Consider the following 113,528-nt stretch of genomic DNA (forward strand, 5'->3'; position numbering starts at 1 on the left):
CGGCGTTCCGCCGAGCGGGTCCTCCCGCCGCCCGAACGCAGTGCTCCCGCTCGCGCGCGGGCCCCGGGGGCCCTTGCCTGGAGCTGTGCCCCCACGACGCCTCAGGAGCGCCCTGTCGGCCGTACTGATCACCCTGTCCTGCCTCCTCGTCCCGTTCGGCGCGCTGGCGGCCTGGGCGGCGTACGGGCTGGCCGACACGGGCCGGTACGTCACCGCCATGGCGCCGCTCGCCGCCGACCCGGCCGTGCGGGAAGCCGTCGCGGACACCGTCGGCGACGGCCTCCTGCGCGCCGTGGACCAACATCTGGACGTCCGCCCGGCGCCCGGCCCGGTGCGCCCGTTCGTGCGCGACGCGGTGCGCTCCTTCACCCACACCCGGGCCTTCCGGCTGGCCTGGGACACCGGCAACCGGGTCACCCACGACGCCGTGCTGCGCGCCCTGCGCGGACGGGACGAACACGCCGTCACCATCGACTTGGCTCCCGTCACCGCGCAGGTCAAACGCCAGCTCACGCACGACCACGTGCCGCTCGCCGCGCGCATCCCGGTGGAGCACACCGTGGTCGCCGTGCTCCCGGCGGCCCGGCTGACCGCCCTCCGGAAGGGGTTCCACGTGCTCGAAGTCGCCGGTTCCTGGCTGCCGGCCGCGTCCGTGGCGTTCGCCGTCGGCGGGATCGCGCTCGCCGTCCGCCGGCGCCGGGCCGTGGCCGCCACCGCCCTCGGCACGGCCCTGGGCGGCGCGCTGCTGGTCCTCGCGCTCCGCGTCGGCCGCGCCCTGACCCTGGCCGACCTGCCCGCCGGCGTGTCGCACGGCGCCGCGGGCGCGGTCTACGACGCCCTGACCGGCCCGCTGCGCGACGCCGCCTGGCTGCTGCTCGGCCTCGGCCTCACCGTCGCCCTCACCACCTGGCTCACCCGCCGACCGCGCCCGCCCCGCCCCGCACGACACCGGCAGGCACCACCGGCACCCGCGCCGACTCCCGCGCCGGCACCGACCCGGGCCCGAGCCTGACCACGTCCACCGCCCACGGCGAAACCCGCGCCCGGGACCACGGCGCCGCCTCACCACGGCAACGCCACGGCTGCCCCTGCCGCACAAGACCGGCAAGCGACGCCGGGCCCCCGCTCCGACACCCACGTCCGCCGCCGGCAGCGAACCCCGTTCCCGTGGCCACGGCGCCCACGAACACCCGCCGCCCGACCACCCTCTCCACCGCCGCCCGCACAAGACCCGCAAGCGCCACCCGCGCCCGACCGCATCCGCAGCCCGACACCGGTCCCCGGAGTAGCAGCGCCCCCGGCCGGCACCGCGGCCACAACCGCCCCCGCCACCCGCTCCCGCCCTCGCCACCCGGCTCACCCGCCGACCGCGCCCGCCCTCTCCCGCGCGAGACCGGCGAGCGTCGCCAGCGCCCGCGCCAGTTCCCGTTCCGGCGCCGACCCGAGTCCGAGCCTGACCGCGTCCGGGGCCCGGCCGGTGCCGACGGCGAAGGCCGTGCCCGGCGTGACGGCGATCCCGCGGTCCAGCGCGGCGGCCGTGAAGGTGTCCGCCCGCCACGGCGCCGGCAGCTCCCACCAGGCGAAGTAGGCGGCCGGGTCGGAGCGTACGGCGAACCCGGCCAGTTTCTCGGCGAGCAGCCGCTGCCGCCGCCGCGCGTCCTGCCGCTTGGCGGCCACCAGCCGGTCCACGGTGCCGTCGCCGAGCCAGCGCACCACCGCCTCCAGCGCGAAGCCGCCCGCGCTCCACCCGCCGGACCTGACCGCCCGCGCCACCGCCTCGACGCGGCCCGGGGGCGCGACGACGAAACCGGCGGTGAGGCCGGGCGCGATCCGCTTGGACAGGCTGTCGACGAGGTGCACCAGGCCGGGCGCGAGCGCGGCGAGCGGCGGTGTGCCGCCCGGCTGGAGGAAGGCCCAGATGCGGTCCTCGACCACCGGTATCCCCAGCCTGTGGACACAGTCGGCGAGCTGTCGCAGCCGCCCGGCGCTCGTGGTGAGCGAGGTGGGGTTGTGCAGGGCGGGCTGGAGGTAGAGCGCGGACAGCGGCGCGGCGCGGTGGGCGTCGACCACCGACTCGGGCACGGGTCCCTCGGCGTCCGTGGCGAGCGGCACGAGGACCAGACCGAGACGGGCCGCGATCTCCTTGACCAGCGGATACGTCAGCGGCTCCACGCCGACCCGGCCGCCGGGCCGGGCCAGCGAGGCGAGCGCGGCGGCGATCGCCTGGCGGGCGTTGCCGGTGAACACGATCCGCTCCGGCCCGCACCGCGGCCCGCCCTGGGCCAGCAGCGCGGCGACCGCCTCCCGGGCCGCCGGAGTGCCCGTGGCGGCGGCCGGCCGCAGCGCCTGGCCGAGCGCGTCCGGCCGCAGCAGGGTGGCGAGGGCGGGGGCCAGCAGCTCGGCCTGGCCGGGCGCGGACGGGTAGTTCAGCTCCAGGTTCACCAGCGGTGCGCCGGCCGCCTCGGTGAGGGCGAGCCCCGGCTGCCCGTCCGGCGCGGTGGCCCGGACGAAGGTGCCGCGCCCGACCTCGCCCACCACCAGCCCACGGCGCACGAGTTCGGCGTAGACCCGGCCCGCCGTGGACGACGCGATGCCGTGCCGCCGGGCGAACGCCCGCTGCGGAGGCAGCCGCTGGCCCGGGCGGAGCCGCCCGCCGGTGATGTCGGCCGCGATCCGGTCGGCGATGCGCCGGTAGTCGTCCACAAGTACCCCTGTTTCTCCGGCGCGTTGGATTGCACCGAGAGCAAAGATCTTATTGCGCCGAGCAAGAGCCCGCGCCTAGGGTCGTGGCCATGCCACCCTTCCTCGCATTCGATGACAAAGGCCCCGAAAACTCTTCCCGGCCTCCCCTCGTCCTCGTCCACGGCCATCCCTTCGACCGCACGATGTGGCATCCGCAGCTGACGGAGTTCTCCGCCGGCCGCCGGGTGATCGCTCCCGACCTGCGCGGCTACGGCGCCTCCCCCGTGACCCCCGGCACGGTCCCGCTCTCCCGTCACGCCGAGGACCTCGCGGACCTCCTGGACCACCTGTCCGTGGAGTCCTTCGTCCTGGCCGGGCTGTCCATGGGCGGCCAGATCGTCATGGAGTGCTACGACCGCTTCGGCGACCGGATCCGCGGCCTGGTCCTCGCCGACACCTTCCCCGCCGCCGAGACACCCGAGGGCAGACGTGGCCGCAACGCCATGGCGGACCGGCTGCTGGCCGAGGGCATGCGGGGCTACGCCGACGAGGTGCTGGAGAAGATGGCCGCCCCCTACGCCGAGGCCGAGGTCAAGGCGCACGTGCACCGCATGATGACGGCCACCCCGCCCGAGGGCGCCGCGGCGTCCCTGCGCGGCCGGGCCGAACGCCCCGACTACCGCGCGCTGTTGACGCGGGTCACCGTGCCCGCCCTGGTCCTGGTCGGCGCCGACGACACCTACACGCCCGTCGCCGACGCCGAGGAGATGCACGCGGCCCTGCCCGACTCGGCCCTGCACGTCATCGAGGGCGCCGCCCACCTGCCCAACCTGGAACGCCCCGAGGAGTTCAACCGGCACCTCGCCGCGTTCCTGGCCCGGCTGGACGAGGACGCGTAGGCCCTGGCCGGGCCCGCCCTCACCCGACGCCGGGAAACCCCTCGAAATCCACCACTCACCCATAATGGGCGCATGCCCCGAGAGTTCCCCATCGGCCTGACCCCTCCCGACTGGCTGGTGGCGAACCTCAGACCCCAGCAGGCACCGGCGAACCGGTCCGCCGTGATCCGCGCGGCCGTCGCCATGGCCCTCCCGCTGGCGGCCGGCCTGGCCGCGGGCCGCCCGGCCTACGGCGCCCTCGCCTCCATGGGCGCCCTGTCCGGAGTCATCGGCGACACCGCCGACGCCTACCGGATGCGCATCCTCAACATCGCCGTCCCCCAGCTCTTCGGCGCGGTCGGCGTGACCCTGGGCACCCTGGTGTACGGCCACGGCTGGTACGCGGTGGCCGCGGTCACCGGCGTGGCGCTGGTCTCCGGAATGGTCTCCACGATCGGCGCGGTGGCGTCGGTGTCGGGCCTGCTGCTGCTCCTGAACTGCGTGGTCGGCGCGGGCCTGCCGCTGCCGTCCCCCTGGTGGCTGGCCCCGGCCCTGATGACCGGCGGCGGTCTGCTGGTCCTGCTCCTCGCCCTGCTGGCCTGGCCGCTGCGCGCGGGCATCCCCGAGCGGACCGCGGTCGCCGCCACCTACCGCGCGGTCGCCGACCTGCTCGCCACCGCCGGCACGGACCGCGCCGAGGCGTACGAGGAGGCCCGCCGCGCCGTCACCCGGTCGCTCAACGAGTCCTACGACCTGATCCTGGCCCGGCGCGCCCGCCACCACGGCCGCAGCCCGGACCTCACCCGCCTGCTGGCCCGGCTGAACGCGATCACCCCGGTGATCGAGGCGGCCCCCGCCGCCCACCTGGCGGCCCGCCCGCTGCCCCCGCGGATCCCCGAGGCGGTCCGCGTCCTGGCCCGCCGGGTGGCGGCGGACACCGCCCCCTTGCCTCCCCTGGACCTCCCCGTGCCCGCCACGGAGACGGCCCGGGCGGTGGACCACGCCCTGCGCCACACCGCCGAGGTCGTCGCCGCGCCCGACGTGGACCCCCGCGGCATCGACGACCGCCTGGGCCGGCCGGCCACGCTCGGCATCCGCACGGCCCGTGCCGCGCGCAACGTCATGCTGTCCGCCAACTCCTGGCGCTACGGCGTCCGGCTGGCGGTCTGCATCGGCCTCGCCCAGGCGCTGGTGTCGCTGGTCCCCGTCCCGCGCTCCTACTGGGTCGCGCTGACCGTCACCTTCGTCCTCAAGCCGGACTTCGGCTCGGTGTTCTCCCGCGCCCTGCTGCGCGCCCTGGGCACGGTGGCCGGCCTGGTGGTGGCGGCGGTGGTCCTCGCCGAGGTCCCCCTGGGCTGGTGGGACGTCCCGGCCCTGTTCCTCCTCGCGCCCCTGATCCCCGCCCTGACCCCCCGGGGCTACGGCTACCAGACCGCGGCCATCACCCCGGTGATCCTCCTGCTGTCCGACCTCCTCAACCGCCAGGGCACGGCCCTGCTGCTGCCCCGGCTGAACGACTCGCTGCTGGGCTGCGCGATCGCCCTGACCGCCGGCTACCTGTTCTGGCCGGAGAGCTGGCACACCCGGGTGGGCGACCGGCTGGCCGACGCGGTGGCCGATACGGCGGTCTACGTGGAGGAGGCGTTCGGCTCCGGCACCGAACCGGCCGCGCGGGCCCGGATGCGCCGCCGGCTCTACCGCGACCTGTCCGTCATCCGCACGGAGTTCCAGCGGGCCCTGACCGAACCGCCGCCGACCGGGCGGCGGGCCGCCGCGTGGTGGCCGCTGGTGGTCGCCGTGGAGCGGATCGTGGATGCCACGACGGCGGCCCGCGTCCGCGTCAAGCACGGGGCGGCGGCGCCGTCGGCGGCGGAGATCGCGCAGGTGACCCTGCAACTTCGGGAGCTGGCCGAGGGGGTACGGCGGGCGCGGACCCTGACCGCCGTCCGCACCGATCTCACCGGGCCCGCGGACAGTGTGCTGGAGCCGCTGCGCCAGGAGGTGGCGGCGGCCCGCTCGATCACGTCCCCGCATTGACCGGTCCCGCGCCGTCGGGCCGCTAACCTTACGTGTCCGTCCTGGCCAGCGATCGACGGGCTACAACTCATGCGAAGGGTTGCGCACATGGGCATTCTCACTCTCCTGCGAAACGCGTTCGGCCGCTCACGCAAGCCACGAGCCACCGAGCCGGAGGGTGCGCCCGAGACCCCCGAGCAGCCCCCCGTCCCGGAGCCCCGCCAGTCCACCACCGAGGACCACGACCTGGTGGCAGCGGCCTTCGACCACATCAAGGTCCCCCACCAAACGCCTCCGGGACCGCCGGACACGGCTGCACCGGAGCCGGTAAACCGGGACCAGGCGGAGCCGAAGCCGGAAGCGGTAGAGGCTGAGCAGGCGGTGCCGGAAGCGGCGGTGCCGAAGCCGGTAAAGGCTGAGCAGGTGGAGCCGAAGCCGGCAGACCCGGAAGCGGTGGAGCCGGAGGCGGCAACCGAGACCGTCCCGGAGCCGGAGGCGGCGCCGGAGACAGCGCCCGAATCCGCTACGGCGCCGGAGCAGGCGCCGCGGACACCGACCCCGGAGCCGGAAACGGTGACGGAGCCCGGCCCGGAGCCGGAAACGGTGACGGAGCCCGGCCCGGAGCCGGAAACGGTGACGGAGCCCGGCCCGGAGCCGGAGAAGGCACCGGAAGCGGCAGCCAAGACCGAACCGGAACCGGAACCGGAACCGGCACTCGCACCTGAGCCGGAAGCGGCAGCCGAATCCGAGCCGGAAGCGGAAGCGGAACCCCCGGCGGAGCCGAAGCCCGAGCCTCACGCGGAGACGACCCCACAGGCCGCCGACGGCGAGAGCACCCCGCAGGAGTCACCCGCGCCCGACAACGAGACCCGCACGGGTGATGCGGGCGGGAACACGGACACCGAAGGCGAAGCCGAGGAGCCGGCAGCCAACGACCCGCACGCCGCCGACGGCGAGAGCACCCCGCAGGAGTCACCCGCGCCCGACAACGAGACCCGCACGGGTGATGCGGGCGGGAACACGGACACCGAAGGCGAAGCCGAGGAGCCGAAGCCCAAGCCCGCCACCCCTCTGGCCAAGGTCAAGTCCCGCGCCCCGGCCCTCGCCGCCGCCTACAAGGCCGCCACGGCCACCCTGAGGAAGAAGAACCTCACCGGCACCCGGGCGAAGCTCTACCTCGTGCTGGACCGCTCCGCGAGCATGCGCCCGTACTACAAGGACGGCTCCGCCCAGTCCCTCGCCGACCAGGCCCTCGCCCTCGCCGCCCACCTCGACCCCGACCCCTCGGTCCACGTCGTCTTCTTCTCCACGGAGGTCGACGGCACCACCGACCTCACCCTCGCCCCCGGCCACGACACGAAGATCGACGACGTGCACGCCGGCCTCGGCCGCATGGGCCGTACCAGCTACCACGCCGCCGTGGCCGCCGTACTCGACCACCACGGCAGCCACCACGGCAGCCACCGCGACCACCGCGCCCCCGCCCTCGTCGTCTTCCAGACCGACGGCGCCCCCGACGCCAAGACCCCCGCCACCCAGGCCCTCACCGAGGCCGCGGAGACCCATCCGGACGTCTTCTTCTCCTTCGTCGCCTTCGGTGACCACGACAACAAGGCGTTCGACTACCTCCGCAAACTGAAGACCGGCAACGCGTCGTTCTTCCACGCCGGCCCCACTCCCCGCGAGCTGACGGACGCCGAGCTGTACGAAGGCGTCCTCGCGGACTGGCGCCCGTAACGGACCGTAGTCATCCGGCCGCCCCTTCCCACACCGCGAAACGGGAAGCGGGCGGCCCACCCGTGTCGGCTACGATTTGAAGGTTCGAAACCGCAGAAAAGCAGCGACCTGGGAGCAGCCACGATGGCTCGACACCTCATCACCAGCGCCCTTCCGTACATCAACGGGATCAAGCACCTGGGCAACATGGTGGGGTCCATGCTCCCGGCGGACGTCTACTCCCGCTATCTGCGCCTGCGCGGCCACGACGTGCTCTACATCTGCGCGACGGACGAGCACGGCACCCCCGCCGAGCTGGCCGCCAAGGAGCAGGGCCTGCCGGTGGCGGAGTTCTGCGCCCGGGCGCACGACGCGCAGAAGGCGGTCTACGACGGTTTCGCGCTCGCCTTCGACTACTTCGGCCGCAGTTCCAGCCAGGAGAACGTCGAGATCACCCAGCACTTCGCCCGCAAGCTGAACGAGAACGGTTTCATCGAGGAGCGGGCGATCCGCCAGGTCTACAGCCCGGCCGACGGCCGCTTCCTGCCGGACCGCTACGTCGAGGGCACCTGCCCGCACTGCGGCTACGACAAGGCCCGCGGCGATCAGTGCGAGAACTGCACCCGTGTGCTGGACCCGACCGACCTGATCAACCCGCGCTCGGCGATCTCCGGCTCCACCGAGCTGGAGGTCCGCGAGACCAAGCACCTCTTCCTGCTCCAGTCCAAGCTCCAGCACGAGGTCGAGGCGTGGGTCGCCCGGCACGAGGACGACTGGCCGCAGCTCGCCTCCTCCATCGCCCGCAAGTGGCTGACCGAGGGCCTGCACGACCGCGCGATCACCCGTGACCTGGACTGGGGCGTCCCGGTCCCGGCGGACACCTGGCCGGAGCTGGCCGCCGAGGGCAAGGTCTTCTACGTCTGGTTCGACGCCCCGATCGAGTACATCGGCGCGACGAAGGAGTGGGCCGGCCAGGACCCGGAGAACCGGGACTGGAAGGCGTGGTGGTACGACGCCGACGACACCGTCCGCTACACCGAGTTCATGGCCAAGGACAACGTCCCCTTCCACACGGTGATGTTCCCGGCCACCGAGCTGGGCGTGCGCGAGCCGTGGAAGAAGGTCGACTACGTCAAGGCGTTCAACTGGCTGACGTACTACGGCGGCAAGTTCTCCACCTCGCAGAAGCGGGGCGTCTTCACCGACCAGGCGCTGGACATCCTGCCCGCCGACTACTGGCGCTACTTCCTGATCGCCAACGCCCCGGAGTCGGACGACTCGTCCTTCACCTGGGAGCACTTCACCGCCACGGTGAACAAGGACCTGGCCGACACCCTCGGCAACTTCGTCAACCGCGTGCTGTCCTTCAGCAGGAAGCGGTTCGGCGAGGAGGTCCCGGCCGGCGGCGAGCCCGGCGAGGCGGAGGCGCGGCTCGGCGAGGAGATCGCCCGTCTGCTCGCCGAGTACGAGGAGCAGATGGAGGCCCTCCAGTTCCGCAAGGCCGCCGCCGCGCTGCGCGCCCTGTGGTCGGCCGGCAACTCCTACCTGGAGGAGAAGGCCCCCTGGCTGGAGATCAAGACGGACAAGGAGGGCGCGGCCCTCACCCTGCGTACGGCGATGAACCTGATCCACCTGTACGCGGTGGTCTCCGAGCCGCTGATCCCGGCCACCTCGGCGGCGATGCGCGGCGCCTTCGCCCTGCCGGACGACTCGGCCGCCTGGATCACCGCGGAGGAGGCCAGGGCCCTGGCCGCCGTCCCGGCCGGCACGCCGTTCACGGTGCCTCCGGTGCTGTTCGCCAAGCTGACGGACGAGGACCTTCAGGCGTACAAGGAGCGCTTCGGCGGCGAGGAGGGCTGACCCCGCCTGTGACCACCGGGAGAGGGCGCCGGGTCCGGACGGACCCGGCGCCCTCTCGCGTCTGCGGCGGGTCTACTTCAGGACGCCCGCTCCGGTGGTGTTCGCCAGCTCTGCCGGCAGGTTCTTCGCCGAGGACTGAAGGCCCGCGGTGAGCGCCGGGGTCCAGTTCACGGTCGTCTTGATCTTCTTGGAGCTCGCGGCGTTGTACGCGGCGACCAGGTCGGTGGCCGTGCCGTTGACCAGGTTGCCGCTGCCCGCGACCGAGCCGGTGCCGTCGCCGCTGAGCAGCTTGGCGACCTTGCCGCCGGACGGCACCGTCCAGTAGTTGGCCTGCGCGACGACCTGGGCCTTGGCGCGGGAATTGATGCTGTACTGGGGCGCGTAGCCGTCTACGGTCGTCGTGTCGTACACGTTGTTGTAGATGTGGATCTGGCCGATGCGCGCCAGCGGCGCCCGCTGCACGATGCCCTTCCACACGTTGTGGTGAATCGACACCCGCAGCTTGCCGGTGCTGTCCTTGTCGCTGGAGCCGATCAGCATCGTCTTGTCGTGGTCGGTGAACTGGTTGCGCTCGACGGTCACCAGGTCCGAGCCGTTGGTGATGTCGAGGGCGCCGTCGTGGATCTGGTACTCGCGGCCGTAGTACTCGGGGTTGGCCTTGTCGTAGTGGGGCGCGTCGGTGAAGGTGTTGTGGTCCGCCCAGACGTGCGTGGCGCCGCGCAGCGTGACGGAGTCGTACGCGGAGTTCCAGTTGCCGTCGTCGCCGTCGGTCGGGTCCCACTGCGGGAAGCAGTCCTCGGTGGCGGAGAACGCCAGATTGCGGATGATGACGTTGTCGACGTTCTTCACCTGGAGGCTGCCACCGGTGATCCCGGCGTTGGACCCGGGCACGCCCACGATCGTGGTGTTGGCCGGCACCTTGAAGACGATGTTCTTCGCCTGCTTGTCCTGGGCGGTGGCGCGGGCCTTCTCCTGGGTGCCGGAGGGCAGCTTGGAGCGGCCGTAGGAGGCCGGGTCGTAGGCCTTGAGATACGCCGACAGCGAGTAGCCGGTGCCGGCCGCGTAGTCGGCGCAGGTCAGCTTCCTTCCGCTGTCGTCGGTGTTGGCGTCGATCGTGCCCTTGACCTTGATGATGCGGGGCGTGGTGTCCGAGGCCGAGCCCAGCGCCTTCACGAGCTGGGCCCGGGTGGAGACGGTGAAGGTGTGCGCGGAGTCGGCCTTCGCGCCGCCGGTGGTCCCCGCGCCGGAGGCGGCCCAGCCGTCCTTGGCGGCAAGGGTCTGGTGGTACAGGTCGACGGCGTCGGCGTTCGCGTTCAGCACGAACACCCCGGCGCCGGCAGCCGCGGCCACGACGGCGGCGGACACGGCGAGGGTGCGCCGCTTGCGGAGGGACCGGCGGTGGGAGGGAGCTGCCACGGAGGAGTCCTTAAGGTTCTGTCGTACATGCCTTACGACTCCTCAGTGGCCGCCCGCGGCCGGGAGGTTGCCGTCGCCGCGGGAATTTTCCGCGGGCGCCCGGCCGGGCGTCGCCCGCCGGGGGCGGAAGGCCGGAGAATCGTCCGCGTGGACATCCCAGAACCCCATCGCCGGCTCCTCGCGGACGCCGCCTCGGCGGGCGCTCCGTACGGTCTGGTGCTGGCCGGCGGCTACGCCCTCCAGGCGCACGGACTGCTCGGCCGGCCGCACGCCGACGTGGACCTGGCCACCGAGAGCCCCGAGGCCATGGAGCGGCTCGCCGCCGCCGTCGGCGCGGCACTGGAGGCACGGGGCCGGCGGGTGGACACCGGCGCGGTCACCGCGCTGACCGCGCGGCTGGCGGTCACCGACCCGCACACCGGCGAGCCGTGCGCGCTCGCGCTGCACAAGGAGACGTTCTGGCAGCCGCCGGAGCCGACCGGGTACGGCCCCGCGCTCTGCCTCGCGGACGCCGTGGGGACGAAGATCCGGGCGCTGTACGACCGGGGCGCGGCCGTCGACCTCATCGACGCCCGCGCCTGCGCGGCCCGGTTCTCGCTGCCGGACCTGGAGGAACTGGGCCGCCGGCACGCCCACGACCCGTTCGACCTGCCGACCCTCCAGTCGCGGCTGACGGGCACGGACTTCTACGCCGACCGGGACTTCCTCCGGTACGGCCTGGCCGGGGACGACATCGCCGCCCTGCGCGCCTGGGCCCAGCACTGGTCCGACGACATCGCGGAACGGCTGCTGGAGGACGGCGCGTCCCCGGACGCGCCGACCGACGAGCAGGGCGGCTGAGCCCCGGCGACCGCTACTTCGGCTGCGGCTTGCGGATGTCCAGGTGCAGCTCGCGCAGGCGGGACTCCTCCAGCTCGGTCGGGGCGCCCATCATCAGGTCCTGGGCGTTGCCGTTGAGCGGGAAGGCGATCGTCTCGCGAATGTTGGGCTCGTCCGCGAGGAGCATGACGATGCGGTCCACGCCCGGGGCGATGCCGCCGTGCGGCGGGGCGCCGAAGCGGAACGCGCGGAGCATGCCGGCGAACTCGCGCTCGGTGGTCTCGCGGTCGTAGCCCGCGATCTCGAACGCCTTCAGCATGATGTCCGGCTCGTGGTTGCGGATCGCGCCGGAGGACAGCTCCACGCCGTTGCAGACGATGTCGTACTGCCAGGCCAGGATGTCCAGCGGGTCCTGGGACTCCAGCGCCTCCATGCCGCCCTGCGGCATCGAGAACGGGTTGTGCGAGAAGTCGATCTTGCCGGTCTCCTCGTCCTTCTCGAACATCGGGAAGTCGACGATCCAGCAGAACCGGAAGACGTTCTCCTCGAAGTGGCCGGCGCGCTTGGCGGCCTCGACGCGGACCGCGCCCATGATCTTGGAGACCTCGTCGAACTCGCCCGCGCCGAAGAAGATCGCGTGGCCGGGGGCCAGCGACAGGCGCTTGGTCAGCTCGGCGACGTTCTCCTCGGTGAGGAACTTCGCGATCGGGCCGGACAGCGTGCCGTCCTCGCCGACGCGGACCCAGGCCAGGCCCTTGGCGCCCAGCGACACCGCGAAGTCGCCGAGCTGGTCGAAGAACTTGCGCGGCTGGTCCTGGACGGCGGGCACGGGCAGGGCGCGCACGTGCTTGCCGGCGAACGCCTTGAACTCCGAGCCCTCGAAGACGTCGGTGATGTCCACCAGCTCCAGCTTGGCGCGCAGGTCCGGCTTGTCGGAGCCGTACTTGAGCATCGCCTCGCGGAACGGGATGCGCGGGAACGGGGAGGTGACGTGACGGCCGCCGCCGAACTCCTCGAACAGCTCGGTCATCAGCTGCTCGATCGGCCGGAAGACGTCCTCCTGCTCGACGAAGCTCATCTCGACGTCGAGCTGGTAGAACTCGCCCGGCGAGCGGTCGGCGCGGGCGTCCTCGTCGCGGAAGCAGGGCGCGATCTGGAAGTAGCGGTCGAAGCCGGAGATCATCAGCAGCTGCTTGAACTGCTGCGGGGCCTGCGGCAGGGCGTAGAACCGGCCCGGGTGCAGCCGGGAGGGGACCACGAAGTCGCGGGCGCCCTCGGGGGAGGTCGCCGTCAGGATCGGGGTGGCCATCTCGTTGAAGCCGAGCGCGGTCATCTTCTGGCGGATGGCGCCGATGACCGCCGTACGCAGCATGATGTTGCGGTGCATGCGCTCGCGGCGCAGGTCCAGGAAGCGGTACTCCAGGCGCCGCTCCTCGTTGACCCCGTCCTCGGTGTTGATCGTGAAGGGCAGCGGCTGGGCCGCGCCGAGCAGCTCGACCTCGGCGACCTCGACCTCGATCTCGCCGGTGGGCAGGTCGGGGTTCACGTTCTCGGTTCCACGTGAGACAACGCGGCCGTCGACGCGGACCGTGGACTCCTTGGAGATCTTGTCCAGGGCCTCGTACGCCGGGGTGCCGGGGCGGGCGACCAGCTGCGTGATGCCGTAGTGGTCACGCAGATCGATGAAGAGGATGCCACCCAGGTCGCGCCGATTGTGCAGCCAGCCACTCAGCCGGACGTCGGTGCCGACGTCAGAGGCGCGGAGCTGGCCGCAGGTGTGGGACCTGTACCGATGCATCGTCGTTCATCCAGTCTGTGCGGATCGGGTGTCGCCAGGCGGGTACGGCCTAGGCCATCCCAAGGGTACCGGGCACCCCAAGAACGGCTCCCCACCATGACCGCCCTCCCGCCGGACGCGGCCGTCGCGACGTCCTGGCGGCGGCCGCCGTCCCATCAGGTGGCACCCGAGGCGCACCTCTCCATAAAGTGGGGCAATGCGCACAGGCGAGCCCCTGCCGTCCGTCGGGGAGGTCCTCGCCGCCCTCGCGACCGGGCTGTGGCACTGGGACACGGCCGCCGGGCTGGTCACCGTGGACGCGGAGGCGGCGCGGCTGCTCGGGCTGCCCGCCGAGCGGGTCACCGTCACCGAGGCCCAGGTCCGGGCCCGGCTGCATCCCGTCGACTGGAACGAGATCACCGGGATCGTACGGCTCGCGGTCGCCGAGGGCACCCTCGCCGAGGTCCGCATCCGGGTCGTGGACGCCGACGGCCGCATCCTGCGGGTCGTCCGCAGCCGGTCCAAGCCGTCCTTCGACCCCGAGCGGCGCACCTACGAGCTGATCGGCACCCTCCAGGAGGTGACCGAGCCCGCCCCGGGCACGGCGGCGGCCCGCAGCGCGGTCACCGGCGACTGGCGGCGCTCCCGGGAGGCGTTCCTGCTGGACGCGGGCCGGGCGCTGGCGGAGGCCCGGTCCACCGCCGAGGTGCTGCGGGTGGCGGGCGGCCTGTCGATGCCGGGCTTCTCCCCGGACGGGCTCGTGGTCTACGGCGTGGAGGGCGACCGGCTGACGATCACCGGCCAGCACGGGCACCAGCCCGGCGACATGGGCCCCTTCTCCCACATGCCGCTGGACACCGACTACCCGGCCGCCGAGGTGGTCCGCACCGGCCGGGCCGTCTACCTGTCCTCCCCGGAGGAGTACCGCGACCGCTACCCGGCCGCCTGGCCGCTCGCCCGGCGCTTCGGCCGCCGCTCGTGGGCGTTCCTGCCGCTGACGGCGGCCGGGCGGACGAGGGGCGCCTGGATGGCCGCGTTCACCTACCCGGTGGCGTTCACCCCCGACGAACGCGCGGTCCTCACCACGGTCGCCCGGATGCTCGCCCAGGCGCTGTCCCGGGCCGGCGCCGCCGAGTCCGAGCGGGAGCTGGCGGAGGGGCTGCAGCGCTCCATGCTGCCGTCGCTCGGCCCGGAGATCCCGGGGATGCGGATCGCCGCCCGGTACATCCCGACCGGCGGCGGACTCCAGGTCGGCGGCGACTGGTACGACATGATCCCGCTGCCCTCCGGCCGCTTCGCGCTGGTCATCGGGGACGTCCAGGGGCATGACGTGCGCGCGGCCGGGATCATGGGCCAGCTGCGGATCGCGCTGCGCGCCTACGCCGCCGAGGGGCACCGCCCGGACGCCGTCCTCTCCCGCGCGGCCCGCTTCCTGCACGGGGTCACGGACGGCTGCGGGCCCGACGGCCTGGCCGACCCGCGCTTCGCGACCTGCCTGTACGTGGAGGCCGACCCGGCGACCGGCATGCTGGAGATCGCCCGCGCCGGGCACCCGGACCCGGTGATCCGGATGGCGGACGGCACCGTGATGATGCGGCCGACGGCGGGCGGGCTGCCGCTGGGCGTCGACCCGGACGCCGACTACCCGACGACCCGGTTCACGCTCGAACCCGACGAGACGCTGATGCTGTGCACCGACGGTCTGATCGAGACCGGCGGGCACGACCTGGAGAGCGGCTGGCGCAGGCTGCGCGAGCTGCTGGAGGACCACCGGGCCGGCGAGTACCGCCAGGAGGACCTGGAGACGCTGGCCGACGCGCTGGTGCAGGCGGTGCACGGACCATCCTCGCACCACACCACCGGCCCGCTGGCCGACCGCCGCGAGGACGACATCGCGCTGCTGCTGCTGTGCCGGCCGGCGGCCGGCCGCGGGCGCGGCGGCACCGTCGCGGAGGGGCCGCCGGTGCGGCGCACCCTGCTGTCGGTGGCCCAGGACGAGCCGGACCGGATCGCCGAGGCCCGTCAGCACCTGCGCGAGCTGCTGCACGACTGGACCTCGCCGGATCAGGTGGACTCGGCGGTGCTGCTGGTCTCCGAGATGGTCACCAACGTGCTGGTGCACACCGACGCCGACGCGCTGCTGCTGGCCGAGGTCCGCTGCGAGGAGGACGGCCGGCGGCTGCGGGTGGAGGTCTTCGACACCGGTGACGACCTCCCGCACAAACGCCGCCCCGGCGAGCTGGCCTCCTCCGGCCGCGGCCTGATGCTGATCGAACTCCTCGCGGACGCGTGGGGGGTGTCCCCGCGCGGCGAGGGCAAGAGCATCTGGTTCGAACTCCGGGAGCGCACGGGGGCGGAGACGCCCGGCAGATCGCCGGGGTCGTACGTCCCGTAGGCGCGCCGTGTGCCGCCCGGGCCGTCGGCGGCGCGGGTCAGGGGTCGCGCCGCGTGGTGTCCGGGCCGTGTGCCGGCGGTTGCCTCCGGCGGCCGAGGAGTTCCGCCCGGACCCCGAAGGCCGCCGCGGTCACCGGTACCGCGAGGAGCATGCCGAGGATGCCCGCGACGGAGGCGCCCGCGGTGAGCGCCACCAGCACGACGGCCGGGTGCATCTGCACGGTCCGGCTCTGGATCACCGGTTGCAGCACATGCCCCTCCAGCACCTGCACCGCGAGCACCACCCCGAGCGCCCACAGCGCGATGACGAGGCCCCGGTCGGCGAGGGCGACCAGCACGGCCACCGCGCCGGAGAGGAAGGCGCCGAGATAGGGGATGTAGGCGCCGACGAAGACGAGCGCGCCGAGCCCGATCGCGCCGGGCACCCTCAGGACCAGCAGGCCGACGGTGATGCACAGGGCGTCGATGAGCGCGATGAAGGTCGTCCCGCGCATGAACCCCTCCACCGCGGCGAAGGCCCGCCGGGCGACGGCCTCGGCGGTGTCGGCGCTGCCGCCGGGCGCGAGGGAGCGCAGGGCGGCCAGGGCCCGGTGGGAGTCGCGCAGGAAGAAGAAGACGAGCAGCAGCGCGAGCACGGCCATGGCGATGCTCTCGGCGACCAGGCTCACCCCGCTGACGACGTTGGACGCGGCCGTCCCGCCGAACCTGCGCAGCAGTTCGCGCGCGTGGGAGGCGAGGTCGTCCAGCCCGGTCCCGGAGGCCCCGAAGTGCCGGGCGACGGCCTGGGCGGCGCCGCGCAGCGAGGCGAGGATCTGCGCGCCGCTGTCGACGAGCGCGGTGACGACGATGTAGACGGCACCGCCGACGACGGCCACGACGGCGGCGCAGGTGAGCCCGGCCGCCACCGACCGCTGCACCCCGGCCCGCACCAGCCACCGGTACAGCGGACCGAGCAGCGCGGTGCCGAGCAGGGCGAGCAGCACCGGCGTGACGGCCGTGCGCAGCTCACCGCAGAGCTGTACGCCGACCCAGCCCACCGCGGCGACGAGCAGCAGCACGGCGCACCAGGCGGCGAGCCGGCGTACGGGTTCGGGCAGCAGGAGCACGTACCCAGCCGATCACGCGGACCGCCGGCTGTCCCGCCGCACGGGTCCGGACGGGCGAGGTACGCCCGTCCGGGTGCCGGGACGGATCAGATGCCGCTGTCGGTCATGCCGTGCACCGCCGGGATCTGCCCGAAGCGGCCCTTCTTGAAGTCCTCGAAGGCCTGCACCAGTTCGTCCCTGGTGTTCATGACGAACGGGCCGTAGTGGGCCATCGGCTCCCGGATGGGCCGGCCGCCGAGGAGGACGACCTCCAGGTCGGGGGTGTGCGCGTCCTGCTTCTCGTCCGCGCGGACGGTCAGCGCGGAGCCGGCGCCGAAGACGGCCGTCTGGCCCAGGTGGACCGGCCGGCGCTCCGTACCGACGCTGCCGCGGCCCGCGAGGACGTACGCGAGGCCGTTGAAGTCCTCCCGCCACGGCAGGGTCAGCTCCGCGCCCGGGGCGAGGGTCGCGTGGATCATCGTGATCGGCGTGTGGGTGACGCCGGGGCCCTGGTGGCCGTCCAGCTCGCCGGCGATGACCCGCAGCAGCGCGCCGCCGTCGGCGGAGGCGAGCAGCTGGACGGTGCCGCCGCGGATGTCCTGGTAGCGCGGGGCCATCATCTTGTCCTTGGCGGGCAGGTTCACCCACAGCTGCAGGCCGTGGAAGAGACCGCCGGACACGACCAGGGACTCCGGCGGCGCCTCGATGTGCAGCAGGCCGGAGCCGGCCGTCATCCACTGGGTGTCGCCGTTGGTGATGGTGCCTCCGCCGCCGTGCGAGTCCTGGTGGTCGAAGACGCCGTCGATGATGTAGGTGACGGTCTCGAAGCCGCGGTGCGGGTGCCAGGGGGTGCCCTTGGGCTCGCCCGGCGCGTACTCCACCTCTCCCATCTGGTCCATCATGATGAACGGGTCGAGGTGGCGGTGGTTGATCCCGGCGAACGCCCGGCGCACCGGGAATCCCTCGCCCTCGAAACCGCTCGGGGCGGTCGTGACGGCCAGCACGGGACGTGCCACGGCGTCGGCGGGAGCGGTCACACGGGGCAGCGTCAACGGGTTCTCGACGGTCACTGCGGGCATGTCGGGTACCTCCTTGGTACGCCCACTTTAGTTGAGCGTTGAACTTCTTGCCAGTCACAACGGGAAGGGCCCGGAGGGAATTCCCTCCGGGCCCGGGTCCGGGTGGCCTCTCAGCCGCCGCCGTACATGCGGCGCATCGCGAAGTCGACCATCTGCTCGACCGCCTTGGCGTCGAAGACGATCCGGTGCTCGCCCTCCATGTCCAGGACGAAGCCGTAGCCGGTCGGCAGCAGGTCGATCACCTCCGCGCCGGTGATCACGAAGTACTTGGACTCCTTGCCCGCGTACCGGCGCAGCTCCTTCAGCGAGGTGAACATCGGGATCACCGGCTGCTGGGTGTTGTGCAGGGCGAGGAAGCCCGGGCTGTCGCCGCGCGGGCAGTACACCTTGGAGGTGGCGAAGATCTGCTGGAAGTCCTCGGCGGCCATCTGCCCGGTGGTGAAGGCGCGCACCGCGTCCGCGAGCGAGGGCGGGGACGGCTCCGGATAGAGCGGCGGCTGCTGGCCGTACCCGCCGACACCGCCCGGCATCTGCTGCGGCGGGGCGTACTGCTGCTGAGCACCCGCGTTCTGGTCGTAGCCGTACATGGGCAGAAGCGTACCGAGCCACCCCGCCGCCCGGTCGGGCTACGGCGCGAAACCTCGCGCGTCAGCGCGGAGGAGCGGGGGCGCGGGCCGGGCTCGCGTCGTCGCCGCGGGTTCACCCGGACGGCCGGGCGCGCGGAGGTGTTCACGGCGCACTCCGAGGGGGCATGCACCTGGCACGCGACAACGCGCCCGCGCCGGTACTTGAGACGCGTCACAGATGCCCTGATCGGGGTTGCGTCTTATTACCGACGGGTAGCATCATCGTAGCTACTTGTTGGTACGTGAACTAGGTGCGAGGAGTCAGTGCCTCGCCGATCCCTCTACGGAGCCGTCGCCATGGGGCACTACAAGTCGAATCTCCGCGACATCGAGTTCAATCTCTTCGAAGTACTCGGGCGCGACAAGGTGTACGGCACCGGCCCGTTCGAGGAGATGGACGTCGAGACCGCCAAGAGCATCCTGGAGGAGATGACCCGCCTCTCGGAGAACGAGCTGGCCGAGTCCTTCACCGACGCCGACCGCAACCCGCCGGTCTTCGACCCGGAGACCAACACCGCGCCGGTCCCGGAGTCGTTCAAGAAGAGCTACCAGGCCTACATGGACTCCGAGTACTGGCGTCTCGGCCTGCCCGAGGAGATCGGCGGCACCACCTCGCCGCGCTCCCTGATCTGGGCCTACGCCGAGCTGATCCTGGGCGCCAACCCGGCCGTGTGGATGTACTCCTCGGGCCCGGCGTTCGCCGGCATCCTCTTCGAGGAGGGCAACGAGGTCCAGAAGCACATCGCGAAGATCGCCACGGAGAAGCAGTGGGGCTCCACGATGGTGCTCACCGAGCCCGACGCGGGCTCGGACGTCGGCGCCGGCCGCACCAAGGCGGTCCAGCAGGAGGACGGCTCCTGGCACATCGAGGGCGTGAAGCGCTTCATCACCTCGGGTGAGCACGACATGTCGGAGAACATCCTCCACTACGTGCTCGCGCGCCCCGAGGGCGCCGGCCCCGGCACCAAGGGCCTGTCCCTCTTCCTCGTGCCGAAGTACCTGTTCGACTTCGAGACCGGCGAGCTGGGCGAGCGCAACGGCGTCTACGCCACCAACGTCGAGCACAAGATGGGCCTGAAGGCGTCCAACACGTGCGAGATGACCTTCGGCGACCGGCACCCCGCCAAGGGCTGGCTGATCGGCGACAAGCACGACGGCATCCGCCAGATGTTCCGCATCATCGAGTTCGCCCGCATGATGGTCGGCACGAAGGCGATCTCCACGCTCTCCACCGGCTACCTGAACGCGCTGGAGTACGCCAAGGAGCGCGTCCAGGGTCCGGACCTGGCGAACTTCATGGACAAGACCGCGCCCAAGGTCACCATCACCCACCACCCCGACGTGCGCCGCGCGCTGATCACGCAGAAGGCGTACGCGGAGGGCATGCGCGCCCTGGTGCTGTACACCGCCTCGATCCAGGACGCCATCCAGATCAAGGAGGCGAACGGCGAGGACGCCTCCGCCGACCACGCGCTGAACGACCTGCTGCTGCCGATCGTCAAGGGCTACGGCTCCGAGAAGGGCTACGAGCAGCTGGCCCAGTCGCTGCAGACCTTCGGCGGCTCCGGCTTCCTGCAGGAGTACCCGATCGAGCAGTACATCCGGGACTCCAAGATCGACACCCTGTACGAGGGCACCACGGCGATCCAGGGCCAGGACTTCTTCTTCCGGAAGATCGTCCGCAACCAGGGCGCCGCGCTGAACTCCCTCGCCGAGGACATCAAGAAGTTCCTGGCCCTCGGCACCGGCGGCGAGGAGCTGGCGGGCGCCCGGGAGCAGCTGGCCAAGGCCGCCGTGGAGCTGGAGGCGATCGTCGGCGTGATGCTGACCGACCTCGCCGCCACCGAGCAGGACACCAAGAACATCTACAAGGTCGGCCTCAACACCACGCGCCTGCTCATGGCCTCCGGTGACGTGGTCGTCGGCTACCTCCTGCTCAAGGGCGCCGCGATCGCCGCCGAGAAGCTGGCGACCGCCTCGGCGAAGGACAAGGCGTTCTACACCGGCAAGATCGCCGCGGCGAAGTTCTTCGCGGCGAACGTCCTGCCGGGCGTCACCCTCGCCCGCAAGGTCGCCGGAAACGTCGAGCTGGACCTGATGGAGCTGGACGAGGCCGCGTTCTAGGTCCCGGCGTTCCGGACGCCCGGTTTCCGACGTTCCGGACGTCCCCGTCGATTCCTCACACGGGCCCGCTCTCTTTCCGGGAGCGGGCCCGTGCACGTCGTTAAGGTGAATCCCATGAGCGCACCAGCCCGCTTCGACCGCGGCCACACCGACGACCTGATGTCCTTCCTGGCGGCCTGCCCGTCGCCGTACCACGCCGTGGCGAACACCGCCGAGCGGCTGGAGAAGGCGGGCTTCCGGCAGGTCGCGGAGACGGACGCCTGGGACGGGACGCACGGCGGCAAGTACGTGCTGCGCGGCGGTGCGATCGTGGCCTGGTACGTGCCCGAGGGGGCCGAGCCGCACACCCCGTTCCACATCATCGGCGCGCACACCGACTCCCCGAGCCTGCGGATCAAGCCGCGCCCGGACAGCGGGGCGCACGGCTGGCGCCAGGTCGCCGTGGAGATCTACGGCGGCCCGCTGCTCAACTCCTGGCTGGACCGCGACCTCGGGCTCGCCGGCCGGCTGTCCCTGCGCGACGGCTCCTCGGTCCTGGTCAACGTGGACCGGCCGCTGCTGCGGGTGCCGCAGCTCGCCATCCACCTGGACCGCACGGTCGGCTCCGAAGGGCTGAAGCTCGACAAGCAGCGGCATCTGCAGCCGGTGTGGGGCCTCGGCGACGACGTGCGCGACGGGGACCTCATCGCCTTCCTGGAGCAGGAGGCCGGGCTGACCGCGGGCTCGGTGACCGGCTGGGACCTGATGACCCATCCGGTCGAGCCGCCGGCCTACCTCGGCCGGGACCGGGAGCTGGTCGCCGGTCCGCGCATGGACAACCTGCTGTCCGTGCACGCCGGTGCCGCCGCTCTCGCCGCCGTCGCGGCCTCCGGCGCCCCGCTCCCCCGCATCCCGGTGCTGGCCGCCTTCGACCACGAGGAGAACGGCTCGCAGTCGGACACCGGCGCCGACGGCCCGCTGCTCGGCTCCGTCCTGGAGCGTTCGGTGCTCGCGCGCGGCGGGACGTTCGAGGACCGGGCCCGCGCCTTCGCCGGTTCGGTCTGCCTGTCCTCCGACACCGGTCACGCCGTGCACCCCAACTACGCGGAGCGGCACGACCCGACGCACCACCCGCGGGTCAACGGCGGCCCGATCCTCAAGGTCAACGTCAACAACCGCTACGCGACCGACGGTTCGGGACGCGCGGTGTTCGCCGCGGCCTGCGAGAAGGCGGGCGTGCCGTTCCAGAGCTTCGTCTCGAACAACTCCATGCCGTGCGGCACCACCATCGGCCCGATCACCGCCGCCCGGCACGGCATCCGCACGGTGGACATCGGCGTGGCGATCCTCTCCATGCACAGCGTCCGCGAACTGTGCGGCGCCGACGACCCGTTCCTCCTCGCGAACGCCCTGACGGCCTTCCTGGAGGGCTAGCCGCGACCCCGCCGGGTACCCGGACGACACCGGAGATTCCGGAACCGGAAGGGGAGGCGAGGTCTCATGGGTCTCGGCGGATGCATCATCCTCATCGGCGTGGGGGCCATTCTGACGTTCGCGACCGACTGGCACATGAAGGGCGTCAACGTCACCGTCGTCGGCCTGATCCTGATGGCCGTCGGTCTGATCGGCGTCGCGACGTTCAGCGGGATCGCCCGCCGCCGCCGCGTGGTCGTCCCGCCGACGACACCGGTGGTGGAGGAGGAGCCCCACCGCCACCACCACCGCGTCGACGGCTACTCGGACGGCTACGGCGTCTGAGCCGGCGCCTGCCTACTGCTCGTCCATGCCCGCCAGGACGAGCGGCAGGCGGTCCGTCCCGCCCGCTGTGAGACGGAGCGGGACGCCCCAGTCCTGCTGGTGCACGTGGCAGGCGGGGTACTCGTTGGCCGGATCGTCGTCGCACGACGCGGCCATCGCGGAGACGTGCAGGACGCCCTCGGGCACGGCCGGGTTCAGTTCCAGCTCGCGGGACAGGTCGGTGTCGGCCCCTTCGCCCTTGAGCAGCAGCTCGGGCGGGGTGGCGGAGACCAGCAGACGGGTCGAGGGGCCGTAGCGGGTGTCGAGTTTCTGGCCCGCCGGGGCCTGGAAGATCACGTCCAGGCTCAGACGGCCGGGCGCGACCTCGGTGGCCGCCCGCCGGGTGCGGTGGGCGACCGACTCCACGCGCACCGCCTCCTCGGGCAGCCGCAGCCGGGTCAGCCGGTGCCGGGCCGACTCCACCACCACGATGTCCTCGCCGACGAGGACGGCGTCGCTGGGTTCGCGCAGGTCGGTGGCGAGCGTGGTGACCTCGCCGGTGGCGGGGTCGTAGCGGCGCAGGGCGTGGTTGTAGGTGTCGGCGACGGCGACCGAGCCGTCCGGCAGGGCGGTGACGCCCAGCGGGTGCTGGAAGAGGGCCTGCTCCGCGGCGCCGTCCCGGTGGCCGAAGTCGAACAGGCCGGTGCCGACGGCGGTGTGCACATGGCCGTCGGTGTCCACCCAGCGCAGGGCGCTCGTCTCGGAGTCGGCGAGCCACAGCCGGTCGGCGGTGGCCGCGAGGCCGGAGGGCTGGGCGAACCATGCCTCGGCGCCGGGGCCGTCCACCAGGCCCTCGTTGGTGGTGCCGGCCGCCACCGCGACCGTCCGGCCCTCCGGGTCGTACGTCCACAGCTGGTGGACGCCCGCCATCGCGATCCACACCCTGCCGCCGAAGACCGCCACGTCCCACGGGGAGGAGAGGTCCACCTCGCGGGCCGGGCCGGAGTTCGCCGAGCCCTGCCACCACTGCCTGCCGGTGCCCGCCAGGGTCGTCACCTCGCCGGTGGCCGGGTCCAGCCGGCGCAGGGCGTGGTTGACGGTGTCGGCGACCACCACCGAGCCGTCGTCCAGCAGGGCGAGGCCCTGCGGCTCGTTGAAGGACGCCTGGTCCGGGCCGCCGTCGGCGAAGCCGCGCGTGCCGGTGCCGAGCCGCCGCACGACCGTCTCGGCGTCCTCGGCCAGCTCCACCAGCTGGTGCCGGGTGGTGTCGCTGACCAGGAAGTTCCCCGACGGCAGCAGCAGCGCCTTGCCGGGGAAGCGCAGCGTCGTCGGCTCGGGCTCCGGCGGCACGTAGGGACCGTCGCCGCGGCGCAGGGTGCCCTTCGCCGCGTGCTCGGCCTCCAGCTCCTCGACCAGCCGCTCGATGGCGTGCGCGTGGCCCTCGCCGGCGTGCTGCGCGACGACGTAGCCCTCGGGGTCGATCACCACGAGGGTGGGCCAGGCGCGCACCGCGTACTGCTTCCAGGTGGCCAGCTCCGGGTCGTCCAGGACCGGGTGCGCCACGCCGTAGCGCTCGACGGCGTCCACGACCGCCCGGTGGTCGGCCTCGTGCACGAACTTCGGCGAGTGCACCCCGATCACCACGAGCGTGTCCCGGTGCTTCTCCTCCAGCTCGCGCAGCTCGTCCAGGACGTGCAGGCAGTTGATGCAGCAGAAGGTCCAGAAGTCCAGGACGACTATGCGTCCGCGCAGGTCGGAGAGGGCGTACTGACGGCCTCCCGTGTTCAGCCAGCCGCCCTTGCCGATCAGCTCGGGGGCGCGTACTCGGGCGCGTCGGGGTGCGGAGTCGGTCATGGTTCCAAGGGTGCCACCTGGCGCCGGCGGACGTTCGAGCGCCTGTGGACAACCCGGCCCGGCAGGGCCGGGCCGTGGACAACGGGCCGGGTCGTCAGTCCTGGCGGACCACGTTCCGGCCGGGGCCGCCGGAGAGGGTGTCGCGACCCGCGCCGCCGTAGAGCCGGTCGTTGCCGCTGTTGCCGTAGAGGGTGTCATTGCCGCTGTTGCCGTACAGCGTGTCGTCGCCCTTGCCGCCGTACAGGCTGTCGGCACCGGCCCCGCCGGTGAGCGTGTCCTTGCCGTCGTCGCCGGACAGGTACTGGCCCCCGGAGCCGCCGTGCAGCGTGTCGTCGCCCTTGCCGCCCTGCGCGATGTTGCCGCCGCCGGCCGCGTTGATCGTGTCGTTGCCGTCGCCGCCCCAGGCCAGGCCCTCCTTGCCGACCGAGAGGGTGTCGTCGCCCGCGTCACCCGAGACGTAGGCACCGTCGAGCCGGCCCGAGTCGGTCGCCTTGTCGTTGCCGGCGCCCAGCGAGATCTGGGCGTAGGAGTAGATCTGGTCGGTGCCGTTGTTGTAGGCGACCGTGTCGTTGCGGTCGCCGAGGTTCATGACCAGGGCGGCGTAGGGGTCCTGGCTGTCCACGCTGGTGACCGTGCAGGAGACCTTGGTGCGGTCCGCGGCGACGGGATGGCCGCAGCCGTGGCCCGCCTCGACCGGCACCACGTCGTCGATCAGGTAGGTGATGCCCGTACGGTCCGCGGTGAGCGTGGCGGTGACGGTGGCCTTGTTGGCCTGGCCGGCGGCGGCCTGGTAGGTGAGCTGCCAGTCGTACTCGTTGACCTCGGCGGTGGCCGGCGCCGTGGCGGCGCCGGCGGCGCCGGCCAGGGTGAGCGGGACGGCCAGTGCCGTGCCGAGGACCAGCATCACCGCCGGGACGGCGCGGAGCACCCGGCGGCGGACGGGACGAGCGGGCATGGAAACCTCCGAGAGGACGTGCGCGGTCGTGCGCCTTACGTACGTTCCGACTCGGTTGCCGGCCGTCCGGTTGGGCAACTGCCGCGTAAGCACGCGAAGTTCATCCCGGCGTCACCTCGCAGCCGGACGGATTCCGCCTCCCGGCCGGACGAGGGCACGGCCCGCCGTCCCGACCGGTCCGGCGGCGCCTCCCCGTGCCGGCCGCCGGCCGCGGAGGCGGCCGGCGGGCTCGGAGTATGACGGCTTTGTGACGATCGCCCGTCGCCGGGGAAGCCTGATCCGTATGAGATTCCTCGTACGCGACCGGATCCTCGGCATCGGTGACGACTGGTGGATCGAGGACGAGCACGGCCGGAAGGTCTACCTCGTCGACGGCAAGGCCATGCGGCTGCGGGACACCTTCGAGCTGAAGGACACCGAGGGGCGGGTCCTGATCGACATCCACCAGAAGATGTTCGCGCTGCGCGACACCATGGTGATCGAACGGGACGGCGAGGCGCTGGCCCGGATCCGGCGCAAGCGGCTGTCGCTGCTGCGCAACCACTACCGGGTCGCCCTGGTGGACGGCACCGAGCTGGACGTCAGCGGCAAGATCCTGGACCGGGAGTTCGCCGTCGAGTACGACGGCGAACTCCTCGCGGTCATCTCCCGCCGCCTGCTGTCCGTCCGCGACACCTACGGCGTGGACGTCGTCCGGGAGGACGCCGACCCGGCGCTGGTGATCGCGGTGGCGGTGTGCGTGATCCACCTCGCCGAGAAGGAGCGCGAGGAGGACTGACCCGGGCCGGGCGCGCCGTCGGTGAGAGGCGCTCAGCCCCGGTGCCGGGGCGGCTCCAGGCCCAGGACGCGGTCCTTGAGGGCGGGGAACTGCTCGCGGGTCGCGGCCACCTTCGCCGGGTCGATGTCGACCGTGAGGACCTCCTCGCCGGAGCCGGCCTCCGCGAGCACCTCGCCCCACGGATCCACCACGATCGAGTGACCCGCCTGCGGAACTCCGGCATGCGTCCCGGCCGTTCCACAGGCGAGCACGAACGCCTGGTTCTCCACCGCCCGCGCCTGAGCCAGCAGCGTCCAGTGCGCGCGTCGCCGCTCGGGCCAGCCCGCCGGGATCACCAGCGTCTCGGCACCGGCGTCGACCAGTGAGCGGAAGAGTTCGGGGAAACGGAGGTCGTAGCAGGTGGCCACGCCGATCGTGGTGCCGGGCAGCCGGACCGTCACCAGGTCCCGCCCCGCGCCCATCAGCACGGCCTCGCCCTTGTCGAAGCCGAAGCGGTGGATCTTGCGGTAGGCCGCGGCCAGTTCACCGGAGGGGGAGAAAACGAGAGAGGTGTTGTAGAGGGGGCCCTCAGGGTCTCGTTCCGGGATGGAGCCCGCGTGCAGCCACACGCCCGCGTCGCTCGCCGCCTTGGCCATCGTCTCGTACGTCGGCCCTTCGAGCGGCTCGGCCTCGCGGCCGAACTCCTCGTAGGCGAAGGCACCGGTGGTCCACAGCTCCGGAAGGACGACGAGGTCGGCACCGCTCTGCTCCCGCACCAGCGCGGCCACGCGCTGCCGCCGGGAGTCGACCGGCTCCCTCTCGTCCACGGCTGTCTGGATCAGCGAGGCGCGCACACTACCACCGTCCTGGGATTCAAGTCGTCCACACGGGCCTACGATCGTCACACGAAAGCACTGCCGGGGTGCCTTTCCGCAGCGTAACTTAGCGTCTCAAGACACCCGCCGAAGTGCAGCCGCCGTCCGCCGGCAACGCCGCCGCAAACCCGCCCGTGTACCGACCGCCGAGGGGTCCCGTTCCGTGAGTCTGCATCCCACTCTCCAGCCCTACGCCGACGCCTGGACGCACTCCATCGAAGCGATATCCGAGATGGCGCAGTCGCTCGTCGAGGGCGAGTGGAACCGGCGGACCCCGTGCCCCGGCTGGTCGGTGCGCGACATCGTGTCCCATGTCATCGGCATGGACTGCGAGATGCTCGGCGACCCGCGCCCCATCCACGCCCTGCCGCGCGACCTCTTCCACGTCGCCACCGAGCACCAGCGCTACATGGAGATGCAGGTCGACGTCCGCCGCCACCACACCGCGCCGGAGATGACGGCCGAGCTGGAGTACACGGTCATCCGCCGCAACCGCCAGCTGCGGGGCGAGTCCCGGGACCCCGGCACCCTGGTGCGCGGCCCGCTCGGCAAGGAGATCACCCTGGAGCAGTCCTACCGTATGCGGGCGTTCGACGTGTGGGTGCACGAGCAGGACCTGCGCACGGCCCTCGGCCGGCCCGGCAACCTGGACTCGCCGGGCGCGTACGTCACCCGGGACGTGCTGCTGGACGCGCTGCCCAAGGTCGTCGCGCGGGACGCCGACGCCCCGCGCAGCTCGGCGATCGTGTTCGACGTGCACGGCCCGGTCGAGTTCCTGCGGACCGTCCGCGTCGACATCCAGGGCCGCGGCACGGTGGAGACCGTCCCCGCGCTCGGCCCCGCCGCCACGCTCACCCTCGACTGGGAGACCTATGTCCGCCTGGCCTGCGGCCGGGTCTCCCCGGAGGCGGTGTCCGACCGGGTGAAGACGGAGGGCGACCAGGAGCTGGCGGCGGCGATCCTGCGCCACTTCGCGGTCACGCCGTAGCCCCGCGCCGGCCGCGGGCGCCGGTCGCGCGGGCGCCGGGAGCCGCGGGCGCCTACGCGGGCACGTGCACCGTCTCCACACGGCTGGAGATCAACCGCTCGCGCTCCCGCCGGGCCGCCCGCCCGCGCAGCCGCAGGATCTGGCTCACTCCGAGCGCCTGCAGCACGAACACGGAGCCAAACGCCACGGTGTAGTCGTCCCCGGTCGCGTCCAGCAGCACGCCGATCGCGAACAGCGTGGTCATGGAGGCGATGAAGCCGCCCATGTTGGTGATGCCGGACGCCGTGCCCTGCCGCTCCGGCGGGTTGGCGGGCCGGGAGAAGTCGAAGCCGAGCATGGACGCCGGCCCGCAGGCGCCGAGCACCGCGCACAGCGTCACCAGCAGCCACATCGGCGCGTGCCGCCCCGGGTAGGCCAGGGTCGCCGCCCACACCAGCGCGGTCGCGCCCACCGTGCCGAGTGCCAGCGGCAGCCGCGCCGCGTGGTGCCGCGCGACGATCTGGCCGTAGACCAGGCCGATCACCATGTTGGACAGCACGACCAGGGTGAGCAGTTCACCGGCCGTGCCGCGGCCGAGGCCCTGCGCCTGGACCAGGAACGGCAGGCCCCACAGCAGCAGGAACACCATCGCCGGGAACTGGGTGGTGAAGTGCACCCACAGGCCCAGCCGGGTGCCCGGCTCCCGCCAGGCCGCGGCGATCTGCCCGCGCACATAGGCCCCGCCCCGGCGCGACGGCGGCGCCGGTTCCTGGCCCTCGGGGTGGTCCTTGAGGAACAGCAGGGTCAGCACCAGGACGACCGCGCCCGCCAGCGCGCTGCCCGCGAACGCCGGGGTCCAGCCGATGCCGTGCAGCAGCCGGGCCAGGACCAGGGTGGAGACCAGGTTGCCCGCCATGCCGACCAGTCCCGCGAGCTGGGCGACCAGCGGACCGCGCCGGGCCGGGAACCAGCGGGTGCCCAGCCGCAGCACGCTGATGAAGGTCATCGCGTCGCCGCAGCCCAGCAGTGCCCGGGAGGCGAGCGCGGTGCCGTAGGAGGGGGAGAAGGCGAAGCCCAGCTGTCCGGCGGTGAACAGCAGCGCGCCGATGCTCAGCACCTTCTTGGTGCCGAGCCGGTCGACCAGCAGGCCGACGGGTATCTGCATGCCCGCGTAGACCAGCAGCTGGAGTATGGAGAACGTGGACAGGGCGGAGGCGTTGACATGGAAACGGTCCGCCGCGTCGAGACCGGCCACCCCCAGCGACGTACGGAAGATGACGGCGACGAAGTAGACCGCCACGCCTATGGACCACACCGCGACCGCCCGGCGGCCTCCCGGAGGATCGCCCGGAAGAGCGGCGTTGCGCACCGTGGCGCTCATCGGACGTCACCTCGCGCGAGATGCGAGAACCAGCTCACGTGCCGGTGCACGATCCCGACGGCCGCCTCGGCGTCCCCGGCGCGCAGCGCGTTCAGGATCTCCTCGTGCTCGGCGAGCGTCTTGGCGATCCGGTCGGGGTGGGAGTGCATGACGGCGACGCCCATCCGCAGCTGCCGGTCGCGCAGCTGGTCGTAGAGGCGGGAGAGGATCTCGTTGCCCCCGCTGCGCACGATCTCGGCGTGGAAGGAGCGGTCGGTGACCGCGGCCGCGGCCAGATCACCGGCGGCCGCCTGCGCCTTCTGCCGCTCCAGCAGCTCGGTCAGCCGCTCCAGCAGGCCCGGCGGGGCGGGTACGGCCTTGCGGGCCGCGTGCTCCTCGACCAGCAGCCGGGTCTCCACCACGTCGGCGATCTCCTGCGCGGAGACCGGCAGGACGAGGGCGCCCTTCTTCGGGTACAGGCGGAGCAGGCCCTCGACCTCCAGCCGCAGCAGCGCCTCCCGGACGGGCGTGCGCGAGACGCCCACGGCCTCGGCCAGCTCGCCCTCGGTGAGCAGGGTTCCGCCCTCGTAACGACGGTCGAGCACGCCCTGCTTGACATGGGCGTACACGCGGTCGGCGGCGGGTGGCCGCTTGAGGGACTGGGGCGCGGAGTGCTCGACGGCCGTTCTCATGCCCACAGGATAGATACAACACGTACGCAAGCGAGGAAGCCGTCCATCATGCGGACGGTGGCGATTAACCTCTCCTCGCCCGGCAACCGCACAACCTTCTGTGCTACTTACGTGTCACACACACGCGGCCCCCTTTTCGCACCCACCGCAACTCGGCCGCACACCAGGGGCATTCAATACATTCGGGGTACATCAGTTGATTACCGGCATTAAGGGCACCAGTCTTCGCAAAGCCGCCGTCGTCACCGTCACCGCCGGCGCGCTGGCCGCCACCGGTGCCCTCACCGCGGCGCCCGCACAGGCCGTCACCGCGCCCTCGATCGTGGCCAAGGGCGGGTACCTGATGAACAACGCCAACAGCTCGACGCTGTACACGAAGAAGGCGGACACCCGGCTGGCCACCGGCTCCACCACCAAGATCATGACCGCCAAGGTCGTGCTCGCGCAGAAGAACCTCAACCTGGACTCCAAGGTCACGATCCAGAAGGCGTACAGCGACTACGTCGTCAAGAACAACGCCTCCCAGGCCCACCTGATCGTCGGCGACAAGGTGACCGTCCGTCAGCTGCTGTACGGGCTGATGCTGCCGTCCGGCTGCGACGCCGCCTACGCGCTCGCCGACAAGTACGGCTCCGGCACGACCCGTGCGGCGCGCGTGAAGAACTTCATCGGCAAGATGAACACCAGCGCCAAGAACCTGGGCCTGAAGAACACCCACTTCGACTCCTTCGACGGCATCGGCAACGGCAAGAACTACTCGACGCCGCGCGACCTGACGAAGATCGCCAGCAGCGCGATGAAGAGCTCCACGTTCCGCACGATCGTCAAGACCAAGTCGTACACCGCCAAGACGCAGACCAAGTCGGGCGGCACCCGCACGATGGCGCCGTGGAAGAACACCAACGGGCTGCTCAGCAGCTACAGCGGGACCATCGGCGTGAAGACCGGCTCCGGTCCGGAGGCCAAGTACTGCCTGGTCTTCGCCGCGACCCGGCACGGCAAGACGGTCATCGGCACCGTCCTCGCCTCCTCCTCCATCCCCAACCGCGAGGCGGACGCGAAGAAGCTCCTCAACTACGGCTTCGCGCGCCTCGGCTGACGCACAGACATCCTGGAAGGGGCCCGTCGCGGCGAGCGGCGGGCCCCTTCGCCGTCTCCGCTTCCCCGATGACATGCATGGTGCTAGCTTCATTGGCACCATGCTGCTTCACTGGGACACGGCCGACACCCGACCGCTGCACGAACAGGTCGCCGCGGCGATCCGGCGGGCCATTGCCGAGGGCGAATGCCGCGCGGGCGACCGGCTGCCCTCCGCCCGCGATCTCTCCACGGCCCTGGACATCAACGTCAACACCGTCCTGCGCGGCCTGCGCCAGCTGCGGGACGAGGGCCTGCTGGAGTTCCGGCGCGGCCGGGGCATCACCGTCGCCGAGGGAGCCGCCCGGCGCTCCGGGATGCAGCTCAGGGTGCGCGAGCTGGTCGCGGAGGCGTCCCGGCTGGGCTACAGCCGCACCGATCTCATCGACATGATCCGGGGGCTGGCATGACGGGCGAGGGGAGCGGGCCGGCGCCCCGGGGCCGTACGACGCGCTGGTGGCCCCTCGGCGCGACGGCGGCCGTCACGGCCGTGCTCGCCGGGCTGCCGTGGGCCGCGCGGCACCGGCTCCCCGGCCGGCTGGCCACCCATTGGAGCGGCGGCGGCACCCCCGACGGCTCACTGCCCCTGTGGGCGGCCTCCCTGGTCCCGGCGGGCGTCTGGCTGCTGGTGGCCCTCACGACGGGCGTACGCCCGCGCCGCACCACAGCGGCCGCGCACCCCTGGCGGGCGATCGCGCTGGCACCCACCGGGGCGGTGCTCGTCGGCGCCCAGGTGTCCGTCGTCCGGGTGAACCTGGACCACACCGACTGGCACCAGGCCCGCCAGCCGGTCCTCACGGTGGTGCTGCTCGGAGCGCTGGCGGTGGCCGCCGGCGTGACCGCCTGGCGGCTCACCCCGCGGCCCGCCGCCGCGCCGGCCACCGCCGCGCCCGCGCCGGAACTGCCCGAAGGCGAACGGCTGGTGTGGTTCTCCCGCACGGCCAACCCCTGGCTGGGGCTGCTGGCGGCGGTGGCGGCCCTGGTGGCCGCCGTCGCGCTGATCGCCCTGGCCGCCGGGCTGGCGGAGCCCGCCGCGCTGTGGCCGGTGTGCGCGGTGTCCGCCGTCACGTCGCTCGCCGGCGCGACCTTCTCCTCGGTCCGGGCGAAGGTGTCGGAGGCGGGCCTGGAGGTGTCCTTCGGCCCGCTCCACCGGCCCGCCCGCCGCTGGGCACCGGCCGCCATCGAGTCCGCCCGCGCCGAGCACCGGCTGCCGTCCCAGGTCGGCGGCTGGGGCTACCGTGTCAGCGGCCTCGGCACGACGGTCATGCTCCGCGCCGGTGACTGCCTCGTCATACGGCCCCGGGGCCGCCGGAGCGACTTCGCGGTGAGCGTGGACGACGCGGAACGGGGCGCGGCCCTGCTGAACGCGCTCCGCGCCCGGGCCCACGCCGACTGACCGTCTACCTCAACGCCGCCGCCAATGTCACCCACATGCCGGTAATTCACCTGTAATCACGAAAATAAGCCTTGCAATTGGCATATTCGATTTCCTCCGTTCTACGTTCCGCGACGGAGGTGTTCGCATGAACGAACCCAGGAAGCAGTCCGACGCCGAGGGACGGCGTCAGGCGATCGACATCAGCGACTTCGTGTACGCGGCGACCGGCGCCCGTGTCCGCCGGCTCACCATGCCGGACGGAAGCCATTGGTTTCCGGCGGTGGATGTCTGCAAGGAACTCGGTCACACCAACTCTCGGCAGGCTCTCGCCGACCACATGCCCGAAGAGCACCGAAAGACACTCGAGACCGTAAGTGGAGCTTACGGTCTCAGCATTCCCGCAGGTAGGGAGTGGCGTCGAGACCTGAATCTGATCTCTCTGCAAGGTCTCGTCCTGCTCGTCAACGCCTGCACCAAACCGGCCTGCACGCCCTTCAAACTGTGGGTCGCCGAAGTCGTCGAGACCGTCCAGCGCGAGGGTTCCTACACGCTCGACAAGGCGGAGGTGCAGCCGGCCGAACCGGGCGCGCCCGTCGCGTACGCCATGCCGGAACAGGTCGCGGAGGCCATCGTCCGGCTGGAGGCGCACAACCTCCGGCTGGACGAGGAGCTGGCGAAGGGGCAGCGCGAGTCGATCGAGCTGCAGAAGGCGACGCTGGCCGTGCAGCAGGCCATGGTGCGGGCGATGGAGCGGATCGCGGACCGCATCGACGGACTCCCTCTCCCGCGTCCCGCGCTCGGCACTCCCCTCGCGGCGCCGCCCACCACGCAGACCCTGCTGGCCGGCTGGCGGCAGCGGTTGTCGGTGACGGCGGACGTGTGGACGGTGGCCGTCGTCATCGCCCCGATCCTGGTCGAGAAGGGCGAGCTGCGCGAGCCGCTGGAGTCCATCGCGGCCCGTACCGGGCTGTCGGTGCACCGGGTCAACGAATGCCTCCGGCTGCTGCGCAAGCACGCCTGCATCCGCTCACGGGGCGGGACGGCGAACGGAGCGCCGGTGTACGTGCTCAACGAGGGCTGAGAGGAGCCGGGAAGAGCGAAGGGGGCGGTCGCAAACAGAAGTTGCGGCCGTCCCCTTCACCTTCGGCAGAGTACCCCGGCGTGAGCCGTCACGCCCAGGTGATCAGACGCTTCGGCTGTTCCAGGATCGCCGCGACGTCCGCCAGGACCTTGGAGCCCAGCTCGCCGTCGACCAGGCGGTGGTCGAAGCTGAGGGCCAGGGTGGTGACCTGCCGCGGCTTCACCTTGCCCTTGTGCACCCACGGCTGGAGCTTGATCGCGCCGACCGCGAGGATCGCCGACTCGCCCGGGTTGAGGATGGGAGTGCCCGTGTCCACGCCGAAGACGCCGACGTTGGTGATGGTCACCGTGCCGCCCTGCATCGCAGCGGGCGAGGTCTTGCCCTCGCGGGCCGTCGTCACCAGCTCACCGAGCGCCTCGGCCAGCTGCGGGAGCGTCTTGTCGTGCGCGTCCTTGATGTTCGGGACGATCAGCCCCCGGGGGGTGGCCGCCGCGATACCCAGGTTGACGTAGTGCTTGAGCACGATCTCCTGGGCCGCCTCGTCCCAGGAGGCGTTGATCTCCGGGTTGCGCTTGATGGCGACCAGCAGGGACTTGGCGATCAGCAGGAGCGGGTTGACCCGCAGGCCCTGCATGTCCTTGTCCTGCTTCAGTTCGTCGACCAGCCGCATGGTGCGGGTCACGTCCACCGTCACGAACTCGGTGACGTGCGGGGCCGTGAACGCCGAGCCGATCATCGCCTGGGCGGTGGCCTTGCGCACGCCCTTGACCGGGACGCGGGTCTCGCGCGCGGTGTCGTACGACGCCACGGGCGCCGGGGCCGCGGGGGCGGCGGCCGGGGTGGCCGGGGCGGGCGCGGGCGGGGCCTGGGCGGCCGGTTCGGCGGTCCGCGGGGCGGCCGCGGCGTGGACGTCCTCGCGGGTGATGACGCCGTCCGGGCCGGACGGGACGATCGCGGCCAGGTCGACGCCCAGGTCCTTGGCCAGCTTGCGCACCGGGGGCTTGGCCAGCGGGCGGGGCCTCTCGGCGACCGCGCCGCCGTGGCCGTTCAGCTCGGCCTGGATCGCCTGCGCCGGTCCCGGGACACCGGCCTGCGGGCCCTTGCGCGGGCGGCGCTTGGTGGAGGTGGTGGCCACGCCGTAACCGACCAGGACGGGCTGGCGGCCCTCCTGCTTCGGCTCCTCCTCGGCCGCGGCGGGCTCCGCCGCCGGCCGCTCGGCGGGCACCTCGGGAGCCTCGGGAGCGGCGGCGCCGGCCACGGCGACCTTGATGATCGACGTGCCCACGTCCACCGTGGTGCCCTCGGGGAAGCACAGTTCGCGGACCACGCCGTCGTAGGGGATGGGCAGTTCGACGGCCGCCTTCGCCGTCTCCACCTCGCAGACCACCTGGCCGTCGGTGACCGTGTCGCCCGGCTGGACGTACCACTTGAGGATCTCGGCCTCGGTGAGCCCCTCGCCCACGTCGGGCATCTTGAACTCGCGTACGGACGCATCCGTCATCGTCGTCACGTCCCTCTCCTCAGTACGCCAGCGAGCGGTCGACGGCGTCGAGCACGCGGTCCAGGTCGGGCAGGTACTCCTCCTCCAGGCGGGCCGGCGGGTACGGGGCGTGGTAGCCGCCGACCCTGAGGACCGGTGCCTCCAGGTGGTAGAAGCAGCGCTCGGTGATCCGGGCGGCGATCTCCGCGCCGGAGCCGAAGAACACCGGCGCCTCGTGCACCACGACCAGGTGGCGGGTCTTCTCCACCGAGGCCTGGACGGCGTCGAAGTCCAGCGGGCTGACCGAGCGCAGGTCCAGGACCTCCAGGGACCGGCCCTCCTCGGCCGCCGCGGCGGCGGCCTCCTGACAGAGCTTCACCATCGGGCCGTAGGCCGCCAGGGTCAGGTCCGTGCCCTCGCGGACGACGCGCGCCTTGTGCAGCGGGGCCGGGATCGCCTCGGGGTCGACCTCGGCCTTGTCCCAGTAGCGCCGCTTGGGCTCGAAGTAGATCACCGGGTCGTCGCTCTGGATGGCCTGCTGCATCATCCAGTACGCGTCCGAGGAGTTCGACGGGGAGACGACCTTCAGGCCGGCCACATGGGCGAACAGCGCCTCCGGGGACTCCGAGTGGTGCTCGACCGCGCCGATGCCGCCGCCGTAGGGGATGCGGACGACGACCGGCAGCTTGACCTTGCCCAGCGAGCGGGCGTGCATCTTGGCGAGCTGGGTGACGATCTGGTCGTAGGCCGGGAAGACGAAGCCGTCGAACTGGATCTCCACCACCGGGCGGTAGCCGCGCAGGGCCAGGCCGATCGCGGTGCCGACGATGCCGGACTCGGCCAGCGGGGTGTCGATGACCCGGCTCTCGCCGAAGTCCTTCTGCAGGCCGTCCGTCACCCGGAAGACACCGCCGAGCTTGCCGACGTCCTCGCCCATGACCAAGACCTTGGGATCGGCGTCCAGGGCGCGGCGCAGCGACTCGTTGATGGCCTTGGCCATCGCCATCTTCTCGGCCATCTCAGTGACCCCCTTCATCGGCGAACGACGCCTGGTAGGCAGCGAACTGGGCGCGCTCCTCGTCCACGAGCGCGTGTCCGTCCGCGTACACGTTCTCGAAGAGGGCGAACCGGTCCGGGTCGGGCATGGCGCGGACCGCTTCGCGCACTCGTCTGCCCAACGCCTCGGACTCGGCCTCGAGTTCCGCGAAGAATCCCTCGTCCGCGTGGTTCGACGCCTCCAGGTAGCGGTGCAGGCGCAGGATCGGGTCCTTCGCCTCCCAGGCCAGCCGCTCCTCGTCGCCCCGGTAGCGGGTGGGGTCGTCGGAGGTGGTGTGGGCGCCCATGCGGTAGGTGTACGCCTCGACCAGGGTGGGGCCCTCGCCGTTGCGGGCGCGCTCCAGCGCCCACTTGGTGACCGCGAGGCAGGCCAGCACGTCGTTGCCGTCGACCCGGACGCCCGGGAAGCCGTAGCCCTGGGCGCGCTGGTACAGCGGGACCCGGGTCTGCTTCTCGGTCGGCTCGGAGATCGCCCACTGGTTGTTCTGGCAGAAGAACACCACGGGGGCGTTGTAGACCGCGGAGAAGGTGAACGATTCGGCCACGTCGCCCTGGCTGGAGGCGCCGTCGCCGAAGTAGGCGATGACCGCCGAGTCCGCGCCGTCCTTGGCCACGCCCATCGCGTAGCCGGTGGCGTGCAGCGCCTGGGAGCCGATCACGATCGTGTACAGGTGGAAGTTGTTGCCGTTCGGGTCCCAGCCGCCGTTGTTCACGCCGCGGAACATGCCGAGCAGGTTGGTCGGGTCGACGCCGCGGCACCAGGCGACGCCGTGCTCGCGGTAGGTCGGGAAGACGTAGTCGTCCGGACGGGTGGCGCGGCCCGAGCCGATCTGGGCGGCCTCCTGTCCCAGCAGGGAGGCCCACAGGCCCAGTTCGCCCTGGCGCTGCAGGGCGGTGGCCTCGGCGTCGAAGCGGCGGGTGAGCACCATGTCGCGGTACAGACCGCGCAGCTCTTCGGGAGTGATGCCGGCGACGTAGCCGTCGTACTCGGCGTTCTCGACCCGCTCGCCCTGCGGGGTCAGGAGCTGCACGAGGTCGGGGTCGGTGCTCTTCTTCGCGGTACTGCGGGTGGTACGGGTGGTGCGCTTGGTGCCGGTGGCTCCGGTCTTGCTGCCGGTGGTGCCGGCCTTGCCTGCGGCGGTGCGTCGCGGCTTGCGCGCGGCACTGCTCTCCACGGTCACGTGTGCTCCTCCGTCGTTCCGGCCCCCGGGGTTGCCGGTAGGCCAGTGCGGCTCACCTGTTTCGACCACCGGGCACGGGGTGGGTGCCACTCGGCCGGGAACAGGCGTGACAGGTGCCCCGGCGAGCGCCCTGCAACCATCACGTTACCCAGTGCCCCACATTTCTGTGAAACCCCGTTTGACCTGCGATTTTGCTTGGATTTCCAAGTAAATCCAGGTGGTGGGAAAGCGCGCTGGTCACAGCCCTGCGACAGGCCCGAGCAAGCGCACGTTATCCCGCCGACCCAGGTCACGGGAAGGGTTCCCTGTGAAACAGGACTCGTACACAAAACAGGAGAAATCCCGTTATTACCACCCGGCGACCGGGGTGCGGAATGCGGTGGCGTGACGGACGGCCGTCACCGTCACCCATATGCACGAGGAAAAGCCCGAGCGGTGGCCGAAAGCGACCGCCGATGACAGTGTGTGACAACGCCCAGCTCACGGCCTCCTGACGTGCCCTACCATCTGGCGCGTGCCGCGCTCATGTGTACCACCCGTCGTGCCTCACGCGCCCCCTCTGGGCGCCCTGCTGCGCCTGTACGCCGCGGGTACCGCCCTCACCTGCGAGCCGGTGGACCAGGGCCTGCTCAACCGCGGCTACCGGCTGCGCACCACGCGCGGCCGTTACTTCCTCAAGCACCACTTCGATCCGGACACCGCCGACCCGGCCGCCATCGAACGCCGGCACCGGGCCACCCAGCGCCTGGCCGACCTGGGCGTCCCGGTCGCCCCGCCGCTCGCGCACCGCGAGGGCCGCACGGTCGCGGTCGTCGGCGGCCACGCCTACGCCCTGCACCCCTGGATCGACGGCGGTCACCGCCACGGCGGCCAGCTCACCCGCGCGGAGAGCGCCCGCCTCGGCGCGCTCCTGGGGGCCGTCCACGCCTGTCTGGAGCGGGTGATGCCGCCCAAGGGCCGCACCCGCCCGGCGACGAGCCCGCACCCCGTGGAGAGCGCCGACCCGGCCGACACCTTCGCCCTCATCGACGACCTGCTCGCGCGGGCGCGCCGGCACCGGCCCGCCGACGCCTTCGACGAACTCGCCCGGCACCGGCTGCTGGAGCGCCGCGCCCTGCTGGAGCAGCACGCGGACCGGCGCCCGCCGCGCGGCGGTCCGGTGGGCTGGGTGCACGGCGACTTCCACCCGTTCAACCTGCTCTACAAGGACGACGGCCCGGCCGCCATCGTGGACTGGGACCGGCTCGGCGTGCAGCCGCGCGCGGAGGAGGCCGTCCGTGCCGCCGCCATCTTCTTCGTGCGGCCCTCCGGACGGCTGCACCTGCCGAAAGTGCGCGCCTATGCGCGCGCGTACCGGCGCGCGGCCGGCGCCACACCCTCGGAACTGGCGGCGGCCGTGCACCGCGTGTGGTGGGAGCGGCTGAACGACTTCTGGATGCTGCGCTGGCACTACGAGCGCGGCGACACGCGCGCGGACTGCCAGTTCCCGGCCGCGTCGGCGCTCGCGGTGTGGTGGACGCGCGAGTACGACGCGGTGTGCGACGCGTTCGTGCGGTGAACGGCCGGCGCGCGGCGAACGGCCGGCGTCACCTCAGGGTGTCGCCGGGCCGGTCGCCGCGGGCTCGCTTCAACCGGTGGTCTCGCCGGTGGTGCCGCCGTCCGTGGTGGTCCCCTCGGAGGTGCCGCCGTCGGTCGTGGTCCCCTCCGAGGTGCCGCCGTCGGCCGTACCGGCGTCGGTGCCGCCGTCGCCGGTCCCCGCGTCGGTGCCGCCGTTCACCGGGTCCGTCGGCTGCGACGGGGTGGTCTGCGGGCTCGACGGCTCGGTGCTCGGGGTGGAGGAGGCCGAGTGCGACTGGGGGTACGACGGTGTGGTGGCCGGCGGCCAGCCGGAACCGCCACCGCCGCCCGTGCTCGAACCACCGGTGTCCGTGGAGACGTCCGGCGACTCCTCGGTGTCCTCCTCGGTCGGGGTCGGGGAGGGCGACTCCTTCTTCGTGTCCTTGGAGTGCGTCGTCGTCGGCTTGGTGTCGGTGCCCTTGCCGCCGTCGCCGCCGCCCGTGTTGTGCAGCGCCAGCGCCACGCCCGCCGAGATCGCGATGACCGCGAGAACGGCGAGGATCCACAGCTTGCCGCGTCCGCCGCCCTTGTTGCCGTGGCCCTCGAAGCCGCCGTCGTCGCCGTTGCCGTAACCCGTGGGCAGGATCGGCTGCGGGATCTGCGCGGTGCCGCCCGCGTCCACCGGGTGCGGCATGACGGTCGTTCCCGCGAAGCCGGCCGACGGGGTGTGCCGGCCGTCGTGCGCCTCCACCGGACCGGTGTTCCAGGTGCCGGTGTGGGCGCCCTGCTCGTACAGCATCTGCAGGCCGTACTGGACCAGCCCGCGCATCTCCTCGGCCGTCTGGAACCGGTCGTCGGGGTCCTTGGCGAGGGAGCGCATCACCAGGCCGTCCAGCTCCGGCGGGCAGGTGCCTTCGGTGACCTGCGACGGCGGCACCGGGATGTCCTGGACGTGCTGGTAGACCACGGAGAGCGGGGTCTCGCCGGTGAACGGGGGCCGCAGCGAGAGCAGTTCGTACAGCAGGCAGCCGGTGGCGTACAGGTCGGAGCGGTGGTCGACGGCCTTGCCGAGCGCCTGCTCCGGGGAGAGGTACTGCGGTGTGCCCATGACCATGCCGGTCTGCGTCATCGTCGTGGACGCGCCGTGCAGGGCGCGGGCGATACCGAAGTCCATCACCTTGACGGCGCCGCTGTGGGTGATGATCACGTTCGCCGGCTTGATGTCACGGTGCACGATGCCGTGCTGGTGCGAGTAGGCGAGCGCCTCCAGCACCCCCGAGACGATGATCAGGGCCTGCTCGGGGCCCGGCGCCTCGGCGTTCATCAGCAGGTCGCGGATGGTGCGGCCCTCGACCAGCTCCATGACGATGTACGGCACGGACTGGCCGCCCACCGTGTCCTCGCCGGAGTCGTACACGGCGACGATCGCGTGGTGGTTGAGGCCCGCGACGGACTGTGCCTCACGGGTGAAGCGCGCCTTGGAGACCGGGTCTTCGGCCAGGTCCGCGCGGAGCAGCTTGACCGCGACCGTACGGCCCAGACGGACGTCCTCGGCGGCGAACACCTCGGCCATGCCGCCCCGGCCGAGGCGGTGCGTGAGCCGGTACCGGCCGTCTCCGACGAGCCCGCCGTTGCCCCACAGCTCCGGCGCGTCCGACATGCCGCCGCCAGTCGCCTCGGGGTCGGACGGGCCCTGAGAGCGCTGCGTCTGTGCCATCAGTCCTCGCCGTCGTTTCTGCCCGCGGTGCGCGCGGTGTTGTTACGGTCTCCGTCGGCCACGCTACAGCCTTCGTGGGGGCCGCCGGTCCGGAACCGCGACCGGGACGGACCCGAGACGGGACCGGTCATGAAACCTCTAGCACGCGCTGTCGTGCAAATTCCGTGTGCTGGTCGTACGTCCCCTGTAACGCTTGCGCGACGCTTCTTGCGCGTACGGTCACGGAACGGGCACCGAGCTTGACGTGTCGGTGCCCTCGGGCAGACTTGGCCGGGAATGAGACATTCGATCAAGGCCTGTTCGCTGGATCACGGCGCCGGACGGCCACTGGGGGACGCGGAGAGATGAGCCAGCACGGCGCACGGGGCCGGTACGCGGGGCAGGCCCTGGCCCAGGGCCGCTACCAGCTGCGCGACCTGCTCGGCGAGGGCGGCATGGCCTCGGTGCACCTGGCGCACGACACGGTGCTGGACCGTCCGGTCGCGATCAAGACCCTGCACACCGAACTCGGCCGGGAACCGGCGTTCCGCGAGCGCTTCCGCCGCGAGGCGCAGGCCGTGGCCAAGCTCACGCACACCAACATCGTCTCCGTCTTCGACACCGGCGAGGACGAGCTGGACGGCATGGCCACGCCGTACATCGTCATGGAGTACGTCGAGGGCCGGCCGCTGGGCTCGGTCCTGGAGGAGGACATCCGGCAGCACGGCGCGATGCCCGCCGACAAGGCGCTGAAGGTCACCGCCGACGTGCTCGCCGCGCTGGAGATCAGCCACGAGATGGGGCTGGTCCACCGCGACATCAAGCCGGGCAACGTGATGACGACCAAGCGCGGTGTGGTCAAGGTCATGGACTTCGGCATCGCCCGCGCCATGCAGTCCGGCGTCACCTCGATGACGCAGACCGGCATGGTCGTGGGTACCCCGCAGTACCTCTCGCCCGAGCAGGCCCTGGGCCGCGGCGTGGATGCCCGCTCCGACCTGTACTCGGTCGGCATCATGCTGTTCCAGCTGGTCACCGGGCGGCTGCCGTTCGACGCGGACTCGCCGCTGGCGATCGCGTACGCGCATGTGCAGGAGGAGCCGGTGGCGCCCTCCTCGGTCAACCGCTCGCTGCCGCCCGCCGTGGACGCGCTGGTCGCCCGCGCGCTGAGGAAGAACCCGAACGAACGCTTCCCGACCGCCGAGGCCATGCGCGACGAGTGCCTGCGCGTCGCGGCCTCCCTCCAGGCGGCTCCGCCGAGCATCGTCGCGGACGCCGGGCCGCGGCAGAGCGGTTCGGGCGTCGGCTCCGCGGTGTTCCCGCCGGTCGACCAGGCGGCCCCGGCCCCGCACGGGCAGGTCCGGACGCCGTACCAGCCGGCCCCGGCCCCGAACCCGTACGGCCACCCGGCCCCCGCCCCGGCCTACGGCTATCCGTCGCAGGGCGGCTACCAGACCCCGCCCGCCGCCTACGGCCCGCAGGGCACCGCCCCGACCCCGCCGCCGTACACCATGTCGCCCCAGTCGCCCCAGTCGCCGCGGCAGACCCGGCCGTCCGCCGGGCCGGGGCGCGGCAGGCGGCCGATGATCATCACCTCGGTCGCGGTGGCGGCCATCGTGGTCGCCGGGGCGGCCGTCGCGCTGACGCTGCGCAACGGCGGTGACGCCGAGGCCAAGGGCACCGGCGCCTCGGCGTCCGCGTCCGCGTCCCACCGGGCGGGCTACCGCGGGCCGGACCGCACGCGGCGGATCGACAAGGAAGAGTGCACCGACCCGCAGGAGTCGTGGCGCGACTCGGACAAGATCGAGCTGCCCGACTTCCGGTACAAGGACATCGTCTCCGTGAAGGAGTGCCTCCAGGCCGCGGGCTGGAAGTGGAAGATCGACCCCGAGGACGACAACACCTGGGGCGAGGACACCGTCCTGAAGCAGTTCCCCGAGCAGGGCGCCGACGTCGACCCGGACGACGTGGGCACCATCGAGCTGAGCGTGTCCTCGGGCAATCCCCCGCAGTGACCGGCGGCCGGGGCGCGGCCCGCGCGCCCGCCCCGCGGCCACGGGACAGGACAAGGGCCCGGCGGTCGTCCGCCGGGCCCTTTCGTGTCGTAGTCGGGTCGGTTGAGCCGCTTCTGGGCGCGGACTACAGGTACGGGCCGCCCGAACGGCCGCCCATGTGGTGCTCGTCGCCGCCGTCGGGACCGGCCACGCCGGGCGGGAGCGCGCGGCGCATCTGCTCCAGCTGGGCCCGCGCGGCCATCTGCTGCGCGAACAGCGTGGTCTGGATCCCGTGGAAGAGACCCTCCAGCCAGCCCACCAGCTGTGCCTGCGCGATCCGCAGTTCCGCGTCGCTCGGGGTGGTGTCGTCGGTGAACGGCAGGGACAGCCGCTCCAGTTCCTCGACCAGCTCGGGGGCCAGGCCGTCCTCCAGCTCCTTCACGGAGCTGGCGTGGATCTCCTTCAGCCGCACCCGGCTGGCCTCGTCGAGAGGAGCCGCCCGCACCTCCTCCAGCAGCTGCTTGATCATGCTGCCGATCCGCATGACCTTGGCCGGCTGTTCCACCTGCTCCGTCACCGGGGTCTCGCGGGAGTCCTCGTCCCCGCCGCCGAGTGCCATCCCGTCCTGACCCACGACGAGGATCTGGGGATTCTCCGGCGACCGTTCGTTCCTCGGCATCTCCATGCAGCCATTCTCTCCCACGCCCCCGCCCCGGCACCGTGGCGCCCCCGTGTGGCGCCGTTCGGCCGTTTCGACCCATCGGCCCAATCCGGCATGCCCTCTCCGGGATCGGATGTGAGGCTGGTTCCGTCGGTTATCCATCGGTCACGACACCTGGGCTCCGGGAGGTCACCGACGTGACTCCACGCCTGCGACTCACGCTCCGCTGTCTGCGGCTGCCGGCCGTGCTCACGGCGGCGGCGCTGCCGTGGTACGGCATCGCCGTCGTGTACGGCAGCCCGCCCGCGCACACCGCCGAGCCGGGCCCCGCCGCCGCGTCCGCGCGCCACGGCGAGAGCCGGCCGGAAACCGCGCGGGAGGCGCCGCCGGGCCGGTCGCTGCCGGGGCACCCTGCCCCGGACCACTCGGCCGCGACCCGGTCCGCCGCGGCGGCCCGTCCGCACGCCGGACGTCCGGACGCGGAGCGCGGCGCACCGGAAGAGGAGCATCCCGGGCGGGACCATCCGGAACGGAACCACTCGGACCGCGACCATCCGGACCGCGACCATCCGGACCGCGACCGGCCGGGCCGGGGGCCTTCCCCGTCCGCCGGTCTCGCGCAGGACGGCTCGGCCGCTCCCGTCCCGCTGCCGTCCGACTCCGCGTCGGCCTCGGTCCATCCCTATCGCTCCCTCGCCTGGACCGAGCCCACCCGGGCGGGCAGCAGGGCCGGGGAGGGGCGGATGCGCCCGGGCCGGCCGGAAGGGCCGGTGGCCGAGGCGGAGGACGAGGACGGCTCCGCCGCCACCCCGGCCGTCCAGCCCGCGGAGCCGGAGACCACGGATGTGCCCGCGGCCTCCGGGGAGCCGCCCGAGGAGGCCGGTATCGGCTCCGCCACGCCCGCGCCGCGGACCGGCGCCCGGCAGGCGGCCCCGCGGAGCGAGACCGCCACGGAGCCGGTCCTGCGGATCCTGCCGCTGGGCAGCGGCCTGGTGCTGATAGGGCTGGGGCTCGGCCTGGCCCTGCTGGGACTGAGACTGCGCAGGAGCTGAGCGCGCCGCGCCGGCGCGGCGGGCCGCTACGGCGCGACCAGCAGCACCTTGCCGATGTGGCCGCTCTCCTCCACCAGCCGGTGCGCCTCGGCCGCCTCCGGCATCGGCACCTCCCGGTCCACGACCGGCCGGACGTGCCCGTCGGCGAGCAGCGGCCACACGTGCTCGCGCACGGCGGCGACGATGGCCGCCTTCTCGTCCAGCGGACGGCCGCGCAGCGAGGTCGCGCTGATGGCGCCCCGCTTGCCCAGCAGCGCGCCGATGTTCAGCTCGCCCTTCACCCCGCCCTGCATGCCGATGATGGCCAGGCGTCCGTTGACGGCGAGGGCCTGGACGTTGCGGTCCAGGTACTTGGCCCCCATGTTGTCCAGGATGACGTCGGCGCCCGCGCCGTCGGTGGCCTGCTTGATCTCGGCGACGAAGTCCTGCTCGCGGTAGTTGACGAGCACGTCCGCGCCCAGCTCGGCGCAGCGGTCCAGCTTCTCCCGCGTGCCGGCGGTCACCGCGACCCTGGCGCCGACGGCCTTGGCGAGCTGGATCGCCATGGTGCCGATGCCGCTGGAGCCGCCGTGCACCAGCAGCGTCTCGCCCGGACGCAGATGGGCGACCATGAACACGTTGGACCAGACCGTGCAGACCACCTCGGGCAGCGCCGCCGCCTGCCGCGGGGAGAGGCCCTCGGGCACCGGAAGCAGCTGTCCGGCCGGTACGGCGACCTTCTCGGCGTAGCCGCCGCCCGCGAGGAGCGCGCACACCTCGTCGCCGACGGCCCAGCCGGAGACGCCGGGGCCGAGCGCGGCGATCCTGCCGGAGCACTCCAGGCCGGGGTAGGGGGAGGCGCCGGGCGGAGGGGAGTAGGCGCCCTGGCGCTGGAGGATGTCGGCGCGGTTGACGGCGCTGGCCGCCACCTCGACCAGCACCTCGCCCTCGCCGGGCACCGGATCGGGGACCTCCGTCCACACCAGCGCCTCGGGACCACCGGGTTGGGGAATCGTGATCGCATGCATGCGGGTGACGCTACTCCCCACCGGTCCCGTCAGCCGTGCGGCAGGGGGCGGGTGTCCGGGGTGACCTGGCTGCCCGGGGTGGCCCGGACGATGGTGATGAGCCGGTCCGTCAGCTGGAGGGTGCCGAGGGACGGATCGTCGTAGCCGAGCACCCGGTGCCCGCGGACGACGCTCAGTACCAGGTCGTCCGTCTCGCGCGGCTTCTTGCCCACCTCGGCGCGCACCACCGGCCGCTCCACGATGTCCAGCCCGCTGCCCTGCTGGATGAGGTCCTCCATCACCATGCCTGCGGCCGGGCTCAGCACCGACAGGCCGAGCAGCCGGCCGGCCGCGCCGGAGCTGGTGATGACGGCGTCGGCGCCGGACTGCCGCAGCAGCGGGGCGTTCTCCTCCTCGCGGACGGCGGCCACGATCTTGGCGCCGCGGTTGAGCTGGCGGGCGGTCAGGGTGACGAGGACCGCGGTGTCGTCGCGCTGCGGGGCGACGATGATCTGCCGGGCCTTGTGCACCTCGGCCCGCTTGAGCACGTCGCTGCGGGTGGCGTCGCCTATCACTCCGGCGTAGCCCTCGGCGTTCGCCGCGTCGATCGCCTTGGAGCTGGGGTCGACCACGACCACCTGCTCCCTCTTCAGCCCGGTCGCGCAGACGGTCTGGATGGCCGACCGGCCCTTCGTGCCGAAGCCGATGACGACGGTGTGATCGCGCAAGGTGGACCTCCAGCGGTTCAGGCGCCATTCCTCACGGGTGCGTTCGGTGAGGACCTCCAGCGTGGTGCCGACCAGGATGATCAGGAACAGCACGCGCAGGGGCGTGATGAGGAAGATGTTGGCGAGCCGGGCCCCGTCGCCGACCGGGGTGATGTCGCCGTAGCCCGTGGTGGAGAGGGTCACGGTCGCGTAGTAGAACGCGTCGAGGAGGCCGACGGAGCCGTCGGCGTTGTCGTGGTAGCCGTCGCGGTCGAAGTAGACGATCAGCGCGGTGGCCACCAGCACCGCCAGGGCCATGACCAGCCGCTTGACGACCTGGCGGACCGGGCGCTCCATCACTTTTCTCGGGAGCTTCACCCGATGGGTCACCAGGTGCTCGCCCGCCTGGCGGGCGATGGCGTCGTGGCCCGGAAGTTTCACGTGAAACACACCCCGATTCCGGCGGTCGCCCATGGCAGGTCCAGCAGTTCCGCCTCCTCGCCCTGCCGGGCCCCGCCCGGCGGTACGACGGCCAGCGCGTCGGCGGCGGCGATGCCGCGGAGCATCGCGGGACCGTTGTAGCGCAGCGGCACGGCATGGTCCCCGCGCAGCACCACCGGGATGAGCCGGGTGTCGTACGGGTGTCCCTGCACCGCCTCCTTCAGGGGCAGGGCGTACGGCTCGGGGGCGGGACGGGCGGCGAGGGTCCGCAGCAGCGGCTCGGCGAGCGTGAGCAGGCCGGAGACGGCCGCGAGCGGGTTGCCGGGCAGACCGACGAGGTGCTGGCCGTCCTTGGTGCGGGCCAGCAGCATGGGGTGGCCGGGGCGCACCTTGACGCCGTCGACGAGGAGTTCGGCGCCGATGCGTTCCAGGACCGGGTGGACGTGGTCGACGGGTCCGGCGGCGGTGCCGCCCGTGGTGACGACGAGGTCGGCCCGGGAACCGGTGACCGCCTTGCGCAGCGCCCGGGCGTCGTCGCCGATCCGGCGCACGGCGATGACGTCGGCGCCGAGCGCGCGCAGCCAGGGCGGCAGCATGGGGCCGAGCGCGTCCCTGATCAGCCCGTCGTGCGGCAGGCCCTCGGTCAGCAGTTCGTCGCCGAGGATCAGGAGTTCGGCGCGGGGGCGGGGGACGGCGGTGACCGTGTCGTAGCCGGCCGCCGCGGCGAGGCCCAGGACGGCGGGGGTGACGAGGGTGCCGACGGGCAGCAACTGGTCGCCGGTACGGCACTCCTGGCCCCGGGGGCGGATGTCCTGGCCGTGGAACATCTCGCGGGTGGGGTGCAGCCGGCCCTGGGCGTCGGTCCGGCCGTGCTCGGTGCGCAGGACGGCGGTGGTGTCGGCGGGGATCCGGGCGCCGGTGGCGATGCGGACCGCCTCGCCGTCGGTGAGCGGCCCGGGCGGAGCGTGCCCGGCGAGGACGCCCTCCTCCCGTACCTGCCAGGGGCCGGGACCGGCGACCGCCCAGCCGTCCATCGCGGAGGTGTCGAAGGAGGGCAGGTCGGTGAGGGCGTCCAGGGGGGCGGCCAGGACCAGCCCGAGGGCGTCGCCGAGGGGTACGGAGACGGGGGCGCGGCGGGGTGCGGGGGCGTCCGCCGCCGGGTCGTCCCGGCCGTGGGCGCGCGCGGTGCGGGCGGCGCGGGCGGCGATCTCGCGGGCGTGGGGCCAGGCGGTGGCCGTGTGCCGCGCGCCGGGCCGCCCGTCGGCCCGGCGCGCGGCCGGTCCACCGGGCGGACCGCTTCCCGGGCCGTCGTTTCCGGGTTCCTCGCGGGGTTCCCTCACCAGTGCCAGGGCCTCCTCGACGTCGAGGTCGTCGGTGTCGGCGGCGGGCGTCCCGGCCCGGGTGCCGGGGGCGGTCATCCGGCGTCCGGGGCGCTCGGGCCCCCGCCGCTTGCGCTCTTCCCGTCCCCGTCGTTCTCCTCCTGCCAGCGCAGGGCCAGCGCGGTGGCCCTGCGGGCGGCTTCGGCGACGGCCTCGGGGCCGCCCGCGCCCCGGGCCGCGGCGTAGCCGACGAGGAAGGTGGTCAGCGGCGCGGCCGGGCGGGCCACGCCGTGGGCGGCGTCCCGGGCCAGGTCGAGCAGGACGCCGGTGTCGACGTCCAGGTCGATGCCCAGCTCGTCCTTGACTGCGGAGATCCATTCATCCAACACGTGCCCATGCTCCCTGATCCGTGCCCTGGCGTCGGCGATGTCGTCCCAGGTGTCGCAGTCGAAGGACGCGAGGGGGTCCGGGACGCGGGTGAGGTGGAGGGCGCCGGTCAGCCGGCGCAGGGGCAGCCCGGTGAGGCCGTCGTGGGCGGCGTGGAGGGCGGCCAGCTCGCGGCGCAGGGCGGCGGTGCGGTAGGCGGCCACGAGCGGCTGGTCGCGGCCGTCGGCGTCGGTGAGGAGCGCGCCGTCGGCGCCGGTGTCCCGAAGGGCCGTCAGCAGCCGCCCGATCGTGGCGGGCCGGAGGAAGGGCAGGTCGGCGGAGAGGACGGCGGTGTGCTCGGCGGCGGCGTGCCGCAGTCCGGCCGCCAGCGCGGCGAGCGGCCCGCCGCCGGGCGGGTCCTCGCGGGTCCAGCGCACCGGGCGTGCGGTGGGCCGGGGCGCGGCCACGACGACGGTCGTCCGGGCGTCGGCGCAGGCCGCGAGCACCCGGTCCAGCAGGGCCCGGCCGCCGACCCGGACACCGGGCTTGTCGGCTCCGCCGAGCCGCCGGGCGGACCCGCCGGCCAGTACGACGGCGTCGTACGGGGCGGGTGTCCCGGGAGCGGCGGGTGCGGCGTCGGTCACCCCACGAGTATGTCCCGTCGGCCCCTCCTCGCGGACCGGCCGCGGGTCACAGGATGCGCACGCTCCTCTCTCACAGGGTGCGCAGCAGCACCGCCGGCTGTTCCGCACAGTCCGCCACGTACCGCAGGAAGCCGCCCGCCGTGCCGCCGTCGCACACCCGGTGGTCGAAGGTGAGCGAGAGCTGCACGACCTGCCGGACGGCCAGCTCGCCCTCGTGCACCCACGGCTTGGGCACGATGCGGCCGACGCCGAGCATGGCCGCCTCGGGGTGGTTGACGATCGGCGTGGAGCCGTCGACGCCGAAGACGCCGTAGTTGTTCAGCGTGAAGGTGCCGCCGGTGAGTTCTCCGGGCGTCAGCGTTCCGGTGCGGGCCGCCTCGGTGAGCCGGGCGAACTCGGCGGTCAGGGACTCGGCGTCGCGCGTGTGGGCGTCCCGGACGACCGGCACGACCAGTCCGCGGTCGGTCTGCGCGGCGAACCCGAGGTGGACGCGGTCGAGCCGGACGATCTCGCGGGCCTCGGTGTCGACGTACGAGTTCAGCTCGGGGAAGCGGGCCAGCGCGGCGGTGCAGATCCGGGCGAGCAGCGCGAGCAGGGAGATCTTCGGGCCGCCGGCGGCGTTCATCGCGGTCCTGGCGCGCAGGAGTTCGGTCGCGTCGGCGTCGACCCAGCAGGTGGCGTCCGGGATCTCCCGGCGGCTGCGGGCGAGCTTGTCGGCGACGGCGCCGCGGACGCCCTTGAGCGGGATCCGCACCCCGTCCCCGGCACGAGGAGCCGCCGCGGTGACCGGTACGGCCGGTTCGCCGGCCGTCCCCGCGGAAACCGGCACCGTCCGGCCGAGGTCCGTGCCGGCGCGGCCGTCCCGGGTGCGCAGGGCGTCCTCGACGTCGGCGCGCAGGATGAGGCCGTCCGGGCCGGAGCCGGTCAGCCGCCGCAGGTCGACGCCGTTGTCCCGGGCGAGCCTGCGCACCAGCGGGGAGATCACGGGGACCGGCCCGTCGACGGGTGCGGGAGCGGCTGCCGACGAGGGCGCCGGTGCGGCCGCGGGCGCGTCGGGGACGGCTTCGGCGGTTCCCGGCCGCCGGGACCGCCCGTCGGCGGTGACCGTGCCCGTCCGGACCCGGCGGCGGCGGGCCGCCGGTGCCTGGGTGCCGTAGCCCACCAGGACGTTGCCCGAGCCCTCCGGAGCGCCTTCCGGTTCGCCGACGGCGACCGTCAGCAGCGGGGCGCCGACGGGCAGTTCGGTGCCCTCCTCGCCGAAGCGGGCGGTGACCACGCCGCCGTAGGGGCAGGGCACCTCGACCATCGCCTTGGCCGTCTCCACCTCGACCACCGGCTGGTCGACGGCGACCACGTCGCCGACCTGGACCAGCCAGCGGACGATCTCCGCCTCGGTGAGCCCTTCGCCGAGGTCGGGCAGCCTGAACTCCAGCACCTGGGCCATCAGCTCCCCGCCTCCCACTGCAGCCGGGCCACGGCGTCCAGGATGCGGTCGACGCCGGGCAGATGGTGCCGCTCCAGCATGGGCGGCGGATAGGGGATGTCGAAGCCGGCCACGCGCAGCACGGGTGCCTCCAGGTGGTGGAAGCAGCGCTCGGTGATGCGGGCCGCGATCTCGCCGCCCGGTCCGCCGAACCCGGTGGACTCGTGGACGACGACCGCGCGGCCGGTGCGCCGGACGGCCGCGCAGACCGTCTCGTCGTCGAACGGCACCAGGGAGCGCAGGTCGACCACCTCCAGGTCCCAGCCCTCGGCCCGGGCGGCCTCGGCGGCCTCCAGGCAGACCGGCAGCGAGGGGCCGTAGGTGATCAGCGTGGCACTGGTGCCGGGGCGGCGCACCACCGCGCGTCCGAGGGGCGCCACCTCCGTGGGCTGCTCGGGGTTCCAGGCGTCCTTCGACCAGTAGAGCCGCTTGGGCTCCAGGAAGACCACCGGGTCGTCGGAGGCGATGGACCGGCGCAGCAGTCCGTAGGCGTCGGCGACGGTGGCCGGGGTGACGACGTGCAGGCCCGGGGTCGCCATGTAGTACGCCTCGGACGAGTCGCTGTGGTGCTCGACGCCGCCGATGCCGCCGCCGTAGGGGATGCGGACGGTGATCGGCAGGGGCATCCGGCCGCGCGTGCGGTTGCGCATCCGGGAGACGTGGCTGACCAGTTGCTCGAACGCCGGGTAGGCGAAGGCGTCGAACTGCATCTCCACGACCGGGCGCAGGCCGTACATCGCCATGCCGACGGCGGTGCCGAGGATGCCGGCCTCGGCGAGCGGGGTGTCGGTGCAGCGGTCCTGGCCGAACTCCTTGGCGAGTCCGTCGGTGACGCGGAAGACGCCGCCGAGGGTGCCGACGTCCTCGCCCAGGACGTGCACGGCGGGGTCGTCGGCCATGGCGTCGCGCATCGCGCGGGTGAGCGCCTGGGCCAGGGTGGCGGGCTTGACGGTGACGGTGGTCATCGGGCGCCGCCTTCCCGCGCGCCGGGCTCCTCGCCGGGTCCGCCGGACGGCTCCCGCTCGGCCTCCAGCTCCGCCCGCAGCAGGGCGCGCTGCTCGCGCAGCTGGGCGGTGTTCTCGGCGTAGACGTGGTCGAAGAGGGCCATGGGGTCCGGCTCGGGGTCGCGGTTCATGCGTTCCCGCAGGGAGGCGGCCATGGTCTCGGCGTCCTTCCGGGCGGCCTCGATGCCGGCCTCGTCCAGCAGGCCGCGCGCGGTCAGTTCGCGTTCCAGCAGCTCGACCGGGTCGTGCGCGCGCCAGGCCGCGACCTCGGCGTCCTCCCGGTAGCGAGTGGCGTCGTCGGCGTTGGTGTGGGCGTCGAGGCGGTACGTCACCGCTTCCACCAGGGTGGGGCCGCCGCCCGCGCGCGCGTGCCGTACGGCCTCGCCGAGGACCTGGTGCACGGCCGCTGCGTCGTTGCCGTCCACCAGCCGGCCCGGCATGCCGTATCCGACGGCCTTGTGGGCCAGGGAGGGCGCGGCGGTCTGCTTGGCGAGCGGGACGGAGATGGCGAAGCCGTTGTTCTGGACCAGGAAGACGACCGGGGCCTGCCAGACGGCGGCGAAGTTCAGCGCCTCGTGGAAGTCGCCCTCGCTGGTGCCGCCGTCGCCGACCATGGCGAGCGCCACCACGTCGTCGCCCTTGAGGCGGGCGGCGTGGGCGAGGCCGACGGCGTGCGGCAGCTGGGTGGCCAGCGGGGTGCTGAGGGGGGCCACCCGGTGGGCGCAGGGGTCGTAGCCGCTGTGCCAGTCGCCGCGCAGCAGCGTGAGCGCCTCGACCGGGTCCACGCCGCGGGCGATGACGGCGAGCGTGTCGCGGTAGCTCGGGAAGAGCCAGTCGCGCTCCTCCAGGGCCAGGGCGGCACCGATCTGGCAGGCCTCCTGGCCGGTGCTGGACGGGTAGACGGCGAGCCGGCCCTGCTTGGTCAGGGCGGTGGCCTGCGTGTTGTAGCGGCGCCCGCGCACCAGCTGGGCGTAGAGCCGGAGCAGCAGGCCGGGGTCGGTCCCGGCGGCCGACTCGGTGCCGAGCACGCGGTAGGGCTCGGCGTCGGGCAGCAGCGGCGCGGGGTCCGTACGGGGCTGCCAGGCGGGCGGCGGCGACGGCCGGTACGCGCCCCGCTGCTCCAGAACCGTCATGACGGCACCTCCTCGTGGGAGCGGCTACGGAGACGGATCGGCTGTGACCCGTCTCACCTACCGATTGTTCGGTCGTCGGCACATTTTGGCTACAGGCACCCTCAGGCTGTGGACAAACGGTTCTCCACAGCCTGGAATGAACGCAGGACGTCCACGGCGAGGAAGCGGGGGGACATGGCGCCTGAACAAATGGCCGACGGGCCGCAGGGGGGCGGCACGCCGCCGCAGCCGCGCCCGCTGGACGCCATCGACCAGGACATCCTGAGGATCCTCCAGGCCGACGGCCGCGCCTCGATACGGTCCGTCGCCGAGCGGGTGCACGTCTCGCGCGCCAACGCCTACGCGCGGATCAACCGGCTCGTCGAGGACGGCGTGATCCGGGGTTTCAGCGCCCGCGTGGACCACGAGCGGGCCGGCCACGGCACGTCCGCCTACATCACGCTGAAGATCGTGCAGAACAGCTGGCGCACGGTCCGCGAACGGCTCCGGCAGCTGCCCGGCGCCTCCCACATCGCCCTGGTGGGCGGCGACTTCGATGTGCTGCTGCTGGTGCACACGCCCGACAACCGGGCGCTGCGCGAGCTGGTGCTGACCCGGCTCCAGGCGATCCCCGAGGTGCTCAGCAGCCGCACGCTGCTGGTGTTCGAGGAGGAGGACCTGGAGCCGGACGGCTGAGGTCAGCCCCGGCGCAGCCCCGAGAAGACCAACTGGACGACGGCGTCGGCCACGTCCCGGTCGCTGGCGCCGCGCACGTCCGGCCGGTACCACTCCACGATGGAGTTGATCATTCCGAAGACCAGCCGGGTGGCCAGCCGCACCTCCACGTCGCCGCGTATGTCGCCGTCGTCCGCCGCCGCCTTCATCAGCCCGGCCACCCGGTGGTCGAAGTCGCGGCGCCGCTCCAGCGCCCACCGCTCGGTCTCGGTGTTGCCGCGCACGCGCAGCAGCAGCGTGACGTGGGGCAGTTCGGCGGTGAGCACCTCGACCATGCGGCGCACCACGTGCTCCAGCCGGTCGGCGGCGCGCCCGGTACGCGCGTGCTCCTCGTCGAGGATCGCGAACAGGCCGTCCAGCGCGCGGCTGACGGCCCGGCGCAGCAGTTCCTCCTTGCCGCTGACGTGGTGGTAGATCGACGACTTGGAGATGCCGGCCGCCTTGGACAGGTGCTCCATGGAGGTGCCGTCGTAGCCGCGTTCGTTGAAGACCCGCACGGCGACGGAGAGCAGCGTCTCGGGGGTGTAGGTGTCGCGTCGGGCCGTGGTCATGAGGTGTTCTCCCGCCGGTCGTTGGCGTAGGCGTGCCGGTAGAGCGCGAGGGAGGGCGCGTAGCGTCCGGAAGGGTCGCGCTCGTGCATCTCGTCCAGGAGGTCGAAGGCGAAGTCGCGCCCGAGCCCGCGGTCCCACTCGAAGGGGCCGAGCGGGTAGTTGACGCCCAGGCGCATCGCGGTGTCGATGTCCTCCTCGGTGGCCACGCCCTTGGCGACGGCGTCGTGGGCGAGGTCGATGATCCGGGCGACGGTACGCGCGACGATCATGCCGGGGACGTCGCCGATGACGCTGACGTCCTTGCCGAGCGCCTGGAAGAGCCCGGTGGCCTCGGCGAGGGCGCGCGGCGAGGTGTCCGGGGAGGCGGACAGGGCGATCCGGGTGGCCTTCCGGTAGTCCAGCGCGAGGTCGAAGTAGACGACGTCGCCGAACTCGCCGGAGGTCTGGCCGTCGGCCAGCACCAGGTCACCGCCGCCGGGCAGGACCAGGCGGGTGCCCTGGTTCTCGTCCTCCTCGCGGACCTGGATGCCCGCCTCACGGATCAGCGTGAGCAGCTCGGCCGCCGGGCCCAGGCCGCCCTCGGCGACGACGTAGGCGGGCGGCTGCTCCTTGTCGGCGGTGTGCGGCTCGGGCCGCTCGGCGCCGTCGGCGTAGTCGTACCAGCCGCGTCCGCTCTTGCGGCCGAGCCGGCCGGACTCCACCAGGCGCCGCTGGGCCAGGGAGGGGGTGAAGCGCACGTCCTGGAAGAAGGACTGCCACACCGAGTGGGTGACGGACTCGTTGACGTCCTGGCCGATCAGGTCGGTCAGCTCGAACGCGCCCATCTTGAAGCCGCCCGACTCGCGCAGGACCGCGTCGATGGTCGCGGGGTCGGCGGCCTGGGACTCGTAGACGGCGAACGCCTCGGCGTAGAAGGGCCGGGCGATGCGGTTGACGATGAAACCGGGAGTGTCGGCGCAGGCCACCGGGGTCTTGCCCCAGGCGCGGGCGGTCTCGTACGCGCGCGTGGCCGACGTGAAGTCGGTGGCGAAGCCGGAGACCACCTCCACCAGCGGCAGCAGCGGCGCGGGGTTGAAGAAGTGCAGGCCGACGAAGCGGCCCGGGTGGCGCAGGGCGCCGCCGATCGCCGTCACCGACAGCGAGGAGGTGTTGGTGGCCAGCAGGCAGTCCTCGGCGACGACGTCCTCCAGCTCGCCGAAGAGCCGCTGCTTGACGTCCAGCCGCTCCAGGACCGCCTCGACGACCAGGCCGCAGTCGGCCAGCTCCGCGAGGCCGTCCACGGGCGTGAGACGGGCGCGGGCCGCGTCCCGGTCGCCGGCGGCGAGCCGGCCCTTGTCCACGAGCCGGTCGAGCCGGGCGCCGATCGCTCCGGCCGCGTCCCGGGCCCGCCCGGGCACGGCGTCGTACAGCCGTACGGGATGGCCGGCGACCAGCGCGACCTGGGCGATGCCCTGGCCCATGGTGCCGGTGCCGACGACGGCCACGGGGCTGCTGAGGTCGAGTCCTGTCATGTGCGCGATCCTCCCGCACGACGTTTTCCACAGATGCGGCGGACCCCCTTGTCCCGACCGATCGTTCGGTTACTCTAGCTCTGACGGGCAGCCCCTGCCCAGGTCACGGTCTCGACGAAGAGGTCTCCAGACGAGGAGTTGGTCCCGCATGGCCGCCGAACCGACCGCCCACGAGCTGCTCCGGAAGCACCGGCCCACGCTCGACCAGGCGCTGGAAGCGATCCGCACGCGCGCGTACTGGTCCCCGCACCCCGAGCACCCGAAGGCGTACGGCGAGGACGGCAGCCTGGACGCGGCGGCGGGCAAGGCCGCCTTCGACGCCCTGCTGGGCAACCGCCTGGACCTCGCCGACCAGCCGGGCATCGACGACTGGGTCGGCGAGGAGGTCTCCCCGTACGGCATCGAGCTGGGCGTGAGCTACCCGCACGCGGACCTCGACGTGCTGCTGCCCGCGATGCGAAATGGGCAGCGCGCCTGGCGGGACGCGGGCCCGGAGCTGCGGGCCGTGGTCTGCCTGGAGATCCTCAAGCGGATCAGCGACCGCACGCACCAGTTCGCGCACGCGGTCATGCACACCTCCGGCCAGGCGTTCATGATGGCGTTCCAGGCGGGCGGCCCGCACGCCCAGGACCGCGGCCTGGAGGCGGTGGCGTACGCGTACGCGGAGCAGATCCGCACACCGGAGCAGGCGGACTGGACCAAGCCGCAGGGCAAGCGCGACCCGCTGGTCCTCACCAAGCGGTTCACCGCGGTCCCGCGCGGCATCGGCCTGGTCATCGGCTGCAACACCTTCCCGACCTGGAACGGCTACCCGGGCCTGTTCGCCTCCCTGGCCACCGGCAACGCGGTCCTGGTCAAGCCGCACCCGCGCGCGGTGCTGCCGCTCGCGCTGACCGTCCGCGTCGCCCGGGACGTGCTCGCCGACGCGGGCTTCGACCCGAACCTGGTCGCGCTGGCCGCCGAACGGCCCGGCGAGGGCATCGCCAAGACCCTCGCGCTGCGCCCCGAGATCAAGCTCATCGACTACACGGGCTCGACGGCGTTCGGGGACTGGCTGGAGGCCAACGCCCGCCAGGCGCAGGTCTACACGGAGAAGGCCGGCGTCAACACGGTGATCGTGCACTCCACGGACGACTACCGGGGCATGCTGTCCAACCTGGCGTTCTCGCTGTCCCTGTACAGCGGCCAGATGTGCACCACCCCGCAGAACCTGCTCATCCCCCGCGACGGCATCGCCACCGACCAGGGACACAAGACCTTCGACGAGGTCACCGCCGATCTCGCCCGCGCGGTCGACGGCCTGCTCGGCGACGACGCCCGCGCGAACGCGCTGCTCGGCGCGATCGTCAACCCGGACGTCAAGGCCCGCCTGGAGGCCGCGGCCGGTCTCGGGGAGGTCGCCCTCGCCTCCCGCGAGATCACCAACCCGGAGTTCCCGGACGCGGTGGTCCGCACCCCGGTCGTCGTCAAGCTGGACGGCGCCAAGCCGGACGACGAGGCCGCGTACATGAGCGAGTGCTTCGGCCCGGTCTCCTTCGCGGTCGCGGTCGACTCGGCGGCGGACGCCGTGGAGCTGCTGCGCCGCACCGTCCGGGAGAAGGGCGCCATGACGGTCGGCGCGTACACCACGGACGCCGCGACCGAGCAGGCCGTCGAGGAGGCATGCCTCGAAGAGGCGGCCCAGCTCTCCCTGAACCTGACCGGCGGGGTGTACGTCAACCAGACGGCCGCCTTCTCCGACTTCCACGGTTCCGGCGGCAACCCGGCGGCCAACGCGGCCCTCACCGACAGCGCCTTCGTGGCCAACCGCTTCCGGATGGTGGAGGTGCGGCGGGAGGCCTAGGCGGCGGGCCCGCCCCCGGTCGCGCTCCAGTGGTACAGCGTCATCGCCACGCTGGTGGCGAGGTTGTAGCTGGAGACCTGGGGGCGCATCGGCAGGCGCAGCAGATGGTCGGCGCGGGCGCGCAGCTCCGCCGAGAGGCCGGTGCGTTCCGAGCCGAAGGCCAGCACGGCGTCGTCCGGCAGCCGGGTGCCGCGGATGTCCTCGCCCTCCGGGTCCAGCGCGAACAGCGGCCCGGCGGGGAGGCCGGCGAGGTCCAGGCGCTCCACGGCGGTCGCGAAGTGCAGACCCGCGCCGCCGCGCACCACGGTGGGGTGCCAGGGGTCGAGCGTGCCCGTGGTGACCACCCCCGTCGCCCCGAACCCGGCGGCCAGCCGGATCACGGCGCCGGCGTTGCCGAGGTTGCGCGGGTTGTCCAGGACCACGACGGGAGCGGTGCGGGGCGTGCGGGCGAGCGCCCGCAGATTCGCCTCCCGGGACGGCCGTACGGCCAGGGCGGCCACACCGGTCGGATGCGGACGCGGGACGAGGGAGGCGTACGCCTGCCCGGACACCTCCGTCAGCAGGGCGTCCAGGGTGCCGCGGACGTCCCCGGCCAGTTCCTCGGCGAGACCGAGCGTGGCCTCCCGGTCGGTGGTGACGGCGAGGAGCACCTCGGCGCCGAAGCGCAGCGCGTGCTTGAGGGCATGGAAGCCGTCGAGCAGGACGGCACCCTCCTCGTGCGCGCGCCAGCGGCTCAGCGGGTCGGTCATGCGGTGAACCCTACGTGGTCGGGGGTGCCCTCCTCCGCGGAGCGCGGCGCCGGCACCGCACGGCGGGCGAGCCGCCCGCGCGCGCGTGCCGCCAGGTCGCCGAGCCGGCGCAGGAAGGACGTCGGCAGGAAGACCGAGTCGGCGGCGATCATCGCCAGCGAGAAGAACGGCAGGCCGAGGACGACCGCGATCACCGCGTGCTCGGCCATCATCATCACCAGCAGGACGTTCTTGACCCGCCGGTTGAACAGGCTGAACGGGAAGGCGACCTGCACCATGACCGTCCCGTAGGCCACGATCATCATGATCGTGCCGCTGGAGGACATCAGGTCCGCCAGCGCCGGCCAGGGCGAGAAGTAGTCCAGGTGGAGCGGGTAGTAGACGGCGGTCCCGTCCTGCCAGCGCGAGCCCTGGACCTTGTACCAGCCGGCCGTGGCGTAGATCAGGCACGCCTCCGCCATGATCACGACCAGGGCGCCGTTGTGCAGGATGTTGGCCACGACGTCGAGCAGGACCCGTGGCTCCCGCGAGGCCGCCCGGCGCCCGGCGGCCCACCACAGGCCGAGTCCCGCCCAGGCCGTCCACAGCAGCACCGGGATCACCCGGCCGTTGTCGAACCGCCCGGTCAGCGTCGCCGCGCCGAGCGCCAGACCGAGCACCGCCCACAGCACCGGACCCACCCGGTCGGCGGCCACCCGCTCCCCGCGCGCGCGTGCCGCCGCCTCGCGCGCCGCTCGGCGGGCGTCGAGGGACCAGACCTGTCCGCAGCGCGTGAACACCAGGTAGATCGACATCAGGTGCAGCACGTTGTCGCCGCCGTCGCCCACGAAGACGCTGCGGTTCTGCAACGACAGCACGCCGACCATGAACAGCAGGGAGGAGGTGCGGGTGCGCCAGCCGAGCGCCAGCGAGGCGGCGGCGAGGAGGGCCAGCGCGTAGCAGACCTCGAACCACAGCCGCCCGTCGGACCACAGCAGCGCCGTGAAGGCGTGATTGTCGTCGGTCAGCTGTCTGGCGAGGTTCCAGCCCCAGGGCCCGGAGGGTCCGTACAGCTCCTGGCGGTGGGGGAACTCGCGCAGCAGGAACAGCAGCCAGGTCCCGGCGAACCCGATCCGGATCACGGCGCTCTGGTACGGGCCGAGGGCCGCGCCGGTGACCCGCGCGATACCGCGCGACAGCGTCAGTGAGAACTGGTTCACCGCACGCCTCCCGCGGCCTCGTCGGACGTCAGGGACCACCAGGGCAGCAGGCGGTAGACGGGCTTGTCGGGCACGCGTTCACGACTCCAGGCGGGCGGCTGCACATTGAGGGTGCTGGAACGGACCTGTACGCGCTGGATCACGCCGTCCCGGCTCGTCGGATCGCTCCGGTACAGGCGCATCACCACGAGCCGGCGCAGGTACTGCTCGGACAGCGAGCCGCGCAGGCCCACGGCACGGTTGTCGGTGCCGTGGGTGGCGGTGAAGAAGTCCCAGGCGCGGCGCAGTTCGTTCTGCTGCGTGTGGCTCGGCACCAGGTTGCCGTCGATGGCGGCGCCGTCCTGGGCGGACAGGTCGGTCCAGCCGGTGGTGCGCAGCCCGCCGTCCCGCGTCCGCACCTCGGCGCGGACCTGTACGGCGATGTTCTGCTGGAGCGGATTGGGGGCGAACAGCTTCCAGTTCTGCTCGAACTCGGGATACACCCATTCCTCTATCGCCTCGCCGTGCTGCTTCGTCACGGTGTTGGAGGGCGCGAGGCTGAGGAACACCATCAGCAGGTGCACACAGGCGGCCACTCCGACCACCGCGAGCGCCAGCGCGGCACCGACCTGGTAGGGAAGGGAGAGGGCGGCCACTCCGGTACGGGGACCGGGGGCGCCGGTACGGGGACCGGGCGGGGTGGGGTCGATGCGGGGCCAAGGGCCGGCGCCGGACGGCGGGGACGGCTGTGGCGGCCTTGCCTGCTGTGGCGGCTGTTCCGGGAGACGCGTCCCGGCCGGCCCGCCGGGAGCCTGCGGTTCCCGCGAGTCCTCGTCGTACGCGTCCATTCCGTCCCGTTCCCCGTCTCGGCTCGTTCTCGTTCGGCCCGGTCGTTCCGCTCGGCATCCGGCATCCGGCCCGGTGGGGCAGCCCGGCGGCGCCGGGTTCGTCACCGGCGCCGCGTGCTGCGCGAGCACCACGTCTCGGCGCCCGCACGGAACGGTACTCAGCCGGGGGCGCCGGGCGCAGCCCCGGGTACGAACCGAGCACGCGGCCCGGGCCGCGGACGGTGTCCCGAGGCGGGCCGCCCGGCCCACGACGCCTTGACCGGCAACCGGTGACGCGGCACCGGCATCCGACAGCGCCCCCGGGCCAGGTCGACATCCCGCAGCCGACCGCTCCCCACCTCCCCTTTCCCTCCGGCCCGACCAGCCCCGCGGCCCCGCGCCCCCGAGTTGTCCACAGGCGGGGGCGGGAGTTTTCCACAGCGGTTGACACCCCGTGGCGGCCCGGCACACCATGGATGCGCACGGACCGAACGATCGGTCGGGCCGGTGCAGACGGACAGTGTTCACCGCACAGCCGAGGTCAGGGGGACCGCATGGCCACAGCAGCCGCGCAGCGCACGGACCGCACCGGGGCGGACGGCGCGCCGGACACCGCCGGCACGGCGGCCTACCAGCGCGCGTTCGACGCGGCCGTGGCCGCGGACGAACGCATCGAACCGCGCGACTGGATGCCCGACGCCTACCGCGCGACCCTGGTCCGGCAGATCGCCCAGCACGCGCACTCCGAGATCATCGGAATGCAGCCGGAGGCCAACTGGATCACCCGCGCGCCCTCCCTGCGCCGCAAGGCGATCCTGATGGCCAAGGTCCAGGACGAGGCGGGCCACGGCCTGTACCTGTACGGCGCGGCGGAGACGCTCGGCACCGGCCGCGACGAGCTGCTCGACAAACTGCACGCCGGCCGCCAGAAGTACTCCTCGATCTTCAACTACCCGACCCTGACCTGGGCCGACGTCGGCGCGATCGGCTGGCTGGTGGACGGCGCCGCGATCACCAACCAGGTGCCCCTGTGCCGCTGCTCCTACGGCCCGTACGCCCGCGCGATGGTCCGGATCTGCAAGGAGGAGTCCTTCCACCAGCGCCAGGGCTACGAACTGCTGCTGGCCCTCGGCAAGGGCACACCGGAGCAGCACGCCATGGCACAGGACGCCGTGGACCGCTGGTGGTGGCCGTCGCTGATGATGTTCGGCCCGCCCGACGACGAGTCCCAGCACTCCGCGCAGTCGATGGAGTGGAAGATCAAGCGCCACTCCAACGACGAGCTGCGCCAGCGCTTCGTGGACATCTGCGTCCCGCAGGCCGAATCCCTGGGCCTCACCCTCCCCGACCCGGAGCTGCGGTGGAACGAGGAGCGGGGGCACTACGACTTCGGCCCGATCGACTGGACGGAGTTCTGGGAGGTCCTCAAGGGCAACGGCCCCTGCAACGACCAGCGCCTCACCCAGCGCAGGCGCGCCCACGACGAGGGCGCGTGGGTACGGGAAGCCGCCGCGGCCTACGCGGCCAAGCACACCGGCGACACCGGTGGGACGGGAGCGACGCGAGCATGAGCACCACCGACTGGCCCCTGTGGGAGGTCTTCGTGCGCTCCCGGCGCGGCCTGTCCCACACCCACGCCGGCAGCCTGCACGCGCCCGACGCCGAGCTGGCCCTGCGCAACGCCCGCGATCTGTACACCCGGCGCGGCGAGGGCGTGTCCATCTGGGTCGTCCCGGCCACCGCGATCACCGCCTCCTCGCCGGACGAGAAGGACCCCTTCTTCGAGCCGGCCGCCGACAAGCCCTACCGGCACCCGACCTTCTACGAGATCCCGGAAGGGGTGAAGCACCTGTGACCGCCACCGGCCCCGCCACCGTCCCGGTGACCGCCGCGCTCGCCCTCGGCGACGACGCCCTGGTGCTCTCCCACCGCCTCGGGGAGTGGGCCGGACACGCTCCCGTCCTGGAGGAGGAGGTCGCCCTCGCCAACATCGCCCTGGACCTGCTCGGCCAGGCCCGGGTGCTGCTGTCGCTGGCCGGCGACGAGGACGAACTGGCGTATCTGCGCGAGGAACGCGCCTTCCGCAACCTCCAGCTGGTCGAGCAGCCGAACGGCGACTTCGCGCACACCATCGCCCGCCAGCTGTACTTCTCCACCTACCAACATCTCCTCTACGCCGAACTGGCCGCGGGCGGCGGCCCGTTCGCGCCGCTGGCCGCGAAGGCCGTGAAGGAGGTCGCCTACCACCGCGACCACGCCGAGCAGTGGACCCTGCGGCTCGGCGACGGCACGGACACCAGCCGCGAACGGATGGCCCGCGCCTGCGCCGCGCTGTGGCGGTACACCGGGGAGATGTTCCAGCCGGTGGAGGGCCTGACCGCCGACTGGGCAGCGCTGGAGGAACGCTGGCTGGAGTCCGTCGGGGACGTGCTGACCCGTGCCACACTCACCCTGCCCGGGGGACCGCGCACCGGGGCCTGGTCGGCGGGCGCCGGCCGGCAGGGCCTGCACACCGAGCCGTTCGGCCGGATGCTGGCCGAGATGCAGCACCTGCACCGCAGCCACCCGGGGGCGTCATGGTGACCGCCACCGCCCTGGAGGCGGAGCTGCTGGAGCTGGCCGGGTCGGTGCCCGACCCCGAACTGCCCGTGCTCACGCTGCGCGAACTGGGCGTGCTCCGCGCGGTGCGCGTCCACGGCGCGGACACGGTGGAGGTCGATCTCACCCCCACCTACACCGGCTGCCCCGCCATCGAGGCGATGAGCGTCGACATAGAGCGCGTGCTGCGCGCCCACGGCATGCGCGAGGTCACCGTCCGCACGGTGCTCGCTCCCGCCTGGTCGACCGACGACATCACTCCCGAAGGGCGCGAGAAACTGCGGGAGTTCGGCATCGCCCCGCCCCGCACGCGCCGAGCCGCCGGCCCGGTGCCGCTCGCCCTGGGCCCGACCCGCACCGACACCGCGCACGCCGACGGCGGCCGGCGCCCGGAGGCCGGGACGGAACCGGTCCGCTGCCCGCACTGCGGATCGGCCGGCACCGAGCTGCTGAGCCGGTTCTCCTCGACCGCGTGCAAGGCGCTGCGCCGGTGCCTGGCCTGCCGTGAACCGTTCGACCACTTCAAGGAGTTGTGATGGCGCGCTTCCACCCGCTCCCGGTGGCCGCGGTGGACCGGCTCACGGACGACTCCGTCGCCCTCACCCTCTCCGTTCCGCCGGAGCTGCGCGAGCAGTACCGGCACGCGCCCGGCCAGCACCTCGCGCTGCGCCGCCGGGTCGACGGCACGGAGGTCCGGCGCACCTATTCGATCTGCTCTCCCGCGCCCGACCCGGCCGGCGAGGGTCCGGCCGCCCTGCGGGTGGGGGTGCGGCTGGTGGAGGACGGTGCCTTCTCGACGTACGCGCTGAAGGAGATCAACGTCGGGGACGAGCTGGACGTGATGACCCCGGCGGGCCGCTTCACGCTGGAGCCGGCCCCGGGGCTGTACGCGGCGGTGGTCGGCGGCAGCGGCATCACCCCGGTGCTGTCCATCGTCGCCACGCTGCTGGCCCGCGAACCGGCGGCCCGGTTCTGCCTGATACGCGGCGACCGGACGGCCGCCTCGACGATGTTCCTGGAGGAGGTCGCCGACCTGAAGGATCGCTATCCCGAGCGGCTTCAGCTGGTGACCGTGCTCTCCCGGGAGGAACAGCAGGCGGGTCTGCCGTCGGGCCGGCTCGACCGGGAGCGGCTCACGGGGCTGCTGCCCGCGCTGCTGCCGGTGGACGAGGTGGCGGGCTGGTTCCTGTGCGGACCGTACGGACTGGTGCGGGGCACCGAGGAGGCGCTGCGCGACCTGGGCGTGGCGCGCGACCGGATCCACCAGGAGATCTTCCACGTGGACGCGGGCTCGGCCTCGGTGGCGACGGCGGCGGCTCCCGCGCACAGCACCGTCACCGCGCGGCTGGACGGTCGCGGCGGCACCTGGCCGGTGCGGGAGGGCGAGTCGCTGCTGGAGACGGTGCTGCGCAACCGGCCCGACGCGCCCTACGCCTGCAAGGGCGGGGTGTGCGGGACGTGCCGGGCCTTCCTGGTCGCGGGCGAGGTGCGCATGGACCGCAACTTCGCGCTGGAGACGGAGGAGACGGAGGCCGGATATGTGCTGGCCTGCCAGTCGCATCCGCTGACCGAGAAGGTGGAGCTGGACTTCGACCGCTGACCCGCCGTCCGTTGCCTTCTCCGCGCTGTGCCTCGTACCGCGCGAGGCGGACACGGTGCACCGCCGCCACGCCCGGGCCGGGCACCTGGAACCGGCGCCCGGCCCGGCGGCGGGGTACGAGGAGCGGCTAGGCGACGACGCCCGGGGTGCCGTCGTCGGTGACGACCGGGCGGCCGGCCTGCTGCCAGTCCTGCATGCCGCCGTCGACGTTCACCGCGTCGATGCCCTGCTGGACCAGGTACATGGTGACCTGGGCCGAGCGGCCGCCCGAGCGGCAGATGACGTGGACGCGGCCGTCCTGCGGGGCGGCCTCGGCCAGCTCGCCGTAGCGGGCCGCGAACTCGCTGAGGGGAATGTGCAGCGCTCCCTCGGCGTGGCCCGCCCGCCACTCGTCGTCCTCGCGGACGTCCAGCAGAAACGCGCCGTCCTTGAGATCCATGACCTGGACCGTGGGCACACCAGCTCCGAAATTCATGGCTCCGACGCTACCCGACGCCCGGCTCAGCCCTGTCCCAGCAGCCCGGCCAGCTCCGCCTCCCGCTGGGCGATGTCGGCGTGCAGCCGCCCGGCGATCTCGTCGAGCAGCCCGTCGGGGTCGTCCGGGGCGAGCCGGAGCAGCCCGGCGATCGCACCCTCCTCCAGCTCCCGGGCGACCAGCGTGATCAGCTCCTTGCGCTGGTCGAGCCATTCGAGGCGGGCGTACAGCTCCTCGGCCGGGCTCGGGCGGCGCTCGGGCGGCACCGGTCCGGCGGCCCACTCGGCGGCCAGCTCCGTGAGAAGGGTCTCGTCGCCGCGGGCGTAGGCGTCGTTGACCCGGCTGAGGAACTCCTCGCGCCGCTTGCGCTCGTCCTCCTCCTGGGCCAGGTCGGGGTGGGCCTTGCGGGCGAGGTCGCGGTAGAGCTTGCGGGCCCGCTCGCCGGGCCGCACCCGCTGCGGGGGCCGTACCGCCTGGCCGGTGAGCATGGCGGTGGCCTCCGGGAACAGGCCGTCGCCGTCCATCCAGCCGTGCAGCAGCTCCTCCACGCCCGGGAGCGGCAGCACCCGGGCGCGGGCCTCGTCGGCACGGCGGATGTCCTCGGGGTCGCCGGTGCGGGCGGCCCGCGCCTCGGCGATCCGCGCGTCCAGCTCCTCGATCCGGGCGTAGAGCGGGCCGAGCCGCTGGTCGTGCAGGCGGGAGAAGTTCTCGACCTCGACGCGGAACGTCTCCACGGCGATCTCGTACTCGATCAGCGCCTGCTCGGCGGCCCGGACGGCCTGCTCCAGCCGCTCCTCGGGACGCGGCTCCTCGGACGACTGGCCGGCTTCGGGGGTGGTCACCCGCTCAGCGTAGCGGCCGCGCGGCGCCGCGCTGAGCCTGAGCGGGAGTGAGGCTCCGGTGGCCCGGCCTCCCGGCGCCCCGCGGTGCGCCGCCGCAGAGGTGCCGGTGTGCCACCGGTGCGGGCGCGTCGGGACCGGGCACACGATCTCCCGCGCCCCTGGAAAGCGCGGAGCCCGAGCTGCTGGCAGGCGCGGAGCCCGCGACCCGGAAACCGTCCCGCGTTCCGGGAAAGCGCCTCATCACACGTGCCTTATCGAAGGTGCCTCATACCCCCGTCTCCGCCGCGATCCGGCCCGCCCGGATGCCCGCGAGGAGGTCGGCGTGGTCGGATTCGGTGCGGTCGGCGTAGGTGACGGCGAACGTGGCGACGGCCTCGTCCAGCTCCTCGTTCTTGCCGCAGTACCCGGCGATCAGCCGCGGGTCGGCGCCGTGGGAGTGGGCGCGGGCCAGCAGGGCGCCGGTCATCCGGCCGTAGTCGTCGAGCTGGTCGGCGGGGAGGGCGGCCGGGTCGACGCTGCCCTTGCGGTTGCGGAACTGGCGCACCTGGAACGGGCGCCCCTCGACAGTGGTCCAGCCGAGCAGGATGTCGCTGACCACCTGCATCCGCCGCTGGCCGAGGACCACCCGGCGGCCCTCGTGCGCCACCGGCGCCGCCGGAAAACCGGCCGTGGCCAGGTGCGGGAGGAGCGCGGAGGGGCGGGCCTCCTTCACCTGGAGGATCAGCGGCTCCTCGCGGTGGTCGAGCAGCAGGACGACGTAGGAACGGGTGCCGACGCTGCCGGTGCCGACCACCCGGAAGGCCACGTCGTGCACGGCGTACCGGGCGAGCAGGGGCCGCAGGTCCTCGCCGATCGTGCCGGCGTACTCCTCCAGGGCCAGGGCGACCGCGGCGGCCTCGGCGTCCGGGAGCGGGCGCAGCACCGGCGGGGCGGGCACGAACCGGCGGCCGCCGTCCGCGACGGGCTCCGTCGACTTGGCCGCGAACCGGCCGCTGGTGTTGGACCGGGCCTTCTCCGAGACCCGCTGGAGGGTGCCGAGCAGGTCGTGGGCGTCGGTGTGGGAGACCAGTTCCTCGTCCGCGATGGCGTTCCAGGCGTCGAGCACGGGCATCCTGGCGAGCAGCCGCATGGTGCGCCGGTAGGCGCCGACCGCGTCGCGGGCCGCCGCGCGGCAGGTGTCCTCGTCGGCGCCCGTCTCCCGGCCGGCCAGCACCAGGGAGGCCGCGAGCCGCTTCAGGTCCCACTCCCAGGGGCCGTGCACGGTCTCGTCGAAGTCGTTGAGGTCGATGACGAGTTCGCCGCGGGCGTCGCCGTAGAGGCCGAAGTTGGCCGCGTGCGCGTCCCCGCAGATCTGGGTGCCGATCCCGGTCATCGGGGTGCGGGCCAGGTCGTACGCCATGAGTCCGGCCGATCCGCGCAGGAAGGCGAACGGCCCGGCCGCCATCCGGCCCACGCGCAGCGGGGTCAGCTCGGGGATGCGGCCGGCGCCGGACTCGCGCACCGCGCTCACCGCGTCCGGCCGGCCGGTGTCCGGGTCGAACGCGTGGTGGGCGGAGCGCGGCACGCTCCGCCGCAGCGCCTTGCCCTGCTTCTTCGCCGACCCCGGCGCTCCCGGCGGCCCCGCTTCGCCCGCCGGCCCCCGCGGCGGCCAGGCGGCGAATCCCCGCACCCGGGGCAGCCGGCGCGCGCTCCCGTCCGCCGCGTCCGCCGTCTGTGCACCGCTTCCGGTCACCGCGACCGCCTCCCCCGTACTGCCCGCACACCCTCGAACGAGTGTCGCTACGAACTCCAGCCCGGACAGACGGTACAACCGGTGGCCGGAACGCATCAGCCCCGTCCGGGCGGCGCACCGTACGCTGAGGCGGAAACGACCGGGATCGGAGGGCGTGTTGAGGGAGCCGGCGCAGGTCACACCGGAAGTCCGGGACCGGCTGGTGATGCGGTTCGGGCCGACGGTGCTCGCCTGGTGCGACCGGTTGCCCGCGCTCGTCGGCGAACTCGCCGCCCGCTGGGACCTGGAGGTGGCGGCGTCGGGCGGGGGAGGCACCTCACGGGTGTTCCGCTGCGTACGGCGGGACACGGGCGCTCCGGTCTGGCTGAAACTCACGCCGGACCCCACGATCGCCCGTGAGGAGGCCGAGGCGCTGCGGGCCTGGGCGGACCGGCCGTCGGTCGTCTCCCTGCTGACGGAGGACCCCGGTCTCGGGGCCCTGCTGCTGGAACACGTGGAGCCGGGTGTGCCCGTGCGGCAGCTGTCCTGGGAGCTGTCCGACGCGGCGGCGCTGCTGCGGGAGCTGCGGGCCGGCCCGCCCGCGCCGGCGGAGAACTCGGTGCTGAGGCCCCTGTCCCACCGGGTCCGCTTCCTGTTCGGCCTGGCGGACAGGACCGGTCTCCTCCCTCCGGCGGCCCTGGGCCGGGCCCGGGAGGCGGCCCTCGCGCTCGCCGCCACCGGGTCCATGGGTCTCGTCCACGGTGATCTGCACCCGGCCAACGCGCTGTCCGGGCCCGGCGCCCGCATGGTCGCCATCGATCCCCGGCCGGCCTGGGGCGACCCGGACTTCGACGCCGTGGACTGGGCTCTGGACGGGGTCGTGGACGCGGGCGCGCTGGAGGAGCGGGTCGGGAGGCTGGCGTCCCTGGTCCCCGGCCAGTCCCCCGGCCGCGTCCTCGCCTGGTGCCGGGCGCTGGCCCCTCTCCTCGCGATCCCCAGGCTCCGCGCGGGCCGCAAGGACGCGGAAACGGCGTTCCTCGTCACTCTGACCGGCGGCTGACCCGACAGCGCGGCGACCGGCTCCCGGACCGGTCCCCGGCCGTCCGCCGACCGCGGTGGAACAATGGGCGGCGGCCTCATGCGTCAGGAAGGTGTAGGCCCATGACCACCCGACCCGGTCTGCGGGAGCGGAAGAAGGCCAAGACCCGCCGCCTTCTCCGGCAGGAAGCCCTCCGCCTTTTCGTGGAGCAGGGATACGACGACACCACCGTCGAACAGATCTGCGACGCGGCCGATATCTCGCCGAGCACGTTCTTCCGTTACTTCCCGACGAAGGAGGACGTGGTCCTCACCGACGATCCCGACGACCTCGGCGACCTCGGTGACTTCGGGAACTTCGGCGACCTCGGCGGCTTCGATCCGCTCGCGGAGGAGCCGCCCGCCGCACCCGGTCCGGCCGGGCCGCCGGCGGACGACGCGGTGCGGGCGACGCTCCACGAGCTGCTCGCCCGGCGCGTCGGCCGGGACCGGGACACCGTGCTGGCCCGGCTCGCTCTGGCCGCGCGGGTCCGGCCCCTGCGCGCGCGGCTGTGGCAGCGGCAGGAGGCGCAGGTGGCGCACACGGCGGCGCTGCTCGCCCGGCGCACCGGCAGGGACGAGCACGCGTACGAGGTGAGGCTGATCGCGGCCGTCCTCACCGCGGCGGCCACCGAGACCCTCATGTACTGGGCGGAACGAAACGGCGAGCCCGGCCTCGCGGACCTCGTCACCCGGGCACTGGACCGCCTCGGCGACCTCCGCCTGTGATCCGGCCCGCCAACTCGGCCCGGCCCACCGGATCCTGAGAGCTTCCTCACAGGAACACCGAACCGGGAAAAGAGAAGTGGGCGGTCTCTGAGAGACCGCCCACTTCTGCGTTGTGCGCGAGGGGGGAGTTGAACCCCCACGCCCTTTCGGGCACTGGAACCTGAATCCAGCGCGTCTGCCTATTCCGCCACCCGCGCATTGGGTGTGTCTTCCGGTTCCTTCCCTTTCGGGCTGGCCCCTTCCGACATCGAGAACATTAGCACGACGTCCGGGGTGGATTCACATCCCTTCCCGGCGGCCCCCCAACCCGCCTTCCCGCCGGTCCCGGGCCCCGCCGGGCGGCCGGTGCGCGGGCCGCCCGTCCCCCGTCTCCCGGCGGTCCCGTCCGTCTCGGTAAGACGCGGTTCACGTATCAACCTCGTACCGGTCCCGGCCGTCTCCCCGGAAGGCGGGCCGGGCGCACAGCCGGGTGCGGGACACTGGTCTTCGCCCGCCTCTACGATCCATGGCAGCAGGACACGCGCCAGGAGTTCGAAGGGGAGCGGCTGGGGGAACCGGCTGATTGGCGGGCGCGTAGATACGATCAGTAAGCAGTACCCGGCAGTACCCCGGCAAGGCAGCGGCACACAGCAAGGCAAGACGACGGCAGGGACGGAGGAGGTGCCCATGGGAGTCCTGAAGAAGTTCGAGCAGCGTCTCGAAGGTCTGGTGAACGGCACCTTCGCCAAGGTCTTCAAGTCCGAGGTCCAGCCCGTGGAGATCGCCGGTGCGCTCCAGCGGGAGTGCGACAACAACGCCACCATCTGGAACCGCGACCGCACCGTCGTGCCCAACGACTTCATCGTGGAGCTGAGCGCGCCGGACTACGAGCGCCTCAGCCCCTACTCCGGGCAGCTCGGCGACGAGCTGGCCGGCATGGTGCGCGACTACGCCAAGCAGCAGCGCTACACCTTCATGGGCCCGATCAAGGTCAACCTGGAGAAGGCCGACGACCTGGACACCGGCCTGTACCGGGTGCGCTCGCGCACCCTCGCCTCCTCCAGCGACCAGCAGGGCCAGCAGGCCCCGCCCGCACCGGCGGCCGGCCGTCCCGCGCCCGGCGCCCCCGGCGGCTACGGCTATCCGCAGCCCGCCCCGCCCGCCGGCGCCCCGCCGATGCCTCCCACGCCGCCGCCCGGCGCCCGCCCCGGCGGGTACGGCTATCCGCAGCCCGCCACCCAGCGGCCCGCCGCGGCCCCGATGGGCGGCGCGCGCACCCGCTACTGGATCGAGATCAACGGCACCCGCCACCAGATCTCCCGCCCGACGCTGGTGCTGGGCCGCAGCACCGACGCCGACGTGCGGATCGACGACCCCGGCGTCTCCCGCCGGCACTGCGAGATCCGGACCGGAACGCCCTCGACGATCCAGGATCTCGGCTCCACCAACGGCATCGTGGTGGACGGGCAGCACACCACCCGCGCTACGCTCCGCGACGGCTCGCGGATCGTCGTGGGCAGCACCACCGTTATCTATAGGCAAGCCGAAGGGTGAAGCGGGGGCAATGTCAGAGCTGACCCTCACGGTCATGCGGCTGGGTTTCCTGGCCGTACTGTGGCTGTTCGTGATCGTGGCCGTGCAGGTCATCCGGAGCGACTTGTTCGGTACGCGCGTCACCCAGCGCGGATCGCGTAGGGAGGCGGCCCGGCCCCAGCAGGGCGGGCGGCAGCAGGCCCGGCAGCAGGCCGCGCCGCCGCCGCAGCGCGGCCAGCAGGGCGGCGGCGGCCGACGCGGTCGCAACGCCCCCACCAAGCTGGTGGTGACCGAGGGCACACTCACCGGCACCACCGTCGCGCTGCAGGGCCAGACCATCACCCTGGGCCGGGCGCACGACTCCACGATCGTGCTGGACGACGACTACGCCTCCAGCCGCCATGCCAGGATCTATCCGGACCAGAACGGCCAGTGGATCATCGAGGATCTCGGTTCCACCAACGGCACGTACCTGGACCGGACCCGGCTGACGACCCCCACACCGATCCCGCTGGGCGCGCCGATCCGCATCGGCAAGACCGCGATCGAGCTGCGGAAGTAGTGCCACGTCATGAATAAGCGCGAGCGGAGCGAGCACGCCGCGGCAGGCCGCCACCCGGTCTCCGGCGCGCTCCCGACCGGAGGGTGGGCAGTGTGGCTCGACACGACCGGCTGCATTCGGAGCCGACGGGCGAGGTGCGCATGAGTCTGTCACTGCGCTTCGCCGCCGGATCGCACGAGGGCATGATCCGCGGCCACAACGAGGACTCCGGCTACGCCGGCCCGCGCCTGCTGGCGATCGCCGACGGCATGGGCGGCCAGGCGGCCGGCGAGGTCGCCTCCTCCGAGGTGATCTCCACCATCGTCGCGCTCGACGACGACGTGCCCGGCTCCGACATCCTCACTTCCCTAGGCGTCGCCGTGCAGCGCGCCAACGACCAGCTGCGCGCCATGGTCCAGGAGGACCCGCAGCTGGAGGGCATGGGCACCACCCTGACCGCCCTGCTGTGGACCGGACAGCGGCTCGGCCTGGTCCACGTCGGCGACTCGCGCGCCTATCTGCTGCGGGACGGCGTCCTCACCCAGATCACCCAGGACCACACCTGGGTGCAGCGGCTCGTCGACGAGGGCCGCATCACCGAGGAAGAGGCCACCACCCACCCGCAGCGCTCCCTGCTGATGCGCGCCCTCGGCAGCAGCGAGCACGTCGAGCCCGACCTCTCCATCCGCGAGGTCCGCGCCGGCGACCGCTACCTGATCTGTTCCGACGGCCTGTCCGGCGTGGTCTCCCACCAGACGATGGAGGAGACCCTCGCCAGCTACCAGGGCCCGCAGGAGACCGTGCAGGAGCTGATCCAGCTCGCGCTGCGCGGCGGCGGACCCGACAACATCACCGTCATCGTCGCCGACGTGCTGGACCTGGACCAGGGCGACACCCTCGCCGGCCAGCTGTCGGACCAGCCGGTGGTGGTCGGCGCGGTCGCCGAGAACCAGCACCACCCGCAGGACAACGGCATCATGCAGACCCCGGCCGGCCGCGCCGCCCACCTGGGCCGCCAGGGACACGGCGGCGGCGAGTTCGGCCCGCCCGGCTCCGGCGACCCCGGCTACGCCCCGGCCGACGGCTTCGGCGAGTACGCCGACGACGACTTCACCAAGCCGCGCAAGCAGCGCAGATGGCTGAAGACCTCGCTCTACGGCGCCCTCGCCCTGGCCGTCGTCGGCGGCGGACTGTACGGCGGCTACCGCTGGACGCAGACGCAGTACTACGTCGGCGCCAAAGGGGAGCACGTCGCGCTCTACCGCGGGATCAGCCAGGACCTGGCCTGGGTGTCGCTGTCGAAGGTGGAGAAGGACCATCCCGAGATCGAACTCAAGTACCTGCCGCCGTACCAGCAGAAGCAGGTGAAGGCCACGATCGCCGAAGGCGGCCTCCAGTCGGCCCGGACGAAGGTCGAGGAGCTGGCCGTGCAGGCCTCCGCCTGCCGGAAGCAGGCCGAGCGCAAGGCGGCCGACGAGGCCGCGCGCAACGCCAAGAACGGCAAGGACAAGGCCGGGAGTCCGGAAGACACCGGAAACACCGGCACCACCGGTGCCACCGACGGCACCACCGGTGCCGGTACCGGTACCGGCACCACCGCGGGTACGGGCACGCAGACCGCGTTCTCCGCGGACTCCGCCGCGCCGGTCACCGCCCTCGCCGTCCAGGCCGCCCTCGTCACGAAGGCCTCCCCGGCCCCGAACCCGTCGGCCTCGAAGGCGCCCCCGGCGTCCCCTTCGAAGTCTCCGTCCACGACCCCGTCCGCGACCCCCAGCCCCGGCCCCACTCTCTCGGAGGATGAGCAGAAGGTCGTCTCGCTGTGCGGTAAGCAGTAGGCAAGCCGTGAGAGGCCCCGTCACACGATGAGCAGTTCTACGAATACGCCGACGCATCACACGTCCACGATCGGCGCCATCGGCGCGCCGAGCCGCCGCAACACCGAGCTGGCCCTGCTGGTCTTCGCCGTGGCCATCCCGGTGTTCGCCTACGCCAACGTGGGCCTGGCCATCAGCGACCAGGTCCCGTCCGGGCTGCTCAGCTACGGCCTGGGCCTCGGTCTGCTGGCCGGCGTCGCCCATCTCGTCGTACGGAAGTTCGCGCCGTACGCGGACCCGCTGCTGCTGCCGCTGGCCACCCTGCTCAACGGGCTGGGACTGGTCGTCATCTGGCGGCTGGACCAGTCCAAGCTGCTCCAGTCGCTCAGAGGCTTCTCCCCGGCCGCGCCGCGCCAGCTGCTGTACACGGCGCTGGCCATCGCCGTGTTCGCCGTCGTGCTGATCTTCCTCAAGGACCACCGGGTCCTGCAGCGCTACACCTACATCTCGATGTTCTGCGCCCTGGTGCTGCTCATCCTGCCGCTGGTGCCGGGCCTCGGGGCCAACATCTACGGCGCGAAGATCTGGATCCGGATCCCCGGACTGGGCTCCCTCCAGCCCGGCGAGTTCGCCAAGATCGTCCTCGCCGTCTTCTTCGCCGGGTACCTGATGGTGAAGCGGGACGCGCTGGCCCTGGCCAGCCGCCGGTTCATGGGCCTGTACCTGCCGCGCGGCCGCGACCTCGGCCCGATCCTGGTCGTCTGGGCGATCTCGATCCTCATCCTGGTCTTCGAGACGGACCTCGGCACCTCGCTGCTGTTCTTCGGAATGTTCGTCATCATGCTGTACGTCGCCACCGAGCGGACCAGCTGGATCGTCTTCGGTCTGCTGATGTCCGCGGCCGGCGCCGTCGGCGTGGCGAGCTTCGAGCCGCACATCCAGACGCGTGTGCGCGCCTGGCTCGACCCGATGCGCGAGTACGAGCTGAGCCGCCAGATCACCCATGACGGCATCCTCCACTCCGACCAGCTCCAGCAGTCCCTGTGGGCGTTCGGCTCCGGCGGCACCCTCGGCACCGGCTGGGGCCAGGGTCACTCGGACCTGATCAAGTTCGCCGCCAACTCCGACTTCGTCCTCGCCACGTTCGGCGAGGAACTGGGCCTGGCCGGCGTCATGGCGATCCTGCTGATCTACGGCCTGATCGTGGAGCGCGGCGTGCGCACCGCCCTCGCCGCCCGCGACCCGTTCGGCAAGCTGCTCGCCATCGGCCTGTCCGGCGCCTTCGCCCTCCAGATCTTCGTGGTGGCCGGCGGTGTCATGGGGCTCATCCCGCTGACCGGTATGACCATGCCGTTCCTGGCCTCCGGTGGTTCCTCCGTGCTGGCCAACTGGGCCCTGATCGCCATCCTGATCCGGATCAGCGACACCGCCCGCCGGCCGGCCCCGGCCCCCGCGACCAACCCCGACGCCGAGATGACCCAGGTGGTCCGCCCGTCATGAACAAGCCCCTGCGCCGGATCGCGATCTTCTGCGGCCTGCTGGTGCTGACCCTGCTGCTGCGGGACAACTGGCTCCAGTACGTCAGGGCCGACGGCCTCAAGGACGATCCGAAGAACCGCCGTGTCACGATCGCCCGCTACGCCACCCCGCGCGGCGACATCATCGTCGGCGGCGACCCGATCACCGGGTCGGCCGAGTCCAGCAAGAGCGGTCTGAACGACCTGAAGTACAAGCGGACCTACAAGAACGGGCCCATGTGGGCGCCGGTCACCGGGTACGCCTCGCAGGCCTTCGGCGCCACCCAGCTGGAGTCCCTGGAGGACGGCATCCTCACCGGCAACGACGACCGGCTGTTCTTCCGCAAGACCCTGGACATGATCACGGGCAAGGAGCAGCAGGGCGGCAACGTCGTCACCACGCTCAACGCGGGCGCGCAGAAGGCCGCGTTCGAGGGCCTGAAGAAGCAGGGCGGCAAGGGCGCGGTGGTCGCCCTGGAGCCGTCCACGGGCAAGATCCTGGCGCTGGCCTCCTACCCGTCGTACGACCCCTCGTCCTTCGCGGGCAACACCGACGACGACGCGGCGGCCTGGAAGAAGCTCCAGAAGAAATACAACCCCGCGGACCCGATGCTGAACCGGGCGCTGCGCGAGACCTATCCGCCGGGCTCGACCTTCAAGGTGGTCACGGCCGCCGCGGCGCTGGAGAACGGCAAGTACACCTCGGCCGACCAGCGGACCGAGTCGCCGCTGCCGTGGACCATGCCGGGCACCACGACCGAGCTGAAGAACGAGGGCAGCATCCCGTGCGAGAACGCGACCATGCGGGTCGCGCTCCAGTACTCCTGCAACACCGTCTTCGGCAAGATCGGCTCCGACCTCGGCAACGACAAGATGCTGGAGGAGGCGAAGAAGTTCGGGTTCGACTCCGAGCAGTTCACCCCGGTCCGCGCGACCGCCTCGGTGTTCTCCGACGACATGAACCAGTCGCAGACCGCGCTGTCCTCCATCGGCCAGTACAACACCGCCGCCACTCCGCTGCAGATGGCGATGGTGGCCTCGGCGGTCGCCAACGACGGCAAGCTGATGAAGCCGTACATGGTCGACGCCCTCCAGTCCCCCAACCTGGACCCGGTCGCCAAGACCGAGCCGGAGGAGCTGAGCCGGCCGCTGTCGCCGAAGAACGCGCAGATCCTGCAGGACATGATGCAGACGGTGGTCGAGAAGGGCACCGGCACGAACGCGAAGATCGACGGCGTCACGGTCGGCGGCAAGACCGGTACCGCCCAGCACGGCGTGGAGAACAGCGAGAACCCGTACGCGTGGTTCATCTCCTACGCCAAGCTGCCCGACGGCAGCTCGCCGGTGGCGGTGGCCGTAGTAGTCGAGGACGAGGGCGCCAACCGCGACGACATCTCCGGTGGCGGCCTGGCCGCGCCGATCGCGAGGAACGTCATGAAGGCGGTCGTCAACTCCAAGAAGTGACCGCCCGGGACCAGAGAAGTGACGCCGCTCACACCTCTTTCACATCGTCGCACGTTGCGATACCGGTCCCGTATCGGGTTACGGGCTTGGCCAGGTCACACAGAGCGAGCCGGGTACGGTAGGCCCGGACGGCAGCGCCTCCGGCCGCGCACAGGGGCGCGGCCGAGACCGACGGAGAGGGCTGGTAGGTAGCTATGGAAGAGCCGCGTCGCCTCGGCGGCCGGTACGAGCTGGGCCAGGTGCTCGGCCGCGGTGGCATGGCCGAGGTCTACCTCGCGCACGACACCCGGCTCGGCCGCACCGTGGCGGTGAAGACGCTGCGCGCGGATCTCGCGCGCGACCCGTCCTTCCAGGCCCGGTTCCGCCGGGAGGCCCAGTCGGCCGCCTCGCTCAACCATCCCGCGATCGTCGCGGTCTACGACACGGGCGAGGACTACATCGACGGGGTCTCCATCCCGTACATCGTGATGGAATACGTCGACGGCTCCACGCTGCGTGAGCTGCTGCACTCCGGCCGCAAGCTGCTGCCCGAGCGGGCGATGGAGATGACCATCGGCATCCTCCAGGGCCTGGAGTACGCGCACCGCAGCGGCATCGTCCACCGGGACATCAAGCCGGCCAACGTCATGCTGACCCGGGGCGGCCAGGTCAAGGTGATGGACTTCGGCATCGCCCGCGCCATGGGCGACGCCGGCATGACCATGACCCAGACGGCGGCGGTCATCGGCACCGCCCAGTACCTCTCCCCGGAGCAGGCCAAGGGCGAGCAGGTCGACGCCCGTTCGGACCTGTACTCGACCGGCTGCCTCCTCTACGAACTGCTGACGGTACGGCCGCCGTTCGTGGGCGACTCCCCGGTCGCCGTGGCCTACCAGCACGTCCGCGAGGAGCCCCAGCCCCCGTCGGTCTTCGACCCCGAGATCACGCCCGAGATGGACGCGATCGTCCTCAAGGCGCTGGTCAAGGACCCGAACTACCGCTACCAGTCGGCCGACGAGATGCGCGCCGACATCGAGGCGTGCCTGGACGGCCAGCCGGTCGCGGCCACGGCCGCGCTGGGCGCGGTGGGCTACGGCGGCTACCCCGACGACCAGGCGACGACCGCCCTCGGCGCGGACGCGGGCGCGACCACCGTGCTGCCGCCGATGGGCCCCGACGACGGCGGCTACGGCTACGACGACCGTCCGGACCGCCGCCGGCAGCAGAAGAAGAAGTCCAGCACCGGCACGGTGCTGCTGGTGATCGCGGGCGTGCTCGTACTGGTCGGCGCGATCCTGATCGGCAAGTGGGCGTTCGCCGGCAAGAACGACGACACCTCCCTCGCGGCGCCGAACTTCGTGGGCCGCACCTACGCCGAGGCGCAGAAGATGGCGGTGAACTCCGACCTGAAACTGGCCCCGCCGACCCGCAAGGAGTGCGAGGACCAGCCCAAGGGCAAGGTCTGCACCCAGGACCCGGCGTCCGGCACGGAGGTCGAGAAGGGCGACACGATCACCCTGGTGGTCTCCAGCGGCGCGCCCAAGGTCCAGGTGCCGGACGTGCGCGGGGCCCAGTTCGACCAGGCGGAGACCCAGCTCAAGGAGAAGGGCTTCGACGTCGAGAAGAAGCTGGAGGTCTCGGACCGCACGCCGGGCGTCGTGATCGACCAGACCCCGGAGCCCGGGCTGAACAAGGAGAAGGGCACCACGATCACCCTCACGGTCGCCAAGCCCGAGGAGAAGATCGCGGTTCCCGACGTCGCCGGCAAGTCCTGTGACGAGGCCAAGGCCGTGCTCCAGGCGCAGGGTCTGGTGCCGAGCTGCACCGACACCGCGGTCACCGACCCCGCCCAGAACGGCAAGGCGCAGAACACCAACCCGCCGGCGGGCCAGCAGGTCGTCAAGAACACCAATGTGGTGATCAACGTCGGCAAGGCCCAGCCGCAGCAGTCGGCGGTGCCGCGGGTCGTGGGCCAGCGGGTGAAGGACGCCAAGAAGCTGCTTCAGCAGGCGGGCTTCAACAACATCGGGTTCGCCGAGGGCAGTTCCGGTGACGACAACGCGTTCGTCACCCAGCAGGACCCGCAGCCGGACAGCACGGCGGATCCGAACGCGACGACGGTCACGCTGACCACGATCTCCTTCGACGGCGGTCACGGGAACGGCAACGGCGGCAACGACAACGGCGGAGAGACCAACTTCTTCGGCGGCATGGGCGGCTGACGCCCGCCGTCCTCCGCGTGGGCCCTGCCGGGATGTCCGGCAGGGCCCACGCGGCGTTTCCGGCCCGGTTCTCAGCCCCGCAGTTCCTTCGGCGGGGTGCGGTCGCCGTCGACCTTCTGCACGCGGACCAGCTCGCCCCAGACGATGTAGCGGTAGCGGGAGGTGTAGACGGGGGTGCAGGTCGTCAGGGTGATGTAGTGGCCGGGCTTGGCCTTGCCGGATTCCCCGGGGACCGGGGAGAGGACCTTGACGTTGTACTTCGAGGTCTCGGGGAGGATCGAGTAGACCTTGTAGACGTACCAGTCGTCGCGGGTCTCGAAGACGATCGGGTCGCCCTTCTCCAGCTTGTCGATGTTGTGGAACTTCGCGCCGTGGCCGTCCCGGTGGGCGGCGACGGCGAAGTTGCCGTCCTTGCCGGTGGTGGGCAGCGTGGCCCTGACCGGGTCGGTGTAGTAGCCGGCCACGCCGTCGTTGAGGATGTCGGTGCCCGTGCCCTTCTCGACCAGCACCTCGCCGTTGCGCATCGCCGGCACGTGCAGGAACCCGATGCCGTCCTTGGTGTCGAGCGCGCCGGGACCGGAGTCCTTCTGCCGCGCCCAGTGCTCGCGCACCTGGTCGGCCTTCCGGTCGGCCTTGCGGTCCGCTATGACGTTCGTCCACCACAGCGAGTAGACGACGAACAGGCCGAGCAGCACGCCCGCCGTGATGAGGAGTTCGCCGAAGACGCTGACCGCCAGCGCGATCCGGCCGGGGCGCCGGCGGCGCGGGGCCGGGTCCGGTTCGGGCGCGTCCGTGGTCTCTTCGGTCTCGTCGGCGGTCGCTGCCACAGTTCCTCTGCCCTTACTCGGTGAGCCCTACTCGATGAGCGCGTCCGGCTTGCCCTTGCTGCGCGGGCGTTCCTGGACCATCTTGCCCCAGACGATCAGCCGGTACTTGCTGGTGAACTCCGGTGTGCAGGTGGTGAGGGTGATGTAGCGGCCGGGGCCGGTGAGGCCGGAGCCCGGCGGGACGGGGTCCAGCACGCTGGTGTTGGACGGCGGGGTCACCGGGAGCGTCGAGGTGACCTTGTACACGAAGTACGTGTCCTGCGTCTCGACCACGACCGCGTCACCGGGGGTGAGGCGGTTGATGTACCGGAACGGCTCGCCGTGCGTGTTGCGGTGCGCGGCGAGACCGAAGTTGCCGGTCCTGTCCTCGGGCATCGCCGTCTTCAGCGGTGCCTCGCCGTAGTGCCCGATCATGCCCTTGTCGAGCACCTTCTTGTTGCTGACGCCCTCCGCGATGGGCGCGACGACGTCCAGCTTCGGGATGTGCAGGATGGCGAAGCCCTGTCCCGGCTCGAAGACGCCCGGGCTGCGCTTGCCGCTGGCCCAGTCGTCCTGGAGCCGGTGCGTGGCGCTGCCGGCCTGCGCGTGCGCGCGGACGTTGGTCCACCACAGCTGGTAGGTGACGAACAGCAGCATCAGCACGCCGGTGGTGATGAAGACCTCGCCGATGGCCCGGCTCGCCACGGTCGCCGCGCCGGGCTTGCGCAGCCGGGCCTGGCGCCGGGCCTCCACCCGGGTCAGGGGGCGCTGCGGGTCGCGTTCCACCGGGGGCACGCCGCCGGCCCGGCGCCCGCCGCGCCGCTTGGCGGCCTTTCTGCGGGCCGCACGTCCGCCGGTCGCGACAGGAACGGCCCCGGCCCCCGGAGAGCCCCCAGAGGCCCCCGCGAACGCACCGGGCCGCCCCTCCACCACCCGCAGAGCCATCGTCTCGTCATCACCGCCCACCCCTCGGGCAGCGGCCACCCGGGGCAACGGCGCAGCCGGAGACTCCCCGGTCACCCGTGGCAACGACGCCGGCAAGGACTCACCCGTGACCCGCGGCAGCGGCGCCGTCAGCGCATCTCCGGTCCCCCGGGGCGGACGGGCCGTCGGAGACTCCCCGGTCACCCGGGGCAGCGAGGGCGTCAACGGCTCACCCGTGACCCGCCGCAGCGGGGCCGTCAGGGGGTCCACGGGCACCCGGAGCGACCCAGCGGACGAAGACTCCCCGGCCACCCGGGGCAGCCGGGCCGCCAAAGGATCGCCCGCGACCTCGCGCGACGGACCGGACACGGACTCACCCGCCACCCGATGAGCCGACGCGCTCCCACGGCCCCCGGCCACGCCTGGCAGCGGCGCCGGCAAGGACTCACCCGTGACCCGCCGCAGCGGGGCCGTCAGGGAGTCACCGGGCACTCGGGGCGACCCAGCGGACGAAGACTCCCCGGTCACCCGGGGCAGCCGGGCCGTCAGTGGATCGCCCGACACGGACTCACCCGCCACCCGATGGGTCGGCGCGCTCCCACGGCCCCCGGTCACCGGAGACTGCGGCACACTCCAAGGCTCCCCGGGCACCCGCGACGAACGCGCAGTCGGAGGATCACCGGCCACCCGGGGCGGCGGCGCCGGCAAGGGCTCGTCCGTGACCCGCCGCAGCGGGGCCGTCAGGGGGTCCACGGGCACCCGGGGCGACCCGGCGGACGGAGACTCCCCGGGTACCCGGGACGGGCCGGCAGCCGGAGGCTCTTCAACGGGCCTGGAGGGTGGTGGGGTGTTGCGGGGTGGCCGGGGTTCGGCCGGGTGGTGGCGCGGGTGGGGCCGCGCGCCGGCGGAGGGCTCGTACGGGCTTCCGGCGCCGTACAAGTCCTCGCGCTCGGGGCGCGGCGCGGTCACGCCGTGGCCCTGCCCACCACCGGGGCGAGCCCCGCCGACCGTGCCACGGCCTCGGGGTCGCCGCACTCCTCGAGCCAGTTGGCCAGCATCCGGTGGCCGTGCTCGGTCAGCACCGACTCGGGATGGAACTGCACGCCCTCGACGCGGTGCTCGCGGTGCCGCAGGCCCATGATGATGCCGTCCGGGGTGCGGGCGGTCACCTCCAGCTCGGCCGGGACCGTGGCCGGTTCGGCGGCCAGGGAGTGGTAGCGGGTCGCGGTGAAGGGGGAGGGCAGGCCGGCGAAGACGCCCTTGCCCTCGTGCTCGACCAGCGAGGTCTTGCCGTGCAGCAGCTCGGGCGCCCGGTCGACCACACCGCCGTACGCCACCTGCATCGACTGCATGCCGAGGCACACCCCGAAGACCGGCACCCCGGTGGCCGCGCAGTGCCGGACCATGTCCACGCACACGCCGGCCTCCTCCGGCGTCCCGGGCCCGGGGGAGAGCAGCACGCCGTCGAAGCCGGCCTCGGCGTGCGAGGTTGTCACCTCGTCGTTGCGCAGCACCTCGCACTCCGCGCCCAGCTGGTACAGGTACTGCACGAGGTTGAAGACGAAGCTGTCGTAGTTGTCGACGACGAGAATCCGCGCACTCACTGGTTGTCCACCGTCACATCGTTGAAGGGCAGCAGTGGTTCGGCCCAGGGGAAGACGTACTGGAAGAGGACGTAGACCACGGCCAGGACCAGGACCAGCGCGATCAGTGCCTTCATCCACGCGTTGCCCGGCAGATGCCGCCAGATCCAGCCGTACATGCCGTCCCTTGCCGTCCCTTCCGTATCCCCTACGGCACCAGACCCACGCCGTACGTCACCAGACTAGCGGCGCGGGGCCTGCGGTTGGCCTGTGTCCACAGGCTCGGTGGCGTCGGGACGCGCCCGCCGGATCAGCCGGGGACGGCTATCCCACCGGCTTGGCGTAGTGCAGGTCCACCGTCCCGGAGTAGCCGGGAAGGGTCACCGTGCCGTCGTCGGTGACCTCCCAGCCGAGGCCGTAGACGTTGACGTAGACCATGTAGGTCTGGATCGCCTTGCTGTCCGCGAGGGCCTGCTTGAGCCGGTCCGGGTCGCCGACCGCGGTGATCTTGTACGGCGGCGAGTAGACGCGGCCCTGGAGGATCAGCGTGTTGCCGACGCAGCGCACCGCGCTGGTGGAGATCAGCCGCTGGTCCATGACCCTGATGCCCTTGGCACCGCCCTGCCACAGCGCGTTCACCACGGCCTGGAGGTCCTGCTGGTGGATGACCAGGTAGTCGGGCTGCGGCTCGGGATAGCCGGGGAGCTTGGCGGTGGCGTCGGGCGGGGCGTCGTTCAGGGTGACGGTGACGGCCCTGCCGGTCAGCTTGTCGGTGCCCGCGCTCCGCTCCAGCCCGCTGAGCTTCTCGTCCTCGGCCTTGGTGCTGCCGTCGTCGCTCTCGGCCAGCGACTCCACACTGTCGCGCAGGGTCGCGTTGGACTCGTCCAGCCCCTTGTTCTTGCGGCTGCGCTGCTGGATCAGGTCGGACAGCTTCAGCAGGGAGCCGTCCTGGCGGATGTCGGTGCCCTTGGCCGTGTCGAAGCTGGTGAAGAAGATCAGCCCGGCGAGGGCGAAGACGGCCGCGGTGAGAACGCGCACCGGCCGGAAGCGCGGCCGGCGGCCGGTGCCGGAGCCCGTTGCCCCCGTCCCGGGGGAGTCGGCAGAATTGCTCAACGTACCCTTATCTCCTTCGGCGCCACGGAAGCACTACGCTAACGGACGCCCGGGGGAGCACACAGAGTCGTCATGTTGGCCCCTTGTACGCTGCCCCGAGCCCGACCCAGATCCCTGCGCGGCCACGCAGCGCATCGACAGGAGAGACCCTCGTGCCGAAGTCACGTATCCGCAAGAAGGCCGACTTCACGCCGCCGCCGGCGAGGCAGGCGCAGGCCATCAGGCTGACCAACCGGGCCTGGGTCGCACCGGTCATGCTGGCCATGTTCCTGATCGGCCTGGCCTGGATCGTCGTCTTCTATGTGACGGACGGCTCGCTGCCCGTCGACAGCCTGGACAACTGGAACATCGTGGTCGGCTTCGGCTTCATCGCCGCCGGGTTCGGTGTCTCCACGCAGTGGAAGTAGCCTCGCGCACAGCTCTGCCCAGGGTTATCCACTGAGTTATCCACAGCCGTTGTCCACAGTGGGGAAAAAGAACGACGATCTGTGGATAACCTGTCGGGTGTTGACGCCGGTGTGACTGGTCCAACACTTTTCAGACACCCGTTCGCCCCCTGTCCGACCTGCGGAAACACATCCGAGCGACAGGGGGCACAGCTGTGTCCGCACCGTATGCACAAGATCGGGCGCATGCTGTGGACAACGGTTCGGGGACAGCGTGTTCCCTGGTCCCGTCAGGTGAGCTGGGCGGTTCTGATCAAGGCGAGCGCCAGGGCCAGCGCCAGGACCACGGCACAGGTGCCGTACTGCACCAGCGCCCGCCGCTCGCGCGGGGCGTGCACCATCGCATAGCCCGTGACGACGCCGGCGACGAGCCCGCCGATGTGCGCCTGCCAGGAGATGTGCATCGACGGGTTGAAGGTGAAGATCATGTTGATCACCAGCAGGGCGACGACCGGCCGCAGGTCGTAGTTGAGCCGGCGCATCAGCACGGCGGTGGCGCCGAAGAGGCCGTAGAGCGCGCCCGAGGCGCCGAGCATCGGGGCATCGGGCGGCGTGAGCAGATAGGCCAGCGCACCGCCGGACAGCCCGGAGACGAAGTACACCGCCAGGTAACGCGACCGGCCGAGGGCCGCCTCCAGCGGGCCGCCGACCCACCACAGGCTGAGCATGTTGAAGCCGATGTGCCAGTACGCCTCGTGCGCGAACATCGACGACACGAAGCGGTACCACTCGCCTCCGGCGACCCCCGAGGTCGGCGTGAACGGCTTCTCGGGCAGGCCGCCGAAGAGCACAACGTCGTACAGGAACGACGGGTTGGCCTTGATCGCGACGAACATCGCGAGGTTGATCCCGATGAGGATCTTGGTGAGCAGCCGGGGATCGGCCGTGACCGTGCCGCCGGCCAGCGTGCGCGGCCGGGAGACCCGCGGGGCGGGGCCCTCGCCGGCCGTGCCGCGGACGCAGTCCGGGCACTGGAACCCGACCGAGGCGCTGACCATGCACTCCGGGCAGACGGGCCGTTCACAGCGGGTGCAGCGCACGCCGGTCTCGCGGTCCGGGTGCCGGTAGCACACGGGCGCGCTGTGGGCGTCCCGCGCGCTCCCTGCGGACTGCTCCATCAGATCCCCTTGCTCGTCGTGTCCGTGGCTGACGTCACCATCCTGCCCCCTTCATCCTTACGGACGAGCACGGTGCCGGGTTCCCGCGCGGGAAGGCGCGGTGCGGCGGGCTCAGCTCTCGCGGGTCTCGACGAGCACCGTCTCCAGCACGACGTCGGTCAGCGGCCGGTCGTTGCGTCCCGTCGGCACGCACGCGATGGCGTCCACGACCTTGCGCCCGGCCGGGGTGCTGACCTCGCCGAAGATGGTGCGCTTGCCGTTCAGCCAGGTGCTCGGGGTGACGGTGATGAAGAACTGCGAGCCGTTGGTGCCCGGGCCGGCGCTGGCCATCGCCATCAGATACGGCGTGTCGAAGGCGAGGTCGGGGTGGCACTCGTCCTCGAAGCCGTAGCCGGGGCCGCCGAGTCCGTTGCCCAGCGGGTCGCCGCCCTGGATCATGAAGCCGCCGATCACCGAGTGGAAGACCGTGCCGTCGTAGAGCCGGTCCCTGCTGCGCACGCCGGTGCGGGGATGGACCCACTCGCGTTCGCCGCGCGCCAGTTCCACGAAGTTCCTGACCGTGACGGGCGCGTGCAGCGGGAAGAGGCGGATCTCGATGTCGCCGAGAGTGGTCTTCAAGGTGGCGTAGAGCTGCTCGGCCACGGTCCGCCTTCCGTCGTCGTTCCACCGCGGTCCTTTGATCCTTCCACGCCCCCGGCCCGCCGACGCCCGGTGGCGACCGCCCGGATCGATCCGACATCATCGGTCGGCACCCATATGCCCGCCCGCGCGTGCCGCACCGGCGCTCGGCAGGCATGATCCGTAAAAGGGTGGAAAGTCGAAATACCGTACGCCACCGAGGAGGAGGAACCCGTGACCCGCATTGACAGCGTGCGCGCCGCGACCGGCTCGGCGAAGGACAGCGTGCTGCACGCCGCGGAAGTGGTGGCGCCCTACGCCGACACCGCCAAGGAGCGTGCCGCGTACTACGCGCAGGAGGCACGCGTACGGCTGGCGCCCGTGGTGTCGCAGGCCGCGGAGCAGGCCCGCGTGCAGTACGACGCCCGGCTCGCCCCGCGCCTCGAACAGGCCCTCGCCCATGTGCCGCCGAAGGTGGACCTGGCCGCCCAGGAAGCCGCCCTTCGCACCCGCAAGGCTGCCCGGCAGGCCGCCCTGTACTCCCGTCCGAAGATCGAGCAGGCGGTGGCGGCGACCGCCCCCGTGCGCGACGAGGCCGCCGCGCGCGGCGCCGCCGCGATGGCCGCGCTGCGCGGTCAGGTCTCGGCCGAGGACGTCCAGAAGCTGGTCCGGCGCCGGCAGCGGCGGTCCCGGACCGGCCGCACCGTGAAGGTGTGCGCGGTGCTGACCGTCCTGGCGGGCGGCGCCTTCGCGGCCTGGAAGTGGTGGGACAAGCAGGCCAACCCCGACTGGCTGGTCGAGCCGCCCGCCCCGACGGAGGTCCCCGACTCGCCCCGGCTCACCTCCGTGGACGGCACCGGCCCGGCCGGACTGGACCCCGAGGTGCGGGCCAAGCAGGACGAGACGGACGCGGAGGGCACCACCGGCGAGGACGACCGGCCCTGAGCCCCCGCGGACCCGAAGGAGCCTCCGCCGCACCGGCGGAGGCTTCTCAGCTCGCGCGCGCGTAACGGCTGCCGGGGCGCGGCAGACGCAGGTGGCCCCGCAGGGTCGTCGCGTCGTAGGCCGTGCGGAACGCACCGCGCCGCTGGAGCTCCGGCACCAGGCCGCGGGTGATCCCGACGAGGTCGTGCGGCAGCGCGCCGGGACGCAGCCGGAAGCCGTCCAGGCCGGCCTCGCGCCAGTCCAGCAGCAGGTCGGCCAGTTCGCCGGGGGTGCCGGTGAACACCTCGGCGTCGGAGGCGAGCGGGGCGCCGTCCAGGTCGTCCAGGCGCGCCTTGCGGCGGGCGGCGGCGCCCGGCTCGGCGTCCAGGAAGACCAGGACCTCCGCGAACCGCAGCAGCGGCCTCGCCCTGGTGTCCCGGCCGGTGCGCCGGACGGCCGTGTCCACCTGGGCGAGGACCGCCTCCGCTCCCGCCCGGTCGTGCGGGGTGATCCACACGGCGTCGGCGGCGCGCGCCGCGAACTCGTACGGCACGCTGGCGTGCGCCAGGCTCATCACCGGCGGCTGTCCCTGGGGCGGGCGCGGGATGATCGCCGGGCCCCGGACGCTGAAGTGCTCGCCCTCGAAGTCGATGTGGTGGATCTTGTCCCGGTCGATGAAGCGGCCGGTGGCGGCGTCGCGGATCTCCGCGTCGTCCTCCCAGCTGTCCCACAGCCGCCGGACGACCTCCACCGCGTCGGCGGCCTCGTCGAACAGCGGGCTCAGGCGCCGGCCGATCCGCTCCGGGTCACGCACGTCCTCGTCGGTGAGTCGCGGGGTCGTACGGCGGCCGAAGTGATCGGCGTCGGCGGCGCGCGAGGCGATCTGCGGGCGCAGGCCGGCCCGGCCGGTGCTCGCGTAGTCCAGGGTGGCGAGGCCGGTGGAGACGTGGAACGGCTCGGTGTGGGTGAGGTTCGCGGTCGGGACCAGGCCGATGTGCGTGGTCAGCGGTGCCACGCGGGCCGCGAGCAGGACCGCGTCCAGGCTGCCGCGGACCTGGTCGACGCGGTCGTCGGGCCGGTGGAAGGCGGCCGACTGCACGCCGAGCGCGTCCTCGAAGGTGACGAAGTCCAGCAGGCCGCGCTCGGCCTCGGTGACCAGGTCCGCCCAGTACTCCGCGCGGAACAGGTCGGCGGGGCGGGCGTCCTCGGCGCGCCAGGCCGCCGGGTGCCAGCCGGCGGCGTCCAGGGCGACGGCGAGGTGCAGCGGGGGCGCGGTCACGGGGTCTCCTTCGGTACGGGGGCGGGCGCCGGTTCGTGGCGCAGGCCCAAGTGGTCGCGCAGGGTCGGGCCCGTGTAGTCGCGCCGGAAGACGCCCTTCTCCTGGAGCAGCGGCACCACCCGGTCCACGAAGTCGTCCAGCCCGCCGGGGGTCAGGTGCGGGACGAGGACGAAGCCGTCGGCGCCGCCGGTCTGCACGAAGTGGTCGATGGCGTCGGCGACGGTGCCCGGGGCGCCGACGAAGGTCTGGCCGCCCGAGACCTCGATGACCAGGTCGCGGATGCTCAGTTGGCGTTCCTCGGCGAGGGCCCGCCAGCCGCGGGCGATCTCGTCGCGGTCGCGGCGGAAGAGCGAGTGGCCCTTGAGCATCTGCGCGTCGGGCGCGGGGTCGATGTCCGGCAGCGGCCCGTCGGGGTCGTAGCCGGACAGGTCGCGGCCCCAGACGGCCTCCAGGTGCGCGATCGCGGTCTGCGGGCTCACCTGGGCGCGGGTGATCTCGTCGGCGTAGGCGGCGGCCTCGGCGTCGCTGTCGGCCACCACCACGGTGGCCGTCGGCAGGATCTTCAGCTGGTCCGGGGTGCGGCCGTACCGGGCCAGGCGGGACTTGACGTCCCGGTAGAAGGCGCGGGCCTGGTCGAGCCGGTTGTACTTGCTGAAGACGACGTCGGCCTCGGCCGCGGCGAACTCCCGGCCCGGCCCGGACTCGCCCGCCTGGATGACCACCGGGTGCCCCTGGGGCGGGCGCGGGGTGGTGAAGCGGCCGGATACGGCGAAGTGCTCACCGTGGTGGGCGAAGCGGCCGGCGCCGGGCCGGACGAACGCGCCGGCCGCCGCGTCGGCGCGCACGTCCCCCTCGGCCCAGCTGTCCCACAGCTCGCGCGCGGTGGCCAGGAACTCCGCCGCGCGCGCGTACCGGTCGGACTCGGCGAGGAAGCCGCCGCGCCGGAAGTTCTCGCCGGTGAACGCGTCGAAGCTGGTGACCACGTTCCAGGCGGCGCGCCCGCCGCTGAGGTGGTCCAGGGTGGCCAGCCGGCGCGCCACCTCGTAGGGCTCGTTGAACGTGGCGTTGACGGTGGCGGCCAGCCCCAGCCGGGTGGTGACCGCGGCCAGGGCGCTGAGCTGGGTGAGATTCTCCGGCCGGCCCACCACGTCCAGGTCGTACAGCTGCCCCTTGTGCTCGCGCAGCCTCAGTCCCTCGGCCAGGAAGAAGAAGTCGAACCGGCCGCGTTCGGCGGTCCGCGCGAGGTGGCGGAAGGACTCGAAGGCGATCTGGCTGCGCGAGCGCGGGTCGGACCAGACGGTCACGTTGTGGATGCCGGGCAGCTGGGCGGCGAGGTGTATCTGCTTGCGGCCCGTGGTCTCGGGGCCGCTCATTCGGCGGGGAGCACGGCCGCGGGGGCCGGGGAGACGTAGCGCACGGTGTTGTCGAAGGCGATGCCGTGGCTCTTGACGTCGATGGCGATGCGGTCGCCGTCGGCGATGCGGAACCCGTCGTGGAAGCTGGCCTCGTCGGCGCCCAGCAGGACGTAGTTGACCAGGCCGGGCCGCCGCACCGCCGGGAAGGAGAACAGGTGCTCGGCCATGTCCCGGATCCGGAAGTACAGCGCGTCGCCGCCGCAGTCGAAGCTTCCCTCCCAGGCCGTCGCGCCGTCCCGGACGATGGTGACGCGGCCGGTCGCCGAGCGCGGCGGCGCCCCGAGGAACAGCCAGGGCGCGAGCGCGGTGTCGCACAGCTTGCAGTACGGGTTGTAGCCGGGGTCCTTGCGGTGCAGGCCGATGTCGCACAGGTCGTTGCCGAAGGTGTAGCCGGCGTAGTGCGGGGTGCCGTCGGCGTCGTTGACGTAGACGAGCGCGATCTCCGGCTCCTCGATGAGGGCGACGGGGCGGGCGGGCACGATCAGGTCCTCGCCGGGCAGCCGGGCCCAGTCGCCGAAGCCCTTGAAGAACCACTTGGGCGGGGTGAACTCGCCGTCCTCCGGCTGGCTCTGACCGTTCCACTTCTTCTTGTGGGTGCCCATGAAGCCGCTCAGCAGCGCGGTGCCGGGCGCCTCGGGCAGCAGCGGCACCACCGGGCGCACGCCCGGGTCGCCGGCCGGGACGACGACCGTCTCGGCACCCTCGGTGACCGCGGCCCGGACGGCGTCCGCGGAACCGTCGGTGTGCAGGAACGCGGCGGCCAGGGCGCCCTCGGCCACCCGGTACAGGGTCTGCGGCTCGCCCGGCTCGGGCAGGCCGAAGGTGACGTGGCGGCGGCCTTCGTGAACCACCTCGGTGAGGACGGGCGGCAGGGACTGGGACATGAGAAGCCTCCGGGTGCGGTCAGGATCGGGGGGCGGTCAGGTCGGTCAGGGCGTCGCCGAGGTGGTCCAGGGCCTCGCGGATCCACGGCAGGGCGAGCGGGTCGGCGGCGGTCAGCGCGGTGGTGCGCCGCTCGTCGGTGTCGCCGTACAGACGGCTGGTGGCGGCCCGGATGCGCAGGGCGCCGTCCGGTTCGCCGAAGGCGCTCGCCGGCAGCACGCCGACGCCGTGCCGCTCGACGAGGAACCGGACCAGGCCGGCGCCGTCGGTGATGCCGTGCGCGGCGCCGAGGCGGGCGCGCAGCGGCTCGAAGTCCGGGTAGAGGTAGCAGGTCGCGGTGACCGGTGCGAGACGCGCGCCGGCCTCGGTGAAGCGGACGGCCGCCGCGCGGGCCACGAGGGCGTGCAGCCGGCGGCCCGCCGCGATCCGCTCGGTGATCTCCGGGGGCTCGGCGAAGGCGTAGGCCGCGGCGGACTGCACCGGGGCGGGCGGGCTGGACCAGATCTGGCTGGCCACGGAGAGCAGCGTGGTGCGCAGCTCGCGCCCGGCGGGGCTGTCGGGCAGCCGGGCCACGCCGGTGCGCCAGCCGCCGACCGCGAGGTTCTTGGTCAGGCCGGTGGTGACGACGGTGCGCTCGGGGGCGTAGGCCGCCGGGGAGACGGCGGGCCGGGCCGGGTCGTGGACCAGGTCGCCGTAGATCTCGTCGGAGATCACGAACAGGTCCAGGTCGCGGGCGACCGCGGCCAGGCGCCGTACGGTCGCGGCCGGCGCGACGGTGCCGGTCGGGTTGTCCGGCACCGTCACCACCACCGCGCGCGGGTTCCGGCCGGCGGCGCGGGCGGCGGTGACCGTCTCGCGCAGCCGGGCGGGGTCCGGGACGCCGCCCTGGCCGGGCAGGATCGGCACGGGCAGCGGCCGGCCGCCGGCGAGCCGGGCCTGCGCGGCGTAGCTGACCCAGCTCGGCACCGGCACCACCACGTCCCCGCCGACCGCCAGGAGCAGCGCGTACAGCAGCGTCTTGCTGCCCGGGCCGGCCACCACCAGCCCGGGGTCGGTGGCCAGGCCGCGGCGGCTCCAGTAGCTGGCGGCGGCCTCGCGCAGCGCGGGCCCGCCGGCCACGGGGCCGTAGGCGTTCTCCCCGGCCGCCTCGGCCAGCCGCGCCCGCAGCTCCGGCAGCACGGGCAGCCCGATCTCGCCACTGGTCATGGCCAGCACCCGCTGTCCCGCCCGCCGCCGCGCCTCCAGCGCGGCATCGGCCGCGAGCGTGGCCGACATGGGGACGGCGGCGGCCCGGCGGGGAGCGGGGGTGGTCCGCGGGTCCCGGTGCGGCCCCGGCTCCCCGGCCGACGGCACGGCCGCCGACGGGGCCTCGTGCGAGGACGCCTCGGGAGCCAGGGCCCCGGCCGGCTGCGGCGCCGGCCGCGCGGCCTCCGGAGAGGCCGGGCGCGGGGCCGCCTCGGAAGCCGAGGGCCCGGCCGCCGGTGCGGGGGTGTGCGGGGTGGTGGGCACCTCGGTCACCCCGTTCCGTAGCGGTGGCGCAGTTCGGCCTTGCGGACCTTGCCGGTCAGGGTTTTGGGGAGGGCCGGCAGCAGCTCGACGCGGTCCGGGAGGAACCGTTCGTCGTGCCCGGAGGCGCGGACCCGGTCGCGGATCTCGGCCAGGGTCGGGGCCTGGCCGTCGCGCGGGACCACGACCGCGCAGATGACCGGGTCGGCGCCGGCCGTGGCGGGCGGAAGGCCGACCAGCGCGGCCTCGACGGCCTTCGGGTGGCTGCCGACGACCGCCTCCAGCTCGGTCATGGGGGCCACCTGCCCGTCGCGCACGATGGCGTCCCGGGCCCGGCCGACGATGCGGATGCCGCCGTGCCCGTCGTCCCGGGCCAGGTCCCCGGTGTCGAACCAGCCGTCCGCGTCGAACTCGGCGGCGAAGACCTCCTCGCGCCGGTAGTAGCCGAGGGCCAGGGAGGCACCGCGCACCTTCAGCCGGCCCGTGCCGTCGGCGCCGGGCGACTCGATGCGCAAGCGCATGGCGTCGATGGGGCTGCCGTTGCTGTACGCGGCCCAGTCCTCCGGGTCGGCGGGCCGGGTCATCGTCACGGGGCCGTTCTCGGACATGCCCCACAGCGAGTACGTCCGCGCGCCCAGCGCCGCGTGCACCTCGTCGGCCAGCTCCTTCAGCACCGGCGCGGAGCCGATGACCACGTGCCGCAGGGTGCCGGTGTCGCGCTTCTCGGCCCGCTGGGACGCGGCCACGTCGGCGAGCGTGGCCGGCGGCCCGTACAGCAGCGTGGCGCCGTAGCGCTCCACGAGGTCCAGCAGCGCCTCGTTCTTGCGGACGTCCTGGAAGGCGACGGTGCCGCCGAGCAGGACGCTTCCGAGGACGCCCTGCGCGAAGCCGGAGTAGTGCACCAGCGGGGTGGACACCGCGGCCACCCAGTCCTCGCCGGAGGCGAACGCGTCGACGTAGCCGCGCACGGCCGAGTGGACGGTGTTCTGGCTGTGCAGCACGCCCTTGGACTCGCCGGTGGTACCGGAGGTGAACAGCACCACGAACGGCTCGTCGGGCCCGAGGGCCAGGCCCTCCAGCCGTCCTTCGGCGCCGGGCTCCTCCTCGCGGGGCGCGGCCACGAAGTGCTCGTGGAAGGACATGGCGCCGTCCGGCACCGGGCCGTCCACGACCGCGACGTGGGCGAGCGCGGGCAGCTCGGCCCGCAGCCCGGTGACGATCTTCGCCAGCGGGGTGCCCGACCACTCCGGGAGCGTGACCGCGACCCGGGCCTCCGTCAGCCCGAGCCGGTGCCGCAGCTCCTCCTCGGGGCAGATCGGGGAGATCGGGCAGATGACGGCGCCGACGCGCATGCACGCGAACATCAGCGGCACCATCTCCCACCGGTTGGGCAGCTGGACGGCGACGACGTCACCGCGGCGCACGCCGAGCCGGAGCAGGGCGAGCGCGAACCGGTCGGTGAGCCGGGCCAGTTCGGCGTAGTCCAGGGTGTCGGTGCGGGACTCGGCGACGCGCCGGCCGGCGACGGCCAGCCGGTGCGGGTGCTCGCGGGCCTGGCGGCGCAGGTCGTCCAGGAAGGTCTCCGTACGCCACCAGCCGCGGCGCAGGTACTCGGCGGCGTCCTCGGACGCGGCGGCCGGGCGCCGGGTCTGGACCGGGGCGGTCATCGCAGCAGCTCCTTGCGGCGGGTGGCGAGCAGTTCGGGCAGCGGGTCGCCCGCCCGGTCGGCCGCGATCTCCAGCAGGGCCCGGGTGTTCTCGCGCACCCGGTCGCCGATCCAGTCGAAGACCCACGCCTTGCGGGCGTCGGCGGCCAGCTCGAAGGGGACGACGCGGGTGACGGCCAGGGCGGCGGCGCCGGCCCCGCCGATGTTGGCGATGACCCCCGGCACCAGCGTGGCGCCGGCCGCCCGGGCCTTCTCCCGCGCCTCGGCGTCGGAGGCGAGGTTGGCGCCCTCGACGACCAGGCCGGCGCGCAGCCGGTGGACGTTGCCGGCGTTCAGCGCGTGCTTCTGCGCGGCGAGGACCAGCACGTCGGCGTCGACGTCGAGCCAGGCGTCCGGCTCGCCGGAGGTGGTGACGTGCTGCGGCAGCCGGGAGCGGTCGATCCGGCCGAACTCGTCGGTGATCGCGACCAGGTCGGCCACCGGCAGCCGGTCGGCGCTGATGGTGCCCTGGACGTCGGCGACGGCCACGACCGAGTGGCCGCGCTCCTCCAGGAACCGGGCGACCGCGCGGCCCACCGCGCCGAAGCCCTGCACCACGACCCGGGCGGCCTCGCTGCGGCCGCTCGACTCGAGCGCGGTGAGCGCGGCGACTCCGACGCCGTGCCCGGTGACGTCGATGAGCGGCTCGTAGTAGGTGCGCCAGTCGACGGGCATGTCCGGCGCGCCCAGGCGGTAGCGCGGGTCGTAGCCGGCCTCGGCGAAGAACACGGCCCGGTCGGCGGGCGTGACGCCCATGTCGATGCCGAGGTGGATGCCGCCGTGCAGCAGGGGCTTGACGGTACGGCCGAAGGTGCGGAAGGTCTGCTCGCGGTCGCCGCCGTCGGAGACGATGCCGCCCTTGGCGCCGCCGATGCGCAGGCCCGCCAGGGTGAACTTGTCGGTCATGTCACGGGCGAGGCCGCGCACTTCCTCCTCGGTGACGTGAGGGGTCATCCGTACGCCGCCCATGGCCAGGCCGTCGACCAGGCTGTCGACGACCACCCAGCCCTTGATGTCGCCTCCGGCGCCGTTCAGGTGGACGACGAACGCGGGCTCCTGGCTGTCTTCCGTGAAACTCATGGCAACTGCCAACTCCTCGGGTCGGTGGGTGGTGCGGCGGTGCTCACTGGTAGAGCTGGGTGAAGCCGCGCAGGATCTCCCGGCCGTCGCTGCGGAACTCCAGGTGAGCCTGGGAGCCGTAGACGCGTCCGTCGTCGGAGCGCAGGAACTCCACGGGCGCGTGCTCGGAGCGGCCGATGGAGCGGTAGCCGGCCGGGGCCTGCTGGAGGTAGAGCGTGTGCCGGTGGAACACCGTCACGGTCGGCTTGACATAGGTGAACAGCGGTTCTTCCTTGTCGACCTGGACCTCGTAGCCGCCGACCCGCTGCGGGCCCTCGGCCAGCTCGCCGCCGGCCGCGACGGCGAGGATCTGCATGCCGCCGCAGATGCCGAACACCGGCACGCCGGAGGTCATGACCAGGTCGATGAGCGGCTTGTAGTGCTCCTGGTCGAACGCCCGCACCTTGGTGCCGCTCAGCACGATCGCCTGGTAGCGGCCGTCGAGCCGGGCGGGGACGGACACCGCGTCGACCGCGTCGGTGGCCGAGCCCAGCTCCTCGAAGCGGCGGCGCAGCTGGGGCAGGGACAGGGTTCCGTTGTTGACGACCAGGACACGGGGCTGCGCCACGTGCGTCCTCCTCACGTTCGCGTGATGACGGTGCCGGTGCGGGCGGCGAGCAGGTCGGAGACCGGCGCGCTGCCGATGACGACCCGGTCCACCCCGCGTTCCAGGGCCTCGCCGGCCGCCCGCAGCTTCTTGCGCATGCCGCCGGTGGCGCCCTTGTCACGGAACGCGGCGGCGGCCTCGGCGCTGATCTCGCGCACCGGTTCGCCGTCGATCAGCAGATGGGTGACGTCGGTGACCAGCACCAGGTCGGGCGCGCCGACGGCTCCGGCGAGGGCGGCGGCGGCCCGGTCGGCGTCGGTGTTGACCTCGCGGCCCGCCGAGTTGCGGGCCAGCGGGGTGACGAGCCGGGCCCGGCCGGGCTCCAGGTCCTTCAGCTGGGCCGGGTCGGCGTCCGTGACCGGGCCGACCAGGTTCTCCAGCTCGACCAGCTGCTTGCCCTGCCACCACCAGCGCTCGGCCTCGCCGGCCGCGAGCAGTCCGTCGCTGCCGAGGAGGCGGTCGGCGTCCAGGCCGCGGTCGCGCAGCCGCTGGAGCACCTCCTCGCCGAGCCGGGCGCTGACGGTCTTGATGTCCTCGATGACCTCGGGCGTGGTCCAGCGGCTCTGGTTGCCGTACCGGTCGCGCAGGATCGCCGAGGGCTCGCGGTAGCGGGCGCTGAGCTTCTTCAGCGGCTTGGACCAGCCGTGCACCAGGACCAGCGGGCGCTCGCGGCCCAGCCGGGCCAGGTCGTCCCACCAGGTCCCGTCGAGGTCGTCGACGGCGCTGCCGCCGAGCTTGACGACGGCCGGGGCGTCGTGCGGGCGGGGTGCGCTGCTCATGCGGGCATCACCGGGTGCATCGTCAGGCCCGTCTCCTCGGGCAGTCCGAACCGGAGGTTGACCACCTGGACGGCCTGGCCGGCGGCGCCCTTGACCAGGTTGTCCAGCGCGGCGAGGACGACGATCCGGCCGCCCTCCTCGTCGTACATGGGCGTCACGTCGCAGTAGTTGGAGCCGAGGACGGCCTGCGGGTCGGGCACCGGGATCAGCGTCTCGGTGTTGCGCCGCACCCGCACGAACCGGTGCTCCTTGTAGAAGCGCAGGTACGCCCGTTGCAGCGTGCGCTGATCGATCTCGCCGTCGGTGAAGACGTAACTGCTGGTGAGCAGGCCGCGCACGTGCGAGACGCCGTACGCCGACATGCTCAGCGAGCCGACCGAGCCGGGCTTGCTGCGCTCCAGGAAGTCGCTGACCTCGGCCGCGTGCCGGTGGCCGGTGGGCGCGTACGGGGCGATGGCGCCGTTGCGGAAGGGGTGCAGGTCGGCGGTGCGCAGGTGCAGGCCGCCGCCGCTGGAGCCGCTCTTGCCGTCCACCACCACGGTCTTCAGGTCCAGGCCGAGGCCCAGGGTGAGCGGGGCCAGGCCCAGGGTGATGGCGGTGGCGTAGCAGCCCGGCAGCGAGATCAGCGCCGCGCCGGCCAGCTGGTCGCCGATCAGCTCCGGCACGCCGTAGACGAACCGGTCGGCCAGCTCGGTGCGGCGCTCGACCTTCGGGTACCAGCGGGCGTGCCGCTCGGGGGTGCGGATGCGGAAGGCGCCGCTGAGGTCGACGATGGCCGGGACCCGGTCGGCGAGCAGCGCGGCCAGCTCGGCGGAGACCGGGGCGGGGGTGGCCAGCAGCAGGACGTCGACCTGGCCGGCGACGTCCTCGGTGACCGGCTGCACGGTCAGGCCGGTGTCGATGCGCAGGGCCGGGTGCAGCTCCGCCGGGCGCTTGCCGATGTTGGAGGAGCCGCCGAGGAAGGTCAGCTCCAGTTCGGGGTGCTGGGTGATCAGCCGGATGAGTTCGCCGCCGGCCAGCCCGGAGGCGCCGACGACTCCTACGCGGATCATGCGAGCAGCTCCTGCACGTAGCGGGCGATGGCCGAGGGGACGTCCGCGCCGGTGGCCGTGGCCACGGCCCGGAATCCGGGGGCGTGGTTGACCTCGTTGACGACGTAGCCGTCGCCGGTGCGGAACAGGTCGATGCCGTAGATGCCGGGGCCCAGTTCCGCCGTCACCGCGTCGGTGATCTTCACGATGTCGGGGTCGTGGGCGAGGGCGCGGCTGTCGTTGCCGAGGGCGGCGTTGTTGCGCCAGTCGGTGCCGCCGCTGGCGAACTCGGCGGCGCCGACCAGCTCGCTGCCGACGACCAGGCAGCGCACCGAGGTGCCGCCGCCGATGTACGGCTCCACCAGGCACGCCTGCTCGAAGGCGTGGCCGAGGTCCTCGACGTAGTCGTAGACGGACTGGGCGGTGTCGGTGTGCCGGATCAGGGTGACCCGCTTGCCCATGCCGCCGAAGACCGGCTTGAGGACGACGGGGGTCGCGAGTTCGGCGAGGGCCTGGGTGAAGTCCTTGCGGGACAGCACCAGCCGGAAGTCCGGCACCGGCACGCCGGCGGCGCGCAGCACGGTGCGCAGCGCGGCCTTGTTCTCGCAGGCGTGGATGGCCCGGGCGGTGTTGACGGTGCGGGCCCCGGCGGCCTCGGCGAGGCTCGCGACGAGGCCGCCGCGGGTGTAGCTGCGGCTGCGGACGAGCAGCACCTCGTAGTCCCGCACCGAGGGGGCGTCCGGATCGCCGAGGCACAGCGACTCGTCGTTGACCCAGTCGACCGACAGCCCGAAGGCCTCGGCCCGCTGGATCAGCTGGCGTTCCTCCCAGGCGATCCGGTCGGCGACGACGGCGACTTTGGTGCCCATCACTGGCCCCAGTCGCGCAGCTGGACCTCGACCGTCTCCAGGGTCAGCCGCCCGTCGGAGACGTCCTCGACCCGCAGCGTCAGCATGCACTCGGGGCAGGACAGGGTCTCGCCCTGGACGACCGGCGGCACGGTCAGGTCGGTCTCGCACTCGGGGCAGGCGCCGGAGAGGGTGGCGGTGGTCATGGTCGGACTCCGTTTCCGGGAGAAGGGACTGAGCGGGAAGGGCTGGTTCAGGCGGCGGCCTGGAAGTCGACCGCGGCCTTGCGGACCGCGTCGCGGTCCAGGACGGGGCCGCCGGCGGCCACCTGGCGGTCGGTCAGCCAGGCGGTGAAGGCGTCGATGTCGACGTCGACCCCGGAGTCGGCCAGCGCCCACTTCACGAGGGCCGGGGTCAGCCGGGTGCGCACCCGCAGTTCGCGGCTGCCGCCGACGAGTTCGGCCGGCAGGGTCTCGTAGGCCTCCGGGTTGCCGAGCTGGCCGGGCAGCTCGTAGGCGAAGGCGTGCGCGGTGGTCGGACCGGACTGGAAGGCGTCGCCGAGGCCGGCGCCCTCCAGGGCGATCCGGGACAGCTCGGTGAGGTGGGTCAGGTCGAAGCGGGTGTCGCCGTGCACGACCCGCAGCGAGGTGAGCAGCTCGGCCAGCGGGGCGTTGCCGCCGCGCTCGCCGATGCCGCCGACGGTCGCGGAGATCCACCGGGCGCCGGCGCGGATGGCGGCGAGCGAGTTGGCGACCGCCATGCCCAGCATGTTGTGCGAGTGGATCTCGATCTCGGAGCCGTCGATCGCGGTGAGGTCCGCGATCTTCGCCTCCATCTGCCAGGGCGAGAGGTAGGCGACGGTCTCGGCGAGCCGGAACCGGTCCGCTCCGGCCTCGAAGCCGGCGGTGACGTACGGGACGAGCCGCTCGCGGGGGGTGCGGGCGCCGTCCTCGCCGCTGAAGGTGACGTGGAAGCCGCGCTCCTTGGCCTGCGAGATCGCCGAACGGGCCAGCGCGTGCAGGAACTTGACGCTCGGCGTGCCGAGCTTCAGGGTGGCGTGCTGCTCCGAGGTGGGGATGGAGTACATGATGTGGCGCACGCCCAGCCGTTCGGCCTCGTCCAGGGCCCGGGCCACTTGCTGGCGGTCGCGCACCACGAGCAGCGTCATGCTGCGCTCGGGGCCCACGGCGTCGTGCACGGCCTCGATCAGCGGCGCGTCCTTGGACCCGGGACCGGAGACCATGCCCACCTCGACCAGCTCGACGCCGGTGCGCACCAGCAGGCCGGCGATGGCCGCCGCGTCCTTCGGGCCGAACTCGACGCCCGCCATGTGCGCGGAGTCGCGCAGGGTGGCGTCGGATATCAGGGGTGGGTTCGGAAGTTCTTCGTGGTTTTCCGCTGCTGCCATTTCAGTTCACTCCTTGTTCCGGAAAGGGGTTTCCCGCCGCGATTCCGGACGAGTTAGGTGAACCGCAATCCGGGAACGATTGCGGCTGGCGCTGCACAACAGAATCCGGTCCGGGGCGGTGGTCTGGCAATGAAGTCCGCGTCAGAAGGCCGTGGAAAAATGTCAGGGAGTGTCAAGAACTACAGGGTCTGCAAGAAGGGTGTGGCCGTACGCAAGAGTCCGCGGAATACGGCGCCCGGGCGGGCGCGGCGCGCCTACCGTGCGGGACATGGACCTTCTCTCACTGCCCCGGCTGGGGCTCGTCGTCCCGCCGGAGAATCCGACCGCCGAACCGGAGTTCGCCACGCTGCTCGCCGGCCGGGTGAACGTGTACACGGCCCGCTTCCCGACCACGCCCGGGCTCGGCCTGAAGGACATGCTGGAGACCTACAACCGGGCCCTGCCCGACACCCTCGGCCGCTTCGGCGGCATGCGGCTGGACGGGGCCGTGGTGGCGTGCAGCGCCTCCCACTACCTGCTGGGCCCGGACGGCGACCGCGCCTTCTGCGCGGAGCTGTCCGAGCGCGCGGGCTACCCGGTGTGGTCCTCCACCCAGGCGATCCTCGCCACCTGCGCGGCCCTCGGCATACGCCGGCTGACCCTGGTCTCGCCGTACCAGCCGTGGCTGACCGACACCTCGCGCGCCTTCTGGGAGGCGGCGGGCCTCACCGTCGACGGGGTCGTGTCGGTCCCGGCGCGCGAGGCCCCCGGCGAGGAGCCGCACCACGACCCGTACCAGGTCACGACCGCGCGGATACTCGACCGCGTCGCCGCGTCCGACCTGCCCGCGGACACCGCCCTGCTGTTCACCGGGACCGGCATGGGCACGCTCGCGGCGCTCGCCGAGCTGGCCCGGCGCGAGCCCGGCCGGACGCTGTTCACGTCCAACCTGGCGTCGGTGTGGTGGGCCCTGCGCTCCCTGGCCGACGGGGACGCGGACGCGCCGCACCCCCTGCTGCGCCGGCTGCGGACGGCGACGGTGTGACGCGGACAGGGCCCCGGCGCACACCGGGGCCCTGTTCCCGTCTTTCGTCGGTGACCGTCCGTCTGCGCCGGTGACCGTCCGGCTGTCCGGGGCCTACGACGCCTCGGACAGCTCGGGCGTCCGCACCCACCCGGGCTCCTCCGGACGCTCGGCGGCGCGGTGGTCGCCGTACCCCATCCGGTAGCCCACGCCGCGGACCGTGGTGATCCATCGGCTGGAGCCGAGTTTCGAGCGCAGGCTGCTCACATGGGTGTCGATGGTGCGGCTGGTGCAGGCCCAGTTGCTGCCCCACACCTTCGCCATCAGTTCCTTCCGCGACACGACCGTCTCGGAATTCCGCGCCAGCACGTACAGCAGCTCGAATTCCTTCGAGGTGACCGGAACCACACGGTCGTGCAACCGCACTTCCCGGGTACGCGGATCGATATGCAGCGGGCGCAGGGAAATCGTCTTCTCCGGGGCCGGTGCGCGGTGCGCCCGGCGCAGCACGGCCTCTATCCGCGCGCTTATCTCCCGAAAGCCCCAGGTCTTCACCACACAGTCGTCCGCGCCGGCGCGCAGCGCGAGGACCCGCTCCAGTTCGTCGTCCTCGTCGGTCACGGCGATCAGCGGAATGTCGCCGTCACGGCGCACCGTCCGGCAGACCTCCAGACCGTCCATGTCCGACAGCTCCAGCGAGAGCAGCACCAGATCCGCGTCGTGGTACGTCCGCAGCGCCCGCGCACCGGTGTGCACGCTCCGCGTGGTGTACCCCTGTCTGCGCAGATCCCGCTCGGTCGCCTCGGCCGCGGCGGCGTCCCGTTCCACCACGAGTACGTTGGTCACCCCTGCCGTCCCCTCTTCATCGTTTGGCTCCGCTCCCTGTGGCCGTCAGCCCGCGGCCCGCTCGGCCGCGGAGGCGGCCGGCGGCGGGAGAGGTGCGTATTCCGGGACGTCGTCGAGGTACTGGTAGGCGTACGCGGCCGAGGCCATCGTCATGTGGTGGTGCCAGCCCGGGAAGGAGCGGCCCTCGAAGTCCAGCACGCCGAGACGGTTCTGCAGCACGGAGACGGCCGACAGGGCGGCGGTCCGGCCCCGCACCAGGGACAGCACCTCGTCCACCGGTCCGCCGGTGAGGCTGGTGAGCCAGTACCGGGCGGGCAGCCGGCCGTCCAGTGCGGGCCGCTCCAGGATCCGGTAGGCGCGCGAGCCGCCGTCGGTGCCGGCCGCCTGCGGCAGCCGGACGGTGCCGGTGTAGGTGTGGATCGTCACGGCCTTGGTGCGGCCGTCCGGGGCCTGCCGCATCATCACGTGCGGCTGCCGGGCGTGCCGTACGCCCATCAGTCCGCCGACCGTGCGCACGGTCGGCGCGTGCTGGCCGACGAGCACGACCTGGCCGGGATCGACCTCGGCCACCACGTCCAGCCGCTCCCGGGCCAGGCCCACGAGCACACCGGCCGCGTCGTCGCACCGGCTCAGGTCCAGGACCCAGGGCAGTCCGGCCCCGTGCGGCAACGTGACCGCGTCGGCGGCGTAGCCGAGGACGTGGCCGCCGACCGGGCGCGCCCTCTCCTCCTCCGGGATCCGGGCCCGCCGCCGGCGCTCCGGGTCGCCGTCCCAGGGGCCGCTGAGCACCAGGCTCCAGTCGACCGGGAAGGCCCCTTGGGCGCCGGCCAGGAACAGGCCCAGCGCGTGCTGGCAGTTGACGGCCTGTCCGGTCGCCGGGTCCGCCCGGCGGTGCACGCCCACCGAGTGACCGCCGTTCTTCGGGATGACCAGTTCGGCGACCGTCCAGGCGTAGGGAGCGGCCGTCGCGGCCACCCGCTGGGCGAGTCTGCGGCGCACGGGCCGCCAGTCCCAGGAGCTGGCGTTGATGAACTGGTGCAGCCCGCGCAGCGCGGCCGTGGGTAAAGAGTCCTCCCGGGCCATGCGCCGCGGTGTCTTCTTGCCGGAGCCGTGGAGCAGGGCCCACAGATAGGCCCGGGCCCAGCGGTGCTGTTCCACTCTGTGCAGTGATCGGAATATGTCCTCGACAAACGTCTGGATACGCAGATCGTCGCTCGTTGCCATGCGCGTCTCACTCGACGACATAAACGCTACGTCCCCTCGTATTTCGTAACGCTCGCTGTGAGGCCGGTGCATCGTGCATGTGCCCGAGCCACAAAATACCCTCGGATCCACAATTCTGTCCGTCGTCCGTACGGTACTTCGCTACTTCGCGGGCTGAGCTGCTCAAACGTCGTCTGGCGACGGGTATGGGGGATCGCGAGCAGGGGTCGGAAAATACCGGTTGACCCAATACTGATGCCCCCGTCCGGTCAAGATCGAGGGCTTGTCAAAATCTTATGAACAAGCCCATTGGTCACGGGCGCGCCGATGACCGCCGAAGGCCGGGGGATACCTTCGGCGGTCCGCTCGGGAGGCCGGCGTGGCGTCTGATCAGTCGCGTTGTGCCGCCAGGGTGTCGAGCCAGTTGCCGAGCAGGCCGTGCACGGTGTCCGGCTGGTCGAGATGGACGTTGTGCCCGGCACCGTCGACGACGGCGTAGGTGGCGTGCGGGTAGTGGTCCAGCAGCTCCAGCTGGTCGCGCCAGCCGGCCAGGTGGTCCTGGCGCCCCGTCACCACCAGGTGGATGCCCTCGTGCGTGCCGGAACGGGCCTCCGGGGCCTGCCGGAACGGGTACGACTTGAGCAGCTCGGCGGCGTCCTCGCGGTGGTGGGCGCGGAAGCCGGGCAGCACGTGGTCGCGGAAGGCGTTCCAGCCGGCGTCGTCCTGGTACAGCGCGACGCTCGTGAACACCTCGCGCTCGGCCGGGTCGAGCGCGGCCAGCAGGGCATCGTCGCGGGCGAGGACCTCCCGCCCGGGCAGCGTCCGTTCCCCGGCCGGCCTGACCAGCGGCGCGATCAGCGCCGCGCCCAGGACCCGCGGGCCCCGCTCGGCGATCAGATGGCGGGCGAGCTGGCCGCCGTAGGAGATGCCCACGACCGCGAACGGCTCGGTCCCGAGGACCTTGTCGACGAACCGCAGCACCGCCTCGCCCATGGCCTCCGCCGTGACCGGCCCGGTCAGCCGGGGTGAGCGGCCGGAGCCGGGCAGGTCGGCGTAGAGCCGCCGCCAGCCGCGCCGCGCGGCGAACACGGGCTCCAGCGGCAGCAGGAGCCGGTGGTCGGCGGGGTGTCCGTGCAGCAGCACCACGGGTGTGCCGGAACCGAACTCGACGTGGTGCAGCAGCCACCGCGCCGGCTTCGGCCTCCCGGCGGTCTTCGTCGGTCCAGTCTCTTCGGTCATGACTCCACAGTCCGGTGATGACGATCCGGTGTCGGCGGGATGGTGCGGACAAGGGCGGCGACACGGCGATACGGCGGGGAGGGCGATCGTCCCCGCCGCCGTACGCCGCGCCTACGCCACCGGGCGCTTGGCGGGGAAACCGTGGCCGCGGGCGAGCACGACGACGGCGATCACCGGCAGCATCAGCAGCAGTACGCTCCACGGCAGCGAGTCGCTGCCGGTCAGGTCGAGCAGCACACCGCCGATGACACCGCCGCCGGCCATGGCCACGTTCCACAGCGTCACCAGCATGGCCTGGGCCGCGTCGGCCGCCTTCTCGCCGCCCGCGTCACCGGCCGCGGTCTGCAGCAGGGTCGGCACCCCGCCCCAGCCCAGACCCCACAGCACGGCCGCGAGGTAGACGAGCGCGGTCTGGTCCGCGAACACCGCCAGCACCGCGGCGGCCACCGCGACCAGCAGCGAGCTGGCGATCGTCAGCACTCGCAGCCGGTGGTGGATCTGCGCGCCGACGATCCAGATGCTGGCCAGCGAGGCGATGCCGAACACCAGCAGCACCAGGTCGGTGTTGCCGCCCATGCCGAGGTCGTCGAGGAACGTGGCGATGTAGGCGTAGATGATGGTGTGCGCCAGGACGAAGACCAGCGTCACGAACAGCACCGGCACCACGCCGGGGACCCGCAGGGCGTGCAGCATCTTCGGCCGCTCGCCGCGCTCCTGGCCCGGGTAGTCCGGCACGGCGGCGGCGATCCACGCCAGCAGCACGACGGTGAGCGCGGTCATCGCGAGGAAGGCCACGCGCCAGTCGGTCACCTTGCCGAGGAAGGTGCCGGCGGGCACGCCGAGGGAGAGCGCGACGGGGATGCCCGCCATCGCCACCGCGATGGCCCGGCCCTGCAGCGCCACCGGGGCCAGCCGGCGCGCGTATCCGGCGAGCAGCGCCCAGGCCAGGCCCGCCGCGACACCGGCGACGAAGCGCGCCACCATCGTCAGCCCGTACACGGAGGACAGCGCGGTGACGGTGTTGGCGACGGCGAAGCCGGCCATGGAGGTCAGCAGCAGCCGCTTGCGGTGCCAGCCGGCGGTCGCCGCCGTCAGCGGGATCGCGGTCAGCGCGGTGCCGAGGGCGTAGATGGTGACCGTCTGGCCGGTCGCGGACTCGCTCACGTTCAGGTCGTCGCTCATGGACGGGAGCAGACCGGCGGGCAGGGTCTCGGTGAGGCTCGTGATGAACACGGCGGTGGCGAGGGCCAGCAGGGCGAACAGGGGCAGCTTCTGCTGCTCGCCGGCGCCCGGCCGGCCCGTCTCGGCGCCGGTCCGCACGGGCGAACCGGCCGCGGTATCGGGTGTGGTGCTCATGGGGTGTGCTCCAGGGTTTCGGGGACGGAGTGGGTGAACGCTCGGGGTGGGTCCCAGGGGCCGGGCGAACCCGGAGGGCCGGGAGGTCCGGGGCTCGTCGGCCGGGGCCGCCGTCGGGCCGGCCGCGGCTGCCGGTACGCCGGCCCGGGCCGCCGGTACGCCGTCATGACCGGCTCAGGCCGCCGTCGACCGGCAGGCGGGCCCCGGTGGTGAACGTGGCGTCGGTGGCCAGGAACAGCGCGGCCCGGGCGACCTCCTCGGCGGCGCCGAGGCGGCCCAGGGGCGGCAGCGGCACGCCGTTGCCGCCCGGCGCCTCGATACAGCCCGGCGCCACGGCGTTGACGCGGATGGCCCGGGAGACCAGTTCGCCGGCCAGCGCGTGCACGGCGGCGGGCGAGGGCGCCGGGGTCATGAGGACGACCGCGCCACCGTCCCTGAGGCGTGCCAGCAGCGGCCGCGCGGTGCCCACGACATCCGCGAACAGCCAGTCGACGACACCGCCGGGACCCAGGCAGGCGGTCACGTCGGAGGGCGCGACCACCCGGGCGGCGGAGCCCAGTTCGCCGCCCAGGCGGTCCCGCTCCTCCGTGGTGCGGGCGGTCAGCACGACCTGGGCGCCGCCCTCCACCAGACGCTTGGCCACGGCCAGCCCGATGGCGGTGGCCTCTCCGACGACTACGGCCGTCCGGCCCGCGTACTTGGTCATGCCGCTTCCTCTTCCTTCGCCGCACCTGCCACAACGGCTCGGTGGAAACGACCTTGCGCCCCGGCGCTTCGGGAAAGCTTCGGAACGGCTTACGGCCCGCTCACGGGCGCCCGGCACCGGCTGACGGACGGCTGACGCACGACCGGCAGCCGCGAGAAACCGCTGGTGGACGCCGTAGGGCCCGGGTGGATACCCGACCGGACCGGCTCCGTGACGTACAGTGACGCACATGCGGTTTGGGGTGCTCGGCCCACTGACGGTGTGGGACGACGAGGGGGTGGCCGTCAGGGTTCCCGAGGCGAAGGTCCGGGCGCTGCTCGCCGCCCTGCTCGCACACGACGGCGGACCGGTCTCCGCCGACCGGCTGATCCACGACCTCTGGGGCGACCGGCCGCCGGGCCGGCCCGCCGGCGCGCTCCAGGCGAAGGTCTCGCAACTGCGCCGGGTGCTGGGCCGGGACCGGGTGCTGCTCCAGCCGGCCGGCTACCGGCTGCGGCTGGAGGACACCGACGAGGTGGACGCCGACCGGTTCCGCGACCTGGTGGACCGGGCCCGCGCCGTCGCCGGCCCCGACGACCGGGCCGCGCTGCTCACCGAGGCCCTCGGACTGTGGCGGGGGCCCGCCTACGCCGACTTCGCCGACCACGCGTTCGTGCGCGGGGCCGCGCAGCGCCTGACCGACCAGCGGCTGTCCGTGCTGGAGGAGCAGGCCGAGGCCCGCCTCGCGGCCGGCGAACACGTGCTCCTCGCCGGGGAGCTGGCCGACCTGGTGGCCCGGCACCCGCTGCGGGAACGGTTGCGCGCGCTCCAGATACGGGCGCTGTACGCGGCGGGCCGGCAGAGCGAGGCCCTCGCGGCCTACGAGGACCTGCGCGCCCGGCTGGTGGCCGACCTCGGAGTCGAGCCGAGCCCCGAACTCGCCGCGCTGCACCAGGCGGTGCTCCGCCAGGACCCCGCGCTGACCCGCCCGCCCCGCCCCGCCGAAGCCCCGGCGCCCGCCGCACCGGCACCCGCCGCACCGGACCCGGCCCCGCCCACCGCGCCCGCCCCCTCCAACCTGCCCGCCTCCCTCACCCCTCTCATCGGCCGCCGCGACGCGCTCGACGAGGTCTCCGCACTGCTGCGCGCCACCCGGCTGGTGACCCTCACCGGCCCCGGCGGAGTGGGCAAGACCCGGCTGGCCGTGGCCGCGGCCGACGCCCTGCTCGGCGGCACGTCCGCCACCGAACTCCCCGACGGTGCCTGGTTCGTGGAGTTCTCCGGCGTCCGCGGCGGGGCCGTCGCCGACCTCGCCCAGGTCGTCGCCGCCTCCCTCGGCATCAGCGACCACGCGCCCTCCGCCGTACCCGTCTCCGGCGCCGGCACCCGCTCCCCCGCGCACCACCTCGCCGCCGTCCTGCGCGACCGCCGCACCCTGCTCGTCCTCGACAACTGCGAGCACGTCGTGGACGCCGCCGCCGAACTCACCACCCTCCTCCTGCGCACCGCGCCCGGCCTGCGCGTCCTGGCCACCAGCCAGGAACCGCTGGGCCTGCCGGGCGAGGAGGTGTTCCTGGTCGAGCCGCTGCCCACCGACGACGCGGTACGGCTGTTCACCCAGCGTGCCGCCGCCGCGGCCCCCGGCTTCTCGCTCGCGCCCGACGCCTGCGACGACTCCGACCGGGCCGCCGTCACGGAGATCTGCCGCCGCCTGGACGGCATCCCGCTCGCCCTGGAACTGGCGGCGACCCGGGTCCGCGCGCTGGGCGTGCGCGAACTGGCGGCCCGGCTCGGCGACCGGTTCCAGCTGCTGACCTCCGGACGGCGCGGCGCGCCCGAACGCCAGCAGACGCTGCGCGCGGTGATCGACTGGAGCTGGGAACTGCTCAGCGCGCCCGAGCGCATCGTGCTGCGCCGGCTGGCCGCGTTCAGCGACGGCTGCGACCTCCGGGCGGCCGAGGCGGTGTGCGCGGGCGACGGCGTGGCCTGCCCCGAGGTGCCCGACCTGGTGACCCGGCTGGTCGACCGGTCCCTGGTGGTCGTCGTGACCGGCCCGGCCGGCCCGCGCTACCGGCTGCTGGAGTCCGTCGCCGCCTACGCCACCGAGCGGCTGCACGACATGGAGGACCTCGCCGCCGTACGCGACCGGCATCTGCGCCACTACCTCGCGCTCGCCGAACGCGCCGAGCCCGAGCTGCGCGGCCCCGGGCAGCGGTCCTGGCTCGCCCGGCTCGACGCCGAGTCCGGCAATCTGCGCTCGGCCCTGGACGAGGCCGTGCGCCGGGCCGCCGCCGGGGACCCGGAGCAGGCGGTGCGGCTGGCCACCGCGCTGGCCTGGTGGTGGCTGCTGCGCGGCCGGCTCGCCCAGGCCCGTCGCAGCCTGCGCGCGGTGCTGGACACCACGACGACGGCCCCGGACCGCGACCGGTCCGAACTGACGCTGCTGTACACGGCGTTCGCCCTGCTCACCGGCGACCGCGACCCGGCCGACACCCTGCCGGACGAACCCGTCGGCGCCGACCCGGTACGGCGGGCCCGGTCGCTGTGGCTGTGCGCGTACGGCCTGTTCAGCGCGGGCGCGGTGGCCGACAGCGGGGAGCTGAACGACCGGGCGCTGTCGCTGTTCACCCGCGCCGGCGACCAGTGGGGCACCGCCGCCGCGCTCGGCCTGCGGGCCACGCTCGCGCTGATCCGCGGCGACCTCGCCGGGCTGGGCCGCGACGGCCGGCGCAGCGCAGCGCTCTTCCGCGAGCTGGGCGACCGCTGGGGCGAACTCCAGACGGTGTCACCGCTCGCGGCGCTCGCGGAGATCAAGGGCGAGTACGAGGAGGCCGTGAACCGCCAGTACGAGGGGTTGCGGATGGCCCGCGAACTGGGCCTCGCGGCCGAGGTGTCGGCCCGGCTGTCCGGCCTGGGCCGGCTCGCCCTACTCTCCCACGACTGGGACCGCGCCCGCGACCTGCACGAACAGGCGCTGCGCAGCGCCGCCGAGCAGGGCTACACGTACGGCGAGATCCACGCCGGGATGGGCCTCGCGCTCGGTGCCCGCCGCTCCGGTGACCTCGACGCCGCCGAGGCGCGGCTCCGGCATCTGCGCGAGGGGTACGCCGATGTGTCCTCGCAGGCGGGCGATCATCTGCTGCTGGCCGAGCTGGGCTTCGTCGCCGAACTGCGCGGCGACGCCGACGGGGCCGCGGCCCACCATCTGCGCGGCCTGGAGGTGGCCCGGGCGATCGGCGAGCCGCGGGCGCTCGCGCTGTCCCTGGAGGGCCTGGCCGGCGCGGCGGCCCTGCGCGGCACCGAGCCCGCCGCGACCCGCGCGGCCCTGCTGCTCGGCGCGGCCGACGCCGCCCGCCGCAGCGTGGGCGCGCCGCTGCCACCGGCCGAGCGCACCGACGTCGACCGCATCGAGCGGGCCGCCCGCGCCGTCCTGGGCGAGGCGGCCTTCACCCGGTCCTTCGGCCGCGGCGCCGGGCTGTCCCCCGAGGAGGCCCTGCGCGAGACGGCCCCGGCGGTGGACGGCGCCCGCGGGTGACCGGGCCTCAGCAGGTGGCGTCCAGGTCGCGCGCGTACTCCTCGATGGCGCGCCGGTACTGACGTATGCCGGGGTCGTCGCTGCCGGCGGCGAGCAGCGTCAGCAGGATGCGCATGGCCTCCTCGTGCCCGCCCGTGTTGTACAGGGCCATGGCGAGGAAGGTCCGCAGGGCTCCGTCGTCGGGGAACTCCGTCACGGCCCGGCGCAGCGTGGCGACCGCCTCCGGGTACCGGCCGAGGACGCGGTAGGTGCTGCCCAGGCCCAGCAGGGCGCCGCGCCGGTCCGCCGCCGGCAGCCCGGTCCCGGCGAGGGCACGCTCGTAGAAGGGCACGGCCTCGGCCTCCAGGCCGAGCACGTCGTGGGCCCAGGCGGTCTGGTAGGCCACCTCGGGGTCGTCCGGATACCGGCCGGCCAGTTCCAGCAGCCGCAGCCGGGCCTGCCCGGCCTCCCCCCGCTCGCGCAGCCGGACCGCCGTGGCCAGTTGTTCGTCCCTGCCGAGTTCGTCCATGGACCGGGGATCATAAGCCCCTCTTGACCCTCACACCGTGTCAGGCGGTCGACTCGGAGACATCATGTTCACCATCGGAGACTTCGCCCGGCACGGCCGCGTCTCGGTCCGGATGCTGCGTCACTACGACGCCACCGGCCTGCTGCGCCCGGCCCACGTCGACCCCGCCAGCGGCTACCGCCACTACACCGCCGCCCAGCTCGCCCGCCTCAACCGGATCATCGCGCTCAAGGACCTCGGATTCACGCTCCAGCAGGTCCGTGACATCGTGGACGAGAAGGTCGGCGCCGAGGAACTGCGCGGCATGCTGCGGCTCAGGCGGGCCGAACTGGAGAGCGCCATGGCCGCCACCCGGGCACGGCTGGTCCAGGTCGAGGCGCGGCTCCGAGCGATCGAGAGCGAGGGGCACATGCCCACGAACGACGTCGTCCTCAAAAGCGTCCCCGCCGTCCGCGTGGCGGAGCTGACCGCCACCGCCGAGAGCTACCAGCCCGAGGACATCGGCCCGGTCATCGGCCCGCTCTACGAAGAGCTGTTCCGCCGCCTGGACAGCGCGGGCGTCACCCCCACGGGCCCCGGCATCGCCTCCTACGAGGACGCTCCGGAGGGCGGCGGCAGGATCATCGTCCACGCCGCCGTCCAGGTCTGCGCCGAGCCGCGGGACGGCTCCTTCCGCGTCCTCGACCTGCCGCCCCTGGAGCAGGCGGCGACCATCGTGCACCGCGGCCCGATGGACACCGTCCTGCCCACGGCCCAGACCCTGGCCCACTGGATCGACACCCACGGCTACCGCTCGGCCGGCTATCCGCGGGAGATCAGCCTGGAGTGCCCGGAGAACCGCGACGACTGGGTGACGGAACTCCAGGCACCGGTCCACCGCTCCTGACCGCCCGGGCGGGTCCCGGGCGAGTTCCGGGTGCCGGGCGGGCGCCGGCCGTCAAAGCCCGGCAATCGGCCCCCGTGGTGACGGAAGTCTCGTCATCATGGGGGCCGGAAGCGGGCTTTCGTCCTCGGGACGTGAGGAGTGCCGGTGGGGGAAGAAGAGGAGAGCGGGGGCGTCCGGGCGGTACGGACCTGGGCCCGTGAGGCCATCGGCCGGGCCAGGGCGTTGCTGCCGGCGCCGGGCACCGTCGTCAGGGCCTCCCGCGCCCACGATGACGCGGTCACCGAACTGGAGGCCCTCTCCCGTCTGCTGGACCACGATCCGGAGCTGCGCGGCTCGGTCACCGTATGGCTCGGCGGCGCCCTCACCCTGCGGCACGTCGCCGGAGGCGGGACGCCCGGGGACCGGGAGCGGGCGCACGGACTGCTGCGGGACGCGCGGGAGACGCAGACCGGTTCCGCGGCCTGTGCCGAGGACCGGCGGTGGGCCGCGCTGTTCCTGCTGACCCACGCGATGCCGCTGCAGGAGATGCTGGGCGGGCTGCCGCCGGAGCCGGACGCCACCGCGATGTTCGACATGATCGCGCGGGAGGGGCCGGGCGGAATGGCCGCCTTCGCGGCCGGCCTGCGGGAGCTGGTGACCGACGCGGCCGAGCTGCCGCTGCCGGAGGAGACCCTGCGGCACCTGCGGCAGGTGCGCGACCTCTACGACCGTCCCACGGCCGACGGCCTCACCGGCCTGTTCACGAGCCTCCTGCCCGACGACGGCAATCCGTTCACCGGCCGGCTGCGGCAGATGATGACGGACCTGCTGACGACGGCCACCCGGACCCCGCCCGACCCGACGCACGCACCCACCACCCCACCCGGCCCGACCCGCACACCCACCGCCCCGCCTCCCGCCGCCGGCCCCCCGCCCCCGCTCCGCACCCCCGAAGATTTCCGTCGGCTGCTCACCGCGTTGCAGGCCGTCAACACCACCTCCGTGGACTTCGTGAACGGTGCCGGCGGCGGTGATCCCGCCGCGCTGGAGCAGCAGCTCGGGCGGTTGCGCGAGGCGCTGGAAGGGCTGCCGGACGGGGTGCCGGGCCGCGACGGGATCGAAGGGCTGATGGCCGTGCTGCTCCACGTGAGCGAGGGCGCGGGCGGCACCCTCCAGGACCTGTCGGTCGGTCTCGCGCACACCGGGACGCTCGTCGACTACCTGCGGCGCGCCTCGGAGAGCCAGGTGCCCATGGCCGACGGCTTCGCGGTCATGGCGGACGTGATGGCACTGATGACCGACGTCCGTGCCGCCGGCCAGGCCGAGGACGTGCGCGGGCTCCGCGACCTGCTGCCCGAGGCCGAGGCCCTCGCCGAGCGCGTCCCCGAGGACCACGACCTCCGTTGCATGGCCCTCATCGCCCGCGCCGCGGCCCGCCTCACGCTCGGCCGGTTCACCCTGGACAGGGAGCTGATGCTGCGCGGCTTCGCGGACCTGGACGACGGCAGAGAGGCCGCGCGCAACAGCGTCCTGCCGATCAGGGACGAGGATCTCGACGCCATGGTCCCCGACCTCGCGGCCCTGCGCGCCTACCTCACCGACACCCCCGCCGACCTCCCGGACCGCGAGGTACCGCCGCCCGACGCGCCCGCCGACCGGCTGCACTCCGCCGCGAACCGCCTCGGCATGCGCTACGACCTGACCAAGGACCCGGCGGACCTGGAGGCGGCCGTCACCACGCTGGAACGGCTCCGCGAGCACATCCGGCAGGGCCGGGCCCCGCGCGTCGCCGCCGAGTCCCTGTGGACGCTCGCCGAGTCCTACCGCGCCCGCTGGCACCGCGAGCGCGACGCGTCCGACGCGGACGCCGCCACCGACGCGGCGAACGAGGCCCTGGCCACCCTCGCCGCCGACGTCCTCCTCCAGCACGGCGCCGAACACCGCCTGACGACCGCCCGCAACGGCGCCTCCCTCGGCGTACGGGCCGCCCTGTGGGCCGCCGCGCACGGCAGGGTGGAGGACGCGGTCGCCGCGCTGGAGCTGGGCCGGGCCCTGGTGCTGCACGCGGCGGCCACCTCACGGGCCGTACCGGACCTGCTCCAGGAGCGCGGCCATGCCGAACTCGCCGCCGCCTGGCGGGAGTCCGGCGCGCCGGAGACCGGGGAGCTGCCCGCCGAGCTGCCCAGCACGCTGCGCCGCAAGGCCCTGGAGGCCCTCGGCTACCGGGAGCGGGGCGGCCTGCTCGGCACTCCCACGCTGCGCGAACTGGCGGACGGTGTCGGCGAGGCGGGCGCGGACGCGCTGATCTATCTGGTCCCCGGCGACGGCGGCGAGGCCCCGGGCATGGTGCTCGCCGTGGGCCCCGTGATCGGCATCGGCTTCGGCGCCCTGCCCCTGCTCGCCGAGGCGGAGTCCGAGCCCCTGAAGCGGTACCTGGACGCGGCCGCCGCCCGCTCCGCCGGCCCGGAGCACGGCGGCGCGGCGGCGCGACGGGCCTGGGAGGAGGCCCTGGACGACCTGTGCGACTGGGCGTACGAGGTGTTCGCCCACGTCCTCGCCGGACTGGAGGAACACCTGCCGGACGGCGGGCCCGGCCGGCCTCCGCCCCGCGTCGTCCTGGTGCCCTGCGGCCGCCTCGGCGTCGTCCCCTGGCACGCCGCCCGCTTCCCCGCCGACGCTCCCTACGACTACCTCTGCCAGGCCCTGGTGATCAGTTACGCGGCGTCCGGCAGCCAGTTCCTGCGCACGATCACCCGCGCGCCCCGCGCCCCGGTCTCCGCGCCGGCCCTGGTGGCCGACCCGAGCCTGTCCCTGACGTTCGCCGAGCCGGAGGTCCTCCAGCTGCGCGAGGCCTTCTACCCGGGCGCGCGGCTGTACGGCGACTTCGCCACCCTGCCGCCCGACTCGGTGCCGGCCGGGACACCGGAGCAGCTGCTGGCCCTGCTCGCCCAGGACCACTCGATGGTCCATCTGGCCACCCACGGGGTGGCGGGCGTACGGCCGACGGAGTCGGCCCTGCACCTCGCTCCCGCCGACGGCGAGGAGAGCGGCCGGCTCACCGTGACCCGGCTCCTGGACCGGCCGCGGCCGGCCGGGCCCGCGGCGCCGGACGGGCCGCTGATCGTCCTCAGCGCCTGCGAGACCGACCTGAGCACCCGGGACCACGACGAGGCCCTGACCCTCACCACCGCGTTCGTCTCCGGCGGGGCACGCGATGTCGTGGGCTCGCGGTGGATCGCCCAGGACAGCGCGTCGGCCCTGCTGATGGCGGTCTTCCACCACCGTCTGCGGGCGGGCCTCAGCCCCGTGGACGCCCTGCGCGCCGCACAGCTGTGGATGCTCGACCCGGACCGCGAGGACCCGGGCTGCCTGACCGACGACCTGCGGCCGGACATCCGCCGGCCCGATCTGCGCCGGCCCCTGCTGTGGGCCGCGTTCATCCACCAGGGACATCCCGGCCCGGGGAAGGAGACCGCATGAGCACGGGTGAGGACGACGGGACGAGGGTGCTCGGCCTCGTCGAGGAGCACCTCGACGGCATCCGCGCCCGGCTCACCGGCGAGCAGTACCAGCTGCTGCTGACCCGCCTGCGGGCCCTCGCCGCCACCCCGCCGGACGACCCGCGGGCGGTACGCCGGGCCTTCCAGGCCGTACGGCTGTGCCTGGTGCCGCTGCCGTACGACCATCCGGTCCGCGAAGCCCTGGACTCCGCCCGGCTCGCCGGTGCGGCGACGGCCGGCCGGCCCGTCGTGCTGCGCACCCGGGACCTGCTGACCCGGCTCGCGGACGGTCCGCCGCCGTCCTCCGGCACCGCGGCCGTCATCGCCGCCGCCGAACGCAGGCTGCTGCACGCGCCCGCTCTCTCGGCCGCCGAGGCCCGCGTCCGCTGCCACGGCTCGGCGCCGCCGCCCGAGCTGATCCGGCTCGCCGACCCCGGCCGCGGCGACCGGTATCCGGAGTTCCAGTTCGAGCCCGGCGGCGGAGCACCGTACGAGATCGTGCTGCGGATCAACCGGGTGCTGCTCGCCGACGTGGACCCGTGGGGCGCCGCCGACTGGTGGCTGAGCCGCAATCTGTGGCTCGGCGGAGGGCCGCCCGCCGCCCTCCTGGGCGTCCGGCCGGACCGCGACCTGGTGGGCGCGGCCGTCGCGCTGGTGGAGGGGGACTGATGCACGAGGCAACCGTGTCGCCCTCCGGTTACCGCTTCCGGCCGCACTGGGAGCTGCTGCCCGCCGGCACCCGCCTCTGGCGGATGCACCGGTCCGGGTTCGCGCCCGTGGAGTTCAAGCCGTTCGACCCGGACGATCCCGCGCCCGGCCGCTTCCACGGCACACCGGAGGACCCGTACTCCTGCCTGTACGCGGCGACGGACCCCGAGACGGCGCTCGCCGAGACCCTGCTGCGCTCGGTCCCCTACGACGCGGAGACCGGCATGCGCCTGGTCCTGTGGCGCCAGGTGCAAGGCAGGGCGCTGAACGCGGTGCGCACACGGTGCGAACTGAAACTGGTCTCGCTGCTGTCCGGGGCGGCCCTCGCCGCCGTCTGCCAGGACAACCGCCTGCTGGAGAACGAGGGCGCGGAGCACTACGCGCACACGCGCCGGTGGGCCCGGGAGATCAGGGCCCAGGCACCCGACGCCATGGGGATGATCTGGGATTCCCGGCGCAACCCGTCACAGCGGTGCGTCGTGCTGTTCGGAGACCGCCTCGGGGACGGCCC

At 73.1% G+C, this 113,528-nt stretch carries 98 protein-coding genes and 1 tRNA gene (1 of these 99 only partly in view); 42 read left to right on the forward strand and 57 right to left on the reverse strand.

Annotated features, from left to right (window positions below):
- Positions 1–85 precede the first annotated feature (85 nt).
- Positions 86–1,012 (forward strand): hypothetical protein, encoded by a 927-nt coding sequence (locus SCK26_RS18190; protein WP_318202353.1) that lies wholly within the window; start codon positions 86–88, stop codon positions 1,010–1,012.
- A gap of 344 nt (positions 1,013–1,356) precedes the next feature.
- On the opposite strand, the gene SCK26_RS18195 is transcribed toward SCK26_RS18190, so the two are convergent.
- Positions 1,357–2,703, reverse strand: coding sequence for a PLP-dependent aminotransferase family protein (locus SCK26_RS18195; protein WP_318202354.1), 1,347 nt, complete (start codon positions 2,701–2,703; stop codon positions 1,357–1,359).
- Positions 2,704–2,792: 89 nt separating this feature from the next.
- Here SCK26_RS18195 and SCK26_RS18200 point away from each other — a divergent pair, with 89 nt between their 5' ends.
- From SCK26_RS18200 to metG, 4 genes are all read left to right on the forward strand, one after another.
- A complete protein-coding gene (locus SCK26_RS18200) occupies positions 2,793–3,581 on the forward strand; it encodes an alpha/beta fold hydrolase (protein ID WP_318202355.1) in 789 nt (262 codons plus the stop codon).
- Between the two features lie 72 nt (positions 3,582–3,653).
- A complete protein-coding gene (locus tag SCK26_RS18205; RefSeq protein ID WP_318202356.1) occupies positions 3,654–5,597 on the forward strand; it encodes an FUSC family protein in 1,944 nt (647 codons plus the stop codon).
- 87 nt (positions 5,598–5,684) lie between these two features.
- Positions 5,685–7,313: a VWA domain-containing protein gene (locus SCK26_RS18210; RefSeq protein ID WP_318202357.1), complete on the forward strand. Its 1,629-nt coding sequence runs from the start codon at positions 5,685–5,687 to the stop codon at positions 7,311–7,313.
- Between the two features lie 123 nt (positions 7,314–7,436).
- The gene (gene metG / locus SCK26_RS18215; protein ID WP_318202358.1) at positions 7,437–9,152 is read left to right on the forward strand and encodes a methionine--tRNA ligase; all 1,716 of its coding nucleotides are present in this window, start codon (positions 7,437–7,439) and stop codon (positions 9,150–9,152) included.
- Between the two features lie 72 nt (positions 9,153–9,224).
- On the opposite strand, the gene SCK26_RS18220 is transcribed toward metG, so the two are convergent.
- Positions 9,225–10,568, reverse strand: coding sequence for a polysaccharide lyase family 1 protein (locus SCK26_RS18220; protein WP_318202359.1), 1,344 nt, complete (start codon positions 10,566–10,568; stop codon positions 9,225–9,227).
- Between the two features lie 147 nt (positions 10,569–10,715).
- Here SCK26_RS18220 and SCK26_RS18225 point away from each other — a divergent pair, with 147 nt between their 5' ends.
- Positions 10,716–11,408, forward strand: a complete 693-nt coding sequence (locus SCK26_RS18225; RefSeq protein ID WP_318202360.1) for a hypothetical protein — start codon at positions 10,716–10,718, stop codon at positions 11,406–11,408.
- Positions 11,409–11,421: 13 nt separating this feature from the next.
- On the opposite strand, the gene aspS is transcribed toward SCK26_RS18225, so the two are convergent.
- Positions 11,422–13,185 carry an aspartate--tRNA ligase gene (gene aspS / locus SCK26_RS18230; protein WP_318202361.1) on the reverse strand — a complete coding sequence of 588 codons (1,764 nt, stop codon included), beginning with the start codon at positions 13,183–13,185 and terminating at the stop codon, positions 11,422–11,424.
- Positions 13,186–13,381: 196 nt separating this feature from the next.
- On the opposite strand from aspS, the gene SCK26_RS18235 reads away from it, so the two are divergent.
- Positions 13,382–15,559 carry a SpoIIE family protein phosphatase gene (locus tag SCK26_RS18235; RefSeq protein ID WP_318202362.1) on the forward strand — a complete coding sequence of 726 codons (2,178 nt, stop codon included), beginning with the start codon at positions 13,382–13,384 and terminating at the stop codon, positions 15,557–15,559.
- A gap of 37 nt (positions 15,560–15,596) precedes the next feature.
- Here SCK26_RS18235 and SCK26_RS18240 read toward each other — a convergent pair whose 3' ends face one another.
- The 3 genes from SCK26_RS18240 to SCK26_RS18250 all read right to left on the reverse strand — a co-directional run bounded on the left by SCK26_RS18240 (position 15,597) and on the right by SCK26_RS18250 (position 18,309).
- Positions 15,597–16,664, reverse strand: a complete 1,068-nt coding sequence (locus SCK26_RS18240) for an AI-2E family transporter (RefSeq protein WP_318202363.1) — start codon at positions 16,662–16,664, stop codon at positions 15,597–15,599.
- Positions 16,665–16,750: 86 nt separating this feature from the next.
- Positions 16,751–17,722: a pirin family protein gene (locus SCK26_RS18245; protein ID WP_318202364.1), complete on the reverse strand. Its 972-nt coding sequence runs from the start codon at positions 17,720–17,722 to the stop codon at positions 16,751–16,753.
- A gap of 110 nt (positions 17,723–17,832) precedes the next feature.
- A complete protein-coding gene (locus SCK26_RS18250) occupies positions 17,833–18,309 on the reverse strand; it encodes an SseB family protein (RefSeq protein ID WP_318202365.1) in 477 nt (158 codons plus the stop codon).
- 336 nt (positions 18,310–18,645) lie between these two features.
- Here SCK26_RS18250 and SCK26_RS18255 point away from each other — a divergent pair, with 336 nt between their 5' ends.
- From SCK26_RS18255 to SCK26_RS18265, 3 genes are all read left to right on the forward strand, one after another.
- The gene (locus SCK26_RS18255; protein WP_318206040.1) at positions 18,646–20,472 is read left to right on the forward strand and encodes an acyl-CoA dehydrogenase; all 1,827 of its coding nucleotides are present in this window, start codon (positions 18,646–18,648) and stop codon (positions 20,470–20,472) included.
- 114 nt (positions 20,473–20,586) lie between these two features.
- Complete coding sequence (locus SCK26_RS18260) at positions 20,587–21,885, forward strand: M18 family aminopeptidase (protein ID WP_318202366.1); 1,299 nt, start codon at positions 20,587–20,589, stop codon at positions 21,883–21,885.
- A 66-nt stretch (positions 21,886–21,951) separates the two neighbouring features.
- Positions 21,952–22,209, forward strand: a complete 258-nt coding sequence (locus tag SCK26_RS18265; protein WP_318202367.1) for a hypothetical protein — start codon at positions 21,952–21,954, stop codon at positions 22,207–22,209.
- 12 nt (positions 22,210–22,221) lie between these two features.
- Here SCK26_RS18265 and SCK26_RS18270 read toward each other — a convergent pair whose 3' ends face one another.
- Together SCK26_RS18270 and SCK26_RS18275 are read right to left on the reverse strand one after the other, a co-directional pair.
- Entirely contained in the window at positions 22,222–24,042 is a 1,821-nt protein-coding gene (locus SCK26_RS18270) for an NHL domain-containing thioredoxin family protein (protein WP_318202368.1), read from the reverse strand.
- A gap of 94 nt (positions 24,043–24,136) precedes the next feature.
- The gene (locus SCK26_RS18275; RefSeq protein ID WP_318202369.1) at positions 24,137–24,997 is read right to left on the reverse strand and encodes a calcium-binding protein; all 861 of its coding nucleotides are present in this window, start codon (positions 24,995–24,997) and stop codon (positions 24,137–24,139) included.
- A gap of 283 nt (positions 24,998–25,280) precedes the next feature.
- On the opposite strand from SCK26_RS18275, the gene SCK26_RS18280 reads away from it, so the two are divergent.
- Complete coding sequence (locus SCK26_RS18280) at positions 25,281–25,775, forward strand: LURP-one-related/scramblase family protein (RefSeq protein ID WP_318202370.1); 495 nt, start codon at positions 25,281–25,283, stop codon at positions 25,773–25,775.
- 32 nt (positions 25,776–25,807) lie between these two features.
- Here SCK26_RS18280 and SCK26_RS18285 read toward each other — a convergent pair whose 3' ends face one another.
- Positions 25,808–26,608, reverse strand: coding sequence for a carbon-nitrogen family hydrolase (locus SCK26_RS18285; protein WP_318202371.1), 801 nt, complete (start codon positions 26,606–26,608; stop codon positions 25,808–25,810).
- A gap of 184 nt (positions 26,609–26,792) precedes the next feature.
- On the opposite strand from SCK26_RS18285, the gene SCK26_RS18290 reads away from it, so the two are divergent.
- Positions 26,793–27,617, forward strand: a complete 825-nt coding sequence (locus tag SCK26_RS18290) for a maleylpyruvate isomerase family mycothiol-dependent enzyme (protein ID WP_318202372.1) — start codon at positions 26,793–26,795, stop codon at positions 27,615–27,617.
- Positions 27,618–27,669: 52 nt separating this feature from the next.
- Here SCK26_RS18290 and SCK26_RS18295 read toward each other — a convergent pair whose 3' ends face one another.
- Both SCK26_RS18295 and SCK26_RS18300 read right to left on the reverse strand, forming a co-directional pair.
- Positions 27,670–28,977: an MFS transporter gene (locus SCK26_RS18295; protein WP_318202373.1), complete on the reverse strand. Its 1,308-nt coding sequence runs from the start codon at positions 28,975–28,977 to the stop codon at positions 27,670–27,672.
- Complete coding sequence (locus tag SCK26_RS18300) at positions 28,974–29,648, reverse strand: GntR family transcriptional regulator (RefSeq protein WP_318202374.1); 675 nt, start codon at positions 29,646–29,648, stop codon at positions 28,974–28,976. The genes SCK26_RS18295 and SCK26_RS18300 overlap by 4 nt, the downstream gene beginning before the upstream one ends.
- A gap of 196 nt (positions 29,649–29,844) precedes the next feature.
- On the opposite strand from SCK26_RS18300, the gene SCK26_RS18305 reads away from it, so the two are divergent.
- From SCK26_RS18305 to SCK26_RS18320, 4 genes are all read left to right on the forward strand, one after another.
- On the forward strand, positions 29,845–30,747 hold the full coding sequence (locus SCK26_RS18305) for a D-alanyl-D-alanine carboxypeptidase family protein (RefSeq protein ID WP_318202375.1): 903 nt from the start codon (positions 29,845–29,847) through the stop codon (positions 30,745–30,747).
- A 100-nt stretch (positions 30,748–30,847) separates the two neighbouring features.
- Positions 30,848–31,195, forward strand: coding sequence for a GntR family transcriptional regulator (locus SCK26_RS18310; protein WP_318202376.1), 348 nt, complete (start codon positions 30,848–30,850; stop codon positions 31,193–31,195).
- Positions 31,192–32,181, forward strand: coding sequence for a DUF1648 domain-containing protein (locus tag SCK26_RS18315; RefSeq protein WP_318202377.1), 990 nt, complete (start codon positions 31,192–31,194; stop codon positions 32,179–32,181). Before SCK26_RS18310 ends, SCK26_RS18315 begins: the two co-directional genes overlap by 4 nt.
- Before the next feature lie 127 nt (positions 32,182–32,308).
- Entirely contained in the window at positions 32,309–33,244 is a 936-nt protein-coding gene (locus SCK26_RS18320; protein WP_318202378.1) for a Bro-N domain-containing protein, read from the forward strand.
- 88 nt (positions 33,245–33,332) lie between these two features.
- Here SCK26_RS18320 and SCK26_RS18325 read toward each other — a convergent pair whose 3' ends face one another.
- From SCK26_RS18325 to pdhA (SCK26_RS18335), 3 genes are read right to left on the reverse strand one after another with little or no spacing between them, the layout of a single operon-like run.
- Positions 33,333–34,754, reverse strand: coding sequence for a dihydrolipoamide acetyltransferase family protein (locus tag SCK26_RS18325; protein ID WP_318202379.1), 1,422 nt, complete (start codon positions 34,752–34,754; stop codon positions 33,333–33,335).
- Between the two features lie 10 nt (positions 34,755–34,764).
- Complete coding sequence (locus SCK26_RS18330) at positions 34,765–35,742, reverse strand: alpha-ketoacid dehydrogenase subunit beta (protein WP_318202380.1); 978 nt, start codon at positions 35,740–35,742, stop codon at positions 34,765–34,767.
- Position 35,743: 1 nt separating this feature from the next.
- Positions 35,744–36,961: a pyruvate dehydrogenase (acetyl-transferring) E1 component subunit alpha gene (gene pdhA / locus SCK26_RS18335; RefSeq protein WP_318202381.1), complete on the reverse strand. Its 1,218-nt coding sequence runs from the start codon at positions 36,959–36,961 to the stop codon at positions 35,744–35,746.
- A 541-nt stretch (positions 36,962–37,502) separates the two neighbouring features.
- Between pdhA (SCK26_RS18335) and SCK26_RS18340 the strand changes: the two genes are divergently transcribed.
- Complete coding sequence (locus SCK26_RS18340) at positions 37,503–38,519, forward strand: phosphotransferase (RefSeq protein WP_318202382.1); 1,017 nt, start codon at positions 37,503–37,505, stop codon at positions 38,517–38,519.
- Between the two features lie 69 nt (positions 38,520–38,588).
- On the opposite strand, the gene SCK26_RS18345 is transcribed toward SCK26_RS18340, so the two are convergent.
- Positions 38,589–40,235, reverse strand: coding sequence for a protein kinase domain-containing protein (locus SCK26_RS18345; protein ID WP_318202383.1), 1,647 nt, complete (start codon positions 40,233–40,235; stop codon positions 38,589–38,591).
- 344 nt (positions 40,236–40,579) lie between these two features.
- Here SCK26_RS18345 and SCK26_RS18350 point away from each other — a divergent pair, with 344 nt between their 5' ends.
- Complete coding sequence (locus SCK26_RS18350; protein ID WP_318202384.1) at positions 40,580–42,229, forward strand: Stk1 family PASTA domain-containing Ser/Thr kinase; 1,650 nt, start codon at positions 40,580–40,582, stop codon at positions 42,227–42,229.
- A gap of 124 nt (positions 42,230–42,353) precedes the next feature.
- On the opposite strand, the gene SCK26_RS18355 is transcribed toward SCK26_RS18350, so the two are convergent.
- Positions 42,354–42,893, reverse strand: coding sequence for a bacterial proteasome activator family protein (locus tag SCK26_RS18355; protein ID WP_318202385.1), 540 nt, complete (start codon positions 42,891–42,893; stop codon positions 42,354–42,356).
- Positions 42,894–43,066: 173 nt separating this feature from the next.
- On the opposite strand from SCK26_RS18355, the gene SCK26_RS18360 reads away from it, so the two are divergent.
- Positions 43,067–43,921: a hypothetical protein gene (locus SCK26_RS18360; protein ID WP_318202386.1), complete on the forward strand. Its 855-nt coding sequence runs from the start codon at positions 43,067–43,069 to the stop codon at positions 43,919–43,921.
- A gap of 26 nt (positions 43,922–43,947) precedes the next feature.
- On the opposite strand, the gene SCK26_RS18365 is transcribed toward SCK26_RS18360, so the two are convergent.
- The 7 genes from SCK26_RS18365 to pdhA (SCK26_RS18395) all read right to left on the reverse strand — a co-directional run bounded on the left by SCK26_RS18365 (position 43,948) and on the right by pdhA (SCK26_RS18395) (position 52,004).
- Positions 43,948–44,928, reverse strand: a complete 981-nt coding sequence (locus SCK26_RS18365; RefSeq protein ID WP_318202387.1) for an NAD(P)H-quinone oxidoreductase — start codon at positions 44,926–44,928, stop codon at positions 43,948–43,950.
- Positions 44,929–44,957: 29 nt separating this feature from the next.
- Entirely contained in the window at positions 44,958–46,055 is a 1,098-nt protein-coding gene (locus SCK26_RS18370) for a potassium channel family protein (protein ID WP_318202388.1), read from the reverse strand.
- Entirely contained in the window at positions 46,052–47,473 is a 1,422-nt protein-coding gene (locus SCK26_RS18375; RefSeq protein WP_318202389.1) for a molybdopterin molybdotransferase MoeA, read from the reverse strand. The genes SCK26_RS18370 and SCK26_RS18375 overlap by 4 nt, the downstream gene beginning before the upstream one ends.
- Positions 47,470–48,384 (reverse strand): NTP transferase domain-containing protein, encoded by a 915-nt coding sequence (locus SCK26_RS18380; RefSeq protein WP_318202390.1) that lies wholly within the window; start codon positions 48,382–48,384, stop codon positions 47,470–47,472. Before SCK26_RS18380 ends, SCK26_RS18375 begins: the two co-directional genes overlap by 4 nt.
- Before the next feature lie 70 nt (positions 48,385–48,454).
- Positions 48,455–49,828, reverse strand: coding sequence for a dihydrolipoamide acetyltransferase family protein (locus SCK26_RS18385; protein WP_318202391.1), 1,374 nt, complete (start codon positions 49,826–49,828; stop codon positions 48,455–48,457).
- Positions 49,828–50,832, reverse strand: coding sequence for an alpha-ketoacid dehydrogenase subunit beta (locus tag SCK26_RS18390; RefSeq protein ID WP_318202392.1), 1,005 nt, complete (start codon positions 50,830–50,832; stop codon positions 49,828–49,830). Before SCK26_RS18390 ends, SCK26_RS18385 begins: the two co-directional genes overlap by 1 nt.
- Positions 50,829–52,004, reverse strand: a complete 1,176-nt coding sequence (pdhA, locus tag SCK26_RS18395) for a pyruvate dehydrogenase (acetyl-transferring) E1 component subunit alpha (protein ID WP_318202393.1) — start codon at positions 52,002–52,004, stop codon at positions 50,829–50,831. Before pdhA (SCK26_RS18395) ends, SCK26_RS18390 begins: the two co-directional genes overlap by 4 nt.
- A 174-nt stretch (positions 52,005–52,178) precedes the next feature.
- Between pdhA (SCK26_RS18395) and SCK26_RS18400 the strand changes: the two genes are divergently transcribed.
- Positions 52,179–52,679, forward strand: coding sequence for an Lrp/AsnC family transcriptional regulator (locus tag SCK26_RS18400; protein WP_318202394.1), 501 nt, complete (start codon positions 52,179–52,181; stop codon positions 52,677–52,679).
- Between the two features lie 2 nt (positions 52,680–52,681).
- On the opposite strand, the gene SCK26_RS18405 is transcribed toward SCK26_RS18400, so the two are convergent.
- Positions 52,682–53,269, reverse strand: a complete 588-nt coding sequence (locus tag SCK26_RS18405; RefSeq protein ID WP_318202395.1) for a TetR/AcrR family transcriptional regulator — start codon at positions 53,267–53,269, stop codon at positions 52,682–52,684.
- Positions 53,266–54,780 (reverse strand): 3-hydroxyacyl-CoA dehydrogenase, encoded by a 1,515-nt coding sequence (locus SCK26_RS18410; RefSeq protein ID WP_318202396.1) that lies wholly within the window; start codon positions 54,778–54,780, stop codon positions 53,266–53,268. Before SCK26_RS18410 ends, SCK26_RS18405 begins: the two co-directional genes overlap by 4 nt.
- 148 nt (positions 54,781–54,928) lie before the next feature.
- Between SCK26_RS18410 and paaN the strand changes: the two genes are divergently transcribed.
- Positions 54,929–56,623: a phenylacetic acid degradation protein PaaN gene (paaN, locus tag SCK26_RS18415; RefSeq protein ID WP_318202397.1), complete on the forward strand. Its 1,695-nt coding sequence runs from the start codon at positions 54,929–54,931 to the stop codon at positions 56,621–56,623.
- Here the strand turns inward: paaN and SCK26_RS18420 are convergent.
- From SCK26_RS18420 to SCK26_RS18430, 3 genes are read right to left on the reverse strand one after another with little or no spacing between them, the layout of a single operon-like run.
- Positions 56,620–57,372: a TrmH family RNA methyltransferase gene (locus SCK26_RS18420; protein WP_318202398.1), complete on the reverse strand. Its 753-nt coding sequence runs from the start codon at positions 57,370–57,372 to the stop codon at positions 56,620–56,622. The two genes, paaN and SCK26_RS18420, sit on opposite strands and share 4 nt — an antisense overlap.
- Positions 57,369–58,571, reverse strand: a complete 1,203-nt coding sequence (locus tag SCK26_RS18425; protein WP_318202399.1) for an HTTM domain-containing protein — start codon at positions 58,569–58,571, stop codon at positions 57,369–57,371. The genes SCK26_RS18420 and SCK26_RS18425 overlap by 4 nt, the downstream gene beginning before the upstream one ends.
- Complete coding sequence (locus tag SCK26_RS18430; RefSeq protein WP_318202400.1) at positions 58,568–59,398, reverse strand: DUF5819 family protein; 831 nt, start codon at positions 59,396–59,398, stop codon at positions 58,568–58,570. The genes SCK26_RS18425 and SCK26_RS18430 overlap by 4 nt, the downstream gene beginning before the upstream one ends.
- Positions 59,399–59,931: 533 nt before the next feature.
- On the opposite strand from SCK26_RS18430, the gene paaA reads away from it, so the two are divergent.
- The 5 genes from paaA to SCK26_RS18455 are packed head-to-tail and all read left to right on the forward strand — an operon-like array spanning position 59,932 to position 63,575.
- Complete coding sequence (paaA, locus tag SCK26_RS18435) at positions 59,932–60,948, forward strand: 1,2-phenylacetyl-CoA epoxidase subunit PaaA (protein WP_318202401.1); 1,017 nt, start codon at positions 59,932–59,934, stop codon at positions 60,946–60,948.
- Complete coding sequence (paaB, locus tag SCK26_RS18440; RefSeq protein WP_190016117.1) at positions 60,945–61,232, forward strand: 1,2-phenylacetyl-CoA epoxidase subunit PaaB; 288 nt, start codon at positions 60,945–60,947, stop codon at positions 61,230–61,232. Before paaA ends, paaB begins: the two co-directional genes overlap by 4 nt.
- Entirely contained in the window at positions 61,229–61,960 is a 732-nt protein-coding gene (gene paaC, locus SCK26_RS18445) for a 1,2-phenylacetyl-CoA epoxidase subunit PaaC (RefSeq protein WP_318202402.1), read from the forward strand. Before paaB ends, paaC begins: the two co-directional genes overlap by 4 nt.
- A complete protein-coding gene (gene paaD / locus SCK26_RS18450; protein ID WP_318202403.1) occupies positions 61,954–62,511 on the forward strand; it encodes a 1,2-phenylacetyl-CoA epoxidase subunit PaaD in 558 nt (185 codons plus the stop codon). The genes paaC and paaD overlap by 7 nt, the downstream gene beginning before the upstream one ends.
- Positions 62,511–63,575 (forward strand): 2Fe-2S iron-sulfur cluster-binding protein, encoded by a 1,065-nt coding sequence (locus tag SCK26_RS18455; RefSeq protein WP_318202404.1) that lies wholly within the window; start codon positions 62,511–62,513, stop codon positions 63,573–63,575. The genes paaD and SCK26_RS18455 overlap by 1 nt, the downstream gene beginning before the upstream one ends.
- Before the next feature lie 127 nt (positions 63,576–63,702).
- On the opposite strand, the gene SCK26_RS18460 is transcribed toward SCK26_RS18455, so the two are convergent.
- From SCK26_RS18460 to SCK26_RS18470, 3 genes are all read right to left on the reverse strand, one after another.
- Positions 63,703–64,050 (reverse strand): rhodanese-like domain-containing protein, encoded by a 348-nt coding sequence (locus SCK26_RS18460; RefSeq protein WP_318202405.1) that lies wholly within the window; start codon positions 64,048–64,050, stop codon positions 63,703–63,705.
- 26 nt (positions 64,051–64,076) lie between these two features.
- On the reverse strand, positions 64,077–64,892 hold the full coding sequence (locus SCK26_RS18465; protein ID WP_318202406.1) for a hypothetical protein: 816 nt from the start codon (positions 64,890–64,892) through the stop codon (positions 64,077–64,079).
- A 265-nt stretch (positions 64,893–65,157) separates the two neighbouring features.
- A complete protein-coding gene (locus SCK26_RS18470) occupies positions 65,158–66,720 on the reverse strand; it encodes a DUF2252 domain-containing protein (RefSeq protein WP_318202407.1) in 1,563 nt (520 codons plus the stop codon).
- Between the two features lie 58 nt (positions 66,721–66,778).
- On the opposite strand from SCK26_RS18470, the gene SCK26_RS18475 reads away from it, so the two are divergent.
- Positions 66,779–67,663: an aminoglycoside phosphotransferase family protein gene (locus tag SCK26_RS18475; RefSeq protein ID WP_318202408.1), complete on the forward strand. Its 885-nt coding sequence runs from the start codon at positions 66,779–66,781 to the stop codon at positions 67,661–67,663.
- Positions 67,664–67,764: 101 nt separating this feature from the next.
- Entirely contained in the window at positions 67,765–68,409 is a 645-nt protein-coding gene (locus SCK26_RS18480; protein WP_318202409.1) for a TetR family transcriptional regulator, read from the forward strand.
- Positions 68,410–68,522: 113 nt separating this feature from the next.
- Here the strand turns inward: SCK26_RS18480 and SCK26_RS18485 are convergent.
- Positions 68,523–68,606, reverse strand: a tRNA-Leu gene (locus SCK26_RS18485).
- Between the two features lie 469 nt (positions 68,607–69,075).
- On the opposite strand from SCK26_RS18485, the gene SCK26_RS18490 reads away from it, so the two are divergent.
- The 6 genes from SCK26_RS18490 to pknB all read left to right on the forward strand — a co-directional run bounded on the left by SCK26_RS18490 (position 69,076) and on the right by pknB (position 77,458).
- Positions 69,076–69,942 carry a DUF3662 and FHA domain-containing protein gene (locus tag SCK26_RS18490; protein ID WP_318202410.1) on the forward strand — a complete coding sequence of 289 codons (867 nt, stop codon included), beginning with the start codon at positions 69,076–69,078 and terminating at the stop codon, positions 69,940–69,942.
- A gap of 10 nt (positions 69,943–69,952) precedes the next feature.
- Positions 69,953–70,483, forward strand: coding sequence for an FHA domain-containing protein (locus SCK26_RS18495; protein WP_318202411.1), 531 nt, complete (start codon positions 69,953–69,955; stop codon positions 70,481–70,483).
- 140 nt (positions 70,484–70,623) lie between these two features.
- Complete coding sequence (locus tag SCK26_RS18500) at positions 70,624–72,297, forward strand: Stp1/IreP family PP2C-type Ser/Thr phosphatase (RefSeq protein ID WP_318202412.1); 1,674 nt, start codon at positions 70,624–70,626, stop codon at positions 72,295–72,297.
- 27 nt (positions 72,298–72,324) lie between these two features.
- Positions 72,325–73,776, forward strand: coding sequence for an FtsW/RodA/SpoVE family cell cycle protein (locus SCK26_RS18505; RefSeq protein ID WP_318202413.1), 1,452 nt, complete (start codon positions 72,325–72,327; stop codon positions 73,774–73,776).
- Positions 73,773–75,257 (forward strand): peptidoglycan D,D-transpeptidase FtsI family protein, encoded by a 1,485-nt coding sequence (locus tag SCK26_RS18510; RefSeq protein ID WP_318202414.1) that lies wholly within the window; start codon positions 73,773–73,775, stop codon positions 75,255–75,257. The genes SCK26_RS18505 and SCK26_RS18510 overlap by 4 nt, the downstream gene beginning before the upstream one ends.
- A 194-nt stretch (positions 75,258–75,451) precedes the next feature.
- Positions 75,452–77,458, forward strand: coding sequence for a Stk1 family PASTA domain-containing Ser/Thr kinase (gene pknB, locus SCK26_RS18515; protein WP_318202415.1), 2,007 nt, complete (start codon positions 75,452–75,454; stop codon positions 77,456–77,458).
- Between the two features lie 71 nt (positions 77,459–77,529).
- On the opposite strand, the gene SCK26_RS18520 is transcribed toward pknB, so the two are convergent.
- The 5 genes from SCK26_RS18520 to SCK26_RS18540 all read right to left on the reverse strand — a co-directional run bounded on the left by SCK26_RS18520 (position 77,530) and on the right by SCK26_RS18540 (position 81,884).
- A complete protein-coding gene (locus tag SCK26_RS18520; protein ID WP_318202416.1) occupies positions 77,530–78,285 on the reverse strand; it encodes a class E sortase in 756 nt (251 codons plus the stop codon).
- A 27-nt stretch (positions 78,286–78,312) separates the two neighbouring features.
- Complete coding sequence (locus tag SCK26_RS18525) at positions 78,313–79,437, reverse strand: class E sortase (protein ID WP_412080857.1); 1,125 nt, start codon at positions 79,435–79,437, stop codon at positions 78,313–78,315.
- 716 nt (positions 79,438–80,153) lie between these two features.
- Positions 80,154–80,792: an aminodeoxychorismate/anthranilate synthase component II gene (locus SCK26_RS18530; protein WP_318202417.1), complete on the reverse strand. Its 639-nt coding sequence runs from the start codon at positions 80,790–80,792 to the stop codon at positions 80,154–80,156.
- Complete coding sequence (locus SCK26_RS18535) at positions 80,789–80,950, reverse strand: hypothetical protein (RefSeq protein ID WP_318202418.1); 162 nt, start codon at positions 80,948–80,950, stop codon at positions 80,789–80,791. Before SCK26_RS18535 ends, SCK26_RS18530 begins: the two co-directional genes overlap by 4 nt.
- 145 nt (positions 80,951–81,095) lie before the next feature.
- Entirely contained in the window at positions 81,096–81,884 is a 789-nt protein-coding gene (locus SCK26_RS18540) for a DUF881 domain-containing protein (RefSeq protein WP_318202419.1), read from the reverse strand.
- A gap of 152 nt (positions 81,885–82,036) precedes the next feature.
- On the opposite strand from SCK26_RS18540, the gene crgA reads away from it, so the two are divergent.
- Positions 82,037–82,291, forward strand: coding sequence for a cell division protein CrgA (gene crgA / locus SCK26_RS18545; RefSeq protein WP_318202420.1), 255 nt, complete (start codon positions 82,037–82,039; stop codon positions 82,289–82,291).
- A gap of 269 nt (positions 82,292–82,560) precedes the next feature.
- Here crgA and SCK26_RS18550 read toward each other — a convergent pair whose 3' ends face one another.
- Positions 82,561–83,448 carry a rhomboid family intramembrane serine protease gene (locus SCK26_RS18550; protein ID WP_318202421.1) on the reverse strand — a complete coding sequence of 296 codons (888 nt, stop codon included), beginning with the start codon at positions 83,446–83,448 and terminating at the stop codon, positions 82,561–82,563.
- A gap of 111 nt (positions 83,449–83,559) precedes the next feature.
- Positions 83,560–84,090 (reverse strand): peptidylprolyl isomerase, encoded by a 531-nt coding sequence (locus SCK26_RS18555; RefSeq protein ID WP_318202422.1) that lies wholly within the window; start codon positions 84,088–84,090, stop codon positions 83,560–83,562.
- Positions 84,091–84,300: 210 nt separating this feature from the next.
- On the opposite strand from SCK26_RS18555, the gene SCK26_RS18560 reads away from it, so the two are divergent.
- The gene (locus SCK26_RS18560; protein WP_318202423.1) at positions 84,301–85,011 is read left to right on the forward strand and encodes a DUF5324 family protein; all 711 of its coding nucleotides are present in this window, start codon (positions 84,301–84,303) and stop codon (positions 85,009–85,011) included.
- A 46-nt stretch (positions 85,012–85,057) separates the two neighbouring features.
- Here SCK26_RS18560 and SCK26_RS18565 read toward each other — a convergent pair whose 3' ends face one another.
- From SCK26_RS18565 to SCK26_RS18620, 12 genes are all read right to left on the reverse strand, one after another.
- Positions 85,058–86,269 (reverse strand): LLM class flavin-dependent oxidoreductase, encoded by a 1,212-nt coding sequence (locus tag SCK26_RS18565; protein ID WP_318202424.1) that lies wholly within the window; start codon positions 86,267–86,269, stop codon positions 85,058–85,060.
- Positions 86,266–87,642, reverse strand: coding sequence for an NtaA/DmoA family FMN-dependent monooxygenase (locus SCK26_RS18570; protein ID WP_318202425.1), 1,377 nt, complete (start codon positions 87,640–87,642; stop codon positions 86,266–86,268). Before SCK26_RS18570 ends, SCK26_RS18565 begins: the two co-directional genes overlap by 4 nt.
- The gene (locus SCK26_RS18575) at positions 87,639–88,568 is read right to left on the reverse strand and encodes a fumarylacetoacetate (FAA) hydrolase (protein ID WP_318202426.1); all 930 of its coding nucleotides are present in this window, start codon (positions 88,566–88,568) and stop codon (positions 87,639–87,641) included. Before SCK26_RS18575 ends, SCK26_RS18570 begins: the two co-directional genes overlap by 4 nt.
- 19 nt (positions 88,569–88,587) lie before the next feature.
- The gene (locus tag SCK26_RS18580; protein WP_318206042.1) at positions 88,588–89,841 is read right to left on the reverse strand and encodes a pyridoxal phosphate-dependent aminotransferase; all 1,254 of its coding nucleotides are present in this window, start codon (positions 89,839–89,841) and stop codon (positions 88,588–88,590) included.
- Positions 89,842–90,080: 239 nt separating this feature from the next.
- Complete coding sequence (locus tag SCK26_RS18585; protein ID WP_318202427.1) at positions 90,081–91,739, reverse strand: AMP-binding protein; 1,659 nt, start codon at positions 91,737–91,739, stop codon at positions 90,081–90,083.
- Entirely contained in the window at positions 91,736–92,857 is a 1,122-nt protein-coding gene (locus tag SCK26_RS18590) for a Glu/Leu/Phe/Val dehydrogenase dimerization domain-containing protein (RefSeq protein WP_318202428.1), read from the reverse strand. Before SCK26_RS18590 ends, SCK26_RS18585 begins: the two co-directional genes overlap by 4 nt.
- A gap of 43 nt (positions 92,858–92,900) precedes the next feature.
- Positions 92,901–93,464: a type 1 glutamine amidotransferase gene (locus tag SCK26_RS18595; RefSeq protein WP_318202429.1), complete on the reverse strand. Its 564-nt coding sequence runs from the start codon at positions 93,462–93,464 to the stop codon at positions 92,901–92,903.
- Between the two features lie 11 nt (positions 93,465–93,475).
- Entirely contained in the window at positions 93,476–94,282 is an 807-nt protein-coding gene (locus SCK26_RS18600; protein WP_318202430.1) for an acetylglutamate kinase, read from the reverse strand.
- Complete coding sequence (gene argC / locus SCK26_RS18605) at positions 94,279–95,334, reverse strand: N-acetyl-gamma-glutamyl-phosphate reductase (protein WP_318202431.1); 1,056 nt, start codon at positions 95,332–95,334, stop codon at positions 94,279–94,281. The genes SCK26_RS18600 and argC overlap by 4 nt, the downstream gene beginning before the upstream one ends.
- Positions 95,331–96,182 (reverse strand): ATP-grasp domain-containing protein, encoded by an 852-nt coding sequence (locus SCK26_RS18610; protein WP_318202432.1) that lies wholly within the window; start codon positions 96,180–96,182, stop codon positions 95,331–95,333. The genes argC and SCK26_RS18610 overlap by 4 nt, the downstream gene beginning before the upstream one ends.
- The gene (locus SCK26_RS18615) at positions 96,182–96,367 is read right to left on the reverse strand and encodes a hypothetical protein (RefSeq protein WP_030620554.1); all 186 of its coding nucleotides are present in this window, start codon (positions 96,365–96,367) and stop codon (positions 96,182–96,184) included. Before SCK26_RS18615 ends, SCK26_RS18610 begins: the two co-directional genes overlap by 1 nt.
- A gap of 47 nt (positions 96,368–96,414) precedes the next feature.
- Complete coding sequence (locus SCK26_RS18620) at positions 96,415–97,569, reverse strand: isopropylmalate synthase (RefSeq protein ID WP_318202433.1); 1,155 nt, start codon at positions 97,567–97,569, stop codon at positions 96,415–96,417.
- 268 nt (positions 97,570–97,837) lie between these two features.
- On the opposite strand from SCK26_RS18620, the gene SCK26_RS18625 reads away from it, so the two are divergent.
- Complete coding sequence (locus SCK26_RS18625) at positions 97,838–98,593, forward strand: arylmalonate decarboxylase (RefSeq protein WP_318202434.1); 756 nt, start codon at positions 97,838–97,840, stop codon at positions 98,591–98,593.
- A 93-nt stretch (positions 98,594–98,686) separates the two neighbouring features.
- Here SCK26_RS18625 and SCK26_RS18630 read toward each other — a convergent pair whose 3' ends face one another.
- The 5 genes from SCK26_RS18630 to SCK26_RS18650 form a co-directional block, all read right to left on the reverse strand.
- Positions 98,687–99,418, reverse strand: coding sequence for a response regulator transcription factor (locus SCK26_RS18630; protein WP_318202435.1), 732 nt, complete (start codon positions 99,416–99,418; stop codon positions 98,687–98,689).
- Between the two features lie 45 nt (positions 99,419–99,463).
- Positions 99,464–100,642: a transposase gene (locus SCK26_RS18635; RefSeq protein WP_318202436.1), complete on the reverse strand. Its 1,179-nt coding sequence runs from the start codon at positions 100,640–100,642 to the stop codon at positions 99,464–99,466.
- Positions 100,643–101,011: 369 nt separating this feature from the next.
- Positions 101,012–101,860, reverse strand: a complete 849-nt coding sequence (locus SCK26_RS18640; protein ID WP_318202437.1) for an alpha/beta hydrolase — start codon at positions 101,858–101,860, stop codon at positions 101,012–101,014.
- Positions 101,861–101,971: 111 nt separating this feature from the next.
- The gene (locus SCK26_RS18645; protein ID WP_318202438.1) at positions 101,972–103,216 is read right to left on the reverse strand and encodes an MFS transporter; all 1,245 of its coding nucleotides are present in this window, start codon (positions 103,214–103,216) and stop codon (positions 101,972–101,974) included.
- A gap of 163 nt (positions 103,217–103,379) precedes the next feature.
- Positions 103,380–103,922 carry an SDR family NAD(P)-dependent oxidoreductase gene (locus SCK26_RS18650; RefSeq protein WP_318202439.1) on the reverse strand — a complete coding sequence of 181 codons (543 nt, stop codon included), beginning with the start codon at positions 103,920–103,922 and terminating at the stop codon, positions 103,380–103,382.
- A gap of 229 nt (positions 103,923–104,151) precedes the next feature.
- Between SCK26_RS18650 and SCK26_RS18655 the strand changes: the two genes are divergently transcribed.
- Positions 104,152–107,436, forward strand: coding sequence for an ATP-binding protein (locus SCK26_RS18655; RefSeq protein ID WP_318202440.1), 3,285 nt, complete (start codon positions 104,152–104,154; stop codon positions 107,434–107,436).
- A gap of 7 nt (positions 107,437–107,443) precedes the next feature.
- Here SCK26_RS18655 and SCK26_RS18660 read toward each other — a convergent pair whose 3' ends face one another.
- Complete coding sequence (locus tag SCK26_RS18660; RefSeq protein WP_318202441.1) at positions 107,444–107,944, reverse strand: tetratricopeptide repeat protein; 501 nt, start codon at positions 107,942–107,944, stop codon at positions 107,444–107,446.
- Positions 107,945–108,008: 64 nt separating this feature from the next.
- Here SCK26_RS18660 and SCK26_RS18665 point away from each other — a divergent pair, with 64 nt between their 5' ends.
- The 4 genes from SCK26_RS18665 to SCK26_RS18680 form a co-directional block, all read left to right on the forward strand.
- The gene (locus SCK26_RS18665) at positions 108,009–108,830 is read left to right on the forward strand and encodes a MerR family transcriptional regulator (protein ID WP_318202442.1); all 822 of its coding nucleotides are present in this window, start codon (positions 108,009–108,011) and stop codon (positions 108,828–108,830) included.
- Positions 108,831–108,974: 144 nt separating this feature from the next.
- Positions 108,975–112,289: a CHAT domain-containing protein gene (locus SCK26_RS18670; protein ID WP_318202443.1), complete on the forward strand. Its 3,315-nt coding sequence runs from the start codon at positions 108,975–108,977 to the stop codon at positions 112,287–112,289.
- Entirely contained in the window at positions 112,286–112,978 is a 693-nt protein-coding gene (locus SCK26_RS18675; RefSeq protein WP_318202444.1) for a hypothetical protein, read from the forward strand. Before SCK26_RS18670 ends, SCK26_RS18675 begins: the two co-directional genes overlap by 4 nt.
- Positions 112,978–113,528: the 5' portion of an RES family NAD+ phosphorylase gene (locus tag SCK26_RS18680; RefSeq protein ID WP_318202445.1), read on the forward strand. Its footprint extends 118 nt past the window's final position; only the first 551 of its 669 coding nucleotides appear in the window; it begins with the start codon at positions 112,978–112,980; its stop codon lies beyond the right edge, outside the window. The genes SCK26_RS18675 and SCK26_RS18680 overlap by 1 nt, the downstream gene beginning before the upstream one ends.

This window comes from Streptomyces sp. SCL15-4 (assembly GCF_033366695.1).
GTDB lineage: Bacteria > Actinomycetota > Actinomycetes > Streptomycetales > Streptomycetaceae > Streptomyces.

Excerpts from the sequence above, each read along its gene's own strand:
- SCK26_RS18280 (WP_318202370.1), top strand. The coding sequence starts at position 25,281 with ATGAGATTCCTCGTACGCGACCGGATCCTCGGCATCGGTGACGACTGG.
- SCK26_RS18400 (WP_318202394.1), top strand. The coding sequence starts at position 52,179 with ATGGCGCCTGAACAAATGGCCGACGGGCCGCAGGGGGGCGGCACGCCG.
- SCK26_RS18315 (WP_318202377.1), top strand. The coding sequence starts at position 31,192 with ATGACGGGCGAGGGGAGCGGGCCGGCGCCCCGGGGCCGTACGACGCGC.
- SCK26_RS18655 (WP_318202440.1), top strand. The coding sequence starts at position 104,152 with ATGCGGTTTGGGGTGCTCGGCCCACTGACGGTGTGGGACGACGAGGGG.
- SCK26_RS18535 (WP_318202418.1), bottom strand. The coding sequence starts at position 80,950 with ATGTACGGCTGGATCTGGCGGCATCTGCCGGGCAACGCGTGGATGAAG.
- SCK26_RS18210 (WP_318202357.1), top strand. The coding sequence starts at position 5,685 with ATGGGCATTCTCACTCTCCTGCGAAACGCGTTCGGCCGCTCACGCAAG.
- SCK26_RS18205 (WP_318202356.1), top strand. The coding sequence starts at position 3,654 with ATGCCCCGAGAGTTCCCCATCGGCCTGACCCCTCCCGACTGGCTGGTG.
- SCK26_RS18295 (WP_318202373.1), bottom strand. The coding sequence starts at position 28,977 with ATGAGCGCCACGGTGCGCAACGCCGCTCTTCCGGGCGATCCTCCGGGA.
- argC (WP_318202431.1), bottom strand. The coding sequence starts at position 95,334 with ATGATCCGCGTAGGAGTCGTCGGCGCCTCCGGGCTGGCCGGCGGCGAA.
- SCK26_RS18665 (WP_318202442.1), top strand. The coding sequence starts at position 108,009 with ATGTTCACCATCGGAGACTTCGCCCGGCACGGCCGCGTCTCGGTCCGG.
- pknB (WP_318202415.1), top strand. The coding sequence starts at position 75,452 with ATGGAAGAGCCGCGTCGCCTCGGCGGCCGGTACGAGCTGGGCCAGGTG.
- SCK26_RS18490 (WP_318202410.1), top strand. The coding sequence starts at position 69,076 with ATGGGAGTCCTGAAGAAGTTCGAGCAGCGTCTCGAAGGTCTGGTGAAC.
- SCK26_RS18320 (WP_318202378.1), top strand. The coding sequence starts at position 32,309 with ATGAACGAACCCAGGAAGCAGTCCGACGCCGAGGGACGGCGTCAGGCG.
- SCK26_RS18550 (WP_318202421.1), bottom strand. The coding sequence starts at position 83,448 with ATGGAGCAGTCCGCAGGGAGCGCGCGGGACGCCCACAGCGCGCCCGTG.
- SCK26_RS18235 (WP_318202362.1), top strand. The coding sequence starts at position 13,382 with ATGCGCACAGGCGAGCCCCTGCCGTCCGTCGGGGAGGTCCTCGCCGCC.
- SCK26_RS18580 (WP_318206042.1), bottom strand. The coding sequence starts at position 89,841 with ATGTCGGCCACGCTCGCGGCCGATGCCGCGCTGGAGGCGCGGCGGCGG.
- SCK26_RS18410 (WP_318202396.1), bottom strand. The coding sequence starts at position 54,780 with ATGACAGGACTCGACCTCAGCAGCCCCGTGGCCGTCGTCGGCACCGGC.
- SCK26_RS18675 (WP_318202444.1), top strand. The coding sequence starts at position 112,286 with ATGAGCACGGGTGAGGACGACGGGACGAGGGTGCTCGGCCTCGTCGAG.
- SCK26_RS18455 (WP_318202404.1), top strand. The coding sequence starts at position 62,511 with ATGGCGCGCTTCCACCCGCTCCCGGTGGCCGCGGTGGACCGGCTCACG.
- SCK26_RS18250 (WP_318202365.1), bottom strand. The coding sequence starts at position 18,309 with ATGTACGGCTACGACCAGAACGCGGGTGCTCAGCAGCAGTACGCCCCG.
- SCK26_RS18270 (WP_318202368.1), bottom strand. The coding sequence starts at position 24,042 with ATGACCGACTCCGCACCCCGACGCGCCCGAGTACGCGCCCCCGAGCTG.
- aspS (WP_318202361.1), bottom strand. The coding sequence starts at position 13,185 with ATGCATCGGTACAGGTCCCACACCTGCGGCCAGCTCCGCGCCTCTGAC.
- SCK26_RS18645 (WP_318202438.1), bottom strand. The coding sequence starts at position 103,216 with ATGAGCACCACACCCGATACCGCGGCCGGTTCGCCCGTGCGGACCGGC.
- SCK26_RS18430 (WP_318202400.1), bottom strand. The coding sequence starts at position 59,398 with ATGGACGCGTACGACGAGGACTCGCGGGAACCGCAGGCTCCCGGCGGG.
- SCK26_RS18390 (WP_318202392.1), bottom strand. The coding sequence starts at position 50,832 with ATGACCACCGTCACCGTCAAGCCCGCCACCCTGGCCCAGGCGCTCACC.
- SCK26_RS18570 (WP_318202425.1), bottom strand. The coding sequence starts at position 87,642 with ATGAGCGGCCCCGAGACCACGGGCCGCAAGCAGATACACCTCGCCGCC.
- SCK26_RS18495 (WP_318202411.1), top strand. The coding sequence starts at position 69,953 with ATGTCAGAGCTGACCCTCACGGTCATGCGGCTGGGTTTCCTGGCCGTA.
- SCK26_RS18615 (WP_030620554.1), bottom strand. The coding sequence starts at position 96,367 with ATGACCACCGCCACCCTCTCCGGCGCCTGCCCCGAGTGCGAGACCGAC.
- SCK26_RS18470 (WP_318202407.1), bottom strand. The coding sequence starts at position 66,720 with ATGCGTTCCGGCCACCGGTTGTACCGTCTGTCCGGGCTGGAGTTCGTA.
- SCK26_RS18590 (WP_318202428.1), bottom strand. The coding sequence starts at position 92,857 with ATGAGTTTCACGGAAGACAGCCAGGAGCCCGCGTTCGTCGTCCACCTG.
- SCK26_RS18200 (WP_318202355.1), top strand. The coding sequence starts at position 2,793 with ATGCCACCCTTCCTCGCATTCGATGACAAAGGCCCCGAAAACTCTTCC.
- SCK26_RS18405 (WP_318202395.1), bottom strand. The coding sequence starts at position 53,269 with ATGACCACGGCCCGACGCGACACCTACACCCCCGAGACGCTGCTCTCC.
- SCK26_RS18330 (WP_318202380.1), bottom strand. The coding sequence starts at position 35,742 with ATGGCCGAGAAGATGGCGATGGCCAAGGCCATCAACGAGTCGCTGCGC.
- SCK26_RS18505 (WP_318202413.1), top strand. The coding sequence starts at position 72,325 with ATGAGCAGTTCTACGAATACGCCGACGCATCACACGTCCACGATCGGC.
- paaD (WP_318202403.1), top strand. The coding sequence starts at position 61,954 with ATGGTGACCGCCACCGCCCTGGAGGCGGAGCTGCTGGAGCTGGCCGGG.
- SCK26_RS18255 (WP_318206040.1), top strand. The coding sequence starts at position 18,646 with ATGGGGCACTACAAGTCGAATCTCCGCGACATCGAGTTCAATCTCTTC.
- SCK26_RS18600 (WP_318202430.1), bottom strand. The coding sequence starts at position 94,282 with ATGAGCAGCGCACCCCGCCCGCACGACGCCCCGGCCGTCGTCAAGCTC.
- SCK26_RS18365 (WP_318202387.1), bottom strand. The coding sequence starts at position 44,928 with ATGCATGCGATCACGATTCCCCAACCCGGTGGTCCCGAGGCGCTGGTG.
- SCK26_RS18575 (WP_318202426.1), bottom strand. The coding sequence starts at position 88,568 with ATGTCCCAGTCCCTGCCGCCCGTCCTCACCGAGGTGGTTCACGAAGGC.
- SCK26_RS18300 (WP_318202374.1), bottom strand. The coding sequence starts at position 29,648 with ATGAGAACGGCCGTCGAGCACTCCGCGCCCCAGTCCCTCAAGCGGCCA.
- SCK26_RS18620 (WP_318202433.1), bottom strand. The coding sequence starts at position 97,569 with ATGGCAGCAGCGGAAAACCACGAAGAACTTCCGAACCCACCCCTGATA.
- pdhA (WP_318202393.1), bottom strand. The coding sequence starts at position 52,004 with ATGACGGTTCTGGAGCAGCGGGGCGCGTACCGGCCGTCGCCGCCGCCC.
- paaB (WP_190016117.1), top strand. The coding sequence starts at position 60,945 with ATGAGCACCACCGACTGGCCCCTGTGGGAGGTCTTCGTGCGCTCCCGG.
- SCK26_RS18245 (WP_318202364.1), bottom strand. The coding sequence starts at position 17,722 with ATGCCCGCAGTGACCGTCGAGAACCCGTTGACGCTGCCCCGTGTGACC.
- SCK26_RS18650 (WP_318202439.1), bottom strand. The coding sequence starts at position 103,922 with ATGACCAAGTACGCGGGCCGGACGGCCGTAGTCGTCGGAGAGGCCACC.
- SCK26_RS18625 (WP_318202434.1), top strand. The coding sequence starts at position 97,838 with ATGGACCTTCTCTCACTGCCCCGGCTGGGGCTCGTCGTCCCGCCGGAG.
- SCK26_RS18480 (WP_318202409.1), top strand. The coding sequence starts at position 67,765 with ATGACCACCCGACCCGGTCTGCGGGAGCGGAAGAAGGCCAAGACCCGC.
- SCK26_RS18375 (WP_318202389.1), bottom strand. The coding sequence starts at position 47,473 with ATGACCGCCCCCGGCACCCGGGCCGGGACGCCCGCCGCCGACACCGAC.
- SCK26_RS18585 (WP_318202427.1), bottom strand. The coding sequence starts at position 91,739 with ATGACCGCCCCGGTCCAGACCCGGCGCCCGGCCGCCGCGTCCGAGGAC.
- SCK26_RS18275 (WP_318202369.1), bottom strand. The coding sequence starts at position 24,997 with ATGCCCGCTCGTCCCGTCCGCCGCCGGGTGCTCCGCGCCGTCCCGGCG.
- SCK26_RS18635 (WP_318202436.1), bottom strand. The coding sequence starts at position 100,642 with ATGGCAACGAGCGACGATCTGCGTATCCAGACGTTTGTCGAGGACATA.
- SCK26_RS18640 (WP_318202437.1), bottom strand. The coding sequence starts at position 101,860 with ATGACCGAAGAGACTGGACCGACGAAGACCGCCGGGAGGCCGAAGCCG.
- SCK26_RS18610 (WP_318202432.1), bottom strand. The coding sequence starts at position 96,182 with ATGGGCACCAAAGTCGCCGTCGTCGCCGACCGGATCGCCTGGGAGGAA.
- SCK26_RS18510 (WP_318202414.1), top strand. The coding sequence starts at position 73,773 with ATGAACAAGCCCCTGCGCCGGATCGCGATCTTCTGCGGCCTGCTGGTG.
- SCK26_RS18310 (WP_318202376.1), top strand. The coding sequence starts at position 30,848 with ATGCTGCTTCACTGGGACACGGCCGACACCCGACCGCTGCACGAACAG.
- paaN (WP_318202397.1), top strand. The coding sequence starts at position 54,929 with ATGGCCGCCGAACCGACCGCCCACGAGCTGCTCCGGAAGCACCGGCCC.
- SCK26_RS18500 (WP_318202412.1), top strand. The coding sequence starts at position 70,624 with ATGAGTCTGTCACTGCGCTTCGCCGCCGGATCGCACGAGGGCATGATC.
- SCK26_RS18350 (WP_318202384.1), top strand. The coding sequence starts at position 40,580 with ATGAGCCAGCACGGCGCACGGGGCCGGTACGCGGGGCAGGCCCTGGCC.
- SCK26_RS18385 (WP_318202391.1), bottom strand. The coding sequence starts at position 49,828 with ATGGCCCAGGTGCTGGAGTTCAGGCTGCCCGACCTCGGCGAAGGGCTC.
- SCK26_RS18355 (WP_318202385.1), bottom strand. The coding sequence starts at position 42,893 with ATGGAGATGCCGAGGAACGAACGGTCGCCGGAGAATCCCCAGATCCTC.
- paaA (WP_318202401.1), top strand. The coding sequence starts at position 59,932 with ATGGCCACAGCAGCCGCGCAGCGCACGGACCGCACCGGGGCGGACGGC.
- SCK26_RS18420 (WP_318202398.1), bottom strand. The coding sequence starts at position 57,372 with ATGACCGACCCGCTGAGCCGCTGGCGCGCGCACGAGGAGGGTGCCGTC.
- SCK26_RS18345 (WP_318202383.1), bottom strand. The coding sequence starts at position 40,235 with ATGGCACAGACGCAGCGCTCTCAGGGCCCGTCCGACCCCGAGGCGACT.
- SCK26_RS18660 (WP_318202441.1), bottom strand. The coding sequence starts at position 107,944 with ATGGACGAACTCGGCAGGGACGAACAACTGGCCACGGCGGTCCGGCTG.
- SCK26_RS18460 (WP_318202405.1), bottom strand. The coding sequence starts at position 64,050 with ATGAATTTCGGAGCTGGTGTGCCCACGGTCCAGGTCATGGATCTCAAG.
- metG (WP_318202358.1), top strand. The coding sequence starts at position 7,437 with ATGGCTCGACACCTCATCACCAGCGCCCTTCCGTACATCAACGGGATC.
- SCK26_RS18265 (WP_318202367.1), top strand. The coding sequence starts at position 21,952 with ATGGGTCTCGGCGGATGCATCATCCTCATCGGCGTGGGGGCCATTCTG.
- SCK26_RS18260 (WP_318202366.1), top strand. The coding sequence starts at position 20,587 with ATGAGCGCACCAGCCCGCTTCGACCGCGGCCACACCGACGACCTGATG.